This is a genomic window from Streptomyces sp. NPDC055099 (assembly GCF_053607685.1).
In genome coordinates, this window is the sequence record NZ_JBSGUA010000004.1 from 209,025 (window position 1) to 322,711 (window position 113,687).

Annotated in this window: 96 protein-coding genes (2 of these 96 cut by a window edge); 42 read left to right on the forward strand and 54 right to left on the reverse strand. The window is 70.5% G+C overall.

The window, feature by feature from the left end:
- Nucleotides 1-256 carry the 3' portion of a hypothetical protein gene (locus ACWFRU_RS12365; protein WP_453686075.1) on the forward strand. Its footprint begins 191 nt before the window's first position, so 256 of the gene's 447 nt are visible here — the last part of the coding sequence; the start codon falls outside the window, past its left edge; its stop codon occupies nucleotides 254-256.
- Nucleotides 257-262: 6 nt separating this feature from the next.
- Here ACWFRU_RS12365 and ACWFRU_RS12370 read toward each other — a convergent pair whose 3' ends face one another.
- The 5 genes from ACWFRU_RS12370 to ACWFRU_RS12390 form a co-directional block, all read right to left on the reverse strand.
- Nucleotides 263-2,233, reverse strand: a complete 1,971-nt coding sequence (locus ACWFRU_RS12370) for an aminotransferase class I/II-fold pyridoxal phosphate-dependent enzyme (protein WP_453686076.1) — start codon at nucleotides 2,231-2,233, stop codon at nucleotides 263-265.
- A 1-nt stretch (nucleotide 2,234) separates the two neighbouring features.
- Nucleotides 2,235-3,197, reverse strand: coding sequence for an NAD-dependent epimerase/dehydratase family protein (locus tag ACWFRU_RS12375; RefSeq protein ID WP_453686077.1), 963 nt, complete (start codon nucleotides 3,195-3,197; stop codon nucleotides 2,235-2,237).
- Between the two features lie 14 nt (nucleotides 3,198-3,211).
- Complete coding sequence (locus ACWFRU_RS12380) at nucleotides 3,212-5,953, reverse strand: alpha/beta fold hydrolase (protein ID WP_453686078.1); 2,742 nt, start codon at nucleotides 5,951-5,953, stop codon at nucleotides 3,212-3,214.
- 110 nt (nucleotides 5,954-6,063) lie between these two features.
- The gene (locus ACWFRU_RS12385; RefSeq protein WP_453686079.1) at nucleotides 6,064-7,227 is read right to left on the reverse strand and encodes an ATP-grasp domain-containing protein; all 1,164 of its coding nucleotides are present in this window, start codon (nucleotides 7,225-7,227) and stop codon (nucleotides 6,064-6,066) included.
- A 266-nt stretch (nucleotides 7,228-7,493) separates the two neighbouring features.
- Nucleotides 7,494-9,026 (reverse strand): alpha/beta hydrolase, encoded by a 1,533-nt coding sequence (locus tag ACWFRU_RS12390; protein ID WP_453686080.1) that lies wholly within the window; start codon nucleotides 9,024-9,026, stop codon nucleotides 7,494-7,496.
- Nucleotides 9,027-9,315: 289 nt separating this feature from the next.
- On the opposite strand from ACWFRU_RS12390, the gene ACWFRU_RS12395 reads away from it, so the two are divergent.
- Nucleotides 9,316-9,606, forward strand: a complete 291-nt coding sequence (locus ACWFRU_RS12395; RefSeq protein ID WP_453686081.1) for a hypothetical protein — start codon at nucleotides 9,316-9,318, stop codon at nucleotides 9,604-9,606.
- A 507-nt stretch (nucleotides 9,607-10,113) separates the two neighbouring features.
- On the opposite strand, the gene ACWFRU_RS12400 is transcribed toward ACWFRU_RS12395, so the two are convergent.
- From ACWFRU_RS12400 to ACWFRU_RS12420, 5 genes are all read right to left on the reverse strand, one after another.
- The gene (locus tag ACWFRU_RS12400; RefSeq protein WP_453686082.1) at nucleotides 10,114-12,516 is read right to left on the reverse strand and encodes an ATP-binding cassette domain-containing protein; all 2,403 of its coding nucleotides are present in this window, start codon (nucleotides 12,514-12,516) and stop codon (nucleotides 10,114-10,116) included.
- A 180-nt stretch (nucleotides 12,517-12,696) separates the two neighbouring features.
- Nucleotides 12,697-13,107 (reverse strand): VOC family protein, encoded by a 411-nt coding sequence (locus ACWFRU_RS12405; protein WP_453686083.1) that lies wholly within the window; start codon nucleotides 13,105-13,107, stop codon nucleotides 12,697-12,699.
- Between the two features lie 127 nt (nucleotides 13,108-13,234).
- Nucleotides 13,235-13,312, reverse strand: coding sequence for a 50S ribosomal protein bL37 (locus ACWFRU_RS12410; RefSeq protein WP_370443954.1), 78 nt, complete (start codon nucleotides 13,310-13,312; stop codon nucleotides 13,235-13,237).
- A gap of 146 nt (nucleotides 13,313-13,458) precedes the next feature.
- Nucleotides 13,459-14,088, reverse strand: coding sequence for a cysteine hydrolase family protein (locus tag ACWFRU_RS12415; RefSeq protein ID WP_453686084.1), 630 nt, complete (start codon nucleotides 14,086-14,088; stop codon nucleotides 13,459-13,461).
- A gap of 91 nt (nucleotides 14,089-14,179) precedes the next feature.
- Nucleotides 14,180-15,172 carry a GlxA family transcriptional regulator gene (locus tag ACWFRU_RS12420; RefSeq protein ID WP_453686085.1) on the reverse strand — a complete coding sequence of 331 codons (993 nt, stop codon included), beginning with the start codon at nucleotides 15,170-15,172 and terminating at the stop codon, nucleotides 14,180-14,182.
- A gap of 180 nt (nucleotides 15,173-15,352) precedes the next feature.
- Between ACWFRU_RS12420 and ACWFRU_RS12425 the strand changes: the two genes are divergently transcribed.
- Nucleotides 15,353-16,459, forward strand: a complete 1,107-nt coding sequence (locus tag ACWFRU_RS12425) for a methyltransferase (RefSeq protein ID WP_453686086.1) — start codon at nucleotides 15,353-15,355, stop codon at nucleotides 16,457-16,459.
- A gap of 68 nt (nucleotides 16,460-16,527) precedes the next feature.
- Nucleotides 16,528-17,178, forward strand: coding sequence for a hypothetical protein (locus tag ACWFRU_RS12430; RefSeq protein ID WP_453686087.1), 651 nt, complete (start codon nucleotides 16,528-16,530; stop codon nucleotides 17,176-17,178).
- 60 nt (nucleotides 17,179-17,238) lie between these two features.
- On the opposite strand, the gene ACWFRU_RS12435 is transcribed toward ACWFRU_RS12430, so the two are convergent.
- Entirely contained in the window at nucleotides 17,239-18,462 is a 1,224-nt protein-coding gene (locus ACWFRU_RS12435; RefSeq protein ID WP_453686088.1) for a phospholipase D-like domain-containing protein, read from the reverse strand.
- A gap of 170 nt (nucleotides 18,463-18,632) precedes the next feature.
- On the opposite strand from ACWFRU_RS12435, the gene ACWFRU_RS12440 reads away from it, so the two are divergent.
- Nucleotides 18,633-18,875 (forward strand): DUF6411 family protein, encoded by a 243-nt coding sequence (locus tag ACWFRU_RS12440; RefSeq protein WP_367047630.1) that lies wholly within the window; start codon nucleotides 18,633-18,635, stop codon nucleotides 18,873-18,875.
- A 36-nt stretch (nucleotides 18,876-18,911) separates the two neighbouring features.
- Here ACWFRU_RS12440 and ACWFRU_RS12445 read toward each other — a convergent pair whose 3' ends face one another.
- Both ACWFRU_RS12445 and ACWFRU_RS12450 read right to left on the reverse strand, forming a co-directional pair.
- The gene (locus tag ACWFRU_RS12445) at nucleotides 18,912-19,529 is read right to left on the reverse strand and encodes a TOPRIM nucleotidyl transferase/hydrolase domain-containing protein (RefSeq protein ID WP_453686089.1); all 618 of its coding nucleotides are present in this window, start codon (nucleotides 19,527-19,529) and stop codon (nucleotides 18,912-18,914) included.
- 114 nt (nucleotides 19,530-19,643) lie between these two features.
- Nucleotides 19,644-22,055 carry a phosphoketolase family protein gene (locus tag ACWFRU_RS12450; RefSeq protein WP_453686090.1) on the reverse strand — a complete coding sequence of 804 codons (2,412 nt, stop codon included), beginning with the start codon at nucleotides 22,053-22,055 and terminating at the stop codon, nucleotides 19,644-19,646.
- 172 nt (nucleotides 22,056-22,227) lie between these two features.
- Between ACWFRU_RS12450 and ACWFRU_RS12455 the strand changes: the two genes are divergently transcribed.
- Together ACWFRU_RS12455 and ACWFRU_RS12460 are read left to right on the forward strand one after the other, a co-directional pair.
- Nucleotides 22,228-23,427, forward strand: a complete 1,200-nt coding sequence (locus ACWFRU_RS12455; protein WP_453686091.1) for an AAA family ATPase — start codon at nucleotides 22,228-22,230, stop codon at nucleotides 23,425-23,427.
- A 16-nt stretch (nucleotides 23,428-23,443) separates the two neighbouring features.
- Nucleotides 23,444-25,063 carry a VWA domain-containing protein gene (locus ACWFRU_RS12460; RefSeq protein ID WP_453686092.1) on the forward strand — a complete coding sequence of 540 codons (1,620 nt, stop codon included), beginning with the start codon at nucleotides 23,444-23,446 and terminating at the stop codon, nucleotides 25,061-25,063.
- A 62-nt stretch (nucleotides 25,064-25,125) separates the two neighbouring features.
- Here ACWFRU_RS12460 and ACWFRU_RS12465 read toward each other — a convergent pair whose 3' ends face one another.
- Together ACWFRU_RS12465 and ACWFRU_RS12470 are read right to left on the reverse strand one after the other, a co-directional pair.
- Nucleotides 25,126-26,565, reverse strand: coding sequence for an exo-alpha-sialidase (locus tag ACWFRU_RS12465; RefSeq protein WP_453686093.1), 1,440 nt, complete (start codon nucleotides 26,563-26,565; stop codon nucleotides 25,126-25,128).
- Between the two features lie 208 nt (nucleotides 26,566-26,773).
- Nucleotides 26,774-27,142, reverse strand: coding sequence for a hypothetical protein (locus ACWFRU_RS12470; protein WP_453686094.1), 369 nt, complete (start codon nucleotides 27,140-27,142; stop codon nucleotides 26,774-26,776).
- A gap of 393 nt (nucleotides 27,143-27,535) precedes the next feature.
- Between ACWFRU_RS12470 and ACWFRU_RS12475 the strand changes: the two genes are divergently transcribed.
- Complete coding sequence (locus ACWFRU_RS12475; protein ID WP_453686095.1) at nucleotides 27,536-28,033, forward strand: MarR family winged helix-turn-helix transcriptional regulator; 498 nt, start codon at nucleotides 27,536-27,538, stop codon at nucleotides 28,031-28,033.
- 41 nt (nucleotides 28,034-28,074) lie between these two features.
- Here ACWFRU_RS12475 and ACWFRU_RS12480 read toward each other — a convergent pair whose 3' ends face one another.
- Complete coding sequence (locus ACWFRU_RS12480; protein ID WP_453686096.1) at nucleotides 28,075-29,241, reverse strand: PP2C family protein-serine/threonine phosphatase; 1,167 nt, start codon at nucleotides 29,239-29,241, stop codon at nucleotides 28,075-28,077.
- A 307-nt stretch (nucleotides 29,242-29,548) separates the two neighbouring features.
- On the opposite strand from ACWFRU_RS12480, the gene ACWFRU_RS12485 reads away from it, so the two are divergent.
- Entirely contained in the window at nucleotides 29,549-30,457 is a 909-nt protein-coding gene (locus ACWFRU_RS12485; protein ID WP_453686097.1) for an RNA polymerase sigma factor SigF, read from the forward strand.
- A gap of 100 nt (nucleotides 30,458-30,557) precedes the next feature.
- Here ACWFRU_RS12485 and ACWFRU_RS12490 read toward each other — a convergent pair whose 3' ends face one another.
- Nucleotides 30,558-31,385 carry an EamA family transporter gene (locus ACWFRU_RS12490; protein WP_453686098.1) on the reverse strand — a complete coding sequence of 276 codons (828 nt, stop codon included), beginning with the start codon at nucleotides 31,383-31,385 and terminating at the stop codon, nucleotides 30,558-30,560.
- A gap of 73 nt (nucleotides 31,386-31,458) precedes the next feature.
- Between ACWFRU_RS12490 and ACWFRU_RS12495 the strand changes: the two genes are divergently transcribed.
- Nucleotides 31,459-32,397: a LysR family transcriptional regulator gene (locus ACWFRU_RS12495; RefSeq protein WP_453686099.1), complete on the forward strand. Its 939-nt coding sequence runs from the start codon at nucleotides 31,459-31,461 to the stop codon at nucleotides 32,395-32,397.
- 90 nt (nucleotides 32,398-32,487) lie between these two features.
- The gene (locus ACWFRU_RS12500) at nucleotides 32,488-32,727 is read left to right on the forward strand and encodes a DUF5133 domain-containing protein (RefSeq protein ID WP_453686100.1); all 240 of its coding nucleotides are present in this window, start codon (nucleotides 32,488-32,490) and stop codon (nucleotides 32,725-32,727) included.
- Nucleotides 32,728-32,784: 57 nt separating this feature from the next.
- Here the strand turns inward: ACWFRU_RS12500 and nrfD are convergent, their stop codons facing one another.
- From nrfD to fdh, 3 genes are read right to left on the reverse strand one after another with little or no spacing between them, the layout of a single operon-like run.
- A complete protein-coding gene (gene nrfD, locus ACWFRU_RS12505) occupies nucleotides 32,785-33,675 on the reverse strand; it encodes an NrfD/PsrC family molybdoenzyme membrane anchor subunit (protein WP_453686101.1) in 891 nt (296 codons plus the stop codon).
- Nucleotides 33,676-33,725: 50 nt separating this feature from the next.
- Entirely contained in the window at nucleotides 33,726-34,649 is a 924-nt protein-coding gene (locus ACWFRU_RS12510) for a 4Fe-4S dicluster domain-containing protein (protein WP_453686102.1), read from the reverse strand.
- Entirely contained in the window at nucleotides 34,646-37,894 is a 3,249-nt protein-coding gene (gene fdh, locus ACWFRU_RS12515; RefSeq protein WP_453686103.1) for a formate dehydrogenase, read from the reverse strand. Before fdh ends, ACWFRU_RS12510 begins: the two co-directional genes overlap by 4 nt.
- 362 nt (nucleotides 37,895-38,256) lie before the next feature.
- Between fdh and ACWFRU_RS12520 the strand changes: the two genes are divergently transcribed.
- Nucleotides 38,257-39,099, forward strand: coding sequence for a SigB/SigF/SigG family RNA polymerase sigma factor (locus ACWFRU_RS12520; RefSeq protein ID WP_453686104.1), 843 nt, complete (start codon nucleotides 38,257-38,259; stop codon nucleotides 39,097-39,099).
- A gap of 289 nt (nucleotides 39,100-39,388) precedes the next feature.
- Entirely contained in the window at nucleotides 39,389-39,856 is a 468-nt protein-coding gene (locus tag ACWFRU_RS12525) for a peroxiredoxin (RefSeq protein WP_453686105.1), read from the forward strand.
- Here the strand turns inward: ACWFRU_RS12525 and ACWFRU_RS12530 are convergent.
- Genes ACWFRU_RS12530 through ACWFRU_RS12540 form a run of 3 tightly spaced genes read right to left on the reverse strand, consistent with a single transcriptional unit; the run spans nucleotide 39,795 to nucleotide 42,285 of the window.
- Complete coding sequence (locus tag ACWFRU_RS12530) at nucleotides 39,795-40,196, reverse strand: STAS domain-containing protein (RefSeq protein ID WP_453686106.1); 402 nt, start codon at nucleotides 40,194-40,196, stop codon at nucleotides 39,795-39,797. The genes ACWFRU_RS12525 and ACWFRU_RS12530 overlap by 62 nt on opposite strands.
- Nucleotides 40,193-41,476 carry a PP2C family protein-serine/threonine phosphatase gene (locus ACWFRU_RS12535; protein ID WP_453686107.1) on the reverse strand — a complete coding sequence of 428 codons (1,284 nt, stop codon included), beginning with the start codon at nucleotides 41,474-41,476 and terminating at the stop codon, nucleotides 40,193-40,195. Before ACWFRU_RS12535 ends, ACWFRU_RS12530 begins: the two co-directional genes overlap by 4 nt.
- The gene (locus ACWFRU_RS12540; RefSeq protein WP_453686108.1) at nucleotides 41,476-42,285 is read right to left on the reverse strand and encodes an alpha/beta fold hydrolase; all 810 of its coding nucleotides are present in this window, start codon (nucleotides 42,283-42,285) and stop codon (nucleotides 41,476-41,478) included. The genes ACWFRU_RS12535 and ACWFRU_RS12540 overlap by 1 nt, the downstream gene beginning before the upstream one ends.
- 351 nt (nucleotides 42,286-42,636) lie before the next feature.
- Here ACWFRU_RS12540 and ACWFRU_RS12545 point away from each other — a divergent pair, with 351 nt between their 5' ends.
- The 4 genes from ACWFRU_RS12545 (at nucleotide 42,637) to ACWFRU_RS12560 (ending at nucleotide 47,509) form a co-directional block, all read left to right on the forward strand.
- Nucleotides 42,637-43,125, forward strand: coding sequence for an ATP-binding protein (locus ACWFRU_RS12545; protein ID WP_453686109.1), 489 nt, complete (start codon nucleotides 42,637-42,639; stop codon nucleotides 43,123-43,125).
- Nucleotides 43,126-43,311: 186 nt separating this feature from the next.
- A complete protein-coding gene (locus ACWFRU_RS12550) occupies nucleotides 43,312-43,806 on the forward strand; it encodes a hemerythrin domain-containing protein (protein ID WP_453686111.1) in 495 nt (164 codons plus the stop codon).
- A 63-nt stretch (nucleotides 43,807-43,869) separates the two neighbouring features.
- The gene (gene uvrA / locus ACWFRU_RS12555; RefSeq protein ID WP_453686113.1) at nucleotides 43,870-46,371 is read left to right on the forward strand and encodes an excinuclease ABC subunit UvrA; all 2,502 of its coding nucleotides are present in this window, start codon (nucleotides 43,870-43,872) and stop codon (nucleotides 46,369-46,371) included.
- Nucleotides 46,372-46,489: 118 nt separating this feature from the next.
- A complete protein-coding gene (locus tag ACWFRU_RS12560; RefSeq protein WP_453686115.1) occupies nucleotides 46,490-47,509 on the forward strand; it encodes a DMT family transporter in 1,020 nt (339 codons plus the stop codon).
- Between the two features lie 8 nt (nucleotides 47,510-47,517).
- On the opposite strand, the gene ACWFRU_RS12565 is transcribed toward ACWFRU_RS12560, so the two are convergent.
- Nucleotides 47,518-48,318: an endonuclease/exonuclease/phosphatase family protein gene (locus ACWFRU_RS12565; protein ID WP_453686780.1), complete on the reverse strand. Its 801-nt coding sequence runs from the start codon at nucleotides 48,316-48,318 to the stop codon at nucleotides 47,518-47,520.
- Between the two features lie 362 nt (nucleotides 48,319-48,680).
- Entirely contained in the window at nucleotides 48,681-50,792 is a 2,112-nt protein-coding gene (locus tag ACWFRU_RS12570; RefSeq protein ID WP_453686117.1) for a SpoIIE family protein phosphatase, read from the reverse strand.
- A gap of 678 nt (nucleotides 50,793-51,470) precedes the next feature.
- On the opposite strand from ACWFRU_RS12570, the gene ACWFRU_RS12575 reads away from it, so the two are divergent.
- On the forward strand, nucleotides 51,471-52,172 hold the full coding sequence (locus tag ACWFRU_RS12575) for a sigma factor-like helix-turn-helix DNA-binding protein (RefSeq protein ID WP_453686119.1): 702 nt from the start codon (nucleotides 51,471-51,473) through the stop codon (nucleotides 52,170-52,172).
- Between the two features lie 219 nt (nucleotides 52,173-52,391).
- Entirely contained in the window at nucleotides 52,392-54,683 is a 2,292-nt protein-coding gene (locus ACWFRU_RS12580; protein ID WP_453686121.1) for an ATP-binding protein, read from the forward strand.
- 393 nt (nucleotides 54,684-55,076) lie between these two features.
- Here ACWFRU_RS12580 and ACWFRU_RS12585 read toward each other — a convergent pair whose 3' ends face one another.
- Nucleotides 55,077-55,685, reverse strand: coding sequence for a DUF2637 domain-containing protein (locus ACWFRU_RS12585; protein ID WP_453686123.1), 609 nt, complete (start codon nucleotides 55,683-55,685; stop codon nucleotides 55,077-55,079).
- Between the two features lie 652 nt (nucleotides 55,686-56,337).
- Here ACWFRU_RS12585 and ACWFRU_RS12590 point away from each other — a divergent pair.
- Entirely contained in the window at nucleotides 56,338-58,059 is a 1,722-nt protein-coding gene (locus ACWFRU_RS12590; protein WP_453686125.1) for a PP2C family protein-serine/threonine phosphatase, read from the forward strand.
- Between the two features lie 22 nt (nucleotides 58,060-58,081).
- Here ACWFRU_RS12590 and ACWFRU_RS12595 read toward each other — a convergent pair whose 3' ends face one another.
- Nucleotides 58,082-58,426 carry a MerR family transcriptional regulator gene (locus tag ACWFRU_RS12595; RefSeq protein ID WP_453686127.1) on the reverse strand — a complete coding sequence of 115 codons (345 nt, stop codon included), beginning with the start codon at nucleotides 58,424-58,426 and terminating at the stop codon, nucleotides 58,082-58,084.
- A gap of 1,007 nt (nucleotides 58,427-59,433) precedes the next feature.
- On the opposite strand from ACWFRU_RS12595, the gene ACWFRU_RS12600 reads away from it, so the two are divergent.
- Nucleotides 59,434-60,198, forward strand: a complete 765-nt coding sequence (locus tag ACWFRU_RS12600; RefSeq protein ID WP_453686129.1) for an ankyrin repeat domain-containing protein — start codon at nucleotides 59,434-59,436, stop codon at nucleotides 60,196-60,198.
- A 47-nt stretch (nucleotides 60,199-60,245) separates the two neighbouring features.
- Here the strand turns inward: ACWFRU_RS12600 and ACWFRU_RS12605 are convergent, their stop codons facing one another.
- The 4 genes from ACWFRU_RS12605 to ACWFRU_RS12620 form a co-directional block, all read right to left on the reverse strand.
- Nucleotides 60,246-61,442, reverse strand: a complete 1,197-nt coding sequence (locus tag ACWFRU_RS12605; RefSeq protein ID WP_453686131.1) for a GDSL-type esterase/lipase family protein — start codon at nucleotides 61,440-61,442, stop codon at nucleotides 60,246-60,248.
- 101 nt (nucleotides 61,443-61,543) lie between these two features.
- Nucleotides 61,544-62,113 (reverse strand): TetR/AcrR family transcriptional regulator, encoded by a 570-nt coding sequence (locus tag ACWFRU_RS12610; RefSeq protein WP_453686133.1) that lies wholly within the window; start codon nucleotides 62,111-62,113, stop codon nucleotides 61,544-61,546.
- 185 nt (nucleotides 62,114-62,298) lie between these two features.
- Nucleotides 62,299-63,828, reverse strand: coding sequence for a DEAD/DEAH box helicase (locus ACWFRU_RS12615; RefSeq protein ID WP_453686135.1), 1,530 nt, complete (start codon nucleotides 63,826-63,828; stop codon nucleotides 62,299-62,301).
- A 164-nt stretch (nucleotides 63,829-63,992) separates the two neighbouring features.
- The gene (locus tag ACWFRU_RS12620) at nucleotides 63,993-64,196 is read right to left on the reverse strand and encodes a cold-shock protein (protein ID WP_100598391.1); all 204 of its coding nucleotides are present in this window, start codon (nucleotides 64,194-64,196) and stop codon (nucleotides 63,993-63,995) included.
- A gap of 674 nt (nucleotides 64,197-64,870) precedes the next feature.
- Between ACWFRU_RS12620 and ACWFRU_RS12625 the strand changes: the two genes are divergently transcribed.
- Nucleotides 64,871-65,980 carry a sugar ABC transporter substrate-binding protein gene (locus ACWFRU_RS12625; RefSeq protein ID WP_453686137.1) on the forward strand — a complete coding sequence of 370 codons (1,110 nt, stop codon included), beginning with the start codon at nucleotides 64,871-64,873 and terminating at the stop codon, nucleotides 65,978-65,980.
- Between the two features lie 20 nt (nucleotides 65,981-66,000).
- Here ACWFRU_RS12625 and ACWFRU_RS12630 read toward each other — a convergent pair whose 3' ends face one another.
- The gene (locus ACWFRU_RS12630; RefSeq protein ID WP_453686139.1) at nucleotides 66,001-66,963 is read right to left on the reverse strand and encodes an ankyrin repeat domain-containing protein; all 963 of its coding nucleotides are present in this window, start codon (nucleotides 66,961-66,963) and stop codon (nucleotides 66,001-66,003) included.
- Nucleotides 66,964-67,026: 63 nt separating this feature from the next.
- On the reverse strand, nucleotides 67,027-67,971 hold the full coding sequence (locus ACWFRU_RS12635) for a LysR family transcriptional regulator (protein WP_453686141.1): 945 nt from the start codon (nucleotides 67,969-67,971) through the stop codon (nucleotides 67,027-67,029).
- Nucleotides 67,972-68,202: 231 nt separating this feature from the next.
- Here ACWFRU_RS12635 and ACWFRU_RS12640 point away from each other — a divergent pair, with 231 nt between their 5' ends.
- Together ACWFRU_RS12640 and ACWFRU_RS12645 are read left to right on the forward strand one after the other, a co-directional pair.
- A complete protein-coding gene (locus ACWFRU_RS12640; protein ID WP_453686143.1) occupies nucleotides 68,203-68,955 on the forward strand; it encodes a sulfite exporter TauE/SafE family protein in 753 nt (250 codons plus the stop codon).
- Nucleotides 68,956-69,039: 84 nt separating this feature from the next.
- Nucleotides 69,040-69,516, forward strand: a complete 477-nt coding sequence (locus ACWFRU_RS12645) for a carboxymuconolactone decarboxylase family protein (RefSeq protein WP_453686145.1) — start codon at nucleotides 69,040-69,042, stop codon at nucleotides 69,514-69,516.
- A gap of 41 nt (nucleotides 69,517-69,557) precedes the next feature.
- Here ACWFRU_RS12645 and ACWFRU_RS12650 read toward each other — a convergent pair whose 3' ends face one another.
- A complete protein-coding gene (locus ACWFRU_RS12650; protein ID WP_453686147.1) occupies nucleotides 69,558-70,496 on the reverse strand; it encodes an AraC family transcriptional regulator in 939 nt (312 codons plus the stop codon).
- Nucleotides 70,497-70,591: 95 nt separating this feature from the next.
- Nucleotides 70,592-71,515, reverse strand: a complete 924-nt coding sequence (locus tag ACWFRU_RS12655; protein ID WP_453686149.1) for an NADP-dependent oxidoreductase — start codon at nucleotides 71,513-71,515, stop codon at nucleotides 70,592-70,594.
- Between the two features lie 312 nt (nucleotides 71,516-71,827).
- Here ACWFRU_RS12655 and ACWFRU_RS12660 point away from each other — a divergent pair, with 312 nt between their 5' ends.
- The 3 genes from ACWFRU_RS12660 (at nucleotide 71,828) to ACWFRU_RS12670 (ending at nucleotide 74,184) form a co-directional block, all read left to right on the forward strand.
- Nucleotides 71,828-72,175: a DoxX family protein gene (locus tag ACWFRU_RS12660; RefSeq protein ID WP_453686151.1), complete on the forward strand. Its 348-nt coding sequence runs from the start codon at nucleotides 71,828-71,830 to the stop codon at nucleotides 72,173-72,175.
- A 152-nt stretch (nucleotides 72,176-72,327) separates the two neighbouring features.
- Complete coding sequence (locus ACWFRU_RS12665) at nucleotides 72,328-72,843, forward strand: lytic polysaccharide monooxygenase auxiliary activity family 9 protein (protein WP_453686153.1); 516 nt, start codon at nucleotides 72,328-72,330, stop codon at nucleotides 72,841-72,843.
- A 162-nt stretch (nucleotides 72,844-73,005) separates the two neighbouring features.
- Complete coding sequence (locus ACWFRU_RS12670) at nucleotides 73,006-74,184, forward strand: serine hydrolase domain-containing protein (protein WP_453686154.1); 1,179 nt, start codon at nucleotides 73,006-73,008, stop codon at nucleotides 74,182-74,184.
- A 42-nt stretch (nucleotides 74,185-74,226) separates the two neighbouring features.
- Here ACWFRU_RS12670 and ACWFRU_RS12675 read toward each other — a convergent pair whose 3' ends face one another.
- Nucleotides 74,227-75,228 carry a DUF6745 domain-containing protein gene (locus ACWFRU_RS12675; RefSeq protein WP_453686156.1) on the reverse strand — a complete coding sequence of 334 codons (1,002 nt, stop codon included), beginning with the start codon at nucleotides 75,226-75,228 and terminating at the stop codon, nucleotides 74,227-74,229.
- A 188-nt stretch (nucleotides 75,229-75,416) separates the two neighbouring features.
- Nucleotides 75,417-75,743: a hypothetical protein gene (locus tag ACWFRU_RS12680; RefSeq protein WP_453686158.1), complete on the reverse strand. Its 327-nt coding sequence runs from the start codon at nucleotides 75,741-75,743 to the stop codon at nucleotides 75,417-75,419.
- A 228-nt stretch (nucleotides 75,744-75,971) separates the two neighbouring features.
- Between ACWFRU_RS12680 and ACWFRU_RS12685 the strand changes: the two genes are divergently transcribed.
- From ACWFRU_RS12685 to ACWFRU_RS12710, 6 genes are all read left to right on the forward strand, one after another.
- Nucleotides 75,972-76,934: an STM4015 family protein gene (locus ACWFRU_RS12685; RefSeq protein ID WP_453686160.1), complete on the forward strand. Its 963-nt coding sequence runs from the start codon at nucleotides 75,972-75,974 to the stop codon at nucleotides 76,932-76,934.
- Nucleotides 76,935-76,967: 33 nt separating this feature from the next.
- Nucleotides 76,968-77,927, forward strand: a complete 960-nt coding sequence (locus tag ACWFRU_RS12690; RefSeq protein ID WP_453686782.1) for an STM4015 family protein — start codon at nucleotides 76,968-76,970, stop codon at nucleotides 77,925-77,927.
- Entirely contained in the window at nucleotides 77,908-79,113 is a 1,206-nt protein-coding gene (locus ACWFRU_RS12695) for an STM4014 family protein (protein WP_453686162.1), read from the forward strand. Before ACWFRU_RS12690 ends, ACWFRU_RS12695 begins: the two co-directional genes overlap by 20 nt.
- A gap of 73 nt (nucleotides 79,114-79,186) precedes the next feature.
- Complete coding sequence (locus ACWFRU_RS12700) at nucleotides 79,187-79,993, forward strand: STM4013/SEN3800 family hydrolase (protein ID WP_453686164.1); 807 nt, start codon at nucleotides 79,187-79,189, stop codon at nucleotides 79,991-79,993.
- Complete coding sequence (locus ACWFRU_RS12705; RefSeq protein WP_453686166.1) at nucleotides 79,990-81,342, forward strand: STM4012 family radical SAM protein; 1,353 nt, start codon at nucleotides 79,990-79,992, stop codon at nucleotides 81,340-81,342. Before ACWFRU_RS12700 ends, ACWFRU_RS12705 begins: the two co-directional genes overlap by 4 nt.
- Nucleotides 81,343-81,353: 11 nt before the next feature.
- Nucleotides 81,354-82,265, forward strand: a complete 912-nt coding sequence (locus ACWFRU_RS12710) for an STM4011 family radical SAM protein (protein WP_453686168.1) — start codon at nucleotides 81,354-81,356, stop codon at nucleotides 82,263-82,265.
- On the opposite strand, the gene ACWFRU_RS12715 is transcribed toward ACWFRU_RS12710, so the two are convergent.
- The 7 genes from ACWFRU_RS12715 to ACWFRU_RS12745 form a co-directional block, all read right to left on the reverse strand.
- On the reverse strand, nucleotides 82,157-82,570 hold the full coding sequence (locus tag ACWFRU_RS12715; protein WP_453686170.1) for a hypothetical protein: 414 nt from the start codon (nucleotides 82,568-82,570) through the stop codon (nucleotides 82,157-82,159). The two genes, ACWFRU_RS12710 and ACWFRU_RS12715, sit on opposite strands and share 109 nt — an antisense overlap.
- A gap of 1 nt (nucleotide 82,571) precedes the next feature.
- Entirely contained in the window at nucleotides 82,572-85,430 is a 2,859-nt protein-coding gene (locus ACWFRU_RS12720) for an NHLP bacteriocin export ABC transporter permease/ATPase subunit (protein WP_453686172.1), read from the reverse strand.
- Between the two features lies 1 nt (nucleotide 85,431).
- Nucleotides 85,432-87,714, reverse strand: a complete 2,283-nt coding sequence (locus tag ACWFRU_RS12725; RefSeq protein ID WP_453686174.1) for an NHLP family bacteriocin export ABC transporter peptidase/permease/ATPase subunit — start codon at nucleotides 87,712-87,714, stop codon at nucleotides 85,432-85,434.
- Nucleotides 87,711-88,517: an HlyD family efflux transporter periplasmic adaptor subunit gene (locus tag ACWFRU_RS12730; RefSeq protein ID WP_453686176.1), complete on the reverse strand. Its 807-nt coding sequence runs from the start codon at nucleotides 88,515-88,517 to the stop codon at nucleotides 87,711-87,713. The genes ACWFRU_RS12725 and ACWFRU_RS12730 overlap by 4 nt, the downstream gene beginning before the upstream one ends.
- Before the next feature lie 93 nt (nucleotides 88,518-88,610).
- Entirely contained in the window at nucleotides 88,611-88,838 is a 228-nt protein-coding gene (locus ACWFRU_RS12735; protein WP_453686178.1) for a type A2 lantipeptide, read from the reverse strand.
- A 404-nt stretch (nucleotides 88,839-89,242) separates the two neighbouring features.
- Nucleotides 89,243-90,223: a TauD/TfdA dioxygenase family protein gene (locus ACWFRU_RS12740; protein WP_453686180.1), complete on the reverse strand. Its 981-nt coding sequence runs from the start codon at nucleotides 90,221-90,223 to the stop codon at nucleotides 89,243-89,245.
- A gap of 209 nt (nucleotides 90,224-90,432) precedes the next feature.
- On the reverse strand, nucleotides 90,433-90,531 hold the full coding sequence (locus ACWFRU_RS12745; RefSeq protein ID WP_363207051.1) for a putative leader peptide: 99 nt from the start codon (nucleotides 90,529-90,531) through the stop codon (nucleotides 90,433-90,435).
- 146 nt (nucleotides 90,532-90,677) lie between these two features.
- Here ACWFRU_RS12745 and ACWFRU_RS12750 point away from each other — a divergent pair, with 146 nt between their 5' ends.
- Nucleotides 90,678-91,136, forward strand: coding sequence for an RrF2 family transcriptional regulator (locus tag ACWFRU_RS12750; RefSeq protein WP_453686182.1), 459 nt, complete (start codon nucleotides 90,678-90,680; stop codon nucleotides 91,134-91,136).
- Between the two features lie 5 nt (nucleotides 91,137-91,141).
- On the opposite strand, the gene ACWFRU_RS12755 is transcribed toward ACWFRU_RS12750, so the two are convergent.
- Nucleotides 91,142-91,363, reverse strand: a complete 222-nt coding sequence (locus ACWFRU_RS12755; protein WP_453686184.1) for a hypothetical protein — start codon at nucleotides 91,361-91,363, stop codon at nucleotides 91,142-91,144.
- Nucleotides 91,364-91,568: 205 nt separating this feature from the next.
- On the opposite strand from ACWFRU_RS12755, the gene ACWFRU_RS12760 reads away from it, so the two are divergent.
- The 3 genes from ACWFRU_RS12760 to ACWFRU_RS12770 all read left to right on the forward strand — a co-directional run bounded on the left by ACWFRU_RS12760 (nucleotide 91,569) and on the right by ACWFRU_RS12770 (nucleotide 94,664).
- Nucleotides 91,569-92,765, forward strand: a complete 1,197-nt coding sequence (locus ACWFRU_RS12760) for an acyl-CoA dehydrogenase (protein ID WP_453686186.1) — start codon at nucleotides 91,569-91,571, stop codon at nucleotides 92,763-92,765.
- A gap of 90 nt (nucleotides 92,766-92,855) precedes the next feature.
- Complete coding sequence (locus tag ACWFRU_RS12765) at nucleotides 92,856-93,638, forward strand: thioesterase family protein (RefSeq protein WP_453686188.1); 783 nt, start codon at nucleotides 92,856-92,858, stop codon at nucleotides 93,636-93,638.
- 204 nt (nucleotides 93,639-93,842) lie between these two features.
- On the forward strand, nucleotides 93,843-94,664 hold the full coding sequence (locus tag ACWFRU_RS12770) for an endonuclease I family protein (protein ID WP_453686190.1): 822 nt from the start codon (nucleotides 93,843-93,845) through the stop codon (nucleotides 94,662-94,664).
- Nucleotides 94,665-94,735: 71 nt separating this feature from the next.
- Here ACWFRU_RS12770 and ACWFRU_RS12775 read toward each other — a convergent pair whose 3' ends face one another.
- The gene (locus tag ACWFRU_RS12775) at nucleotides 94,736-95,713 is read right to left on the reverse strand and encodes a 2-hydroxyacid dehydrogenase (RefSeq protein ID WP_453686191.1); all 978 of its coding nucleotides are present in this window, start codon (nucleotides 95,711-95,713) and stop codon (nucleotides 94,736-94,738) included.
- Entirely contained in the window at nucleotides 95,710-96,885 is a 1,176-nt protein-coding gene (locus ACWFRU_RS12780; RefSeq protein ID WP_453686193.1) for a lactate 2-monooxygenase, read from the reverse strand. The genes ACWFRU_RS12775 and ACWFRU_RS12780 overlap by 4 nt, the downstream gene beginning before the upstream one ends.
- Before the next feature lie 180 nt (nucleotides 96,886-97,065).
- On the opposite strand from ACWFRU_RS12780, the gene ACWFRU_RS12785 reads away from it, so the two are divergent.
- Entirely contained in the window at nucleotides 97,066-98,292 is a 1,227-nt protein-coding gene (locus ACWFRU_RS12785; protein WP_453686195.1) for a PucR family transcriptional regulator, read from the forward strand.
- 203 nt (nucleotides 98,293-98,495) lie between these two features.
- Complete coding sequence (locus ACWFRU_RS12790; protein ID WP_453686197.1) at nucleotides 98,496-99,197, forward strand: hypothetical protein; 702 nt, start codon at nucleotides 98,496-98,498, stop codon at nucleotides 99,195-99,197.
- Nucleotides 99,198-99,230: 33 nt separating this feature from the next.
- Here ACWFRU_RS12790 and ACWFRU_RS12795 read toward each other — a convergent pair whose 3' ends face one another.
- From ACWFRU_RS12795 to ACWFRU_RS12820, 6 genes are all read right to left on the reverse strand, one after another.
- Nucleotides 99,231-100,358: an LLM class flavin-dependent oxidoreductase gene (locus tag ACWFRU_RS12795; protein WP_453686199.1), complete on the reverse strand. Its 1,128-nt coding sequence runs from the start codon at nucleotides 100,356-100,358 to the stop codon at nucleotides 99,231-99,233.
- Nucleotides 100,359-100,372: 14 nt separating this feature from the next.
- Nucleotides 100,373-101,782: an NtaA/DmoA family FMN-dependent monooxygenase gene (locus ACWFRU_RS12800; RefSeq protein ID WP_453686201.1), complete on the reverse strand. Its 1,410-nt coding sequence runs from the start codon at nucleotides 101,780-101,782 to the stop codon at nucleotides 100,373-100,375.
- Between the two features lie 18 nt (nucleotides 101,783-101,800).
- Complete coding sequence (locus tag ACWFRU_RS12805) at nucleotides 101,801-103,075, reverse strand: LLM class flavin-dependent oxidoreductase (RefSeq protein ID WP_453686203.1); 1,275 nt, start codon at nucleotides 103,073-103,075, stop codon at nucleotides 101,801-101,803.
- Nucleotides 103,076-103,153: 78 nt separating this feature from the next.
- Nucleotides 103,154-103,333 (reverse strand): putative leader peptide, encoded by a 180-nt coding sequence (locus tag ACWFRU_RS12810; protein ID WP_453686205.1) that lies wholly within the window; start codon nucleotides 103,331-103,333, stop codon nucleotides 103,154-103,156.
- Nucleotides 103,334-103,609: 276 nt separating this feature from the next.
- Nucleotides 103,610-105,571, reverse strand: a complete 1,962-nt coding sequence (locus tag ACWFRU_RS12815) for a M13 family metallopeptidase (RefSeq protein ID WP_453686207.1) — start codon at nucleotides 105,569-105,571, stop codon at nucleotides 103,610-103,612.
- A gap of 61 nt (nucleotides 105,572-105,632) precedes the next feature.
- Nucleotides 105,633-107,867, reverse strand: coding sequence for an ATP-binding cassette domain-containing protein (locus ACWFRU_RS12820; RefSeq protein WP_453686784.1), 2,235 nt, complete (start codon nucleotides 107,865-107,867; stop codon nucleotides 105,633-105,635).
- A gap of 269 nt (nucleotides 107,868-108,136) precedes the next feature.
- Here ACWFRU_RS12820 and ACWFRU_RS12825 point away from each other — a divergent pair, with 269 nt between their 5' ends.
- Both ACWFRU_RS12825 and ACWFRU_RS12830 read left to right on the forward strand, forming a co-directional pair.
- Nucleotides 108,137-109,282 (forward strand): S1 family peptidase, encoded by a 1,146-nt coding sequence (locus ACWFRU_RS12825; RefSeq protein ID WP_453686209.1) that lies wholly within the window; start codon nucleotides 108,137-108,139, stop codon nucleotides 109,280-109,282.
- A gap of 182 nt (nucleotides 109,283-109,464) precedes the next feature.
- Entirely contained in the window at nucleotides 109,465-110,475 is a 1,011-nt protein-coding gene (locus ACWFRU_RS12830; RefSeq protein ID WP_453686211.1) for a DUF3048 domain-containing protein, read from the forward strand.
- A 100-nt stretch (nucleotides 110,476-110,575) separates the two neighbouring features.
- On the opposite strand, the gene ACWFRU_RS12835 is transcribed toward ACWFRU_RS12830, so the two are convergent.
- Nucleotides 110,576-112,804 (reverse strand): MMPL family transporter, encoded by a 2,229-nt coding sequence (locus tag ACWFRU_RS12835; protein ID WP_453686213.1) that lies wholly within the window; start codon nucleotides 112,802-112,804, stop codon nucleotides 110,576-110,578.
- 323 nt (nucleotides 112,805-113,127) lie between these two features.
- Between ACWFRU_RS12835 and ACWFRU_RS12840 the strand changes: the two genes are divergently transcribed.
- Nucleotides 113,128-113,687, forward strand: the 5' end (the start) of a protein-coding gene (locus ACWFRU_RS12840) for a hypothetical protein (protein ID WP_453686215.1). The gene runs 619 nt beyond the window's last position; 560 of the gene's 1,179 nt are visible here — the first part of the coding sequence; the start codon lies at nucleotides 113,128-113,130; its stop codon lies off the right edge, out of view.

A 113,687-nucleotide genomic window follows, 5' to 3' on the forward strand; every position in this document is an offset into this window, starting at 1 on the left:
CGTTCACCGGCACGTACTTGACTATTCCTGGACAGCGCTCACCGATGGTCTGGCCCGCCAGCACGCGAGCGACGGCAGCAGCCGGGAGATCTCGTATGTCCGCGGGCAGACCCAGCATTTCAGCTTCACCGAGGAGGGTTATCACCTCCATGACCTGAAAAACATCGGCGACGCTGTGCTGTCGTTCCTGGTCGTCGAGATAAAAGACGGGGCCAACAAGCCCCTTCCGCTGGCGGATGATCCCGCCGCCACCTGATCCCGCTCACAGGGCGGCGGAGAGCGCGGCGAGCAGCGCGTCGTTCGCGCGCCGGTTGCCGATGGAGACGCGGCAGGTGGCGGGGATGAGGAAATCGACGTCGGCGACCACGATCCCCGCGTGGTGCAACTGCTCCATGACGCGCTCGTGCTTGTGCAGCCGCACCAGCAGGAAGTTGGCCTCCGAGGGGAACACCCGCTCCACCGCGGGGTGTTCGGCCAGCAACCCGGCCATCCGGTCGCGCTCGGCCCGGATGTGCCGGATGCTGGCGAGCACCCGGCGGGAGTGGGTCAGCCGGTCCCGCACGGCGGCCTGGGACGCGTCGGTGAACCCGAAGGGCACCTGCACCCGCCGCAGCGCCTCGATGATTCCGGGGTGCGCCAGGGCGATCCCGCACCGCGCGCCGGCGAGCCCCCAGGCCTTGGAGAGCGTCCTGAGGACGATGAGGTTGTCGTGCTCGGCGACGAGACCGGCGTACGAGGGCTTCTCGCTGAACTCGACATACGCCTCGTCGATCACGACAAGGCCCCTTGTGCCGGTGACGAGGGCCCGCACCCGCTCCGGGTCGAGCCTGGTCCCCACGGGGTTGTTCGGATCACACAGGATGGTGACCCGCGGATCGGCGGCCAGGATTCGCTCCGTGTCGAGCTCGCACACGTCGTCGCCGCGCAGGGGCACTTCGACCAGCGGCAGGCGCAGCAGGCGGGCGAAGTGGGCGTAGAGCGGAAAGGTGGGCGGCGTGACGCACACGCTCTCGCCGGGTGAGGCGAGTGCCGCAAGGAGCAGCATGACGCCGTCGACCGAACCGCTGGAGAACAGCAGATGGTCCTCTGTGAGGGCGTCCGCGCCCGCGTGGCCGGGCAGCTTCGAGATCGTGCCCAGGTAGGTGCGGGCGAGTTCCGCCGTGTCGAGATGGGGGTACTGGCCCGCGGCGCCCAAAAACGGGTTGGTGTTGCCCGACAGGTCGATGGTGTCGAACCGTGGCTGCCGGCGGGCGCGTGCCGGGCCCGGGACCGGCACGGTCGCGACGGGCGGAGCCGCGAAGCGCGACAGCTCCGGCTCCGCCCCCGCGGTCTCCGGCACCGTGCTGTCCTCTGCGCGCAGCCAATGGTCGAGGGGGATGAACAGGTCGGCTCCGAGGCGGCGCTTGTCGTCGGCGTCCCCCGGGCCGAGGTGGACCCAGTGCAGGCCCGAGCGCCTGGCGTCGAGGTAGAGCCCGTACAGGGCCGCGGCGTGGAGATCGCCCGGCTCGGCATCGTAGGCGTCGGGATCGGTGGCCTGTGTCAGGTGGTAGAGCCCCCGGCCGTTGTGGGACCTGGCGGTGAGCGCGACCTGGACGACGGTGTCGCCTTGGCGGCGCACGAGCATGTCCGTGCGGTCCGCCAACGCGCCGCCCGCCAGGGCGTCGAGGGCCGCCGCGTTGTACGGGTTGTGGCCGCCGCCGTTGCGCTCCGCCCGGCGCCGGTGCAGTCGTACGAAGGCATCGCGCGCCCACGGCGCCCCGCCGAGGTCGCTCAGGCGGACGCGCTCCCAGGTGAGGTCGCGGGAGAGCGTCTCATGGCGGCGGCGCAGGGCGCGCTGGCGCCCGCCGCCCACGCGGGCGCGCAGCACTTCGTCCACGTCCCCGGTCAGCCGTACGACGCACTCGGAATCGGCGGCCAGGGGAACGAAGCCGGCTGCGCGCAGCGTGCGGGAGTCGTCGGTGCGGCGCACGTTGGGCACGAGGATCTGCCGCACGTCCAGCGCCTTGGCGCGGCGCACCAGCTCCTCCACGGCGTGGGCGGAGGGAGCAGGGCTGGTCGGGTGGTAGAGGGCCGCGCCGCCGATCAGGGTGGGGCGCCCCAGAGCTTCGGGGCTCAAGGAGCCGAAAGCGCCCGCTCCTGAGACCAGCCGGGCCAGGGCCCCCACCGGTTCGCGTCCTCCGAGGGCGGCACCGAGCGCCTCCTGCAGCGCCTGTGTGTCCATGGGCCTGCGCATGTCAGTGCTCCCCTCCTCGCGCCGTCGCGTACGGGCCGGCGTGGGCCTCGATGCGGTCGCGGTACTCCTCGAACAGTTCGGCCAGGGTGCGGGCGATGCCGGCCTTCCAGTCGACGGAGCAGTCGCCGATCAGATCCCGGCGGAGGCCGTGGTCGAAGATCGCGGTCTCACGGCTGTAGTCGCTGCGGTCCAGCTGGAGCGGTACGCCGGTGAGCGCGGACATGTACTCGAGGAGGTCGGTCATGCCGACCTCCTCGTCCCCGCCCCAGTTCACCACCCGAGCGGGCGTCCGCGCCGTGCCCCACAGCAGCGGCACCTGCCGGACGAGGTCGTCGGTGTGCAGCAGATTGCAGTGGTTCTGCCCTTGCCGTGGCACCGCGCACGGCTGTCCGGCGCGCATCTGCCGGAACAGGATCATGGGGACGCCGCCGTGGCCGTACGGCCCGTAGGCGATGTTGAGCCGGGCGATCACCGTCGGCAGTCCGAGCGCTTCGGCCAGGCCCCGCGCCACTCCTTCGGCGGCGAGCTTGCCGACGGGGTACGTCGGCAGCCAGGGCACCGCGCCGCCCACGGCGTCGTCCTCGCGGTAGCGATGGGTGCGGTCGGCCCGGTTGTAGACCACGCCGGACGAGACGTACAAGAACGCCTCGGCGGTGGCGCAGTGCGTCATCAGGCGTGCGGTGCCCGCGGCGTTGACGCGCGCGGTCTCCGCGAAGTCCTTGCCGTCGCCGCGATGCACCGCCGAGTGCAGTACGTGGGTGAAGTCGCCGGGCAGGCCGGTCAGTTCATCGGTGGCCATGTCCCAGGTGAAGGTGTGCGCGCCCATCTCCTCCAGGGCCTTGCGGGCGTCCGGGTCACCGAACCGGCCCAGGCACCACACCTCGTTGTCCGCTGCGAGCGCTTCGGCGACAGGCATCGCGACCTGCCCGGTGCCACCCGTGACGAGAATCTTCTTGCCGTGCATTCCTGTGTCCGTCCTTAGCCGAGCGCCTGGCTCAGTTCGTGCCGCAAGGTTGCCTGGAAGGTCTGTACGTGCTGCGGGCTCATCAGGGTGTAGTGCTCGCCGTCGACCTCGATGTACCGGTTGGGTTCGCGCGTGTAGTCGTCCCAGTGGCGCAGCTGGCCGTCCAGCCATTCCTGCTTGGTGCCCTTGAGCGGGGTGCAGTAGAAGACGCGTACGTCCTGGACCGTTCCCGAGGGTTCGTAGGTGCGGCCCAGGTGCACCATGTTCTGCGCCAGGTACACCCAGGTGGTGAACTGCTCCACGGTCAGGTCGAGTTCGATCAGGCGGCGCTTGGGCGCGTGGTCGACGAGGTGGGCGAGCTGGTCGGCCTCGGGCAGCGGGCGCAGGGTCGCGGTCAGTCCCTCGATGTCGGCGGGGGCGATCAGCTCCAGGAACAGTGCCAGGTTGATCGCGCCGTCGGTGAAGGTGATCTCGTTCATGCGGCCGGAGATACTCGGCGGCAGGTTGAAGACGCCCACGAACTTGACCTCGTCACCGTCGGCCTCGAGGCGTTTGGCGATCTCGAAGGCGACGGCCGCGCCGTAGGAGTACCCGGCCACGGCGTACGGTCCGCTCGGCTGGGTCCGCCGGATCGCCTCCACGTAGGTGGTGACCATCTCGTCGAACGACGCGAAGTGGCTCTCGCCCTGCCCGAAGCCGCGGGCGCGCAGCGCGTAGAAGGGCCGCTCGCCGGTGAAGTACTTGGCGAGGTTGACGAACACCAGCACCTCCCCCAGGCCGGGATGGACGCAGAACAGCGGCGTGCCGTCCCCGGTGACCTGCAGCGGCACCAACGGGTCGTAGGCGGAGTCTCCGCCGGCGCCCCGTGCGGCGGTCAGGCGGCCGGCCAGTGCGCGCACGCTGGGGGCCTGGAGGAGCGTGGACATCGGTACGTCGTCGATGCCGAACTCGGTCTGTATCTCCAGCTTGAGCCGCAGCACGTCGAGCGAGGTGCCGCCCAGGTCGAAGAAGCTGGCGGTCGCCGGGACCCTCCGGGTGTTCAGGACGCGGGCGTAGATGTCGGCCAGGGTGCTCTCGACGTCGCCCCGCGGCGCCACGTAATCGCCGAGGAAGCGGGTGCTCACCTCGTCGGAGCGGCGCTTGGCGGCGTCCAGGCCGCCCGCCTCGACGGCCGCCCGCAGCCGCGACCGCTGGATCTTGCCGAGGTTGCCGCGGGGTATCTCGGCCTCGGCGACGGGCAGGATCAGCTGGGGCCTGAAGCCCCAGTGCATCACCGTGGAGCTGCGGATCGCGACCAGGGCCCGGTACACGGCCGCGTCGTCGGCGGGGTCGCCCGCGGGGACGAACGCGACGGCGAGCTGCTCCGAATCGGCGCCTTCGGGCCGGATCGGGAAGGCGGCGACGTGGCCGCGCCGCACGCCGTCCAGTTCGTCGAGGACCGCCTCCAGGTCGTGGCTGTAGTAGTTGACGCCGTTCACGATGACGGAGTCCTTCGTGCGGCCGACCAGCGTCAGCCGGCCCTCGGGGTCCAGACGCCCCAGGTCTCCGGTGCGGAACCAGCCGTCGGGAGTGAAGGCCTGCGCCGTGGCCTGGGCGTTGCCGTGATAGCCGTCGGTGACCATCGTGCCGCGCAGCTGCACCTCGCCGGAGCCGTCCGCGGCGATGGGCCCGTCGGTGGAGGCAAGGACCGTGCCGTCGCCGTCCACGATGCGGATGCGCAGGCCTCGCACGGGGCGGCCCAGCGGAGGGAATTCCGTGTCCAGGTCCCGGGCGGCGAACTCCCGGTTGAAGACGCTGCCGGCGCACGTCTCGGTCATGCCGAACGCGGGCACGATCACGTCCTCGCGCAGTCCGTGGGGCGCGAGCCCGTCCAGGAACGCCCGGACGGTGCCGGTCACGGTGGCCTCGCCGCCGGAGATGATGTGCCGCACCCGCGACAGGTCCACCTCACCTGGCGGCAGCGGGCGTTGCGCGAGAGCCTGGTTGATCTGCCCGAACAGGAAGTTGGGCGTGAACGTCACGCTCACCCGGTGGGCGGCCAGCAGCCTGAGGAATTCGACCGGGTCCGCGAGCACGGTGGCCGGAGTCGCCATGACCTGGTCGGCTCCGTTGAACATCGGCAGCAGGTTCGCCTCGATCGCGGCGATGTGGTCGGCCGATATCCAGTTCAGCGACGTGTCGTCGGGCCCCAGGTCCAGCGCCCCCGCCTTCCCGGCCTGCGCGGCGAGGAGGTTGGCGTGGGTGAGCCTGACCGCCTTGCTCGATCCGGTGGACCCGGAGGTCAGCATCAGCACGGCGAGATCGTCCGGGGCGGGCGCGTGGAGTTGGTCGTCGTCGGCCGCGGCGTGGCTCAGCTCCTCCACCGTCACCGCCCGCAGACCGACGTCGGGCAGGTCGCCCTGGGCGTCCTTGGAGAGGATCACCAGCGGGTCGGCCAGCAGCGTGCGCAGGTGCTCCAGTTGCGTACGCCACCGGGTGGGATCGGCGGGCGGTGCGACCGGGCAGGGTACGACGCCGGCCAGGACGCATCCCCAGAAAGCGCGGAAGAAATTCTCGGGGTCGTGGGCGGAAATCAACACCCGCTCACCCGGTGCGGTGCCGTGGTTCCGCAGTCCTTGGGCGATGCGGCAAGCACATTCCCGTAACTCGGCGTACGAGAGGAATGACCCGCCGATGAAGGTGATGCCTCGCGTGGTGTCCCGGGCCGCATACGCGAGCAGTTGCGGGAGCGTCGAAGCATGACGTTGATCCGGCATAGGGGTGACGACCTCCGATCAGAGAAAAGCACCATCGCTGGGATGCGATGCGACTCGAGAACTCGGGCCAGGTCTTCTTGAAAAAACCGCCTGCGGGTGGGCGGATACCGTCAGGCGCCGACCTCGTTGAAGCGCACGATCTCGTCGATCGTCTTCTGCAGCTTCAGTTCGTCCGGGTCGGAGACGATCGCCTGCCCGAATCGGCCGTACGGGCCGATCGACGCGTCGGGCGACAAGGGGTATCTGATTTCGTCGAAGGAGAAGTTGCGCTCGAAATCCTGCTGGGTCAAGGTGTCGTCGCCGGAGCGGCGCAGGAGAATGTATCCGTAAAACCGGTCGGGCACCTGGCCGTCCGGGATGCGCGTCGGCTCCTCACCGAGCGCGAGGCTGATTTCGACGTCGAAGAGGTCGACGCCGAAGGTCAGTTGATTGACCTGCGGGGAGAGCGCTCCCGGAAGCCGGATGGCGCACTCGCCGAACGTCAGCCCGGCTTCTCGCGCGAAGGCCTCCAGGTGGAACACGCAGTCCGGTGCGCCGAGGCCGCCGAGCGCTTCCCCGGCGAGCTCCTCGGCCTGCCGGAACAGGTCCGGATGCAGCCTGCGGTCCAGGATGTGCGCGGACAGGATGCCGCCCTGTACGGCGCTGAGCGGCGAGATGTGGTTGCTGCTCATGGACGACCACTGGAGACGGCCGTTCCTCCAGATGCCGTCCATGTAGACCTCGGGGGCGTCGACGAAGGACTCGGCCACGATCTCGACGTCCGACTGGCCCGGGAACAGCTCCAGGGCCCGCGCGTGCTCTTCGGGAGTACGCACGATGCTCGTCCGCAGTGAACCGGCTCCGATCGCCGGCTTGACGACGAAGACGTCACCCAATTCCCTGGAGAGTTCCAGGAACGAGGTGTCCTTCGATACGTATCGACAGCGCGCCCGCCGCACGTGCGGCGGCAGCTTGCTCTTCTGGAGATATTTGTCCCGGAAATTCAGGGCGACCCTTGAGTCTACGTTTCCGGGGAGGTCGAGCTGCTGCCGAAGAAAGGTGGCGCTGAATACACCCATTTCATGGACGGTGAGCACTCCTGCCACATCACCGACCTGTGCGGAAAGCACAGCCCGCCATACTTCCTGAATGTTTTCGATGTCGGCGACCCGCTTGAAGCGTCGCCCCTTCGGGGCGGCGGAAGGCGCCTGCACGATATAGCAGGGCTCCAGGCCCCTGCACCGGAGAACGTGGTCCAGGTCCTCCCTGTAACCGATGACAATCATCGTCGGCATGCTTGTCTCCCCGAATTAAAGCTAGCCAACCAACTCGTCGCATCCTGTCACACGGGTAACAGCCGTGTGGATATGCATAATCATGATCGTTTGCTTGGCGAGATGTGATTTAACTCACAAGTAAAGCTTTAGTCGAATAGGCATGGAATGATTCATTCCGCCGCAGCTCCACGGATCACAATTCCACCGGAACAGGCACATTGACCCGGAGCGGGAGACAATCGGCGCCGCCCGCTCCGGGCGCTGTCAGAACGTGATTCCGGCGGTCAGCCGAGGGGCCCTGAAGCCGGGAGCGGGGACGCGGCGCGACGCTCGCCCGGGGTCGCCCGGCATGTCACGTCGGCAGCCGGGAGCTTACCGGTGGCCAGATAGGTGTCGGCAGTGGCATCCGCGCACGGATTCGTGCTGTAGACGCCATGGCCCTCGCCCTCGTCGACCGTCACCATGCGCGAGCCCTTCAACTGGCGGTGCATGGCGCGCGCGGTGAGCAGCGGGGTCTGCGAGTCCCACTCGTTCTGCACGATCAGCGCCGGAACCCTGTTGTTCACCTCGGTGGCGGGCTCAACGGGCTTGTCCCAGAAGGCGCACGGCATGATGCCCGCGGCGAAGTCCCCGTACAGCGGATAGCGCGCCGCGTCCCTGACCGAGTCCCTGCGGTACGTCTCGGGGTCGCCGGGCCAGGAGGCATCGCCGCACACCACGGCCATGGCGGCCGAGATGTCGGGCTCTTCGGGAGGCTCGGCGAGGTTCAGGTCCCGCGCGCCGCCACCGGCTGCCTCCTTCAGCCGCATGACCCGTTCGGCCGCGTGACGGACGGTGAAGAACTCCGCCCGCACCAGGTCCCGGACACCGGCGCCGTCGAGCGGGATTCCGTCGACGACGATGGGGTCCCGGTCGGCCCTGGCGACCACGTCCCAGAAGCTCTTGCTCACCGCGGCCGGTGTGTCGCCCAGGCCGTAGGTCGCGTCGTGTGCGGCGGTCCACCGGGCCCACCGCGCGTACGCCGGCTCCGCCTCCTTGGCCCAGACCCGGAACATCTCGCGCCACATCCGCTTGGGGTCGACGGCGCTGTCCAGGACGAAGCGGTCGGCCCGCCGGGGGAAGAGCTGCATGTAGACGGCGCCGAGGGCCGTGCCGTAGGAGACCCCGTAGTACGAGATCCTGCGCTCGCCCAGGACCGCCCGCAGGACGTCCATGTCGCGCGCGGTGTTGCGGGTGGTGATGTGCCGAAGGGTGTCCCCCTCCTTCGAACGGCACTTGTCCGCGACGGACTTGGCCCACACGACGTTCTTCTCGAACGTCCGCAGCGGACGCAGCAGCGTGTTCTCCTCGGCGCTGAGGCCGCACCGGACGGGTGTGCTCCTGCCGATGCCCCGGGGGTCGAAACCGATGAGGTCGTACCGGTCCTTCACCCGCTGCGGCAGATGCCGGTCCAGTTCGAGCGGCATCTCGAGGCCGGGACCGCCCGGGCCGCCGGGGTTCGAGAGCAGGACGCCGTGGCGCTTGCCGGGGGCGCTGGTCCTGAGCCGGGATATCGCGATGTCGATCTTCTTGCCGCCGGGGGCGCGGTAGTCCAGCGGAACCTTCAGGGTCGCGCACCGGAGGGCGGCGGGGGTGCCGTCACCGCACCGCCCCCAGACCGGCTTCTGCTGGGTGTACGGACGCAGGGCCTCGGCTGCCGTGGCGGCGGGCGCCGAGCGGGCCGATGGACTCGCGGCGGCCGGGGCCGCGGCCAGGCCGGGCGCCAGAGCCGCCATCACGCTCACCGCCAACAGCGGTACGAGCGGTCGTCTTTGCATGCGAACGATCCTTCCCATGGACATTGCGGGACATGAGCGATCTTGTCCTGGTGCGCCTGTCCCGCGACTCATCCGGAAGGCCCGAAACTTCTCCAACTCACGTGCCATGCCAGGGGGTTGCGTCTACTCCGTTGGTAGGAGCGCTCAACGGGCCCCGTAAGCAGTTCATATGGCTCGATGCCCGGCGATTACCGCGTTCGGGTGTCGTGTCGGGCCCGGTGCAACCAGAAGGGCGCCCGGCCGCTTCCTCACCGACACAGCATCGCCCGCACGTCGTGAGGAAGCCGCCATGACTTCACCCGCCACCATCCTGCCGACCGTCGACTGGGACGCGGAGGCCGACTTCCTGCTGCCTCCGCCCGACCCGGCGCAGCGTCTGGACATGACCGCCCCGGCCGTTCTCACGCCCCGCGACCGCCACCGCCTGAGCCTGCACGCGACGCTCACCACGGCCGGGATTCCTCCCCACCCCGATGACGCCAGGGCCATCGACGCGCTGAGCACGCTCGACGACACCGTCGCCCTCGCGATCTGCCGCTGGCTCAGCACCCACGCCCAACCGGCGACGCCGCTCACGTGACGCCGCACGGCGCGCTCAGCCCCGGTGGAAGAGGTCCTGCGGGTCGACGCGCTCCCAGCGTGAGCGCGGGGCCGGCGGACGCGGTACCTCACGGTCCTGGGCCTGCCACTCACGTACCAGCGCGTCATAGATCGGAGACTGCGAAACAGCCCCCCCGCCGCCGGTCCTGGTCTCGGCACGGGGCGGCCGCGGCGAAGGGACCCCGTTCCCCGCATCGCTCATGCGCAGTCCAACGATCCTTTCCGCTCCCGGCACTTCAGGAATTCGCCCGCGTCCGGCATGAAGCCCGCGGCATACGCATGCCACGGGCTTGATGGAGCGTGGAGACAGATCACTGACTCCATGGATCGTCTGGGCGCGGTGCTCGAATTGGTGCTCGCACCCATTCAACGCCGCCCCTCGGCGTCAGTGTCGCTCTTGAAAGTGCGACACACGTTTGAGTGACAGATCGGTGCGAGTCGGCCACGCGGAACCTCGTCCGTCCATACTCTCCGCCCGGCCCGGTGGTCACCCGACGTATGCCGCGAGGTGTTCGCCGGTGAGCGTGGAGCGGTCCGCGACGAGATCCGCGGGCGTGCCCTCGAAGACGATCTTGCCGCCGTCGTGCCCCGCACCGGGACCGAGGTCGATGATCCAGTCGGCGTGCGCCATGACCGCCTGATGGTGCTCGACGACGATGACCGACTTCCCCGACTCGACGAGACGGTCGAGCAGCCCGAGCAGCTGCTCCACGTCCGCGAGGTGCAGACCGGTCGTCGGCTCGTCGAGCACGAAGATCTGCTGACCGCCGCTCTTCTCCGCCATGTGGGTGGCCAGCTTGAGCCGCTGGCGCTCGCCGCCGGACAGCGTGGTGAGCGGCTGGCCGAGCTTGAGGTAGCCGAGCCCCACGTCGGAGAGCCGCTCAAGGATCTTGTGCGCGGCCGGGGTGCGTGCCTCGCCCGCCCCGAAGAACGTCTCGGCCTCGGCCACGGACATCGCGAGCACCTCGCTGATGTCCCGTCCGCCGAAGGTGTATTCGAGCACCGCGGGCTGGAACCGCTTGCCCTCGCAGTCCTCGCAAGGGGACTCGACGCCGGCCATGATCCCCAGGTCGGTGTAGATGACGCCCGCGCCGTTGCAGGTCGGGCAGGCGCCCTCGGAGTTGGCGCTGAACAGAGCCGGCTTCACGTCGTTGGCCTTGGCGAACGCCTTGCGGATCGGATCGAGGAGGCCGGTGTACGTCGCCGGGTTGCTGCGCCGCGAGCCCTTGATCGGCGCCTGGTCGACCGAGATCACCCCAGCGGACGCGGGGACGGAGCCATGGATCAGGGAGCTCTTGCCGGAGCCCGCCACGCCCGTGACCACGCACAGCACCCCGAGCGGGATGTCGACGTCGACGTCTTGCAGGTTGTGGCGGGTGGCGCCGCGGATCTCCAGCGTGCCGGTGGGCTCGCGCACCGTCTCCTTGAGCGCGGCCCGGTCGTCGAGGTGGCGGCCGGTGACGGTGTCGCTGGACCGCAGCCCGTCGACGGTGCCCTCGAAGCAGACGGCTCCGCCCGCCGTTCCGGCGCCGGGTCCGAGGTCGACGACGTGGTCGGCGATCGCGATGGCCTCGGGCTTGTGCTCGACGACGAGCACCGTGTTGCCCTTGTCCCGCAGACGGAGCAGGAGCTTGTTCATCCGCTCGATGTCATGGGGGTGCAGGCCGATGGTCGGCTCGTCGAAGACGTACGTGACGTCGGTGAGCGAGGAGCCGAGGTGGCGGATCATCTTGACGCGCTGGGCCTCGCCGCCCGACAGCGTGCCCGCGGGCCGGTCGAGCGAGAGGTAGCCGAGGCCGATCTCCACGAACGAGTCGAGGGTCTGCTGCAGCGCGGTGAGCAGCGGCGCCACGGACGGCTCCTTGAGGCCGCGGACCCACTCGGCGAGGTCGCGGATCTCCATGGCGCAGGCGTCGGCGATGCTGATCCTCTTGATCTTCGAGGACCGGGCCCCCTCGCTGAGCCGGGTGCCGTCGCACTCGGGACAGGTGGTGAAGGTGACCGCGCGCTCCACGAAGGCCCGGATGTGCGGCTGCATCCCCTCCTTGTCCTTGGAGAGGAACGACTTCTGGATCTTGGGGATCAGCCCCTCGTAGGTGAGGTTGACGCCGTTGACCTTGACCTTGACCGGCTCCCCGTAGAGAAAGTCCCGCAGTTCCTTCTTGGTGTACTTGCGGATCGGCTTGTCCGGGTCGACGAAGCCGGACTGGGCGTAGACCTGCACGGTCCACTGGCTGTCGGACTTCCAGCCGGGGATCGTGAACGCGCCCTCGGCGAGCGACTTGGAGTCGTCGTAGAGCTGGGTGAGGTCGATGTCGGAGACCGAGCCCCGGCCCTCGCAGCGCGTGCACATGCCGCCGGTGCGGTTGAAGGTCGCCTTCACGGTCTTGGTCTTGGCCTCGCCGCGTTCGACGGTGATCCCGCCGCTCGCCCGGACCGACGCGGTGTTGAACGAGTACGCGCTGGGCGGGCCGATCTGCGGCTTGCCGAGCCGGCTGAAGAGGATGCGCAGCATCGCGTTGGCGTCGGTGGCGGTGCCGACCGTGGAGCGGGGGTCGGCGCCCATCCGCTGCTGGTCGACGATGATCGCGGTCGTGAGGCCGTCGAGCACGTCGACTTCGGGGCGCGCCGGCGTCGGCATGAAGCCCTGCACGAAGGCGCTGTACGTCTCGTTGATCATCCGCTGTGACTCCGCGGCGATCGTGCTGAACACCAGTGAGCTCTTGCCCGACCCGGAGACGCCGGTGAACACCGTCAGGCGTCGCTTGGGGAGCTCGATGCTGACGTCCTTGAGGTTGTTCACACGCGCGCCGTGCACACGGATCAGGTCGTGGCTGTCGGCGGCGTGGAGCGCAGGCGACTGCGTGGTCTTTCTCTTGGCCGGGCTCATGGTCTCTCCATCTGTCGGGCGGAGCCGCCCGCGCGGTCTCCGTCGTTGTCGCCTGGCTCGATCCGATCTTCGTCGAGCACTACGTCAGGTTCTACTTCGTCGGCGTGATCGCGGCAACGGGTCGCTGCCCTTCCGCTTGGCGGCGTCAGATCGGAGCGCGCGATCGCGGGGCGGCGGCCCTCAGCGCAGCTCCTGGATGCGGAGCATGTTTCCCGCGGGGTCGCGGACGGCGCAGTCGCGTACGCCGTAGGGCTGCTCGGTCGGCTCCTGGACGATCTCGGCGTCCTTCGCCCGCAGCCGCGCGAAGGTGCCCTCCAGATCGGCGGTGCTCAGGAGGATGCCGGCGTAGGTTCCCTTCGCCATCATCTCGTCGATGGTGCGGCGCTCGGCGTCGGTGACGCCGGGGTCGGCGGCCGGGGGCTGCAGGACGATGGAGGTGCCGGGCTGTTCCGCGGGGCCGACGGTGATCCAGCGCATCCCGTCGTAGCCGACGTCGTGGCGGACCTCGAAGCCCAGGCAGTCGCGGTAGAAGGCCAGGGAGGCGTCCGGGTCGTTGTGCGGGAGGAAGCTCGCGTGAATGGTGACGTCCATGGATTTCACGCTAGGCGCGGCCCGGGGGCCGGCGCTTCTCGATTCCTGACCGGTCCGCTCCTGACCGCTCAGGACGTGCTTCGGGGGCGGCACCGGATGGTGCCGCCCCCGATCGCCGCGCCCGTCGTCAGGACTGGGGGCGGCTGCCGTGGTTCGCGCCGTTCTTGCGGCGGGCCTTCTTCTTGCGACGTCGCTTCGAGGACATGGGTACCTCCGTGGTTCCGGTGTTGCTTCCCGGGCGCGAGCCCAGGCGATCATGCACTCCCTACCCAGGACGACGCCGGGTAATGACGTGTCCTACGACACGATGTGCACCACTTGTGGCAGCCCGCGCCCCACAGGCCCCCTCACTCAGGCAGGGAGCGCCTCGACGGTGGGCACGACGGTGCCGAACAGGTCGGTGATGGTGGTCAGCGCGGCACTCTGGAGCGCGGCGGCGGGCAGGACGGTGCCGTCCGGGGCGGTGAGCGCGCGGGTGGCGGTGGCTTCGGCGACGACGGTGGGGCGGTAGCCGAGGTTGAAGGCGCCCTGGGCGGTGTAGTTGACGCACATGTGGGTCATGAAGCCGGCGAGGACCAGGTCCTTGCCGGTGCCTGGGGCGATGCCCAGACCGGCCAGCGTCTTCTCCAGATCGGTGGCGTGGAAGGAGTTGGGGAACTGCTTGACCACGACGGCCTCGCCCACCACCGGGGCCACCTCGTCGCTGATGGCCCCGATGTGCGCGCGAATGTCGTAAGGGGTGCCTTCGCCGCCGTCGTTGAGGACGTGGACGACCGGGGTGCCCGCGGCACGGGCGCGCTCCAGGAGGCGGGCCCCTGCCGCGAGGGCCTCTTCGGCGCCGTTCAGTGCCATGACGCCGGTGCGGTACGTGTTCTGGAAGTCGATCAGGATCAGCGCGGATTCGCTCAGCCGGGGCGGCTGGTCGTCCAGGCCGATCACGGCGCGCAGGGTGGTGGAGGGCTGGTTCGTGTGCGTGCTCATGAGGTGAGGAACCTTTCGTGAATGAGGCATGGCGAAGCCGCGGGGCTCGCCTGTGTGCCTGCGTGTTTGTGTGCTGGGGGGGGTGGTGGGGTCAGCTGGGCTGGATGCGAAAGCGGCGGCGGTAGGCCGCCGGGGTGGTGGCGAGCTGCCGGTTGAACGCCCGGTGCAGCGTCTCCACCGAGCCGAGCCCGGCGGCGGTCGCGACCTGGTCGAGCGGTCGGTCGGTGGTCTCCAGAAGACGGCGCGCCACCTCGACGCGGGCGGCTTCCACGTAGTCCGCCGGGCTGGTGCCCGTCTCCTGCTTGAACACCCGGGCGAAGTGGCGTTCGCTCAGGCACATCCGGGCCGCCAGTGCCGCCGCCGACAGGTCCCCGTCGAGGTGCTCGGCGATCCACAGCCGCAGTTCGTCGATGTCACGGCGGGCGGAGGCAGGGCGGCTGAGGGGCACGGAGAACTGGCTCTGGCCGCCCTGCCGCTTGAGGTACATGACCAGTTGCCGGGCCACCGACAGGGCCACGTCCTCGCCCTGGTCCTCGGCCACGAGCGCCAGGGCGAGATCCAGGCAGGCGCTGATCCCGGCCCCGGTCCACAACCGGCCCCGGTCGGTGCGCACGAAGATGGGGTCGGGGTCGACGGCGACGGCCGGGTGCTCGGCGGCGAGCTGGGCGGCCGTCGACCAGTGGGTCGTCGCCGTCTTCCCGTCGAGGAGTCCGGCCGCGGCGAGCACGTGCGCGCCCACGCACACCGAAGCCACCCGGCGGGCCTGCGGGGCGGTCGCCTTCACCCAGTCCACGACGTCCGCGTCGATGCGGGCGACCGGACCCTTGTCGGTCATGTCGACCGCGCCGGGCACCAGGAGGGTGTCGACCTGGCCGCGGACCTCGTCGAAACTCAGGTCGGCCATGAGCCGCACCCCGGCCGACGTACGGACCTCACCGGCGACCGGTGCCGCGAGGCGGACCTGGTAGCCGGCGCGGCCCGCGGTCTCCCGGCCGGCCAGGGCGAAGACCTCGGCCGGTCCTGTGACGTCGAGGAGGTCGACGTCGGGGAAGACCGCGATGACGACACGGTGCGGAATGGGCATGCCCCCATCCTCACGGCGTCGGCCGATGGCCGCAATGACGGTTCTCTGTCACATCCGGACATCCCGTCCGGCCGTGTCCAGGAGGGAACATTCGTCCAATACAGCCGCTTCCCGCCTCGGCAAGGTTGAGGGCGCAGGACAGGACCGAGGGGCTTCAGCAGCAGCCGAAGGGAAGCGACGATGGCGTACGACGACACCACGACGAACGACTCCGAGAGCGTCCGGAACGAGAGCGTCCGGAACGAAGGCGTGCGGAACGAGGGCGTCCGGGAGCTGGTCGCACAGCTCGTGTTCGGAAGCCTGGCCGCCCAGACCGTGCGCGCGGCCGTCCGGCTTCGGGTGATGGAGCTGATCGGCGACAAGGAGCGCTCGGCAGCCGAGGTGGCCGCCGAGGCCGGGGCGCGCCCCCAGCCCATGACCAGGCTGCTGCGCGCCCTGGCCAGCCTCGGGCTGCTGCGCGAACACACCGCGGGCTCGTTCTCGGTGACCCCCGCCGGCGCCACGCTGGTCCCCGGGCGCCCCGACTCGATCACCTCGCTCGTCCGGATGTTCACCGAGCCGACGATGCTGCGCGCCTGGGAGCACCTGGACGACAGCGTCCGGACCGGTGACGTCGCGTTCGACGCGATCTTCGGGAAGGACTTCTTCGCCCACCTCAAGGAGTCCCCCGAACTGTCCGCGGAGTTCAACGCGGCCATGAGCCAGGCGGTCAGGGCGACCGCCGCCGTCCTGCCGCACGCCTATGACTTCGGCCGCTTCACCACCGTGACCGATGTCGGCGGCGGAGACGGCACCCTGCTGAGCGCGGTGCTCCGCGAACACCCCTCCCTGACCGGCGTCATCTACGACACGGAGGAGGGCCTGGCCCAGGCTCCGGCGACGCTGGAGCGCCACGGGCTCACCACGCGTTGCTCCTTGGCGGCCGGGGACTTCTTCCGCTCGGTTCCCCAGGGCGCCGACGCCTTCTTGATGAAGAGCATCCTGCACGACTGGCCGGACGAGCAGGCCGTCGCGATCCTGCGCCACTGCCGCGAGGTGCTGCCGCCGTCGGGACGCGTGCTCATCGTGGAGCCGGTGCTGCCCGAGGTCGTCGACGCGGAGACCGCCGGGCTCACGTATCTCACCGACCTCAACATCATGGTCAACGTGGGCGGCAGGGAACGCACGCGCCCCGACTTCGAGGACCTGTGCCGCAGGGCGGACCTGACCCTCACCTCCGTGTCCCCGCTGCCGCGGGCGGAACCGTTCTGTCTGCTCGAGGCGACGGCGACACGCGTCACGACCTGATCACGTACTCCACGTTTCAACCGCAGGTGATCTACCGTGTTCCGCCTGGCTCAACTTTGGGGGGACATATGCGCGTTCGCGCAACCGCGGCCGTGGCCGCCATGCTTCTGGCCGCTCTGACCGCGTGCGGCGGAAGCGATGGCGGGGACGGCGACAAGGCCGACTCGAAGTCGGCGGACGACTCGAAGGGCTCGGCCTCGAAGGAGGTCGACTGCGCGGACGAGAACATCAGTCAGGCCGACTGGACGAAGCACTGCTCCGACGAGGGCGCGGGCGCCGAAGCGGACGGAGCCGAGGAGAAGGCGACGGGCCTGAAGTTCGGCGAGTCCTACACGTGGCCCGACGGCCTGAAGGTGTCGGTCGTGGAAGCGAAGGTGTTCACGGACCACGACGCCGAACTGATGGAGTCCGCCGAGCCCGGCAACACCGACTTCCGTGTGCGGCTGAAGCTCACGAACTCCGGCAAGTCCGCCGTCGCCCTCGACGACCTCTCCCTCATCGTCGAAGGCGCCACGAAGGGCGGCGAGGCCTCCCAGACCGCGTTCGAGAAGGGATCCGAACCGCTCGAAGGGCGCCTGGCCCCGGGGGTGTCCGCGACGAAGACCAACGACAACGTGCTGGAGACGAAGTACGGCAAGAAGATCATCGTCACGGTGCAGCGCAGCAGCGAGGCCGCGAACCTGGACTTCCCGGAGTACACCGGAGCCATCACCGGCTGACCTGGAGCGGCGGGCCCGCGGAAAGCCCGACGCCCCTATCCAGGTCCGGGTCCGGGTCCGTCAGAGGAAGCGGCGGATCGGGCGCACGGACAGTTCGCGGGCCCGTTGCAGCACCGAGCGCCGCTTCCAGCGACCCGGCCGGATCAGGTCGCTGACCGTCACGTCGTCGTCGAAGTGCTCGTCGAGCCGTGCGGTGAACTCCGGGTCCAGGACCGCGAGCATGACCTCCTCGTCGTGATCGAGGGAGCGGCGGTTGAAGTTCGTCGAGCCGATGAGCGAGGCGACACCGTCGACCGTGATGATCTTGGCGTGCATCATCGTCGGCTGGTACTGGAAGATCTTCACCCCGCACGCGGTGAGGTCCTCGTAGTAGTGCTGGCCGGCGAGGTGGCTGACCCGCTTGTCGGTGTGCGGGCCCGGCAGCAGGATCTCCACCTCGACGCCGCGCCGCGCGGTGGCACACAGCAGCTCGATGAAGTACGCGTCCGGGGAGAAGTACGCGGTGGACAGCCGGAAGCGCTCCTCGGCGGACTCCAGCATCACCCGGATCAGGGTCTGCATGTCCTGCCAGCCGAGGCTGGCCGAACCGCGCACCACCTGCACGATGGCGTCGCCCTGCGGACGCTGCTCGACGAACCGGTCGCGCTCGTCGAAGAGTTCGTCGTGGCTCTCCGCCCAGTTCTGCGCGAACGCCGCGGCGATGCCGTCCACCGCGGGCCCGCGGACCTCGACATGGGTGTCGCGCCACTCGTTCTCGTTGCGTGCGTCGCCGCACCACTCCTGCGCGATTCCCACCCCGCCCGTGAACGCGCTCACCTCGTCGACGACGAGAACCTTGCGGTGGCAGCGGTGGTTCTGCTTGAGCGGCGAGAGGTACAGCGGCTTGCGGAACCACGCCACCTGCACCCCGGCCCGGTCCATCGCGTCGAGCTGCTCGCTCTCGATCAGGCGGCTGCCGAACCCGTCGAGGAGCAGTCGCACGCGCACCCCGGCACGGGCCCGCTCCGCGAGCGCCTCGGCGAACTGGTGAGCGATGTCACCCTTCCAGTACACGAAGGTCATCATGTCCACGGTGTGCTCGGCCCGGCGGATTCCGGCGAGCATGGCCGCGAAGATCTCGTCCCCGTTGCGCAGGGGCGTGAGCGCGTTGCCCTCGGTCGCCGCGATGCCTATCAGCCGCTCAAGGCGCCGTCTTATCCGCGTGACGCGGTCATCTGTGGACGGCGCGCCCGTCCCGCCGCGCGTCCCCGGGGTCAGCTCGGGCGGTTCCTGCGTACTGGTCATGGTGTCACCTGGCCGGTACGCGAAGGGAGTCATCAGGCCGCGCCCGGTCCGGCACGGGCTGAGCGGCGAGCCGACTGTACCGGTCGTCGTGCCGGGGCCGTCGGGCCCCCGCGCATACACCTCGCCCGGCCGGGCACACGGCACTCACGCCTCGACACAGGGAGCCTTTCGTGATCATTGTCGGCATAGTCGCTGTCTGTATCGTTCTGGCCGTTCTCGCGTTCTTCGTGCCGCGTCTTTCCCGGCACCCCGAGCGGGGGACCCAACGCACGTTGGGAGCCGGTTCACGCGCCGGAAGCAAGGCTCCCGGCATCCTCGGCCGGCTCTTCAGCAAGCCGTTCCGCAGCAGTTCCAAGGCCGTGGGCCGCAGTGGCTCGGCCGGCCGGCGGACGCGCGGCCGCATGCCCTTCTGACCCGGCTGACAAGCACCCGGCGCACAAGGACCCGGCTCACAAGCTCGCCAGGAGATCGTCGAGCGGGGCTGGTGTCAGCTCCGGGTCGAGGGCCTCGACGAGGAGGCGGCCGTAGCGGATCTTGCGGCCCTTCTTCGTGCCGAGGAAGCGCCGCAACTGCTGTCCGCGGGGGCGCTCGTGCTGCGCCGGCTGACGCAGGAAGGTCTGCCAGGCGCGCAGGTCGCCCCCGTCCCGGACGGTCTCCTCGACCCTCGCCGTGCCCAGCGCGCGGATGAGTTCGTCCTCCAGGTCCGCCACGCAGACGAAGAAGTCCCGGCGCGGCGCCCGGGCCCGCTCCAGACCGCGGTCGTAGAAGCGCTGTTCGCCCACATCGCACAGGCCCGCCAGCCGCAGGCCGAGACCGGGCGGCCCGAGGAGCTCGGCGTAACGGCCGATGCTCATCGCGCCGCCCATCGCGACGACACACACCCCTTCGGCGGCCAGGTCCCGGCCGCGCCGCGCGGCCAGCGCCTCGACGGCCTCGCGGTCGCTCGGCCCTTCGAGCAGCACCGCCGTCCGCACGCCCACGCGCACGGCCAACTCACTCGCCGTCCCGCCGGGCCCGCCGGCCGCCCAGTCGGTGACCGCGTCCCGAAACGCCCCCATGTCCGCCATGGGGGCGAGTCTGCACGGTCACCGGCGCCACGGCACGCGATATTCGACGGCCGGATCAGCCTGCCCCGCCTTCGCGGGGCCGCACCCGCGCGCCCTTGTCCTCACCCTCGCCGGTCAGTCCTGCCAGGACCAGTCCCGTACCTCCGGCAGGTCCACGCCGTGCGCCCGCACGTAGGCGTGGTGGCGCAGTCGCGCGTCCTTCATCCGCTGGCGTACCTCGACCGCGCGGACGCCGAGGCCGGGCACCCGGTCGACAACGTCCATCACCAGGCGGAAGCGGTCCAGGTCGTTGGCGACGACCATGTCGAAGGGCGTGGTGGTCGTGCCGCGTTCCTTGTAGCCGCGCACATGCAGGTGCGGGTGGACGGCACGCCGGTAGGCGAGGCGGTGCACCAGCCACGGGTAGCCGTGGAAGCCGAAGATGACCGGCTTGTCGCGGGTGAACAGCGCGTCGAACTCCGCGTCCGGCATGCCGTGCGGATGCTCGCCCTCCGGCATCAGCCGCGCGATGTCCACCACGTTGACCACGCGCACCGCGAGTTCCGGCAAGTGGCTGCGCAGCAGGCTCGCGGCGGCGAGCACCTCCAGGGTGGGTACGTCCCCGGCGCAGGCAAGGACGACGTCCGGCTCCTGGTCGGGGGCTTCCGTTCCGGCCCAGGTCCACACTCCGGCGCCCCGCGCGCAGTGGGCCCGCGCGTCGTCGAGGCTCAGCCAGTCGAAGCCGGGCTGCTTGCCGGCCACGACGACGTTCACGTAGTCACGTGAGGCGAGGCAGTGCTCGGCGGTGGACAACAGCGTGTTGGTGTCCGGGGGCAGGTAGACCCGTACGGCCTCCGGACTCTTGTTGAGGACGTGTCCGATGAAGCCCGGGTCCTGGTGCGAGAAGCCGTTGTGGTCCTGGCGCCATACGTGGGAGGTCAGCAGGTAGTTGAGCGAGGCGATCGGTGCGCGCCAGGGCAACTCGCGGGTGGTGCGCAGCCATTTGATGTGCTGGTTGACCATCGAGTCGACGATGTGCACGAACGCCTCGTAGCAGGAGAACAGTCCGTGCCGCCCCGTCAGGAGGTAGCCCTCAAGCCAGCCTTGGCAGGTGTGCTCGGAGAGGATCTCCATCACCCGCCCGTGCCGGGTGAGGTGTTCGTCGACGTCGTGGATCTCTTCCTGCCAGGCCTTTCCGGATGCCCCGTAGACGTCGTCGAGCCGGTTGGACGCCGTCTCGTCCGGGCCGACGAGCCGGAAGTCTCGCCGCTCGGCGGTGTCGGCCATCACCTGGCGCAGGTAGCCGCCGAGGACCCGCGTCGGCTCGTTGAGGGTGGCGCCCGGCTTGTCCACGTCGACCGCGAACTCCTCGAGCGGCCTCAGCGGCAGCGAGCGCAGGAGCAGCCCGCCGTTGGCGTGCGGGTTGGCGCCCAGGCGCAGCTTGCCCGACGGGGCGATGTCGAGAAGTCCGGCCGCCGGGCGCCCCTGGGCGTCGAACAGTTCCTCGGGGCGGTAGGAGCGCAGCCATTCCTCCAGCTGCCGGCGGTGCTCGGCGCTCTCCCTGACGTTGGAGAGCGGCACCTGGTGCGCGCGCCAGGTGCCCTCCACCGGTTTGCCGTCCACCGTCTTGGGGCCGGTCCAGCCCTTGGGGGTACGGAGCACGATCATGGGCCAGCGGGGTGCCGGGGCGTCCTTGGCGCGCTCGGCGTCCCCGGCGGCCCTGGCCTCGCGCTGGATCGCCGCGATGCGGTCCAGGCAGCGGTCGAGGGCGACGGCGAAGTCCCGGTGGACCGCCATGGGGTCGTCGCCGGTGACGTGCACGGGTTCGTACCCGTACCCGCGCATCAGTTCGTCGAGCTGGTCCTGGGGCAGCCGGGCCGGGATCGTCGGGTTGGCGATCTTGTAGCCGTTCAGGTGCAGGACGGGCAGCACCGCGCCGTCGTGCACCGGGTCGAGGAACGTGTTGGAGTGCCAGGAGGCGGCCAGCGGTCCGGTCTCGGACTCGCCGTCGCCGATGACGCACACCGACAGCAGGTCCGGGTTGTCGAAGGCGGCTCCGTAGGCGTGCGAGAGGGAGTAGCCGAGCTCGCCGCCCTCGTGGATGGAGCCGGGCGTCTCGGGGGCGACATGGCTCGGCACTCCGCCGGGGAACGAGAACTGACGGAAGAGGCGGGTCATCCCCTCCTCGTCGCGGGTGATGTCGGGATAGGTCTCGGTGTACGTGCCGTCGAGCCACGAGTTGGCCAGGACGGCGGGCCCGCCGTGTCCCGGGCCCCAGACGCAGACGGTGTCCAAGTTCCGCGCCTTGATGACCCGGTTGAGGTGCGCGTGCACGAGGTTGAGGCCGGGCGAGGTACCGAAATGGCCCAGGAGACGTGGCTTGATGTCCTCGACGGCGAGGGGGCGTCGCAGGAGGGCGTTGTCCATCAGATAGATCTGGCCCACCGAGAGGTAGTTCGCTGCCCTCCAGTACCGTGCCAGCGCCTTCAGTTCGGCGTCGGAGGGGGGTTCAGAGGGTGAGGCCGGGTACACCTCGGGGTCGCCCATGGCTGTTCCTTCCGATAGATGACCGGCCACGCTCAACGTAACGGCGCGCAGGACCACACGCCTCCCGGAGTCGGCCGGACGCACGTTCAACGCCCCCGGGTTCCCACTCGGAGAGATCTACACAGCTATCGTGCTCGGGCGAACGGGCCGTACGGAAAGCGAAGGGGAACTGGTGGGGACACCGGAAGAGCGGGACACGGCCAAGAGGCTGCGGGCGATCAGTGACGAGCTGTCGGACCGTTTCTACGAGCGGGCCGACGTGGTGCGGACGCTGGTGGTGACGCTGCTCGCCGGACAGCACTCGCTGATCCTCGGACCGCCCGGCACCGCGAAGTCCGAGATGGCCCGCGAGCTCACGGGCAGGGTCGACGGCGCGTCGTACTGGGAGATCCTGCTGTCGAAGTTCACCGCGCCGACGAGGATGTTCGGTCCCGTCGACGTCGCCGCGCTGGCCAGGGGCGAGCACCGCCAGGTCTACGAGGGCCGTGCCACGACCGCGCACGTGGCGTTCATCGACGAGATCTTCAAGTGCTCCACGGCGGCCCTGAACGAGACCCTTGGCTTCCTCAACGAGCGGATCTACCACCCCGAGAGCGGCGGTGAACCGATCCGCTGCCCGCTGATCGGGGCCATCACGGCGAGCAACGAACTGCCCGCCGGGGAGGACTCCGCCGCGATCTACGACCGGCTCCTCGTGCGGATCGAGGTCGGCTACCTCGCGGACCCCTCGAACTTCGCCGCGCTGGTGCGCTCGGCCGTCGGCCGCCCCGCGGCGCCGCACCGGACCACGGTCGCCCTGGGCGCGTTGCAGCACGCCGTGGCCGAAGCCGTCCCGGCCGTGGACGTCCCTGACGCGATCGTGGACGCGGTGTGCACCCTGCGGGCCGCCCTGCGCCGCAAGGAACTCATCGCCTCCGACCGCCGCTGGCGGCAGGCGGTGGGGCTGCTCCAGGCGTCCGCGTATCTCGACGACCGCCCGGCGGTGGCCGAGAGCGACCTGTCGGTCCTGACCCATGTGCTGTGGGACTCCCCCGCCGAGCGCCCGACCGTCGAGCGCGAGGTGCTGCAACTGGTCAACCCCGACGCGAAGGAGGCGCTCGAACTGGCCGACGCCATCGAGGAGATAGAGACCCAGCTCGACGCGATGGCCGGGCAGTCCCGCGAGGCGCTGAGCGACTGGGTCATCAAGAAGGCCCACAACAAGCTCGCCATGGCGGGAAAGCGCCTGGAGACGCTGCGCGCGGAGGCGGCGGGCGCGGGCCGTTCCACCGCGGCCATCGACCGGGTCACCGGCCGCCAGCGCGCCGTCCGCGCCCGCGTTCTCACCGAGGCACTCGGCGTGGACGCGAGCATGGTGCAGGCCCAGCTCTGACCCCGGGGGCGGACGCATGGACGAGACGCCGAGCAGGCTCGACGAGCTGACGCAGCAGGCCGGGAGATGGCTCGGCGCTGCGGCCCCCGGCGCCGAGCGGCACACCGCGGCCGTGGTCGCGGACCGGTTCGAGCAGATCGCGTGGCGCGACACCCTTGAGCAGTCGGCCGGACTGCGCGAGCTCGCCGAGGAGCTGAACCAGCGGTACGCCGATGCCACGGACCTCCTGACCGACGTGTTCCTGGCCGCGTACCAGGCAGGACCGCGTCTTCACGAGCGTGCGCGGATGGCCCCCTCACGGCTGGTCAACCACCAGGTCATCGCCTCCCTGATGGAGTCGCCGGAGTTCGCCGAGCTGCACCGGGAGACGGCCGGGGACCCCTACGCCGCCGCCATGGCCGTCCTCGCCCAGGCCCCCGCGCTGCGCCGACTCCTCGACCGCTCCCGCGAGGCACAGGAGCGAGCCGAGCGCGCGGACAAGGCCGAGCAGGGCGCCGGGGAGGCGGCGGCCGCCGTGGACGAGGCCCTCCGGCAGGCCGCGGACGGGGCCGACGAGCAAGGCTCCGTGCCCGCCCCTGCCGCGGACTCCCTCCGCGCGGCGATCGAGGCCGCCGAGTCCGCAGAGGCGGCCGCGCGGAAGGCATCCCGGGATGCCGAGCAGGCTCTCGGGGCGGCGGCTCCCGGTGTCCGAGCCGCGACGCAGGGCGCGGCGGCGCGCGCTGCCCGGGCCGTGCGGGACGAGGCCGCCCTGATGCGGGCCTGGGGCGTCGGCCCCGGCGAACTCGAACGGCTGCCGTTCGAGCAGCGGGCCCGACTCGCCGAACGCCTGCGCACCAGCCGCCTCGCGCGGTGGGCCGAACTGATCGGCCGCTTCCGGCAGATGGCCGACGGCGAACGCGCCCGCAAGGTGGAGAACGCCAACGGCGAACTGATCGGCGTCACACTCGGCGACGACCTCTCGCGCGTGATCCCCTCCGAACTCGCCAACCTGGGCCTGCCCGAGCTGCGGGCGGTGTTCGCCGCGCGCTACGCCGCCGGGGAACTGATGCTCTACGACAGCCAGGGCGAGCAGAGCACCGGCAAGGGCGCCGTCATCGCGTGCGTGGACACCTCGCACTCCATGTACGTGGAGGGTCCGGGCGGGGTCACCCGGGAGGCGTGGGCCAAGGGGTGCGCCCTGGCCCTCCTCGATCAGGCCCGCCATGCGGGACGTGACTTCGTCGGCATCCTGTTCGCCGCCGCCGACAAGCTCCAGGTGTTCCGCTTCCCGGCCGCGGAGGGCGCCGACATCGCCCGCGTGCTCGACTTCGCGGAGACCTTCCTCGGCGGCGGGACCAGCTACCAGAGGCCGCTGTCGGCGGCCGTCGGGCTGCTGGAGGAGGAGTTCGACGACGCCGCCCGTGCGCGCGGCGACATCGTGATGCTCACCGACGACGAATGCGGCGTCACCGAGGAGTGGATGCGCGGCTGGAACAGCGCCCGGCACCGGCTGGGGTTCCGCGTCTTCGGCGTGGCCGTCGGCGCCCCGCCCGCCGCCGAGGCTGGCTCGGTCCTCGATGCGCTGTGCGACAACCTCCGCGCCATCGAGGACCTCACCGATGTCCACGCGGCCGCCGATCTGTTCCGCGTGATCTGACCGCCGTCACGCGCGGAGCACCCGCCTGGAACCCGTCGCGGAGGGCGGGCGTCCGATGCGGGCTAGGGAGTGATCGCCACCGTCGCGCCCCGCGAGGCCCGCTTGCCGCCGGTTTGGTAGGTGGCGGTCAGTTCGAAGCTGCCCGAGGCATCCGAGGGCACGGTGACCGGGACCTTGACCGTCGCCCCTTGGCCGGGGTCGAGCGCGGGCACGGTGACCTGGCGCGTCGTCCACCCGTCGGGCACCGTGAGATCGAGGGTGCCCTGAGCGCGGGGCGTCTCCATCCGGTTGACCACCCTCACCTCCACCTTGCCCCTCACGCCCGCCCTCAGGGTCGCGGGCGGGGCGATCGTGATGTCCGCGCAGGTGCCGCCCAGCCAGTCCAGGTCGAAGGCCGCGTAGGTGATGTGGGCGTAGCCGCCGCGCTCGTAGAGCAGTCCGACGCGCCCGTCCGGGAGCTTGGTCAGCGTCGAGTAGGCCGCGGCGCCCGGGTCAACGACCTTTCTGACCGGCCACGTCCTGCCGTTGTCGCAGGACATCTTCACGGTGAGGTTGCGCCGCTTCGTGGTGTCCTCGGTGTTGCTGAACAGCAGCCATGAGGACCGTGGGTGCGAGGCCGGGGCTCCGGGCTCGTACCGCATGATCGAGGCGTTGTTCGCGGGGTCGATGAGCCGTGTGTCCTGTTCGAACGGAGTGTAGGTGACGCCGCCGTCGGTCGAGTACGCGATCGTGCGGTAGGGCTTCGATCGGTTGTTGAGCATGATCCTTCCGTCGGACAGCTCGACGGTCTTGTTCTCGTCGCCGCCGGGACCGACCGGGTGGCCCATCTTCCAGGTGGCCCCGTGGTCGTCGCTGTAGGCGCTCGCCGCGTAGTTGGCGCCGTCGATGCGGATCGCGTACTGCTGGACGAGGCGCCCCTTGTGCGGGCCGTGCCGCAGTTGGATGCCCTCGCCCGACGCCGCGAACATGCCCGCCCAGGAGGGGTCCTTGAGCTGTTCGGTGAGGCGCCGGTGGGTCCAGGTCATCCCGTCGTCGTCCGAGTAGCTGTAGTCGGCCTGGAGGATGTCGGGGTCGCTCGCGTCGTTGCCGGTGCCCGAGCCGGGGAACCCCTGGTTCACCGAGGAGGCGTAGAACACGAAGATCCGGCCGGTCGTGCGGTCGACGAGCAGGCTCGGATCGCCGTGCCCCTTGGGCGCGGGGTCCTTGCGCACCACCTGCTGCGCCTGCCACGTCTCGCCGCCGTCGGTGCTCCGGCGCAGGACGACGCCGAGGTTGCCCGGCAGGTCACCGAGGGAGGGCCTGGCGTCGTAGGCCGCGAGCAGGGTGCCCCGCACCGAAGTGGTCAGGGCGGGGATGCGGTAGTGGGGCGAGCCCACTCCGTTGGTGGTCAGGTCCTGGGAGGTCAGCTCGCCCGGGGCTCCGGGGTCGCCGTGTGCGGTACCGGTCGCGGTGACGACGAGCGCCGCGGCGGACAGCAGGGCGAGGGGGATTCTTCGCTGCATGGACGGTCATCCTTGGGTTCCGCGGGGTCCCGCGTGGTGGTCGTAGGCGCTGGAGCCAGGTGGAGCGCAGGCGGGTCGCGTCCATCGTCGCGATCAAGAACGGCGCCGGAGCGGTGACGCGCGCGGCCGAAACAAACAGGGCGGCGTCGCGGCACGGCAGAACACCAGGCCACCGAGACGACAGCAGACGTCTTATGCCGGACGGGGCCTACGCGGATGGGGTCGCGCTGCGGCTGATCAGCCGTATGAGGTTCCGCGTCACGCCCCAGGCGACCAGGAGGGAGAGACAGAGGAGAACGACGTCTGCCGCGATGTGCGCGAGACCGGAGGCCGCGGTCCGCCCGATCACGATCGACCCGGTCAGGCTGACCAGCCAGCCCACCACGGTCAGCGGGGTCGCCGCCACGGCGACCGGCACCCCGCCGAGCCCCACCGCACCGGCATCCACATCCGCGTCGAAGCTGTCGGCATCGGCGCCGCCGAGCGCGACGAGCAGCCAGAAGCACAGGACCACGGGCAGCGCCGCACTGAAGAGAATGGCCGGGAACCCGGCGACGGCGTGAAGGAACTCCCCCATCGCTCCCCCTCGCCTCCGCCGCGGCTCAGGTCCTGGTGCCGGATCCCGCTCACGCGACCCGGCACCAGGACCGGCCCCCCGTTCCTGCGCTGCTCATACTGGTCGGCGGGGCAGCTTCGGCGCATTGCCGTATCCCGGCAGTCTTTACGCGTTGTTGATGCCGGACGCCCGGAATCTTGGCGCCGTCCGGCGCGCGGAGCGGTGAATCGTTCCTCGAATCACTGACCGGCCAGCGAAGCTGAGGCCGGTTTCCACTATGCTTCGTCGCACAACCGCCTGCGCCGAGACGCGATCCGGTGCGCATGCCCCACCGGCGCCCCCTCGTCCTGTGCCCCGTCAACCGGGAGAAGCTCGCTGAGGCCGACGCGGTCTGACGGAGGGAGTGTCATCGATATGGGTCTGAGTCCCGAACCCGATCGCTGGTCCCGGGATGCGGCTCATGCGGGTTCCGAGTTCATCGAACTGCTCGAAGTCATGTGGGAACAGGGACGTGAGGCCGTCCCGACCGGGCCCGTGTCCCCGTCCCAGTTGCGCGTGCTGTACGCACTGGACCGCGAGGAGGGCATCAACCTGCGCATGCTCTCCGAGGCCCTCGGATCGGCTCCCCCCTCGGTGAGCCGCCTGTGCGACCGACTCCAGGCCACCGGGTTGATCGAGCGCACGCCCAGTCCGGTCAGCAGACGGGAACTGGAGCTACGCCTCACCGGCCACGGCAGGGCCTACCTCGCCGACCTGCGCAAGCGGCGCGAGAGCATCCTGATGGCCACCATCGAGGCCATGCCGCCCAAGGCGCGCCGCGCCCTGCTCGAAGGACTCAGGGGCTTTCGTGAGGTGGCGACGGCGTCCGACAAGGACGACGAGGGGGCCAGAACCTGGCGCTCGGTCGGTTAGACCACACCGCTGAGCGCTCAGGCCGGCCCGCCCTCGGCTCTTTACTGCCGTCCGAACCAGTCGAGGCAGACCACGAGAGCGTCGTCCTCCAGGGGCAGCGCACCCCGGTACTCCGCGAGATCACGCAGCACCGCCTGCGGCACCTGCGCCGCGGGAAGCAGGCGGTGCGCCGACAGGGACCGCGCCAGCGCCCGCTCCCCGTACCGCTCGCCCGCCTTCGAGACGCTCTCGTAGACCCCGTCGCTGCTGACCAGGATGCGGTCACCCGGTTCCAGGCGCAGACGCTCCGCGACGTAGGCCGTCTCCTCGAACATGCCGAGGGGGAGCTGCGCATCGAAGTCGACGGGCTCGACCGTCCGGTCGCGGTACCTCCACATGCGGGGCGATCCGGCGTCGACGACCTCCACCTCGCCGGTGGCGAGATCGAAGCGCAGCAGCAGGACGGAGGCGTGCAGCTCGCCGCGGTACTGCGCGTAGACGGCCTGGTCGGCGAGGCTGGCCTGACCGGCCAGGTCGAGTCCCGCGCGGCGGGCGTTGCGCAGCGAGCTCACCACGAGATTGGTCAGGAGCGCCGCCTCCATCCCCTGGCCCATCCCGTTGGTCACGGTGAGCGTCAGGTGCTGCGAGGAGACCGACCAGTCGAAGTTGTCGCCGAAGATCGCGTACGCGGGCTCGAGGTGGGCGCCGAGCTGGAACTCCGGACGCGACACCGAGCGGCCGGGCAGCAGCTGCCACTGCATCTCGGCGGCGAGCGTGAGGCGGACGGCCCTGCGCGCGAGGAGGTACAGATCGGTGTCGCGTTCGGCGACCAGGATCTCGTGGCCCAGCGCCTCGCAGACGCGCTGGATCTCCGGCAGGTGCGCCAGCTCGAAGCGGCTCTCGGGGATGGTGACCGTCAGTACACCCATGCGGTCCCCCCGGACCGTCACCGGCAGATGTATCGTCGCCGCGCCCTCGCCGCCCTTTGACTCGACGCGAGGTTCCTGGGCGCCGAAGGCCCTGCCCTGCGGACTGTCGTGGATCGGCACCGGCTCGGTGGTGAACGGCACTTCCTCCACCATCTGCAGGGTGGTCAAGCCGTAGTCGGCGAGCCGCAGTTCCACCTTCTCGGCGCCGTACTCCTCGCGCAACGCCCCCGTCACGACATCGAGCAGCAAATGGGGCGCCGCGTTGCGCAGCGCCCGCTCGACGGCAGCGAATCTGTCCACGTGATCCTGCTTCTCGTTTAGCCACGCCGAATTGAAGGCCCGGCCGACAGCCTCCCCGCTCCGTCGGCCTTCGGCGTTCGGGGACATGCACTCAGTCCAACACGGCGCGCCCGAAGAGTCACTCCGGTGGCTGAGGCTGTCAGGTTTGGGCGAATGCCAGGCCGAAGCCGGGCAACCTCCCACATCGTACGATGCACGGAGACAACTATTTCCCCACAGCAAGAAAATTTGGGTTAACGCACATGCATGACTTGAGCCGGGGCAGGGGCGGTACGAGGAAGCTTCGTACACCAGGGGAGGTAGAGACATGTCACTGATCTCTGAACAGGCTGCCGAGACCGCACATGCGGACGAGACGTCGGCCGCGCTCGACGCGCATGCCTCGACCGAGGCGTCCGCCATTGAGGGTGATCTGCCGTGGATCGAGGACACGGACAAGGTCGCCCCCAAGGATGCCCGGGCGCTGTCGAAGATGTTCTTCGACCGGCTGCAGACCTTGGAAGAAGGCACGCACGAGTACCAGTACGCACGCAACACCCTTATCGAGATGAACCTGACGCTGGTGCAGTTCGCTGCCCGGCGGTTCCGCAATCGCGGCAACGGCGACATGGAAGAGATCATCCAGGTCGGCACCATCGGCCTGATCAAGGCGATCGACCGGTTCGACCTCAGCCGTGAGGTCGAGTTCGCCACGTTCGCCGTTCCTTACATCCTCGGCGAGATCAAGCGGTTCTTCCGCGACACCACCTGGGCCGTGCATGTGCCGCGCCGCCTCCAGGAGCTGCGTGTGGAGCTCGCCAAGGCCAAGGAGGAGCTCTCCGCCCATCTTGACCACGACCCGACCGTCAAGGAGCTCGCCGAGTACCTGGACCTGACCGAGCAGGAGGTCATCGACGGCCTCGTCGCCTCGAACGGCTACACCGCGGGTTCCCTGGAGGCGCCCACCGACGGCGGTGAGAACGCGACCACGCCGACGCGGACGCTGGCCGATGTGATGGGCGGACCCGACCCGGCCATGGAGGCGGTGGAGAATCTGCACACCCTGGCACCGCTCCTCGAAGAGCTCGACGACCGGGAGCGCCGCATCCTCGAACTGCGCTTCGGCCAGGAGATGACGCAGTCGCAGATCGGTTCCGAACTCGGCGTCTCCCAGATGCACATCTCCCGCCTGCTGACCGGCACCCTGAACAAGCTGCGTAGGGGCATGCTGGCCTGACGCCACGGCCGGCCGGCGCACCTGGACGCCACGTACTCGCCAGACCCTTTCACCAGACAGCCTTAACGACACGACACCAACTGCGGGCCCCGGAGCGCCATCAGCGCTCCGGGGCCCTTGCCGCGCCCGCGCTCGCCGCTCCCACGCATCCCAGCGCGACCCACTGCGTGACGCCCAGGTCCTCGCCGAGGACCAGTACGCCCGCCAGGCCCGCGCTCGCCGGCTCCAGACTGATCAGCACGCTCACCGTGCGGACCGGCAACCGCCGCAGGGCCGCCAGTTCCAGGGAGTACGGGATGACCGCCGAGAGCACGGCCACCACGGCCGCCGGCAGCAGGATCGGAAGGGCAAACAGATCGGCCCCCTGGTCCGCCACACCCAGCGGGAGTGTCAGCACGGCCGCCCACGTCACCGCGAGGGCCAGCGGACCGCCCCCCGCGCTCCTGTCGCCCGCTTTCTTGCTCAGGAGCAGGTAGGCGGCCATCGATGCCCCCGCGGCCAGCGCGAGGAACACCCCGGGGAGCGGAAAGCCGGAACCGCGGGGGACCTGGAAGAGGAACACCCCGCAACCGGCAAGGACGGCGCAGCCCACGTCACGCACACGACGCGAGGTCAGCACGGCCAAGGTGATCGGGCCGAGGAGCTGAAGCGCACTGGCCAGTCCCAACGGCAGCAGAAGCAGCGCGGGATAGATCAGGTTCATCCCGGCGATGGCCGTCCCGAAGCCTAGGACCAGGGCCGCCTCCCTACGGCTGCGCGGCAGCGAGGGGCGGTAGAGGAGCAGCAGGAGCACCGCCGCCAGACCGAGGCGCAGGGCGACGGCCCCGGACGCACCGACGGCGTCGGCGAGTTGCCTGCCGAAGGCCTGCCCGAACTGAAGGCTCAGCACGCTGCCGAGCATCAGCGCGGGAGCGGGAAGCTTCGTCATGCCTCAAGGCTCTGCACCCCGACCGTGCACGTCCAGCAAATGAAAATGCACGAAACCCTTTAGCCTTCGCTACATGATTGACCACCGGCTGTACGTCCTTCAAGCGCTCGCCGAGCACGGCACGGTCACCGCGACCGCGGGGGCCCTGCATCTGACCCCCTCGGCCGTCTCCCAGCAACTGCGTCTGCTTGCCCGTGATCTGGGGGTCGAACTGCTGCGCCCCGAGGGGCGTCGCGTACGCCTGACACCGGCCGCGCACATCGTGCTCCGGCACGCCGACGCCCTGCGGGCGCAATGGGAGGCGGCCCAGGCGGAATTGGCCCGACAAGGCGCGGGAGCCCAGGGCGCCCGCGGCACGCTGCGGATGTGCGGGGTGTCCTCGGCGCTGGCCGCGCTCGGCGCTCCGGCCGCTGCCCGGCTGCGGGAGACCCACCCGCTGCTGGAGACGCTGATCGTCGAGGAGGAGAGCGCCGAGTGCTACCGGATGCTCCTGGCCGACGAGACCGACGTGGCCCTCGTGCTGCCAGGCCCCGACGCACCACCCGTCACGGACCCCCGCTTCGAGCAGTCCCCGTTGCTGACCGACCGCCAGGACCTGCTGGTTCCGGTCGGGCACCGGCTCGCCCGGCCCGAAGGAGTCGGACTCACGGAAGCCGCCGGGGAGTCATGGCTCGTCAAGAAGGCGAACAACGACACCTACCCGCTGGTGATGGCGGCGTGCACGGCGGCCGGCTTCACGCCGCGCGTCACCCATCAGGTCAAGGAGTGGTACGCGGTCTCCTCGCTCGTCGCCAGGGGGTTCGGCGTCTGTCTCATGCCGAGGATCGTGCCGCTCCCCCAGCACACGGTCACCCGGGTCCCGTTGCTGGGCACGCCCGTTCCCGCGCGCCGCTTCCTGACCGCCGTACGGCGCGGCAGCGCGTCCCACCCTCTGGTGGCGGCCGGACTGCACGCTCTGGGTGAGGCGGCCACCGCTCACACAGAGGCGTCGGCAGAGTCCGCCGGGAAGTGAGCCTCGCCTCACCTGGGCTTCGATTGATCTGATCTTCCACGGGCACACGGGCGGAGCGATGGACGCACCGCGCCCCGAGAGAGGATGCTCATGCTGCTGGCACACCCCGTGGTCCTGGCGGATCTGGTGGAACGTTACAAGGCCCTGGCCGTGCTGCGGGCCGACCAGGGAAGTCCCGAAAGCCGCCAGGAGTACGAAGACGTCGCCTACAGCCTGTGCCTGGCCACCGGCACCAGCGACATCGACGCCGCCCTGGTCGCCGCCAGCCATCAACTGCCCGGCGCCCGCCCCACCGACGACTCCCTCCTGTCGGGCGAAGCCCTTCCGTGAGGCATCCAAAGGGGTGCTGCCCGCCCGGCGGGCGGCACCCCTCGCTCCAGCCTCATTTCACCCGGCCGAGCCCGCCCGCTGCGGGACCACCGTGTACTTCGGGTCCCGCGCCGAGGCGACACCGGCCGCGAAGATCCCGAAGCGTGTGCAGGCGGAACCGGCGAGCAGGGCCACACCGCCGGCCACGGCTGCCGTACGGCTGCGGCCGCCCCACACCGCCGCCCCGGCAGCCCCCGCCACAGTGAGCCACCGCGCGCACCGCATCAACTGCCCCGCGCGGCCCCGCCGGTAGGTCTCGGCGACCATGCCGAGCCGCTCCTCGGCCGCCCGCACCGCCGCCACGTCAGCCGCCGCGGCCAGGGCCGCGGCACACCGGGCCGGAGCGGACTCGTTCAGGGGGCCGGTCACCAAAGCCATGCCCGACGCGGCTGCCGTGGCGGACGCCGTGAAGACGTAGGGCAGTTCGCGGTGCGCTCCGTGCCAGGCGGGCACCGCGGTATCGGCGGCCAGCACCGCGGTGTACGCCGCCACGACCGGTCCGAGCACGGCCGCCGTGCCGGTCGCGACCGCGCCGATCCTGGGCAGGCGCCCGGTGGTCGCGCAGACGGCCGCCGCCCCCGCGGCGGGCCCGTACGCGGCGAGGAGCCACGACCCGACGCTCATCGGTGAGGTCGGCTTGAGCACCCGCAGCATGTTCGGGAAGCGGCTCGGCACCCCGAGGTCGTGGATGAGCGCGGCCGCCGCCAGCGACACGGCTCCCAGCGACGAGACCTTCATCGCGGTGGCCGTGCTCCCCCGCCCCGTCAACTGCGCCCCCGCCGCCAGCACGGAGCCGCCGCCCGCGAGGCCGCCCAGGAAGAAGTATCCGGCGATGTCCGTGGCGGACCAGGACGGCGCCTTGATGACCGGCCTTCCGTAGTACGAGGCGAACTCGGCTTCCGGAACCATGAGTTGCTCGCCCCGGCCACCCCTGCGCCCTCGGCCTCCTCCGCGGCGGCTCACCGGACCCCCCTCCTTCGTGCGAGGGCGGGCAAGGCGAACGACAGGGCGAAGCCGCCGAGCAGGGACGCCGCGGCCGCGCCCGCGTGCTTCCACATGGCGGGAAGGTCGCGGGTGGTCACCACGGGGTCAGGGGGCAGCCCGTACACCTCGGGTTTGTCGAGCAGCAGGAAGAAGGCGCCGTCGCCGCCGACTCCGTCGTCCGGGTCGTCCCCGTACAGGTGGGCGCCGGTCACGCCCGCCTCGTGCAGTTGGTCCACACGCAGCGCGGCCCGCTCCCGCAGTTCGTCCAGCGGCCCGAACTGGATGGACTCGGTGGGGCAGGCCTTGGCGCAGGCGGGCTCCTGTCCGGCGCCGAGCCGGTCATAACACATGGTGCACTTGAACGCCCGCCCGTCCGACGGGCGTTGTTCGATGACGCCGTACGGGCAGGCGGGCACGCAGTAGCCGCAGCCGTTGCAGATGTCGTCCTGGACGACGACCGTGCCGAACTCCGTGCGGAAGAGGGAGCCGGTCGGGCATACGTCCAGGCACGCGGCGTGCGTGCAGTGCTTGCACACGTCGGACGACATCAGCCAGCGGGTCTCCCCCATGCCCTGCGGGGTGGGGGGTGCCGCGCCGTCCCCGTCCACGAGCGGTAGCCGCGTACGCCCCTGCGGTTCGGGCGCCGTCTGCTGTTCGATGAAGGCCACGTGACGCCAGGTGGACGCCCCCAGGCCCTGGGTGTTGTCGTAACTCATCCCGGTCAGGGAGAGCCCGTCCTCCGGGAGCGCGTTCCACTCCTTGCAGGCCACCTCGCAGGCCTTGCAGCCGATGCACACGGAGGTGTCGGTGAAGAAGCCGACGCGCGGGGGCGGCTCCGGATGGCCGGCGTCGCGCGCCGGGTCGGGTTCGACCCCGCTCAGCAGATGGCGCTCCGTCATTTCCTGGCCTCCGTACCCGTGGTCGCGGTGATGCCGGCCCGCCTGCGGTACGCGGCGACCAGCGCGGGCAGGTCGGGACCGCGCGGGCGGCGCCCGGGCCGGATGTCCGCGGTGAGGGCCTTGTCCTCCTGGATGTGGGCGTTGGGGTCGAGGGCGATGGCCACCAGTTCGTTGGCCGCGTCGCCGGTCGCCACGCCGTTGGGGCCCCAGTGGAAGGGCAGGCCGATCTGATGGACCGTGCGCCCGTGCACGGTGAGGGGCTTGAGCCGTGCGGTGACCATGACCCTGGCCTCGATCGCGTTGCGGGCCGTGATGATGGTGGCCCACCCGGCGTGCTCCAGGCCGCACTCCGCTGCGAGCTGCGGCGAGACCTCGCAGAAGAACTCGGGCTGCAGTTCGGAGAGGTAGGGCGACCAGCGGCTCATGCCGCCCGCCGTGAAGTGCTCGGTGAGCCGGTGGGTGGTGACGATGTACGGGAAGACGTCGCTGCCGGGCTCGTCCGCGCTCGGGTGGTAGCGGTTTCCTTCCCGTGGCAGCAACTGCCGTACCGGAGACCGCGGTGTGGAGGGGTAGAGCGCGTTGGGGAACGGCGAGTCCTGGGGCTCGTAGTGGGTGGGCAGCGGGCCGTCCTCGAGGCCCGCCGGCGCGTACAGCCAGCCCTTGCCGTCGGCCTGCATGATGAAGGCGTCGTCGCCGCGCAGCGCGTCGACCCCCCTCGCGCCCTTGGCCGGTACGTGGTCCGGGGCGCGGTCCGGCACGAAGTCCGGGACATCGTGCCCCTTCCACCTGCCGTCGGTCTCGTCCCACCAGACGTAGGCCTTGCGCTTGCTCCACGGTGTGCCGTCGGGGGCGGCCGAGGCCCGGTTGTAGAGAATGCGGCGGTTGGCGGGCCACGCCCAGGCCCACTCGGCGGCGACCCAGTCCTGCTCCTTGCCGGGCTTGCGGCGGGCGGCCTGGTTGACGCCGTCCGCGTACACCCCGCAGTAGATCCAGCAGCCGCACCGCGTCGAACCGTCGTCTTTCAGCTCCGTGTACGCCGACAGCGGGGCGCCGTCTGCGCCGTGGCCGTTGATCTCGGCGAGCACCGTGGCGGCGACCGGCTCCTCCAGCGGCCCCTCCACCGGGTAGTCCCAGGTCAGGTCGTGCACGGGCTGGTCCATCGGGTCGTCGGACCCGGCCAGTTTCGTCTTGATGCGGCGGCCCAGGTGGTAGGTGAACCACAGGTCGCTGCGCGCGTCCCCGCGCGGCTCGACGGCCGCGTGGTGCCACTGCACCCAGCGGTTGGTGTTGGTGAACGAACCGGACTTCTCCGTGTGCGCGGCGGCGGGAAAGAAGAACACCTCGGTGCCGATGTCCTCGGTGCGCATCTCGCCGGTCTCGATCTCGGGGCCGTCCTGCCACCAGGTGGCGGACTCGATCAGCGAGAAGTCGCGTACGACGAGCCATTCCAGGTTGGCCATGCCGAGGCGCTGCAACCGGGTGTTGGCGGAGCCCACGGCGGGGTTCTCGCCCATCAGGAAGTAGCCCTTGCAGATGCCGTCCAGCTGCGCCATGACCGTCTCGTACGTGGAGTGCGAGCCGGTCAGGCGCGGCAGGTGGTCGAAACAGAAGTCGTTCTCGGCGGTGGCCGCGTCGCCGTAGTAGGACTTCAGAAGGCTCACGAAGTAGGCGCGCATGTCGGCCCAGAAGCCCTTGTCCGTACGGCTGGCGTCGATGAAATCGTCGAGGGTCTGACGCTCGTGGGCGTGCGGCATCGGCAGGTAACCGGGCAGCAGGTTGTAGAGCGTGGGGATGTCGCTCGACCCCTGGATGGAGGCGTGCCCGCGCAGCGCCTGGATGCCGCCTCCGGGGCGGCCGATGTTGCCGAGGAGCAGTTGCAGGACGCTGGCGGCGCGGATGTACTGCGAGCCGACCGAGTGCTGGGTCCAGCCGACCGCGTAGGCGAACGCGCTGGTCCGCTCGCGGCCGGAGTTCGCGGTCAGGGCGTCGCAGACCCGCAGGAAGGTCTCGCGCGGCACACCGCAGCTCTCCTCGACCACCTCGGGCGTGTAGCGGGCGTAGTGCCGCTTGAGGATCTGGTAGACGCAGCGCGGATGGGTCAGCGTCTCGTCGCGGGGCGCCTCGCCGCCGGTCTGCGCCCCTCCCGAGCCGTGGGTCTCGGGTTCACCTGATTCGCGTACGCGCTTCTCGTACTGCACGTCGACGTCCCCGGCGGGCGCCTGTACGTCGGCTCCCTCGTACTGCCAGCTGGACGGGTCGTAGTGGCGTGTGTCCTCGTCGAGGCCGGAGAAGACGCCGTCCAGGTCCTCGGTGTCGCGGAAGTCCTCGCCGACGAGCGTGGCGGCGTTGGTGTAGGCGAGGACGTACTCCCTGAAGTCCTTGTCCTCGCTGAGGACATGGTTGATGATCCCGCCGAGGAAGGCGATGTCGCTGCCCGCCCTGATCGGTACGTGCAGGTCGGCGAGGGCGCTGGTGCGGGTGTAGCGCGGATCGACGTGGATGACGCGGGCGCCGCGCGCCTTGGCCTCCATCACCCACTGGAAGCCCACGGGGTGCGCCTCGGCGAAGTTGGAGCCCTGGATGACGATGCAGTCGGCGTGCTGGAGGTCCTGCATGAACGTGGTCGCGCCGCCTCGCCCGAACGAGGTGCCGAGGCCCGCGACCGTGGAGCTGTGGCAGACGCGGGCCTGGTTCTCCACCTGCACCACGCCGAGCCCGGTGAGGAGCTTCTTGATGAGGTAGTTCTCCTCGTTGTCCAGGGTCGCACCCCCAAGGCTCGCGATGCCCATGGTCCGGGCGGTGCGCAGCCCTTGCCCGTTCTCCCACTCCCAGGTGGCGCGGCGTGTCCGGATCACCCGTTCGGCCACCATGTCCATGGCCGTGTCCAGGTCGAGGGGCTCCCAGTCCTTGGCGTACGGGCGGCGGTAAAGGACCTGATGCCGCCGGGCGTCGCCGGTGGTGAGCTGGAGCGTCGCCGAGCCCTTGGGGCACAACCTGCCGCGGCTGACGGGCGAGTTCGGGTCGCCCTCGATCTGGACCACCCGCTCGTCCTTGACGTAGATCTCCTGTCCGCAGCCGACCGCACAGTACGGACACACCGAGGAGACGACCCGATCAGCGGTGTCGGTACGCGGCCGAATGTGTTCCGTCTGCCCGGACATGGCGGCCCGCCCGCGGCCCAGCGGGTCCTTCTCGGACAACTGCCGGTAGACAGGCCATCGGCTGATCCGCCTGCGCACGCCCATGGCACGTCCTTCCCTGCGTCCGTGGCGCCCGCGTCCGGCGACGGGCACCTGCTCCAGGCTCGCCCAGTACGGCCGAGGCGGCGAGCCGGGCGACTTGCCGGTGCGTGCGACCAGGTACCCGTGAACGGCCGGTCGATACGTCGCCCGGTCGATACGTGACCGGCCTTCACAACCCGTTCTGTGCGCATGCCCTCAGCTGCGTTTTGTTTCCCCTCCGAGTCCAGGGGCAGGCGGACATTCGTGCTTCGGACCGGAGGCGCATTCGCGGGGAGCGGTATGTCTTCTCCCGTCGGATGTCCGGCTCCGGGCCACTCCGTTCCTCCGCGGTCACCTGCCAGCCCACCGCTTAGGAGCGATTCACGATGCTTACCGATCTCAACGCACCCGCCGCCCGTCGTCGCCATGGTCCCCGGCACCTCCACGAGGACGCCCCCGACACCGCGGCGGCCTTCGCTCGGCTCGCGACTCTCGACAGCGGACCCGAGCACGACCTGCTCTGCGAGGAGATCGTGACGGCCTGGCTGCCGATGGCGCACCGCCTGGCCAGCCGCTTCCGCAACAAGGGGGAGAACCTCGAAGACCTGCGACAGGTCGCCGCCATGGGCCTGATCAAGGCGGTGAACCGGTACGAGCCGGAGCGCGGCGCCTTCGAGAGCTATGCCGTGCCCACCATCACCGGTGAGCTGCGCCGGCACTTCCGCGACCGCATGTGGGACGTACGGGTGCCCCGCCGCGTCCAGGAGCTGCGCAACAAGGTCCGGGTCGCGCGCCGCGACCTCATGGACCGGCCGGGCGCCGACGCCGAGCCCAGCACGGCGGACATCGCCGAACAGGCGGGCCTGACCGAGGACGAGGTGCGTGAGGGGATGGAGGCCATGACGAGTTACAGCGCCCTGTCGCTGGACGCGGAGATGTCCTTCGACCCCGACGGCTTCAGCCTGGCCGACACCCTTGGAGCCACGGACCCTGCCTACGACTGCATCACCGACCGCGAGGCCGCCAAGACGGGTCTGCGGCGGCTGCCGGAGCGTGAACGGACCATCTTGTACCTGCGCTTCTTCGAGGACATGACGCAGAGCAGGATCGCCGAGGAGCTCGGCATCTCCCAGATGCACGTCTCCCGCCTCATCACCACGAGCTGCGCCCGTGTGCGCGCGGAAGCCGTCCGCGGCGAGGACGGCGCCGGGCACGCTCAGGCCGCATGAGCGCGGGCGGCACGTGAAGCACGCGCCGCCTGCACCGAGTCCCTGGGGCGCCAGGGCCGCCCCAGGGACTCACAACAGCCATAACTCCCGTCCCCCTTCACGACGACCCACCTCAGCTGCGACCACGCGCCAACCCAGCCGTGCACACGACTCCTTACCGGCGAGTAGTATCGCGAGCCACGCTGCCCTGTGCCGCCGAGCCGTCTGGAGAACCCGTGTCTGTGTCGCCACCTCGACCCGCGCTTGTGTCCTCGCCTGACTTCCTCTGCTCCGGCCGAGGAGTTCGGCGATGAGCCGCGTGCAAGTCGGCTCGCTCGTCGAGGACTTCACCCTGCCCGACGAGACGGGTACGCCCACGTCCCTTACGGCGCTTCTGTCCGAAGGCCCGGTCGTGGTGTTCTTCTACCCGGCGGCCATGACTCCCGGCTGCACCGCCCAGGCCTGTCACTTCCGGGACCTGGCGGCGGAGTTCGCGGCAGTGGGCGCCAGGCCGGTGGGCATCAGCTCCGACGCGGTGGAGCGCCAACGCGAGTTCGCGGGGCGGCACACCTTCGGGTTCCCCCTGCTGTCCGACCCGGAGGGCGTAGTACGCGGCCGGTTCGGCGTGGCACGCGGCTTCGGCCCCCTGCCCACCAAGCGGACCACCTTCGTCATCGGCACCGACCGGCGCGTGATCGAGGTCGTCCGCAGCGAGTTCAGGATGAGCGCCCACGCGGACCGGGCGTTGGCGGCGCTGCGGTCCGCCTCCGGCCGGTAGGCCAGGCCGCCTCCGCCGCGTGCACCGTGGGGTACACGGGGAAGACCTGGCTCAGGCCCACCAGTGCGAGGACGCGGCTGATGCGCCCCGGCACCGCAGCCAGGGCGATGCCCGCGCCGGCGGCGAGGGCATGGTTGCGGGCAGCGATCAGCGCGCTGATGCCGCTCGAATCGCAAAGGGTGATGCCCGCCAGGTCGACGACGAGCAGTTGGCCCCGCCGCAGAGCCAGTCCGGGCAGGACGTCGCGCAGCTGGGAGCAGCTCTCGTGGTCCAACTCTCCCGTCAGTTCGACGACGGGTCCGGTGGCGGTGGTCCGGGTGCGGACGGCGAGCCGGGTCACTGCTGCTCTTCACTGGTCGGTAGGGGCACGCTGATGGCCAGGACGGCGGTGTCGTCCTCGACGCCGGTGCCGAAGGTGTCGAGCAGGTCGCGGATCGCGGCGACGGTGGCCGGGGCGGTCGTCGGCGCCAGCGCCCGGGTGAAGTCGAGGAGGGCTTCGTCCCCGTAGCGGTCGTCGTCGCTGTTGGAAGCCGTGTGGGCTTCGGTCAGGCCGTCGGTGTGCAGCAGCAGGGTGTCGCCCGCCGCGAGGCAGATGGTCGTGGTGGCGATGTGCGCGTCGGGCAGGACCCCGATGAGCTGCCCGCCGGGGGTGTGCAGCGGGTCGGCGCTGCCGTCCGCGCGCATGAGCAGGGCCGGGGGGTGACCGCCGCTGGCCAGGGTGACGCGGAAGCCGGTCCCTTCGGGGTCGGGGGTGAGCAGTCCGAAGATGACCGTGCAGAAGCGGGGGTCGTCGCCGTTGTACTCGTGGTTGAGGACGGTGTTGAGGTTGGCGAGGACCGCGGCCGGATCGGGATCGTAGACGGCGGCGGCACGCAGGGTGTAGCGGGCCAGGGAGGTGATGGCCGCGGCGGCGGCGCCCTTGCCGCACACGTCCCCCAGGAAAAGGCCCCACGTCCCGGCGGCGAGCGGGAACAGATCGTAGAAGTCGCCGCCGACCATGTCCGTGGAGGCGATGTGGTAGTGCGCGGCCACCTCAAGACCGGGCACGCTCACGAGCGTCGGGGGCAACAGCGTCCGCTGCAGGACGGCGTTGAGCCGCTTGAGCTCCTCGCGCTCGCGTTCCGCCTCCCGCCTGGCACGCAGCAGTTCGGCCTCGTACGAGCGCCGGTCGCGCGCGTCGAAGACAGTGGTGCGGATGAGCAGCGGCTGTCCGTCGCTGCCGGTCTTGACCGTGGAGGTCACCAGGACGGGCAGGCGGCTGCCGTCGGCCGTCCTGAGTTCCAGGGCGACACCGCTGAGTTCGCCCTGCATCTGCAGCAGGGGCCCGAAGTGCGTCTCGTGGTGGAGCCGGCCGCCCACGGTCAGCAGGTCGGAGAACGCCCTGCGTCCCACCAGGTCCTCGCGGGCGTATCCGAGCCAGTCGAGCAGCGTCATGTTGATCTTGGCGATGGTGCCGTCGAGGAGCGTGGAGAGGTACCCGCACGGCGCGTGCTCGTACAGATCCTCAACGCTGTCCTCCAGCAGAGCGGAGAACGCCGCCGAGTCGTCCGCGGACTGCTCCTCGGGCTGTTCCTCCGGCTCCGAGGGCTCCCCGCCCCCGCCGTCACTCGTCCTGCTCATCATCTCGCGCCTCCGACGAAGTCGGTGATCGCGGCGGCCGTCTCCTCCGGTGCGGCGAGCTGGGGGCAGTGGCCGGTCGCGTTCAGGGTGACGAGACGGCTGCCGGCGATCCGGTCGTGGACGAAGGCTCCGACCTCCGGGGGCGCGATCGCGTCATGGGAGCACTGCGCGACCAGAGTGGGCACGCTGACCTTGGCGAGGTCCTCGCGGTTGTCGGAGAGGAACGTGACCCGCGCGAAGACGCGGGCGATCTCCGGTTCGGTGCGGCAGAAGCTGTTGGTCAGCTCCTCGCCCAGCTCCGGCCGCTCGGGATTGCCCATGATCACCGGAGCCATGGCACCCGACCAGCCCAGATAGTTCGCATCCAGCGAGCCGAGCAGTTCGTCGATGTCCTCGGCGCTGAAGCCGCCGCGATACCCCACGGCCGGATCATCGATGAAGCACGGCGACGGGGCGAGCAGCACCAGACCGGCGAACGCCTCCGGCTCCCGCGCTGCGGCAAGGACGCCCATCATCGCGCTCACCGAGTGCCCCACGAACGTCACCGGGCCGAGCGCCAGCTCACGACAGATCTCCAGCACGTCTTCCACATAGCCGTCGAGCGAGGAATAGCGTTCCTCGCTCCACGCCGACAGATCGGAGCGCCCGGCTCCGACATGGTCGAACAGAACCACGGTGTAATCGCGCTCAAGGAGCGGCACCACGAGCCGCCACATGTTCTGGTCGCATCCGAAGCCATGCGCCAGCATCACCACAGGCCCTCCGGCGCGGCCGGTGACCGTCACATGATTTCTGCTCACTGCAGCCATGGGCCACATCGTCCCAGAATCCACGCCGACTGCTTCATCGAAGCCGCCGTACGGCCCGTGCCTGGTCACGCCCCATATCACCACCGCGTCAGCCGGCGCACGGCCCCACGAGACCCGCGCCGCGCACCCGCGCCGCCGGTCCGTACGTCATTCCTCTTGTGAGGGGTACGGACGCGAAGCGCGAGGTGTCCTCGGCGTGGGTCTGTCACCATGATGTCGACTGCACTCGCTGGTGCGGCGCGGGGCCCGGGCGCTCGAACGGATCATCGATCCGGGCCGGAGCAGAATGTGACGCGTCCAGCAGGGTAGGTGAGCAGGAAACGGGGACGCGGGGACGAAGGTGGAGAGGAAATGGAGTCAGTCGGCAGTGGCGGCGAGGGGTCGACGGCGGCGCAGCTCATGGCTGTCGCCGTTCCTCTGAACGACGGGGACTCCTCCATCGCGGCAGCACGTCACCTCGCCCTCGACTTCCTCACCCGCGCCCAGGCGGACCAGGGCGTCGACATCTCCGCCCGCGCGATGGACCTGACGCAACTGGTGGTCAGCGAACTGGTCACCAACGCCCGTAAGTACGCCCCCGGCCCGATGCTGATGGAACTGCGCATCGTGGACTCCACGGTGGCGGTGACCGTGCACGACAGCGCCCGTACGCGCCCCGTCGCACGCTCCGAGGACCCGCACAGGATCGGCGGGCACGGCCTGGAGATCGTCAAGGCCGTCGCCCAGGACTTCCACGTCCAGCTCGAACCGGCGGGCAAGCGCGTCACCGCCCACATCGCCCTGGCCGGCGAACCGGCCGCCGGGGTCCGTGAAGCCGGCGTTCCGCACATCGCCCACTGATCCGCTCACGGCGCGGGGCCGGAGCTCTCGCCCTCGGTAGGCCGCAGGAGTGACACACGCGACGGCCGGGTACATGAGGCACCTCGTGGAACGGCGAGCGCGCTAGGTATCTGTACGAAACGTATCGAAACGTAGCCGAGCCTGCTGTCCCCTGCCCCTCTGCCCCCGCCGAGAAGGAGAACCCCCATGCCGGACAAGGCAACGGACGTCGTGGAGCTGATCCTCGACGATCACCGCCGGATGGAAGAACTGTTCCGCGCCATGCGCAGCGTGGAGGCCGAACGGGCCAAGGCCCTGAAGGAGTTCGCCGACCTGCTCATCGCGCACGCGCTCGCGGAGGAGGCCGAGGTCTACCCCGCCCTGAGGCGCTACCGGGACATCGACAACGAAGAGGTCGAGCACGGCGTCGAGGAGCACGAGGAGGGCAACGAGGCACTGCTGGCCCTCCTGGAGGTGGACGACGTCGGCTCCGACGACTGGGACGAGAAGCTGGAGAAGCTCGTCGAGGCGGTCACCCATCACACCGACGAAGAGGAGCGCACGATCCTCAACGGCGCACGCGAGAACGTGGCCATGGACCGCCGCGAGGAACTGGGCACCGCTTTCACCAAGGAACGCGACAAACACCTCAAGGCGGACTGCGGAAACATCGACAATGTCCGCCGCATCGTGAAGGACTGACCGACCGCCGTTTCATTCGCGTGGCGGCCAGCCGCCACGGCCGGAACGGTTAAAGAACACTCCATGGAAGAAAACGCGGCCGACCATTGCGTGCGTGTCCGGGGAGCCAACGAGCACAATCTGCGGAACGTGGACGTGGACATTCCCCGGGACGCGATGGTCGCCTTCACCGGCGTCTCCGGCTCCGGCAAGTCCTCACTCGCCTTCGGCACGCTCTACGCCGAGGCCCAGCGCCGGTACTTCGAGTCCGTCGCGCCCTACGCCCGCCGACTGCTGCAGCAGGTCGGCGCGCCGCACGTGCAGGAGATCACCGGACTGCCGCCCGCCGTGGCGCTGCAGCAACGCCGCGGGGCGCCCAGTTCGCGGTCCACGGTCGGCACCCTCACCACGCTGTCCAACCTGCTGCGCATCCTCTACTCCCGGGCCGGGACCTATCCGCCGGACGCCGAGCGGCTGGAGGCCGAGGCGTTCTCGCCCAACACATCGGCGGGCGCCTGCCCCGAGTGCCACGGGCTCGGCGTCGTGCACGACGTCACCGAACAGCTGCTCGTCCCCGACCCGTCGCTGAGCATCCGGGACGGCGCCATCGCGGCCTGGCCGGGCGCCTGGCAGGGCGCCAACCTGCGCAGCATCGTGAGCGGCCTCGGCATCGACATCGACATCGACAGACCGTGGCGCAGGCTCAAGAAGAAGGACAGGGAGTGGCTGCTCTACACCGACGAGCAGCCGTCCGTACTCATCGAGCCCGAGCCGGGGCGCGTCGACTACGGCTATTACGGGAAGTTCTGGAGCGCCCGCAAGCACGTCATGCATGTCCTGGCCGACTCCAAGAGCCAGCGGATGCGCGACCGCGCGATGCGGTTCGTCCAAGGGGTGCCCTGCCCCGAGTGCGAGGGCAGCGGCTTGCGGCCCGAGGCGCTCGCGGTCACCTTCGCGGGCCATTCCATCGCCGAGGTCAACGCGATGCCGCTCGCCGAGGTCGCGGACCTGCTGCGGCCCGTCGCGGAACTTCTCGAGGCCTCGGCCGCCACCTCGTCCGCCCGGTCCGGGGAGAGCACCGAGGTCGCCGTACGGATCTGCGCCGACGTGGTCGCCCGCGTGGAGGTGCTGCTCGGCCTCGGGCTCGGCTACCTCAGCCTCGGCCGCCGCTCGACGACCCTCTCCCCCGGCGAGGCGCAGCGCCTGCGGATCGCCACCCAGTTGCGCTCCGGGCTGTTCGGCGTCGTCTACGTGCTCGACGAGCCGTCCGCGGGGCTGCACCCCGCCGATGCGGAGCCGCTGCTCGACGTCCTGGACCGGCTGAAGGCCGCGGGCAACTCGCTGTTCGTCGTGGAGCACGACATGGACGTCGTACGGCGGGCCGACTGGGTCGTCGACATCGGGCCCGGCGCCGGTGAGGCGGGCGGACGGGTGCTCTACAGCGGTCCGGTCGCCGGTCTCGAGAAGGTCGAGGAGTCGGCCACCAGCCGTTACCTGTTCGGACGCGCCGAGCCGGTCGCCCACCGTCCCCGCAAGCCGCAGGGGTGGCTGCGTCTGCGCGGGGTGTCCCGGCACAACCTGCGGGACGTGTCCGTGGACGTGCCGCTCGGCGTGCTGACGGCGGTCACCGGCGTTTCGGGCTCCGGGAAGTCGACGCTGGTCACGCAAGTGCTCGCCGAGGTCGTGCGCGGCCACCTCGGGCTCGCGCCCGAAGAGGACGAGGACCACGCAGAGCACGGGATGTCCGACGAGGTGGAGCTGGAGGTCGACGTGCGGGAGGCGGAAGGCCTCGAATCCTTCGACCGTCTTGTCCGCGTCGACCAGCGGCCCATCGGCCGCACCCCCCGCTCCAACCTGGCGACGTACACCGGGATGTTCGATGCCGTACGCAAGCTGTACGCGGCGACGGACGAGGCCCGGCAGCGCGGCTACTCGCCCGGCCGTTTCTCCTTCAACGTTCCCGAGGGGCGCTGCGAGACCTGCCAGGGCGAAGGGTTCGTCACGGTCGAACTGCTGTTCCTGCCGGGAACCTACGCCCCGTGCCCGACGTGCCACGGCGCGCGGTACAACGCCGAGACCCTGGAAGTGACCTACCGGGGCAAGCACATCGCGGACGTGCTCGCGCTGTCCGTCGACGACGCCGCCACGTTCCTCGCCGACGTGCCCGCTGCCTCCCGCAGCCTCGAAACGCTCCGGGAGGTGGGCCTGGGCTACCTGCGGCTCGGCCAGCCGGCGACGGAGCTCAGCGGCGGTGAGGCCCAGCGCATCAAGCTCGCCACCGAGCTCCAGCGGGCCCGGCGCGGTCACGCGCTCTACCTGCTCGACGAGCCGACCGCGGGCCTGCACCCCGCGGACATCGCCCTGCTGCTCCGCCAGTTGCACCGGCTCGTCGACGCCGGCAACACGGTCGTCCTGGTCGAGCACGACCTCGACACGATCGCCACCGCCGACTGGGTCATCGACCTCGGCCCGGGCGGCGGCGACGCGGGCGGCCGGGTGGTGGCGACGGGCACACCCGCCAAGGTCGCCCGGTCACGACGCAGCGCCACCGCTCCCTATCTCGCGCCGCGGTTGCGGCACTCCTGAGCGGGGCCGCCACGCGGGCGGTGCCCGGATGTCTCGTCATCCGGCCCGCCCCGCCCGACGACGGACTGATCGGTTAGAAAGGAGTGATCAGTCGAACCCACCCAGAGGTCGTACGCACATGCCCGCCGCCGCAGCTCCCTGGCTGCTCCTCGCCGTCTTCTCCGGCACCCTGATATCCCTGCAAGCACGCATCACCGGTGAGCTGGCCGCCGGGCTCGGCGGCGACGGTTTCGCGGCCGCGGTGATCTCGTTCGGCTCGGGATGCGTCGTACTGACCCTCGGGCTCCTCGTCCTGCGCGGGCCGCGCCGTGGGGTCGGCCTGGTCCTCGCGGACGTACGCGACAGGCGGCTCAGGTGGTGGCAGGTGCTCGGCGGCTTCGGAGGAGCGGCCTTCCTGCTCGCGCAGGGGCTGACCGTCGGAGCGCTCGGGGTCGCACTGTTCACGGTCGCGATCGTCGCGGGCCAGGTCACCGGGGGCCTGCTCTTCGACCGGATGGGGCTCGGTCCCGCCGGACCGCAGCGCCCCACGCGGCGCAGGGTCGTCGGCGCGGTGCTCGTGCTCGCGGCCGTGGGCCTGTCGATGGCGGACAAACTGGGCGGCGGATTCCCCTACTTGATGCTGTTGCTGCCGCTGGTCGCGGGCGTGTGCGTGAGCTGGCAGCAGGCGGTCAACGGCCATGTGAAGAACGCCGCCGGGTCCGCGTACGCGGGGACGTTCTTCAACTTCGTCGCCGGTACCGCCGCGCTGAGCGTGATCTTCCTGGTGCACGCCGTGGCCGTTGGGGTACCGTCCCGCCTGCCGACCGAGCCGTACGTCTATCTCGGCGGCCTGGTCGGCATCTCCTTCATCACCATCGCGGTCGCCACGGTGCAGAGGCTCGGCGTCCTGCTCCTCGGACTGTGCACGATCACCGGCCAGTTGTTGGGTTCACTGGCGCTCGATCTGCTGCTGCCGCACGGCGACACGGACGTCACGGCGGCCACCGTCGCGGGCGTCGCGCTGGCCCTGGCGGCGGTGGCACTCGCGGCCCTGACGGGCACGCGGACGGGCCGGGTCGTCGCTTCGGGCAGCGCGGCGCGCACCGCGGACGCGGAACGCGTGGACGGCCCGCCCGCGCGAGGCTCGAATGCCGCGTAGCGCTCCGGTCAGCCCGGGTCCACATCGGTGTGCAGCAGGTTGTGGTCCGAGTACGAGGTGAGGTGTACGCGGTGCCTGAGCGGGGCGATGCCTCGCAGGAAGACGTAGTCGAACTTGCTGAGCCAGTCGGTGGTCGGCTTGCAGGTGCCGACGGACGAGGGACGGCACTGCTCGTCCGTGTCCGCCGCCAGGTCCCATATCCGGGAGAGCTCGGGAGCCTCCGGCACGGCGTTGAAGTCGCCGAGCACGATGGCCCGGTCGTGCCGGGCGACGGCGGTGGCCAGTACACCGACCTGGTCCGCCCGGACTTCTTCCTGTTGTCGCTGGGCGAGGTGGGTGTTGAAGACCCGCACGGACCGCCCGCCCACCGTCGTGGTGACCGCCATGTACCCGCGGTCCTCGGAGCCGCCGTCGGGGTACTCCACGTTCACGCGGTCGGTCATCGGCGCCGCCGAGAGGACCGCCTGACCGAAGCCTCCCGGGCTCCAGGGCAACCCCCCGCAGCGGCCCCAACTGCTCAGGACCGAGCCGTACTCGACGTGGTAGACCAGCCCGTGCAGGTACTCCAGGTAGTCCCGGATCCGCTGGACGTCACCCACACACGCTTCCTGCAGCCCGATGACCTGGGGCGCGTACGAGGCGATCTCCGCGGCCCGGTCCACATCGCTCTCCTCGCAGGGATTGCAGATGTTCCACGTCATGACCCGGTTCGGCACGACATCCCTGACGGCCTCGACGGGCCGTGCCCCGCCGAAGAGGGCATCATGTGGCGCGCTGGGGCCGATGAGCACGACGCAGGCCAGGGTCATGACGCCCGCGAGCAATCGCGTGGTCCTTGCGCGCACCAACGCCTCCTCAGTGTGGATGCACACGGCATCTGTCGTCTCCCCGCACGAGGTTATGGGACGAGGTCGCCGACAACACACGCTTCCGCCCCTTCACGGGGGAGGCATCATCCGGTACATCTCCCATGGGTGTTCAGGAGCACAAGGGGACCTGGAGACTCGACCGGACGGACGGAAAGCCGAGTGACGGGGCACGACCATGGCGGACGCGTACTACACGACCGAACAGTGCCCGAGCTGCGGCCGTCACACGGACGGCCTGTCCAACCGTTTCACCTGCACGGTCTGCGACACCGTGTGGACCTCCGGGATCTCCGAGTCGGTCGTCACCCTGGGTCCGCTGGACACGACGATCCTGTGTCCTCCGAAGCGCGCCTGACGCCTCCCGCCTGCGCGACGAGGAGCGCGATGTCGTCGGTGGTCTCCCCGTCCCGCAGCGCCTCCAGGAGATGGGTGCAGGTGGCCTGTAGGGGGCCGCTGTGGTCGAGGAGGCGGAGGAGCTCGTCCAGGCGTTCGTCGATGGTGTGGTGGCGGGTCTCGACCAGACCGTCGGTGTACAGGACGAGGCGGTCGCCGGGGCGCAGCTCCAGTTCGATGGTGCGGTACTGCGCGTGCCCGACTCCGAGGGGGATGCCCTCGGGCAGTGCCGGCAGGCGCGGCGGACGGCCGTGGGGGATCAGCACGGGCGGCATGTGACCGGCGTTGGCGATGTGGCAGACGTGGCGGTGCGGGTCGTAGACGGCGTAGACGCAGGTCGCGATGTGGGTCTCCAGCCTGGCGGTGGTCGTGTCGAGGTGGCGCAGTACCTCGTCGGGGGGCATGGCCAGGTCGGCGAAGGCCTGGGTGGCGGTACGCAGGCGGCCCATCGTCGCGGCGGCGTCGATGCCGTGGCCCATGACGTCGCCCACGACCAGCGCGGTGCGGTCGCCGTCCAGGGGGATGACGTCGTACCAGTCGCCGCCCACCGCGCAGGAGATCTGGGCCGGCTGGTAGCGGGAGGCGATGTCAAGGCCGTGCAGTGGTGGCGGGGGTCCGGGCAGCAGGCTGCGCTGAAGGGTTTCCGCGGTGAGGCGGATGCTCTGGTGCCAGCGGGCGTTGTCGATGGCGATGGCGGCCCGGTGCGCGAGTTCCCCGGCCAGCAGGACATCGTCGTCGTCGAACGGTTCCGCGTTCCGGGCGCGCACCAGGTCCACGGCTCCCAGGACCTCCTGGTGGGCGGTGAGCGGCACCGCGAGATACGAGTGGACGCCGGAGCGGGCCAGGAGCCGCGCGGCATCCGGGTCACGGGCGATGTGCTCCAGATCCGCCGCGCCGACATCGGGCACCAGAACGGGCCGGCCGGTGCGGACACAGCGGGTGATCAGGCGGTCCGCGCGGTACGAGGCCAGGTCACCGAGCTGGTCGGCGGCCACGGCCGCTTCGGAGGGGTAAGCCTTCGCCAGGCCCAGCGCCCTGAACCGGCGCGGTCCTTCACCATCGGCGCCGTGCCGCAGCTCGAGTGCCGAGTCGAGGATGTCCACCGCCGCGATGTCGGCCAGGTCGGGCACCATCACGTCGGCCAGTTCCTGTGCTGTGCGCTCCACCTCCAACGTCGTGCCCACGCTCGCGGCGGCCGTGGCGAGCAGGGCGAGTCTGCGGCGTCCCCGCTCCGCCTCCGCCTCGGCACGGTGGCGTTCGGTGATGTCCACCACCGAGTTGGCCACCCCCATCAACTGCCCGTGGGCTCCCTCCAGGCGGTAGTACGACACCGACCAGGCATGGTCGTGGTCCGGATCGGCGGGGGTGCGGCCCACGACGTAGCGGTCGATGATCGGTGTCCCGGTGGCGAGAACCTCGCGCAAGCAGGACTCGATCGTCTCGACGTCGAGGAAGGTGAGGATGTCGCGGGGGTGGCGGCCGATGTGGTCGGCGGCCGGGAGACCGTTGATCCGTTCCAGCGTGGGGTTGACCAGGAGATAGCGCAGTTCGTGATCGAGCAGCGCTATTCCCATGGGCGACTGGGACACCAGCTTCTCGCACAGCGCGAGGCCCGTCTCCATGCGGTGGAGCACCTGCCGACCGGCCGCGATCCCGAGTGCGTAGACCTCGCCGCCCTCGTCGAGCAGCCGCATGTTGCGGAACTCCACGAGCCGGTTGACGCCGTCCTTGTGGCGGACCGGGAAGGCCCCGGCCCAGCTCGTCCCGGTGGCCATCACCTCGGAGAACAGGCCGGCCGCCATGTCGCGGTGCCGCTGGTCGACGAGCAGGTGCGCGGCGTAGCGACCCAGCGCCTCCTTGGCCGTGTAGCCGAAGACCTCCTCGGCCTGCGGGCTCCACAGCACGATGCGCCCCGAGCCGTCCAGGACCACCGCGCAGACACCCAACAGGTCCATGAGCCCGCCTGGCGGCACGGTCCCACCGAGGCCGTCGGCGTCGGGTTCCGCTTCGCTGTCGCGCATGACGAACGCCTCCCGCCTCGCGCGCCCTGCCCATCGCCGGGACACGGCTCTTCCATGCTCACCCGCGCCCGACCTCAGCACGACCCGACAGCCTGCGACGGCAGATTCCGAAGCCGACGCAGCTCGCCCTCCTGGCATATTCCGCAGGCCATAACGCCTGGCCAGAGTCCTACTGCGCCGCGTCTGGCATATGCCAAGGTGCCGGACCGCTTCACCCGGAGACGCCGAGTTCACCGAGAGATCCCGAGCGACTGCATTTGATCTAGAACCGGTACGGTCGGTACGACCGAGCGTCGAGCCGTAGCGCCTTCGTCGGGGCGCGCGTGTCCGCGGGACGATCGGCAACTGCCTTTGCTCGAACGTCAATTCCGGCGCGCCGGGGCGAAACTCCGTCAGGGCGGGCGGTGTTGGAAGCGACGGCATGCGGATGACCGGCCGCCCACGAGGCGACCGGGGGCGACGCACCGAGCCTCGACGCCTGGCGTACTGCGCCCGGCTTCGACTTGACGCAACCGCCGCGGAGCAAGGAGACGAGAGATCGCTGCACAAGTCGAGGGCCTCGGTGCTCCAGGAGAGACACCCGACGAGAGCCCCCCGACCGTCCGCCCCCGAACCGCACGCGCCGAGCCCTCGGCGAGGAGCCGCATCATACTGCTGCGCGCCCTGGGCGTAGAGCCCGTGACAGCGTCGGCCGCCGACGAGGACGGGCTCGCACACCCGGCCCTCCCCGCACCCCGTACGCCCGTCCAGGCGCTCACGCCAGAAGACGCGTTCGACGCTCTGTACGTCTATGCCGCCCCTGGCTTGATCCGCCAGGCACACGTACTCACGGGATGCCTCCGGCTGGCCTTCGAAGCCGCGGAACACGCCTTCCGCCAAGCGTGGGACCACTGGCCCGAAGTCGCCCGGGACACCGACCCGGTGGGATGGGTACGCATACGTACGCACACCTACGCCCTGTCACCCTGGCACCGGTTCCGCAGACTGTTCCTCCGCCCCTCCCCCGCCCCGGTGGACCCACTGCTGCGGGCGATACTCGAACTCCCTCCCCGGCAGCGCCGCGCACTCACGCTGTGCGACGGACTGGGCCTGAGCGTGTCCGAAGCAGCCGCCGAGACCGAGGCCGGCACCGCCGCGACCCGCAGCAGACTGCTGCACGCGCGCACGGCTCTCGGCGAACTGCACCCCGATCAGCCGTGGGGCGCGACGCGGGACTCACTCTCCGCGTTCCTCGAAAGCATGTCGGGCAGCACCGTGAGTCACCCGGCCTCCGTACGCGCGGACAGCGAACGACGCATCCGCATGCTCGTGTGCACCGTCTGGACAGCCGTGGCGGCCCTCATCGGCCTTGTGGCATTCACCATCGCGACCACGCCGTGATGATTCGTCCCACATCGCGAACGCGCCGGCCGGGGCCGGAGCATCACCTCCAGCAAGAACATTCGAGATTGATCCTTTTACCCGTGGTCACCACGCCTCCACGTATGGGCGAGAGCGGGGAGCCGGCGCGGGCGCCTGACGCGCACTTCGCGCTCCCCTACGATGACGCCGTGCCGCCCGGCAAGTGGCGGCACGGCGAGAAACAAGCACGGGGGTGCTGTGAGCTTCCGGTTCGGGCAATGGCGTGACGGCCAACTCCCGGCAGAGCTCACGAGCTTTGTGGGTCGGGCCGAGGAAGTCGCCCTCATTTCCCACGAGTTGGCGAACGCCCGGCTGGTGACACTGGTCGGCCCAGGCGGTGTCGGCAAGAGCCGCACGGCACTGCGCGCGGCAGCCGGGATCCAGCAGCGGTTCGAGGACGGAGTGTGGCTGGCGGAGTTGTCGGCACTCTCCAATCCCGCACTGGTGCCCGCGACGCTCGCCGCGGTACTCGATCTCCCCGCCCAGGTGGGCATGAAGACGATGGACGCCCTCGCCGCCCATCTGCGCAAGCGACGCCTGCTCATCGTGCTGGACACCTGCGAGCACCTCGTGGACGCGTGCGCGCTGCTGTGCGACATCCTGTTGCGCGAGGCACCCGGGGTGAGCGTGCTTGCCACCAGCCGCCAACCGCTGGACGTTCCGGGGGAGAACATCCTGCTGATGGGGCCGCTGCGGCGCGAGGAAGCGCTGGAACTCTTCACCGAACGGGCCGCTGCCGCCGTTCCCGGCTGGAGCCCCGCGGAGACGGACCAGGAGCAGGTGCGGGCACTCGTCGACCGACTGGACCGCATTCCACTGGCTCTCGAGCTGGCCGCGTTACGGCTGCGGGTCGCGCCGCTCACCGAACTGACCGCCCGGCTCGGCCGGCGTTTCGAGATTCTCACCGGAGGTCGGCGCGGCGCCCAGAGCCGCCACCAGACGCTGCGCAAGGCCATCGACTGGTCGCACGAGCTGTGCACTCCTTCGGAACAACTGCTGTGGCAACGGCTGTCGGTGTTCGCGGGCCCCTTCGAGCTGGCCGCCGCGAAGGACGTGTGCGCGGACGCCGCGTTCGACCGGGAAGCAGTACTGAACGGTCTGCTGGCCCTGGTCGACAAGTCCGTGGTGTACCGCACGGGCAAGGGCCAGGAGCGGTACCAATTGCTGGACACCGTGCGCGAGTACGGCGCTCACGGCCTCGGTGAGGGTGCCGGCGCGCCAGAGGTGCACAGCCGCCATTTCGCCCATTACCGGCAGCTCGCCGAAGGATTGTGGGAGGAACTCGTCACAGCCGGTCAGTCCGGCTGGTACTGCCGTGCGCGTGCCGAGATCGCCGATGTGCGTCAAGCCCTGGCCTTTGCGTTCACCGAACCGGGCCATGCGCGTGCGGGCCTGTCCATGGCCGCCCGACTCGCCGGGCTCTGGCGAGCGGCCGGAATGCCGGCAGAAGGCCGCTACTGGATCGACCAGGGACTCGATTTGGTGCGCGACCACTGTCCTGAGCGCGCCTGGGGACTGTTCGCCGCAGGAGTGCTGGCGATGTGGGCAGGTGACTTCGAGGCCGCTCGCATCCGGCTGGGCGAGGCAAGCGGCACGGCACTCCAGTGCGGCGAGGACCGTATCGCGCTCTTCTCCGATCCCTGCCTCGGGGCGATGCGGGCACTGCACGGGCAGACCGAGGCGGGCCTGGCCGCGGTCAAGCACGGCCGGGACCGGATCGTCGCCGTCGGAGACCGGCTGGGCACGAGCGTCGTCCACGTCGACGGCGCCCTGCTGCTCGCCCTCCTCGGCGACACCGACACGGCTCTGGCGTGGTGCGAGGAAGGGCTCGCCTCCCTTGAGGACACCGGGGAGCGGCAGATGTACGCCACAGCGCTCGCCGCGCGCGGGATCGCCCTGTGGCGGGCCGGGCGGTACGAGGACTGCGCCGCACCTCTGCGCCGGGCCCTGGACGCCGTCGGCGAGATCAACGACGTCTACGTCGCTCAGCTCTCGTGCCTGGGGCTGGCCTGGGACGCTGCCCGGCAGGAACGATACAGCCGGGCAGCGTGGCTGCTCGGCCACGCCGAGAGCATCAGCTCCTTCCGCGTCAGCCACATCGGTGTGCCGCCCTTCCTCATCGACCAGCAGGAGAAGACAAGGGCAGCCGTACTGGGCGCCCTTGGTCCCGCCACGTTCGACCGCTGGTACGGCCTGGGCGGGCGGATGCCGACCACGGATGTCCTGGAGGCCGTACGTACCGATGCCGACGTGCCGACCTGTCTTGCCCACGTACCAAAGGAGCAGGACAGCTTGAGCACACCCGAAGCCCTGACCCCTCGGGAACGGGAGGTCGCCGCACTGGTGACGCAGGGTCTGTCCAACCGCCAGATCGCGGAACGTCTCGTGATCTCCAAGCGCACCGCCGACACCCACGTCGAGCACATCCTCGCGAAGCTGCGGGTCAGTTCACGCGCCGAGGTGGCCCCCGCACTCGAGTCGGCCTCTTGAGCTCGACCGACGATCGGGGCCCCGACGCACACGCTCCACGGATCGGGCGCTGGCGCGGGGGTGGGCGTGGGCACCGGGCACGTACGGCCGACCGCTACGCATACGGAGCTGGCCGGGGGAACCGGAAATGCGTATACGTCCCCGGGCCCGTTCCGGCGTGGTGACCCGCTCCAGCCCTCAAGCTGTTTCCTGTGCCGCTCTCCGGTCGGACCGGGCAGGCGAAGCGCCGGACAGTGAATGGTCAACTCCCCCACGACTGTCATGCGAACGGCCCTTCGGCGGGTGTTCCCCGCAGACGGCACACACGCTGCCTGCCCTCGTCAGCGAGGGCAGGCAGCGTGCGGGCGGCCGAACGTGACCCCTTGCCCATGGCCCGATCGGACCGATCCTTCCTCAGGTTCTGGCGCGCTGCTGTGCGTGGGCCCCTTTCCGGATGCGGTGCTTGGAGGACACCTGGCCGGTGAGCTCCCAGAAGCACACCAGGGCGGTGATCGGCGGGATGCCAAGGGTCACGAAGGCCAGCACCGAGCGGGACGAGTGACTGACACACAAGGCCACCGCCATGGCGGAAGCCACCAGGAGAACGCCCCAGGAGCGTCTCGCGGGCTGGTGCTGCACGGTCGCCCGCAGGATGGAAAGTGCCGCGACGAACCACGGACCGTACACGGTGAGGGGCCACCACCGCGCCAGCTTCGCGGGAAGGATGTACTCGGCGAACGTCCGGAGCTGGCCGTAGGAATAGGCGATGGACCAGCCCAGCAAGCACGCCGCGCACACCGCGATCGCGGCGAAAAGGACCGCCACCTGACTGATGCGCTGCCCGGCCACAAGGAACTTCGGCTTGGGCCGCGTACGCCTGCGGTCGACCCGGGACGGCGGCTGCTCGGGAGACGGTTCGGCAGTGGGCGCGGGCTTGGGCACCCCCGCCGACGCCGCCGACGCCACGGCCAACATTGCGGCCAGTTCCTCTTCCAGGCGCTGCCGGCTCAGCGTGGCGTCCATACCGGATCCGTCCCATGACTGCTGAACAGGGAAAGCGACGCTGCCGTACGCATCAGGTGCGCCGGTCTCCAGCCACCGGGAGTAACCCGGGACGTAAGTGCTTTCCCTGTTGCTGTACCACTCGTTCATCCGGGTTCCTTCGTGCCGTCGCGTGAAGCGTTCTGCTGGAGCGTGGAACCCGGTGGGCAGCGCCGGGGCGGGTAGCGCCCGGGCGGGTCAATGGCCGACATGCCCCTCGCATGCCGACCGCAAGGTGTGGTTCTCATCGTCCCGATCTCGTTCAAGAATCCATCCGACACAGTCCGGAGACGCTTCCAGCGCTGGTCAACCCGTGCACTGCGCCGATCGACGGGAGAAACCTTTCTCCGAACTCGTCTGCCCCTTTCACGTCCGCATAACGAACGAAGCCGGACGGGAGGGCGCCCGCCACCCGGGTGAACGCATCACACGGACGAGCTACAGCGAGCGCCGCCTCAAACGCTTGGCCGACAAGCACGACGTTCGAGGGACGGCTTTCGAGGGACGGCAATCGAGGGCGCAGGGCGCGGCCGGCCCCGTGCCGAGTGGCGGACGGCTCTACGGCAGCCGAGGCTGTTCTTCACTGCTCACGGTTCCTGACCGCCCCTACCGCCCCTGGAGGCCCGAGCCGCACATGGATCACTTGCCGTCGGCGCCCGGCACACGTGCCCGACTGGAACTGGGGGCGATCAGAGAACTGCTCCAGTCCCAGCGCAGGCGCATCGGGTCCTACGCCCGTGAGCAGCACGCGGGGCAACATCCCTCGCCCCGCGGGACCCCTCCGCCGGACACTCCGTCTCCCCCGGCACCCACGGCACAGCAACTGCTCGACGCACTCCCCTCGCCTGCCCTGCTGCTGGCCCCGGTCCTCGACACCGACGGCGAGGTCGTGGACGTCACGTACGTGACGCAGAACGAGGCTGCCGTCACCTACGCGGCCGAGCGGCTGCCCGAGGGCGCGGTCCCCCGGTGGTCAGGACCGGTCTCCCTGTACGCGCACTACCCCTCCCTCCTCTGCACAGCGATCCCCGAGATGATCGCCCGCGCGCAGCGTGACCGCGTGCCACAAGGACCCGAAGCGATCGAGTGGATCGCCGACGGCACGGCGGGGCCGGCGCGGATCAACGACGCGGTCCGCATCGCGCCCTGCGGCGACCAGCTGCTCCTCACCTGGGAGCGCGGACACAGCGGCCTGATGGCCACCGCGGCCCAGCGCCTGGTGCGTACCTGCTGGGCGGAGTGGAACCTCGGCGACGACGGCATCAAGCCCTCGCTCGGATTCCGGCAGGTCCTCGGTCTGCCGAAGGACGCCACGCTGCCCACCCTCAGCGCCCTCGCCGGTACCGTCACCGTCGACAGCCTGCCCGGCCTCTATCAGATGCTGTACGACGTCATCCTGCGCAAGCGAACGGCCGACTGCGAACTGCGCCCCATCGGCGTGGGCGACCGGATCATCCGCATGACCGCGGAGCCGGTGCGGATCAGACCCGGCGGCCTGGTCTGGGCGATCCGCGCGGTGCTCACCGACGTCACCGCGGAACTCCGGCGGCGCGAGACGGCCGCGCGGGCCGAGCGGGAGGCACGTCGTCAGCGCCAGCGTGCACAGACGCTCGGAGAGGTCGCCGACGCACTGCGGGACGCCGTGCTCCCCCATTTCCAGGACGAACTGGCCGCCTACGGCCTCCAGGCGGCCGCCGTGTACCGACCCGACGCTCGTGAGGCCGGCATCGGGGGTGACTGGTACAAGGCCCGCGGGCTCCCCGACGGCCGTCTTCTCGTGGCGCTCGGCGACGCGCGGGGACACGGCCTCGCAGCCGTCACCCTGATGGCGAAACTGCGCTACGCCCTGGCCGGTCTCGCCTACACCGAGCAGCCCGTCGAGCAGTTGACGCAATGGCTCAACGAGACCGCCTGCGCCGACGGCATCGAGTCCACCGCCACGGCCATCATCGCCAGCTACCACCCGGAGCAGTCCATCCTGCGCTGGACCTGTGCGGGGCATCCGCGGCCGGTCCTGATGCGCGACGGACGCGCAGCCCAGATGCCGTTGCCCGCCGGTGGTCCGGGGCTTCCGCTCGGTGTCCTGCCCGGCACTTCGTACACCGCGGCCACCACTGAACTCCGCATCGGCGACATCGTCCTGATGTACTCGGACGGGCTCACCGAACGCCGGGACAGCGACCCGGACCGGGACACTCGGCGTTTTCTCGCCGCGGCAGAACAGAGCTGCCGGACCACGGCCCCGACGGCCGGCCGCGACGGTCTCAACCGATACGTCGAACAGGTCGTCGCCCTCCTGGACGGCCCGCACCGCTCGGACGACGCCACGCTCCTCGCCCTGCGCCACGAGGCGTGAGCCGAGACGGCGCGTTGCTGCCTCAGGCCGCGGGTGGGCGGGACGATCCTGCTGTTTCGGCGGCGTCGCGGTACTGGGCGTTGAGGCGCTGGGCCTCTTCGAGCTGGTCCTCGAGGATGACGATGCGGCAGGCGGCCTCTATGGGCGTGCCCTGGTCGACGAGTTCACGGGCCCGTGCGGCGACGCGCAGTTGGTAGCGCGAGTATCGGCGGTGGCCGCCCGCGGAGCGCAGCGGGGTGATGAGACGGGCTTCGCCGATGGCGCGCAGAAAGCCCTGGGTGGTGCCGAGCATCTCGGCGGCTCGGCCCATGGTGAACGCGGGATAATCGTCGTCATCGAGACGTCCGAACAAGTCGGCTGCTGTCATCGCACCTCTCTATACAGCGCGTGGAACGTTTATTTGTCTGGACTGAATGCCTGGACTGGCTGCCTGGACGCGTGGAGGGGCCCGGATGCCATGTCTGCACCCGGGCCCCGAAGGAACTGCTACACCATCTGCCGACCCTGATACCGCGTCGGCTTTCTGTATCCGTAGGCCCGACCGAACTGCTGCCGGGAGTACGGGGATCGCGGTTGCTTGACCGAAGACCACCTCACTATCGATGTCCTGCGGTACCCGGACTCAACATGCCGTCCGGGCGATCCTGATGGCGCCGTGCTCCTCCGTTCTTTCCCTCTGATCTTTCTGAGCGGGAACTGCGTACTGCTGTTACTGCGGGTACTTCGAACTGCTCTTAATGCGGGTACTTCTTACTGCTTGTACTGCGTACTACTGATACTGCGTACTACTGGTAATGCGAACCGCTTGTGGCCTGTCGTAGCGCCACTCTTCGGCAGTCAGCCCCGTCGCCCCTCCTGCATCTGCTCTGGCTTAGAACCCCACTGCCGAACTTCCCGGTACGCGCGCCCGCAGCCGACGCCTTTACCGAGGGACCACTGACGAACGCTGCTGTTTCTGCAACCTGCAACTTGCGATACCGCTCGTGGCGGCCCCTGATCACTGCGGGCCACCCGGTCCGGTGGTCAGCCCCGTCGCCGTCCTGCAACTGCTCTGGCTTCGAAATTCCACCACCGCACCGTCCTGCGAACTGCTGGTACTGCTCGTACTACCTGTACTGCTGCCCGGCAGTTCGTGTCTGCCGGGCCTTGCTCGATCTCGGCTACGAGAGAAACCATAACCACACCGCCCCCCAATGTCTACTCCGGCCGACATAGATTTCCGCGTGTCTGGCAGACAGGTAGTCGGCGTCGTCCACGGAGGTGGGTGGTGCGACAAGACGCGGCGCCCTCAGGCTGGCGGGCTTGGGACAGACTGATCCGGCGTGACCAGGCACTATCGAGCGAAGCACTGTCCAGCAGGAGGCCTCTCTCTTCATGCACAGCGAGCCCGAGCTCATCGAGCCCATCCTCAACTCACCGGAGCCGCTTGCCGTCTCGGTGACCGAGGCGATCCAGAAGGGTGACGTCCCCGCGCTGCGTCGGCTCTTGGCCGAGCACCCCACTCTGGCCACCGGCTGGATCAACCAGGAGGGGCCGGCAGCGGGTCGGCGGAGTCTGCTGCACATCGCCACCGACTGGCCCGGCCACCGGCCCCACACCGCGGAGGTCATCGCCACCCTCGTCGCCGCGGGCGCCGATCCCGACGCCCGTTTCGTCGGCGCCCACAGGGAGACACCCCTGCACTGGGCCGCCAGCAACGACGACATCACCGCGCTGGACGCGCTCATCGCCGCAGGCGCCGACATCGAGGCATCCGGCGCCGTCATCGGCGGCGGCACCCCGCTCGCCGACGCGCGCGGCTTCGGCCAGTGGCGGGCGGCCCGCCGGCTACTGGAGCACGGGGCCCGCGCCGACCTGCAGGACGCTGCCACGCTCGGCCTGGTCGACCAGGTGGAGGCCTTCCTCGCGGCCTCGGACTCCCCCGCCCCCACCGCCTCCGAGGTCACCAGCGCCTTCTGGGGCGCCTGCCACGGCGGCCAACTCCCCGCCGCCCGGCTCCTGTTGCGCCATGGGGCGGAGGTGAACTGGATCGGCTACGACGACATGACACCCCTGGACATCGCCCGCGCTCAGGACGCCGATGAAGTCGTCCAGTGGCTGCTCACCCAGGGAGCCGAGGCGCGCGCGGACCTCGGGTGAGCCACCCGCCCCAGCGGTGGGCTGGGGCGGCACCGACCCGAGACCGGTCAGACCCCACGGCCCGCCTGGGGGCCGAAGGCGCCGTCGGCCGCGAAGGCCAGCTCGGCGAAGCGCTCGCCCATACGTCGGTGAGTGGCGGCGTCCGGGTGCAGCTGGTCCGGCAGCGGCAGCTCGGCGGCGTCGGCCTCCCCGTACAGCTCCCGGCCGTCGAGGTAGTGCAGGTGGGGGTCGTCGGCCGACCGCTGCTCCACGATGCGGGCCAGCTCCTCGCGAATGACGCGCAGCGTCAGCTTCCCGCTCGCGCGCTCATCCGGGTCCCCCATGGCGCTGAACGTCAGCCGTCCTTCGCTGAGGCCGCTGAAGTCCGGCGCGCTCGGGCCGGGTGTGTCCTCGTGGATGGGACACAGGACGGACGAGACGACCAACAGCGGTGTGTCGGGGTGGCCTTCACGAATGGTGTCGAGGAAGCCGTGGACAGCCGGGCCGAAGGCGCGCAGCCGCATCAGGTCGGCGTTGACCACGTTGATGCCGATCTTGACGCTGATCAGGTCGGCGGGGGTGTTCCGCAGGGTGCGGGCGGTGAACGGGTCGAGCAGCGCGCTGCCTGCCAGGCCGAGGTTGATCAGCTCGACGCCGCCGAGGGAAGCCGCCAAGGCGGGCCAGACAGCGGTGGGGCTCGCCGCGTCGGAGCCATGGCTGATCGAACTGCCGTGGTGCAGCCACACCTTGCGGCCCCGGTCTGGTGCGGGCTCGACAGGTGCGTCGGTGCGCAGCTCGACGAGTTCGGTGGTCTCGTTGTGCGGCAGCCAGATCTCGATGTCCTTGGCGCGGTCCGGCAGTTCGGCGTAACGGACGGTGCAGGCCGAACCAAGCCGGGTCTCGGTCTTCCCGTTCATCATGTCGATGGTGAGGATGTTGCCGCCGCTCACGGAGGCCTGATCCTTCAGGCTGCCGTCGACGAGCAGGTCGTACAGGCCATCGGGGCGGGGCGGGGCTCCCACGTAGTCGCGCTTGGTGGGCAGTGTGTCCAGCTCGATGACGGTGGCGCGGGTGCGGAAGGCGAGGCGTACACCGGAGGGCTGGGACTCCGCCATGGCGAGCTGCCCGTCGGCGCACTGGGCGCGGGCCCATGCGGGCAGCCGGTGAGGCAGGACGCCGTGCTCGGTGCGCTCCAGGTCGAGGGCGCCGCGCAGGAGGTCCTTGGTGATGGGTGTGGTGATCCAGTCGTCGTGCTCGGTGTCCATGATCGGTCTCCGCTTGCTCATCATCGTGTCTGGGGCATGGGTCATGATTGGCCGGGACGGCACGAGTCGACCGCGCGGACGGGCCGGGCCGCGTCCCCCGGTCAGACCGTGGGCCAGTTCCGCAGCAGTGCGTCGAGGGCGTCCAGGATGCGTTCCCACGACTCCTGCGAGTCGGGCTCGCTGTGGCTGAAGCCCCCCGCCATCTCCAGGCTGACGTAGCCGTGGAAGACGCTGCCCAGCATCCGTACCGCGTGGGTCTGGTCGGTGTCCGTCAGGTCGTAGCCGCGCAGGATCGCCCGCGTCATCTGCGCGTGCCTGACGCCCGCGCTGGCGGCCGCTGTCTGCGGGTCGAGCCTCAGCCGGGCCGCGGCGTAGCGCCCGGGGTGCTCCCGCGCGTAGTCGCGGTACACGTCGGCGAACGCGGTCAGCGCGTCCTTCCCGGCTCGCCCGGCCAGCGCGGCGGCGCACCGGTCGGCGAGTTCCTCCAGGGAGAGTAGGGCGATGCGCGTCTTGAGGTCCTGCGAGTTCTTCAGGTGCGAGTAGAGACTCGCGACCTTGACGTCGAAGCGCCTGGCGAGTGCCGAGACGGTCACCTGCTCGAAGCCGACCTCATCGGCCAGCTCCGCTCCGGCCTCCGTCAGGCGCTCCGCGGTCAGTCCTGCGCGAACCATGCCCTTCCCTTCCTTCGGCTTAACCGATTCTGCATCTACCTAATACCTTTAGGCAAATCGGTGAGTCTTGAAGGTAGGACCTCGGCCCACGGTCGCGGCAACGGCAAAGCGCCCCGCGTCAGACGGTTCCTGACCCAAGGATCAAGAACCGTCTGACGCGGGGCGCTACGTGTGCGACCTGGGCCTCAGGCGGCGCGACGCACGCGCGCGGCCTTACGGGCCTCCGCCATCTCGCGGGATTCGGCGGACCGGCGGGAGCCGCCGCCGGAGCGGCCGGGCTGCCCCGGACGCGTACCCATGCCCCGGAAGGGGGCACCGCCGCGCTGCTTGGGGCGCTCGGTGGGCGCACTGCCCGCGATGGGCACCCCGGAGGGCGCCTTCGCCCCGGTGATGCGGCTCAACTCGGCCTCGCCGGAGCGTACTTGGGTGATCCGCGGCCGGATCCCGGCGGCGGACATCAGACGGCTCATGTCACGGCGCTGGTTGGGCGTCACGAGGGTGACGACGCTGCCGGACTCACCGGCGCGGGCCGTACGGCCGCCGCGGTGGAGGTAGTCCTTGTGGTCGATGGGCGGGTCCACGTTCACGACCAGGTCGAGGTCGTCGACGTGGATGCCGCGGGCCGCGACGTTGGTGGCCACCAGGACCGTCACCGCGCCGGTCTTGAACTGGGCGAGCGTACGGGTGCGCTGGGGCTGCGACTTGCCGCCGTGCAGCGCGGCGGCCCGTACGCCACTGCCCATCAGGTGCTTGGTGAACTGGTCGACGGCGTGCTTGGTGTCGAGGAACATGATCACGCGGCCGTCGCGGGCCGCGATCTCGGTGGCGGTCGCCATCTTGTCGGCGCCGTGCACATGCAGTTCGTGGTGCTCCATCGTGGTGACCGCGCCCTTGGAGGGGTCGACGGAGTGGACCACCGGGTCGTGCAGGTAGCTGCGCACCAACAGGTCTACGTTGCGGTCGAGCGTGGCGGAGAACAGCATCCGCTGCCCGTCGGGGCGCACCTGGTCGAGCAGTTCGGTGACCTGGGGCATGAAGCCCATGTCGGCCATCTGGTCGGCCTCGTCGAGAACGGTGATGCTCACCCGGTCCAGACGGCAGTCCTTGCGCTCGATGAGGTCCTTGAGGCGCCCCGGCGTGGCGACGACGACCTCGGCACCGGACCGCAGGGCTCCGGCCTGCCTGCCGATCGACATGCCGCCGACCACCGTGGCGATACGCAGCTTCAGCGACCGGGCGTACGGAGTGAGTGCCTCGGTGACCTGCTGGGCGAGCTCCCGGGTGGGAACGAGGATCAGAGCGAGGGGCTGCTTCGACTCGGCGCGCCGGCCGGCGGTGCGCACGAGGAGCGGGAGCCCGAAGGCAAGGGTCTTGCCCGAACCGGTGCGTCCGCGGCCCAGCACATCCCGGCCCGCGAGGGCGTTCGGCAGCGTGGCCGCCTGGATCGGGAACGGTTCGGTCACGCCGAGGCCGGTGAGCGTCGTGAGGAGCGGGGCCGGCATGTCGAGTTCGGCGAAGGTCTCCGCCGCGGGGAGGCCGGGGGTGATGGTGACCGGCAGGGCGAATTCACCCTGGGGCGCGGAGGGCCGGCGTCCCTGACCACCGGAGCGGTTACCGGGACGGGCGCCGCCACCCTTGCGGGGGTTGGCACCGCGAGGGCCGCCGCTGTTGCGGGGATTGGAATATCGGTCGTTCGAGCGCGTTGAACGGTTCATGGAGAACCTTCCTCGATAGGGCACGCATCGAGGAATTCTCGGTGAATTTCAACCGAACGAATTGCAAGCACGAGCCGAAAAAGTCAAAACCTTCTGTAAACAGCAACGAGCTGGCGCCCGCGCCGTGAGGCGCGGACACCAGCGTCGTCTTAACGCTTCAAGCGTCAGGCAGGAACGATGTTCTCCGCCTGCGGGCCCTTCTGGCCCTGAGTGACGTCGAAGTTCACCTTCTGGCCTTCCTGAAGCTCACGGAAGCCCTGGGTGGCGATGTTCGAGTAGTGGGCGAAGACGTCCGGGCCGCCACCCTCCTGCTCGATGAAGCCGAAGCCCTTTTCCGAGTTGAACCACTTCACGGTGCCAGTAGCCATACTAAATTTCTCCTTCGGGGCAAGCTCCGGAACCCGCACTGTGCGAACCCCGGCGTCGCCACGTTGATTGCCCCGTCCGGGAAAACTTCTCCCGGAAATACAAAAGTGCCCGGCGGAATTTATCCACCAAAGGCACTTGAAGTCTTATGGGAACCACAACTGCAACTACGATCAACAGTAGCACGAGATCAGCTTCGCGGCACGGGCACGCTCTACATATTTCCCCCGACCGGCCCACGACCCGCGCCACATTGCGGAAACCCGCGGCCATCTTCCGATGCGCGCGCGGCCGGCGCGGCGCGTCGACCGACGGAGCGGAGGGCGGCGCAGCCGATGCAGCGGAGGGCGGACCGGCCGACGGAGTGCGGTGTGGCGGCCGGGCCCGAATGGTCCGCTTCGTTCCCGGCCCGCGCACACGAGCGTCACAGAGGCCGCTCTCCAACTCATGCAGCCTCCACCCCGCCTCCACCGGTCCCACACGGCTCCGTCGCAGCTGGTGGACACTCCTGCTGTCACGTGTAAATGCTGGACAGTTCAATACTGAAACGCACATTCCATTGCAATCTCGTTATGCATTGACTCCTTGACGCCGGGAACACTCCGGGGTTGGCTTTCAGCCATCTCGGACCACAACGAAGCGGTCCGATCGAGGAAGTGGGCGAATGAAAACCCGTATGCGTGAAGCCACCGTCGCCGTATCTGTGAGCGCCCTGGCACTCTCGCTCGCCGCTTGCGGCAGCCTGCTGGGCTCGGACGACGGGAAGTCACAGACCGAGAGGAAGGGTGACGCGGTCACCGTCGGTCTGCTCCTGCCGGAGGCGGAGACGGCTCGCTACGAGAAGTTCGACCACCCCATCATCGAGAAGCAGGTCAGCAAGCTCACCAACGGCAAGGGCAAGCTCGTCTACGCCAACGCCAAGGGCAACGCGGCCAGGCAGAACGAGCAGCTCGACCAGATGGTCGCCGACAAGGTCGACGCGATCCTGGTGAGCGCGGTGGACGCCAAGAAGCTCGCACCGTCGGTCAAGAAGGCGAAGGAGGCGGACATCCCCGTCATCGCCTACGACCGGCTCGCCGAGGGCCCCGTCTCCGGTTACGTGGCCTTCGACAACGAACTGGTCGGCCAGGTCCAGGGCCAGGCGATCCTGAAGGCGCTCGGCGGCGGCAACCGCCAGAACAGCAAGGTCGTCATGATCAACGGCGCGCCGACCGACCCGAACGCCGCCGTGTTCAAGGAGGGCGCGCTCTCCCAGCTCCAGAACCAGGTGGACATCGCCAAGACGTACGACACCGATGGCTGGAAACCGCAGATAGCCGGTGAGCACATGACGGACGCGATCACCGCCATCGGCAAGGACGACATCGCCGCCGTCTACTCCGCCAACGACGGCATGGCGGCCGGTGCCATCAAGGCCCTCAAGGCCGCGGGCATCACCGACCTGCCGCCGGTCACCGGCCAGGACGCGGAGCTGTCGGCCGTGCAGCGCATCGTCACGGGCGAGCAGTACATGAGCGTCTACAAGCCCTACCCCGAAGAGGCCGTCGGCGCCGCGGAGATGGCGGTCCGCATCGCCCAGGGCCGCATGGTCGAGTACGACGCACTGGCCGGGGACAGGTCCGAGAACGCCACCACGAAGAACATCCCCTCCCTTCTGGTCTCCGTCCGTCCTCTCACCCGGGACACCATCAAGTCCACGGTCATCAAGGACGGCATCTACAAGACCAAGGACATCTGCACGGCCGAGTTCAAGGCGGCGTGCGCGACGGTCGGTCTCAAGGGCTAACCCGCTGTGCGGCCGGCCGCTCAGTGCCAGTAGCCGCGCCGGGGCAGCTTGAGCCAGCGGTCGGGCGGGCCGGTGACGGCGCGGGCATCGGTCGGTCGCAGGCCCACGAAGGCGCAGGAGTAGGCGACGGCGTTGTGGTGGTAGAGGTAGGCGGCGAGGACCTCTTGCGAGGAGTCGTCCTCGCCGGGGCCTCCTCCTGGGTGCAGGTCCCAGCCTTCCATGACGCCGTCGCGGGCGATGCTGCCTTGGTTGCCGCTCTTGGGGTTGGCATAGAGGCCGTAGCAGACGGTCCCCCGGGAGAGCAGGGTCTGCACCCCGGGCATCTGCGGCGCGTAACCCCAGGGCTGGGTGAGGACGCAGCCGCCCGGTACATCGGTGGCGCCGATGACCTGGAGGGACTCATCCATGTCGTACGACAAGGGGTCCTCCAGGAGTACGTCGAGTTCGGGGTCCTCGTAGGGCTCGGCCCCGAGTCGGCGCGCGGCCTCGGCCGCGTCTATCCCGGCCACGCACGCCAGGCCCGTGCCCTCGTAATGGAGGTCGGCCAGCGCCGCGGTCAGCCGTCTGCCCTCCGTCGCGGCGGCGGACTCGGCCGGGGTCAGGCCGCGCTGGCCGGACGGCACCATGAACAGGTCCGGGACCGGCCCCGCCAGGCTGAGCCTCCCCGGGGACCAGTCCGCCAGCACGATGCGCCATGGGTCGGCGCCGGCGGCGGCCAGCACACGGGCGTTGTCCGCGCGGTTCGCCAGGACCGCGAGCCACAGCGCGGTGCAGCCCTCCGACTCGGCGTCGACGTCGTCCACACGGCGGGCCAGTTCGGCGACCACCTCCGGTGAGCCGAACTCGGCCGCCCTGTGCAGAGGGCGGCTGTCGCCCCACGCGTTCGGATCGGCTCCGCGCTCCAGCCGCTCGCGTACCAGCGCGTGGTCCCGCCAGCCCTCCCAGCCCAGCCCCGCCCAGCCGTCACTCTCGACAACAGCCATGACACTCCCCCTTCGTGGTGGCCGCACCGTCTGACCGTGCCGTCACCGGCCACTCACTGAACGCTACAGACGGCCACTGACAATCGTCTCCGGCTCCTGCGTCGTTTGCTGGGGGATACGTACGCCAGGGCAGGTGTGGCTCACCGTGTCGGCGAAAGTCTTGGCCAAAGGAGACAGCGCGTCCCATCGGCGCACCGCCCAGCCGGTCCACAGGGTGGGCAGCTCCGGAATCGGGATCAGGCGCAGGTCGGGGTGGCCGGGGCCGCGCCAGCCCGGCAGATCGGGGACGATCGCGTGGCCCAGGCCCAGTTCGGCGAGCAGCAGGGCGGTGTCCCAGTCGGCAACGCTGGTGTCGGAGGCCGGGCTGAGGCCGCGCTCGGTGAACCAGGCGTCCAGGCGCGCGCGGGAGGTCGTGCTCTCCGGGAGCCCGATGAGCCGGATGCCGGCCAGGTCGGCGGTGGTGATCCGCGACGTGGCGGCGAGGGGATCGTCGCGGTGGACGGCCAGCACCCAGGGCAGTTCGATGACGGGACGCTGCTCGATGCCCTTCACCGGTGCGCCGATGGTGATCCAGGCCAGGTCCAGGCCGCCCGCGATGAGGGCGTCGAAGCAACTGCGGCTGGAGTGCGCGGTCTCGAATTCCAGGCTCACCTGAGGGTGGCGTCGACGGAAGGCGACGATCGCGTCGGACATGAAGTGCCGCACCGTGGTGGCGCCGGTGGTGATCCGCACCGATCCGGCCTCGCCGTGCACCAGGTCGTTCAGCCGGCGCAACGCGTGGTCGATGTCGCCCAGGCCGCCGGCCGCCGCGTTCTGCAGGAGCTGTCCGGCCGGCGTGGGGACGACCCCGCGCGGGTGGCGTTCGAGGAGGCTGAGCCCGAGTTCTCGTTCCAGGCGCTTGATGTGCTGGCTGACCGCGGGCTGCGTACAGGACAGCTCGCGGGCGACGGCGCTGAGGCTGCCCGTTCGGCAGACGGCGACGAAGACACGCAGGTCGTCGAGAGTCATGGAGGGTGAAGCTACAGCTTGGGGGTCCGCAAGGAAATCCGAGGATTGACTTGGGTGTCGGGCGGACGGGACGATCTTTGCGGGCCCAGGGCGGCAACCCGGCCCCGGTTCACCCGTCATCCGGAGGACGGACGGAGCGGGCCGGGTGCCGACCCACCGGCCCGGCACCAGAGTTCTCCGTCCCGGGCTGCCCGCACTCCGGTACGCCGACCGTCCCGGGGAGGGCGATCCATGCAGGCGCTCGAAGCAGCGGCCATAGGGGCCGCGGCCGTCGCGGCAGGCGGCATCAACGCGGTGGTCGGCTCCGGCACGTTGATCACCTTCCCCACGCTCCTAGCCTTCGGTTATCCACCGGTCCTTGCCAACGTCTCCAACACCATCGGTCTCGTCCCGGGTGTGATCAGCGCGGCGTACGGATACCGCGCCGAGCTCAAGGGCCAGCGGGCACGCCTCATCAAGCTCGGCATCGCATCGCTCCTGGGAGCTGTCACGGGCGCGGTCCTGCTCCTGAAGCTGCCCGCCGACACGTTCCGTTCCGCGGTGCCGGTGCTGATCCTGATCGCGTGCGTTCTGGTGCTGTTGCAGCCGCGCCTCCAGAAGTGGCTGGCCCGACGCGGCGGCAGCGGCCGCAAGGACGGCGGCGCCCCTGTGTGGGCCGGTGTCCTGGTCACCGGTGTCTACGGCGGGTACTTCGGGGCGGCCCAAGGGGTGCTGCTCATGGGCCTGTTCGGGTCGTTCCTCCGTGATGACCTGCAGCGCCTGAACGCCGTGAAGAACGTCCTCGCGTCCATCGTGAACGGCGTCGCCGCGGTCATCTTCATCGCGGTGACGAGCGTCGACTGGAGGGTGGCCGGCGTGATCGCCCTCGGCTCGACGCTGGGCGGCCTGATCGGCGCGCGCGTGGGCCGCCGCCTGTCACCCGCCGTGCTGCGCGGGCTCATCGTGGCCGTCGGGGTGACGGCTGCCGTCGCCGTCGCCGTGTGAGCACCGTCACAGCCGTCGCTGTCGAAACGGGCCGGGCTGCCGCGTGTAGGAGGTGAAACCGCCCGTCACGGCAAGGAGTTCATCATGGAAGCCCGCTTGAATCTCTTCGGCAGCCCCCTCGCGAGCAAGGCCCTGAAGCACCTCGGGTCGGCGAGCAAGGCGATCTTCTCGGGGTCGACGCTGCCGTCCGCGACCCAGGACCTGGTGATGCTCCGGGCGAGCCAGATCAACGGCTGCGGATTCTGCACCGACATGCACACCAAGGACGCCGCGCACGCCGGGGAGTCCCCGGCGCGCATCAACCTGGTCGCCGTCTGGCGGGAGGCCACGGTGTTCACCGAGGCCGAGCGCGCCGCCCTGGAACTGACCGAGGAAGGCACCCGCATCGCCGATGCGGCGGGCGGGGTCCCGGACGAGGTGTGGGCGAACGCCGCCAAGCACTACGACGAGGAGCAACTGGCCGCCCTGGTGTCGCTCATCGCCCTCATCAACGCGGCCAACCGCTTCAACCTCATCGTCCGTCAGCCCGCCGGGGACTACCGGCCCGGCCAGTTCGGCTGAGCGGGTCGGGCGTTGAGCGGTCGTGCTGGGCAGATCGCCGCCTAGGCCGCCCTGTTCTGGCGCCGGTAGCCGCCCGGCGCCAGGCCGTACTCCCGCTTGAAGGCCTTGGCGAAGGCGAACTCCGAGCCGTATCCGGTGCGGGCCGCGACGGTCGTCAGCGGGGCGTCGGTCTCCCGCAGCATGCGGGCGGCGGTCGTCATGCGCCAGCGGGTCAGATAGGCCATCGGCGGTTCGCCGACCAGTGCGGCGAACCGCCGGGCGAACGCGGCGCGGGACAGACCGGCGCGCGCCGCGAGGGACTCGACCGTCCACGAGGCCGCGGGATCGTCGTGCATGGCCGACAGGGCGGGCGCCACCGCCGAGTCGGCCAGGGCCGCCGCCCAGCCCTGAGCGGCGGTCGCGGGCTGATCGTCGAGCCAGGCCCGCAGGATGTAGAGGAGCAGCGAGTCGATCAGGGTGGGCACGATGCCGTCGGAGCCGATGCGCGGGTTCTCCAGCTCGGAGCCGAGGAGCTGGACGGCGGCACTGAGCTCCGGATGGCGGCCGTGCCGCGTCGGCAGGATGATCACCTCGGGCAGCTGGCGCACCAGCGGGTGCGGGCGCCCCTGGTCCAGGTGGTAGTTGCCGCAGAGCAGGCTGGTCGCGGCGCCCTCGCCGCCGAGCGCGACGGAGCCGATGGGTGAACTGCCGTGATACTGCGCGGCTTTGTACTCCTCGGCCGGGGTGGAGGGGTGGTCGGCGAGGATGTGGCCCCGCCCGTCCCGCAGGAAGATCACGTCCCCGGGGTTCAGCTGGACCGGCTCCAGGTGCGGGGACGCCTCGGGCAGGGGGACCAGCCAGCACGTCCCGTACAGCACCACATGGAAACCTGCGCCGGCCACGGGTGGCAGGCGCAGGCCCCAGGGGGCGCGGCCGTTGGTCCGCACGGACGCCGGGTGCCCCGTGCGCATCGAGGCCAGTGCCTCGGTGAGGATGTCCATCCGGCCTCGCCCTTCCTGATGCCGCCCGTCGCGGTCGGCCTGTGCGGACCGCTTATGCGGATCGCCCTGCGGACCACACATGCGGACCGCCCTGTTCAGACCGTCAGGACAATCTTGCCCTGTACGTGTCCCGCGGCGACCAGCTCGTGTGCCTTGCCGGCCTCCGCCAGCGGGAACGTCTCCTCGACATAGGGACGGATGCGGCCCGCGTCGATCAGTTCGGCGAGCGCTTCGAGGCCGGCGGAGTCCGGTTCGACCAGGACACCGGCGAAGCGCCGTCCGGCGGCCTCGACGCGCGCGGCGAGCTCCGCGTCGCCGTGCTCCAGGATGCTGATGAGTACGCCGCCGGGGCGGACCACGCCGAGCGAGAGGTCCCCCTGGGCCGTCGAGTCGAGGAGCACGTCCACGTCCTTGACGACCTCGGTGAAGTCGGTCGTCCGGTAGTCGATGATCTCGTCGGCGCCGAGGCCGCGCACGAAGTCATGCCGTCCCTGGCTGGCTATCGCGATCACGTGGGCGCCCCGCGCCTTCGCGATCTGCACCGCGAAGTGGCCGACGCCGCCGGCGGCCCGCTGGATCAGCACCCGGTCGCCTGCCTTGACGTCCGCCGCGCCGACCAGGCCCTGCCAGGCGGTGAGCGCCGCGAGGGGCACCGCGGCGGCATGTACGTGGTCGAGCGAGGCAGGCTTGCGGGCCAGGTGATCGGCCTGAACGGTGACGTAATCGGCGTACCCGGTGACGGCGCGGGGGAAGTGCGGCATGCCGTACACCTCGTCCCCCGCCACGAACCCGGCACCGGGGCCCGCCTCTTCGACCACCCCGGAGATGTCCCAGCCCACGCCGAACGGCGGCTCGCCGAGCAGCGGCAGTGCGCCGGACCGGACGGCGATGTCCACGGGGTTGACGGCACTGGCGTGGACCTTGACGAGGACCTCGCCGGGCTGCGGCTCGGGCCGTTCGGTCTCGACGACCTCAAGGACCTCGGGGCCGCCGATGGACTTCTGGATGACTGCGCGCATGGTGGATCTCCTGGGTTCGGCGCGGGTGCGGTTCGGGTTCGAATTCGGTTCAGCGCGCATTCGGTGTGCGTTCGGCGCGGTTGATGTCCCCACCCTAGGGAGATCGAATGAGCCGCAGAATGGCTTTCTGTCTCGGCTACATGTCTCAGCGTCTCGTCCAGGCGCACCCTCGACCAAGAGTGGTCCAGGTCACACGACAAGCGGCAATCGCCGGTCACATTCCCGCGCCGCGGTCCGTCAGAGCAGTGACGCACTCAAGACGCCAGGCCGGGGCAAGTCCGGCCGGGCACCCGCCCGATGGGAGCACTTCTGATGTCCACCGCCTCTGTTGTCGTCACCGCCCTCGCCGCCGCCATGGTGGGTTTCTCGGCCGTCTCGGTCTTCCTGCGCGCCAAGTGGGTCGTGGAGCCCATGGCCGACTACGGCGTCCCCTTCTCGTGGCTGCCCTGGCTGGGCGCCGCCAAGGCCGCGGGGGCGGCAGGCCTGCTGGTCGGCCTGCTCGTACCGGCCGTCGGCGTCGCGGCCGGGATCGGCCTGGCGCTGTACTTCGCCGGCGCCGTCATCACCGTGGTCAGGGCCCGCTGGTACGCGCACATCCCCTTCCCCCTGCTGTACGCGGCGCCGGTGGTCGGCGCCCTGGTCCTGGGCATCGCCGCCTGACCTCAGGAGCAACTTCCGCACCAGGAGATGTACTTCAGGAGTACTTGAAGGGTTGACTGGACCCCGACAATCAGTATGGTCTAGGCCAATGAGTCGACCGAGGCGCCCGGTTGTCTCTCGCCCCTCCTCCCCCCCACTCAGAGGGAACAGAGATGAACAAGAAGCAGAAAATGGCAGCCGCTCTGGGCGCGGGACTCGCGCCCGTGCTCGTCCTGGCCTCCGTCACCCCGGCCGGCGCGCACGGCTACGTCTCCTCGCCCCCGAGCCGTCAGGCACAGTGCGCGGCAGGCACCGTGTCCTGCGGAGACATCACCCATGAACCGCAGAGCGTCGAAGGCCCCAAGGGGCAGACGACGTGCAGCGGCGGCAACGAACGATTCGCCGAGCTGGACGACGACAGCAAGGGCTGGAAGGCCACCGACGTCGGCTCGTCGCAGGAGTTCAGCTGGAAGCTGACGGCACGTCACAGCACCAGCACCTGGCAGTACTTCGTCGGCGGCAACAAGATCGGCGAGGTCGACGACGGTGGCGCCCAGCCGGGCGAGACCGTCACGCACAAGGTCGACTTCGGCGGGCTCAGCGGCAAGCAGAAGGTGCTCGCGGTGTGGAACATCGCCGACACCACCAACGCCTTCTACGCCTGCATCGACGTGAACATCGGGGGCTAGCTCCCCCGCGCGGGCGGCTCCCCCACACCACCCGGCCCGGTCTGCCCGGCCTAGGCGGCAACACGCCGACGGCCCGGCAGGCCGGGCTCTCGCGTACGCGACCGGCCGCCGGGAGCGCACGAAAAGCGCCGAGGTACGGGCCCCGCCTGAGAGGGTGGAGGCATGGCCGATCTGCGCAGGACTCTGGAGACGCACGTCAGCAACAGCTCCGTGGCGGGAGCGGTGGGTCTGGTGGCCCGCGGTGACCGGGGCGAAGAGGTCGCGGCCGTCGGGTCCGTCGACGTGGAGGGCACCGCACCGATGGCCCGGGACTCGATCTTCCGCATCGCGTCGCTGACCAAACCCATCGTCGCCGCCGCCGTCATGATGCTGGTCGAGGAGGGCCGGATCGCACTGGACGCCCCCGTCCGCGAGTGGCTCCCCGAACTGGCGTCGCCGAGCGTCGTCCGCGCTCCGGACTCGCCGGTGGACGACGTGGTCCCCGCGGTCCGGCCCATCACGGTCTTCCACCTGCTCGCCTCCCGCACCGGATACGGCTTCCCGTCCGACTTCTCGCTGCCCGCGCTCGCGCCGCTCTTCAGCGAGCTGAAGCAAGGGCCTCCGCAGCCTCAGGCCGTCCCCGCGCCGGGCGCGTGGATGGCCGCGCTGTCCCGGATCCCGCTCCTGCACCAGCCCGGCGACGGCTGGCTCTACAACCTCAGCTCCGACCTCCAGGGCGTACTGATCTCCCGGGTCACCGGGATGCCGCTCCCCGAGTTCCTGGCGGAGCGGCTGTTCGAGCCGCTGGGGATGACCGACACCGCGTTCTCGGTGCCGCCCGGCAAGCTCGACCGGTTCACCAGCTACTACGCGGCCGGGGCCGAGGCCGGGCCCGAACGCGACCCCCGCAGCGGACTCGAACTGCTCGACGCCCCCGACGGCCAGTGGAGCAGCCTGCCTCCCTTCCCGTCCGGCGCCGGCGGCCTGGTCTCGACCGTCGACGACTGGCTCGCCTTCGGACGGATGCTGCTCGCCGAGGGCGCGGTGGAAGGGCGTCGGCTCCTCACGCCGGAGTCCGTGCGCCAGATGACGACCAATCAACTGACCACGTCCGAGCGGCAGTCCGCCGGTCTCTTCCTCGAAGGGATGGGCTGGGGCTTCGGCGGCGCGGTGGACATCGAGGCCGTCGAACCGTGGAGCGTGCCGGGGCGCTACGGCTGGGTCGGCGGGACCGGCACGACCGCGCACATCACACCGTCCACCGGCGCGGTCACCATCATGTTCAGCCAGTTGCAGATGGGAGGGCCCAGCTTCCCCGAACTGATGCGGGACTTCTGGCGGTACGCGGCAGGCGCGGCCTGAGGCAACAGGCCAGGCCCCTTTCGGCTCAGGTCTGCTTTCGGCTCAGGTCTGCCGCACCGGCTCGTACGCGTCGGGATGCAGGCCGAAGGTCCACGCGACGCCCTCCTTGGCGGTCCTCGTGGTGGGCGGCACGCGCAGCCAGTACGTACGACTCGTGCCGTCGGGCTCCGGGGTGGAGTTGACCACCTCGACCATCACCACGTCCTCGTCCCCGAGGAGTTCGATGCGCCAGAGCACACCGGTCTCGTCGCGGTGCACGGGGACGGCCCCCGACTCGTCCAGATAGCGGTCGTAGCCGTAGTGCTCCAGCATCACGCGGCGCAGTTCGGCGTTCCCCTCGCCGCGTATCCGCTCGGGGGTGAGTGCCGAGAGTTCACGCAGGAACTCCGCCGGGACCGGCATGCCGCGCCACGCGTGCAGGGCGAAGCCGTCGGGGAAGGCGACCGCCGGGCCGTCGGCGCGGTCCAGGCGCCCCGCCTCGTCGCGGTGCAGCTCCGAGGGGCGCTCGCAGACGATCGCCTCCCGCTCGAAGGGCCACCACCAGCCCGCCGAGCGGGCGACCGCCGCGATGCCGTCCAGCGCACTGCCGTCCGAGGTGTCGAAGGCGCACAGCCAGGCCGCCTCGTGCTGGCCGAGCACCGCGTCGAGGAGGACGAGCCGAACGGCCGTCTGCGCCTGGTGGCCGCCGTCCGTCAGCTCCTCCACCACCCCGGCGCGGATGCGGGACGTGAGGGCCTGGGTGATGTCCCAGAGCCGTGCTCCGGTGGCGTTCCACCGCTCGCCCCAGCCGCCCGGCCCCAACCGCGCGTGCACGGCCGCGCGTTCGGCGGCCCAGGGGCGGCCTCGGACCACGTCGCGCACGCTGCGGCCCAGGGCGTCCCGCTCGGCCGCGATCAACCGCGCGGCTTCGCGCGGCGAGGCGGCCCAGCGGATGCGCTCGGGTTCGGGGAGCCCGGCCCTGCGGTAGGCGAGGCGTACGCCTGCCTCGGCCGCCGCACGGTCGGCCGGGCCGGTGGCCGCCACCACCCGCCGCCACTCCGTCATGTCCCCCTCCCCCGATGCCCCTTGGCCCGGTGCCTGTTGCCCCGGTGCCTGTTGCCCCGACGCCTCATGCCCTGGCGCCTCTTCCCCCGGCAGCGTCCGCTCCACCATCGTCATGTCATCCGCTTCCATGTCGTCCCCTCCCACGTCCCGCTCCCGGCTGCTCACATCGGACCCGCTCACCTGCGGACTCAGTCGGCCACCAGGCGCACGGACCCCGGGATGTACTCGCGCTGGCGCACCACCCGATACCAGCCCTTCGGCAGCGGGATCGCCGCGTGTTCCTCGTGGACCACGCGTCCGCCGTCGGGCAGATGCAGCAGCAGCGGGCCGAACGGGCCCGGTTCGCGGATCAGCCGGCCCGGGCCCACCACGGCGTGCGCGTGTCCCGTCACCTCGCCGAGGGCGAGCACGAGCCGACCGCGGCCGTCCCGCGGCTCCTGCGGACCGTCCTCGACGTGCGGCGGCAGCGCCGACTCCGCAACGGGCACGATGAGTACATCTCCCTGCCGGAACATGGGTCTTCCCTCCCCGCGGCGCGCTCTGCGCCGCCCATGACCTCCGACCGTACGGCGAGGGTCTGACAACGGCCGTCGGGCGGCGCCCGGACCCGGCTTTCGCCGCCCTGCGGCAGGCGTTGTCAGTGGCGCTTGGTAGAAATTCTGCACATCGGTCGATCAGCACGGACATGGGATCGCCGCAGTTGAGCGCCGTTCCGGCGCCATGGCTATGGAGAGCGGGCGGACATGACCATCGGGGACAACCAGCAGCACTGGCACGGTTTGCCCATCCAGGCGTTCCCGCGCTTCGACGAGAAGTTCCCGGGCGAACTGCCGGCTGCCGATTCCGTGGCCTGGCGCATCGCCGTCGACTCGTACGACAGCGAGGAGGAATGGGAGGCCGCCTTCGCGCGGTTCACCGAGGCCGTCGACATCTCGCGGGTGCGGGCGCTCATCGTCGGCGCGTGGAGCAACACTTACGAGAACGGACCGGGTCAGGTGATCGCCGCACTCGTCGACGCGAGCGAACGCATGCCGGAGCTGCGAGCCCTGTTCCTGGGCGACATCGACTCGGAGGAGTGCGAGATCTCCTGGATCACCCAGGCCTGTGTCACCCCGCTTCTTGACGCCTTTCCCGCGTTGGAGGAGTTCGCCGTGCGCGGCAGCGACGGCCTCGCGTTCCCGGCCGTGGAGCACAGGCGGCTGCGGTCGCTCACCCTTGAGTCGGGTGGGCTACCGGCCCAAGTGGTGCGCGGGGTCGCCGCGAGCGACCTGCCCGCCCTCGAACACCTGGAGCTGTGGCTCGGCACCTCCGAGTACGGCGGCGACGCCACGGTCGCGGATCTCGAACCCTTCTTCGCGGGCACGCGCCTGCCCCGGCTGCGGCGGCTCGCCCTGTGCAACAGCGAGATCCAGGACGAGATCGCCGCGGCCCTGGCGTCCGCCCCCGTGGTGGCCCGCGTCGAGGCCCTCGACATCTCCATGGGAGTGCTGACGGACGAGGGAGCCATGGCGCTCCTGGCCGGGCAGCCGCTGACCCACCTGAAAGAACTCGACGCCCATCACAACTTCCTGAGCGAGGAGCTGCGCACGCGCCTGCGCGAGGCGCTGGAACCGGCAGGCGTCGAACTGGACCTCGACGCGGACGACGTGGAGGAGTACGCGGAGGACGACGGCACCGTGTGGCGCTACGTGGCGGTGGGCGAGTAGCGACGACCGGAGCAAGGGAGAGAGGGACACGTCATCAGCAGCCGAACGACGCATCTCGACTGGTTCCACGGACTGCCGGTCTTCACCTTCCCGTACGAGGGCGACGGCCCCCGGGAGGCATTGCCCTCGCCGGAGTCCGTCGCCTGGCGGTTCGGCTGGCCGGACGGCGTCAGCGACATTGCCTTCGAGCAGCAGTGGCAGCGGTTCGTGGACTCCGTGCCGCTGCACAAGGTGCGGGCCATGGTGATCGGACCGTGGTGGGCGGAGTACGAGGACGTCGGCATCGACACGGTCATCGAGCTGCTGTGCGCCGAGCGGCACCGGCTCACGGGGCTGCGGGCCCTGTTCCTCGGCGACGTGCTCTCCGAGGAGTTCGAGATCTCCTGGATCAAGCTGGGTGATCTGACGCCGCTCCTCAAGGCGTTCCCCCTGCTGGAGAAACTGGGGGTACGAGGCGGCGAGCGCCTCGTCCTGGAGCCAACACACCATACGGCCCTGCGTGAGCTCCGCTTCGAGTCGGGAGGGCTGCCCGCGGCTCCGGTCCGGGCGCTGGGGGCCTGCGAGTTTCCGGCGCTCGACCACCTGGAGCTGTGGCTCGGCACGTCCTGGTACGGCGGCGACTCCACGATCGAGGACATCGCCCCGCTTCTCGCCCCGGGCTGGCGGATGCCCTCGCTACGGCATCTCGGCCTCCAGAACAGCGACATCCAGGACGAGATCGCTGTCTCGATCGCCGGAGCTCCCGTCGTGCCGCAACTGGACTCCCTGGCACTGTCCATGGGTGCGCTGAGCGACGAAGGCGGCGCCGCGCTGCTCGAAGGCCAGCCGCTGACCCATCTGCACACACTCGATCTGCATCACCACTTCCTCTCCGCCGCCATGACCCAGCGCCTCCGGTTCGCGCTGGAGCCGCACGGGGTCCGTCTCGATCTCCGGCGCGGGCTTGCCGCTTCCGCACGATCGGAGGCCCGCTATGTCGCCGTCGGCGAGTGAGCAACAGCCGGGCGAGGCCCTCCGATTCGCCGTCGTGGGCAACCCGGAGAACCGCCGCGTCGCGCTCTTCACGGCAGCCGCGCAGGAGGCCGGGCTGCCCGAGCCGCGCGTCGTTCCGTGGCTGGACGTGCTGCGCGACGGCGGGGCAGCTTTCGGCGAGGACGAGGTGGTGCGGCTCGACTCACCCGGTGAGAACGCGGACGTCGACCTGGCGCTGCGCGGAATGGACGACCCCACGCGCGTGGAGGGCAGCGCGCGTTGGTACGAGGGGTTCACCGCGGCCGTACGGTCGTTGAGCGGCGGGCGACGACTCGACGACCCGGGCGAGCTCGGCGTGCTCTTCGACAAACGGCTCTGCCACGACGCGCTCGTGCGGGCGGGTGTCCCCGTGCCGCCGTCGCCCACATCGGGGGCGAGGGTGGCCGTGCGCGGCTGGGACGACGTACGGGCCCTGATGCGTGAGCACCGGATGCCGCGCGTCTTCGTCAAGCTCGCCCACGGGTCGTCCGCGTCGGGGGTGCTCGCCGTCGAGACGGCCGGCTCCGGCCGCGTACAGGCGACCACTTCTGCCGAACTCGCGGACGACCGGCTGCACAACTCCCTTCGTCTGCGTCGCTATCGGGGCGAGGGAGAGGTGGCCGCGATCGTCGACAGGCTGGCGCCCGACGGTCTGCACATCGAGCGCTGGATGCCGAAGGCGGCGTTGCACGCGCGCGTGGCCGACCTGCGGATCGTGGTGGTGGACGGACGGGCCACGCATGCGGTGGTACGCACGAGCGGCTCTCCCCTGACGAATCTCCATCTCGGCGGTGCACGCGGCGAGTTGGCCGATGTCATCGGAGCGGCGGGGCCCTACTGGGCCGAGGCCCTGGAGATCTGTGAGCGGGCCGCCGCCTGCTTTCCGGGCACGCTCTGCGTCGGCGTCGACCTCCTCCCGGCGATCGGCTGGCGGCGGTTCACCGTCGGCGAGGTCAACGCCTTCGGCGATCTGCTGCCGCGCCTGACAGGGCTGCCGGGCAGCGGGGCGGAGGGCTTGGACACGTACGCGGCGCAGATCGCCGCGGTGCGACGACGTCCGGCGAGCGCCGCCGCCGCGCCGCGCCCGGCCCCCTCCCCGCGCCCTTCCCAGCCGCTCCCGCCCCACTCGACGAACCACCCCGCAAGGAACCACCATGCGAACGCCTGAACCTCAGAGGGCTGAGGGCTCACTCGAAGCTCCCACAGCTCCACATGCTCCCGAAGCTCCCGACACTCCCGACATGAACGAAGTCGTCGGTCGTGATGACCTTCTCCTGGTCACCCTCGACACCCTCCGCCACGACGTGGCCGTGGAGCTGGCCGCCGCGGGCCGCATCCCGCATCTGGCCCGCCATCTTCCGGGCGGCGTCTGGGAGAAGCGGCACGCGCCGGGCAGCTTCACGTACGCCTCGCATCAGGCGATGTTCGCCGGGTTCCTGCCCACGCCGGCCGCTCCGGGACCGCATCCACGGCTGTTCGCCGGACGGTTCGCGGGCAGCGAGACGACCGCCGGGCGCACGTACGTCTTCGACACCCCCGACCTGGTGTCCGGTCTCGCCGACGCCGGGTATCGCACGGTGTGCATCGGCGGCGTGGGCTTCTTCAACAAGCAGGGAGCGCTGGGCGGCGTCCTGCCCGGGCTCTTCCAGGAGAGCCACTGGGAGCCGGAGTTCGGTGTGGCCTCACCCACGTCCTTCGAGGCGCAGGTGGAACGGGCCGAGAAGGTGGTGGCCGAACTGCCGCACGAGCAGCGGCTGTTCCTCTTCCTGAACGCGTCCGCGCTCCATCAGCCCAACTGGTTCCACCAGGCCGGCGCCACCGCCGAGGCGGGCGACAGCCGGGCGACACACGCGGCCGCCCTGGAGTACATCGACCGCCACATCGGGCGCCTGTTCGCCGCCCTGAGCTCGCGCCGCCGCTGTTTCGCCGTCGTCTGCTCCGACCACGGCACGGCCTACGGCGACGACGGCTACGTGGGCCATCGCCTCGGGCACGAATCCGTGTGGACGGTGCCCTACGCCCACTTCTTTCTGGAGCCGTCCGCATGAGCACATCGCACCCGCGCCCGTACCAGAGTTACGTCTACGCCTACCCGCACAAGACCGCCTACCGTCCCCTGGCCGACCGCCCCGAGTTGCGCGCCCTGTGGGCGGCGGAGCCCAAGGACGCGCTCTCGCTCTATCTGCACATACCGTTCTGCGAGGTCCGCTGCGGCTTCTGCAATCTCTTCACCCGCATAGGCGCACCCGGCGAGCTGACCACCCGCTATCTCGACGCCCTCGACCGCCAGGCCACAGCGGTGCGGGACGCCCTCGAAGAGGGGGGAGGTGACAGCACCGCGCCGGTCCGGTTCGCCAACGCCGCGTTCGGCGGCGGCACCCCCACCTACCTGGAGGCCGCCGAGCTGGAACGGCTCTGCGACATCGCCGAGCGGCGCATGGGGGCGGACCTGCGCGCGATACCGCTCTCCGTCGAGGCATCGCCCGCGACCGCCACCGCCGACCGGCTCGCCGTCCTCGCCGAGCGCGGGGCGACCCGACTCAGCCTGGGCGTGCAGAGTTTCGTCGACGCCGAGGCACGGGCTGCCGTACGCCCGCAGCGCCGGGCGGACGTCGAGGCGGCGCTCGGCCGCGTGCGCGACGCCGGTATCCCGGTGCTCAACATCGACCTCATCTACGGGATAGACGGTCAGACGGCGGACAGCTGGCGTGCCTCCCTGGACGCCGCGCTGGCCTGGCGGCCCGAGGAGATCTACCTCTACCCCTTGTACGTACGGCCGTTGACGGGCCTGGGCAGGCACGGCACGGCGGGGACGGCCGACGCGGACTGGGACGAGCAGCGGCTGCGCCTCTACCGGCAGGGCCGCGATCACCTGCTGGCCGAGGGATACGTCCAGGTGTCCATGCGGATGTTCCGCCGCGCGGACGCGCCGCCGCAGGGCGCCGACGACTACGCCTGCCAGACCGACGGCATGATCGGTCTGGGCTGCGGTGCCAGGTCGTACACGTCGTCGCTGCACTATTCCTTCGACTACGCGGTCGACCTGCGCGAGATCCGCACGATCATCGACGACTACACCGCCACCGAGGACTTCAGCCGCGCCGTGCACGGCCGCCGGGTCGACGGGGACGAGGCCCGCCGCCGCCACCTCCTCCAGTCGCTGCTGCAGGCGGACGGCATGCCGCTCGCCGACTACCGCAAGCGCTTCGGCACGGAACCGTGCGAGGACTTCCCCGCCGAGCTCGAACGGCTCGCGGACCGGGGTTGGATCGAGCGGGAGCCGGGCGCGGAAGTGCTGCGCCTGACTGCGGAGGGCCTCGCCCACTCCGACGCCATCGGCCCCGAGTTGTTCTCCGCCGAGGTGCGGGCCGCGATGGCCGCCTACGAACTGAAGTGAGCCCGCCGACCATGGACCTGACGATCCTCTACCGCGGCCCGCTGGCGTCGTGCGACTACGCCTGCCCGTACTGCCCGTTCGCCAAGCGCCGCGACACCCCCGAGCAGCTGCGCGTGGACCGGGCGGCACTGGAGCGCTTCACGGGCTGGGCAAAGGGCCAGACCGGTGACCGCCTCTCCCTGCTGTTCACGCCGTGGGGCGAGGGCCTGGTCCGCTCCTGGTACCGGCGCGCCCTGGTCGAGCTCTCCCATCAGCCGCATGTCGACCGCGTCGCGATCCAGACGAACCTGAGCTGCCGCACGGAGTGGCTCGCGGACGCCGACCTCGACACCGTCGCCCTGTGGTGCACGTATCACCCGGGTCAGACCCCGTACGACCGCTTCCTCGCCAAGGCGCGTCAACTGGCCGAGCGGGGTGTGCGGTTCAGCGTCGGCGTCGTGGGTCTGGCCGAGCACCTCGACGACGCCCGGCGCCTGCGGGCCGCACTGCCCGCCGAGGTCTATCTGTGGGTGAACGCCGCGGAGGGCCACACGTACACCGACGACGAGGCCGCCCGGTGGACCGCCCTCGACCCCTTGTTCCCCTACAGCCGCCATCCGCACCGCTCCGCCGGTCTCCCCTGCCGCACGGGCGAGTCCGTCATCTCGGTCGACGGCGAGGGCACGGTCCGCCGCTGCCACTTCGTCCGCGCGGAGCTGGGCAACCTGTACGACGGCTCGTACCGCGGCGCGCTGAAGCCCCGGCCCTGCCCCCTGGCGGTCTGTGACTGTCACATCGGCTATGTCCACCTGGAGACGCTGCCCCTGTACGACGTCTACGCGGGCGGGGTCCTGGAGCGGATTCCCGGTCCGGACGCGAGGGCCGCGCAGACGGCCAGGGCCCCGGCGGCCACGGTCAAAGCCAGGGCAGCGGGCATGACGTAGCCGGGGGCTCCGGCCTCCCGAACCGGGCTCGACGACGTGCCGCCGTCCGCCGCGGCGACGACCGCGCCGGCCACATGAAGGGCGCCCCACACGCACAGGCCCACCGCGACGGCAGCCGTGAGAGCGGCGAGGCCGCGGAGCACGGCGCCCAGACGCGCGGGGCCGCTGTCACGCCGGGCGAAGGCGCTGAAGCCGTACCCGACGAGGCCCGCGCCGACGATCACGCCGATCAGGATGACCAGGAACACCACCACGGTCCGCCGCCTCTCGCGTGCCCGGCCGGTGAGCCGGTCCGCCCGGCTCACGTCACTGCATCTGCCGCCGCACCAGCTCATGCAGCCGCCCGCCAGTATCCGCCAACAACTGTGCGGGCGGACCCTGCTGGACGATCTTGCCCTCCGACATGACGATGACGCGGTCCGCGTCCATCACCGTGGACAGGCGGTGGGCGATGACGACGCGGGTGGCGTTCAGGGCGCGGGTGCTGTCGATGACCGTGCGTTGCGTCTCGTTGTCCAGGGCGCTGGTCGCCTCGTCGAAGAAGAGGACGCGGGGGCGGCGGATCAGGGCCTGGGCGATCATCAGGCGCTGACGCTGGCCGCCGGAGACCGCTCCGCCGCCGGAGATCATCGTGTGCAGGCCCATCGGCATGCGCTTGATGTCCTCGGCGAGGCCCGCCATCGCCGCGGCCTCCCACGCCTCCTCCTGCGTGAACGTCTCGGCGCCGCAGATGCAGTCCAGGATCGATCCGGTGAGCGGCTGCGCGTTCTGCAGGACGACGCCGCACTGGCGGCGCACGGCCGCCTGGTCCAGGGCCGACAGGTCCTGGCCGTCGTACAGGACGCTGCCGGAGGCCGGCTTGTCGAAGCCGATCAGCAGGCGAAGGAGCGTCGACTTGCCGCAGCCGCTGGGGCCGACGACCGCGACGAACTCGCCCGGCCTGATGGACAGGGACACATCGTCGAGGACCAGGGGGCCGTCGTCCGCGTAGCGGAAGGACAGGGCGCGGGCCTCGATCTCGCCCTGCAGCTCGCCGGGCTGCGTGCTCGCGCCCCGCACCTCGGGCGTTTCTTCGAGCACCGGCTTGATCTGCTCAAACATCGGGAGGACCGACGCCGCCGAGATCAGTGCGCCGGTCAGCTGCGTGACGGATGTCAGGAGCATCGTCACGGCCGTGCTGAAGGTGAGGAACTCGCCCGCCGTGAGGCTGCCGCGGGCCGGGCCCGCGAGGAGGATGAACATGATGAGGGTGCACAGCGGGAGGTAGACCGCGTTGAGGACCGTCGTGACGTTCTTGATGCGGCCCGCGCGCTGCTGGAGTTCCCGGCTGCGCGCGAACTCCCCCGCCCACGCCGCGTACGCGAAGCTCTCCGCTCCCGCGACGCGGAGTTTGGGCAGGCCTCGCAGCGTCTGGAACGCCTGGTTGTTGAGCTTGTTGGAGAGCTCGACCAGGCGGCGCTGCCAGCGCAGTTCCCACAGGCCGAGGGTCAGGAACACGGCGGCGATCACCACCAGCATCCCCAGGGCGGCCAGGGCCAGCGGGACGCTGTAGAGCAGCAGCAGGACCAGGTTCATCGCGCCGATCGTGCCCGCCTGAAGCGCGACGGGACCGATGCCCGAAAGGACCCGGCGGATCGCGCTGACACCCATCGCCGCGCTGGCCAGTTCACCGGTGGACCGGGAGGCGAAGAAGCGGGTGGGGAGGTTCAGCAGGCGGTCCCAGACCGCTGGTTGCAGGGTGCTCTCCATCCGGCCCTCCATCCGCAGGATGGTCAGGTTCTGGAGCAGCATGAACGCCGCGGAGACGATGCTCGTGATCATCACCGCCAGGGACACCTGGACGATGAGGCTCTTCTCGCCGTTCGGGACGAACACGCCGAGCACCTGTCCCGTCGCGATCGGCACGAGCGCCCCGATCATGACCGTCACCAGACCGGCGATCGCCAGGTTGCGTACGTCGCCTCCGGTGCCCCGCAGGCTGAAGCGGAAGAGCCGCCACGGCGTCAACGCCCGCTCCGGCAACGGGCGGTAGAACATGACCCCCTGCGGTTCGAACTCCTCCGCGTTGGTCTTGTCGATGCGCGTGCGCCGGCCGGACGTGGGGTGCACGGACTCGTAGCCGCCGCGCCGCCACAGCAGGGCGACCGGCGCCCCGCTCGCCGCGCGGTGTCCCACGAGGGGACCCGTGTTCTCGCGCCACCAGCACCCGTCGAGGCGCACGGCGCGGGTGCGGATGCGCGAGGCCACGGCGACCTGCTCGACCGGGTCGATCCGGTCGCTGACCGCACCGCCCTGCGCGGGGCCGGACAGCGTGATGCCCGCCGCGTCGGCGACCAGACGGCAGGCTGCGTACGTCGCGTCGTCGCTCCCCCGCGCTTCGGTGCGGCGCGTGCCGCCCCTGCCGGAGCGGCCGATGGAGGCGATCAGGGTCCGGTCGGCCTGTTCGCGGACGGTCTCGCCCGCCTTGATGCCGGCTGCCGTGCGGTCCTCGTGGGCCCGCTCCAGGCGTTCGATCCAGCGGTCGAGGGTCGAGAGCAGCCGGTACTGCTGGTTGACCATGCGCTGCCACATGGAGGCGTCGACGAGGAGATCGCCCGCGGCCTCCGAGCTGTAGGCGGAGCCGTACTGCACGCTGCCGGGCGCGACCGGCATCCAGAGGATGTCGTCGTCGGTCACCACGTCGTCGGCCATGGTGCGGCCGTCGAGCGGCGCCTCGAACAGGACGCGGTGACTGCGACCGATGCCGAGCGCGAAGGCGTGCTCAAGGAGGCTGAGGGACGCGTCCTGGGTGTCGTACTGGCTGGGGTACTGCTGCTCGTAGGCCCAGGTGTCGCCGTAGTCGGGGCGGTACAGCTCACGCAGCGGGATGCGGCGCAGTTCGCAGCCCTGGAGCGGGCGCCCGACGAGGGTGTGCTGGGGGCCTTCGACGGGGCCCAGGAGCAGCGTGCCGGGTTCGAGGCGGCCGAGGAAGTGCCAGTGACCCTGCTGCACGGCGTCGACGGCAAACAGGTCGAGCGCGCCGGCCACGACGAGCCACAGGACCTGCGGGCCTTCGAGGTGCACGCTGCGCAGGCCCGTGCAGTCGGCCGGGGTGCCGAGCGCGCCGAACGCCGCGGCGACCGAATCGCCGCTGTAGGAGGTGTACTGCTCCGGTACCGAGGTCACCTCAGTGCTCCTTGACCAGGTCGGCGTAGGGTCCGCCGGCGGCGACGAGGTGTTCGTGGCGTCCGCGTTCCACGACCGTGCCGTGGTCGAGGACGACGATCTCGTCGCTGTCGCGCACGGTGCTCAGACGGTGCGCGATGACGACGCAGGCGCAGCCGCGGCGGCGCAGGTTGTCGATGATGACCTGCTCGGTCTCGGCGTCCAGGGCGCTGGTCACCTCGTCGAGCACGAGGATGCTGGGGCGGCGGACCAGGGCCCGCGCGATCTCCAGGCGCTGGCGCTGCCCGCCGGAGAAGTTGCGGCCGTCCTGCTCGACGCGGCCGTGGATGCCGCCGGGCCTGCGCGCCACGATGTCGAACAGGCAGGCGTCCTTGAGGGCGGCCACGACGGCGTCGTCCGGGATGGAGGGGTCCCACAGCGCCACGTTGTCGCGGATGGTGCCCTCGAAGAGGAAGACGTCCTGGTCGACGAAGGAGACGGAGGCGGCCAGCGCCCCGCGCGGGATGTCCTCCAGGCGCTGTCCGTCGATGCGGATCGTGCCCTCCCAGGGGCTGTAGAGCCCCGAGATCAGCCGGGAGACGGTCGACTTGCCGCTGCCGGAGCCGCCGACGAGCGCGACCTGCTGGCCGGGACCGACCGCGAGGGAGAAGCCCGTCAGGAGCGGCTTGTCGAGGGGGCTGTAGCCGAAGGTGATGTCCTCGAGGGTCACGTGGCCCTTGAGGCGGCGGGTGCTCGCCTCCGGTTCGGGACGGGAGTAGAGGGTGTCGACGGGGAAGTTCTCGACGTCCTTGAGACGGGCGATGTCGGCGCCGAAGTCCTGGATGCGGCCCGCGACGCCGTTGAGGCGGGTGATCGGCGCGGTGAAGCGGGTGACCAGCGCCTGGAACGCGACGAGCAGACCGATCGACAGATGGCCCTCGACCGCGCGCAGGCCGCCGATCCACAGGATCAGGGCGCTGTTGAGCGTGGCGAGGGTCGGTGCGACGACGCCGAGCCAGGCGCTGGGCACGCCGAGGCGCTGCTGCTCCTCCAGGGTGGTGGCGTGCTGGCCCGCCCACCTCCGGAAGTAGCCGTTCTCGCCTCCGGTGGCCTTCATCGTCTCGATCAACTGGAGGCCGGTGTACGAGGTGTTGGTGAGCTTGGCGCTGTCGGCACGCAGCTTCTGGGTGCCGGTGGCCCGTAGCCGGATGACGATGCGCATCGCGACGATGTTCAGCAGGGCGATGCCGACGCCGACCAGGGTGAGCTGGGGGTCGTACGTCCACAGCAGGGCCGCGTAGAGGAGTACGACGATGCCGTCGACGCCTGCGGCCGTCAGGTCGCGGGCCAGGGTCTCCGCGACCGCGTCGTTGGACGCGAGCCGCTGGACGAGGTCGGCGGGGCTGCGCTGGGCGTAGAACGTGACGGGCAGGCGCAGCAGGTGGCGCAGGAAGCGGGCGCTGCTCAGCGTGGAGGAGATGATGCGGCCGCGCAGCAGGTTCGCCTGTTGCAGCCAGGTGAGGACGACGGTGAGCGCCACCATCGCGCCCATCGAGGCGAATAGGGCGCCCAGCAGGGAGGTCTGATGGCCAATCAGGAACAGGTCGATGTACGTCCGGCTGAGCGCGGGCAGTGCCGCGCCGACCGCGACGAGCAGCAGGCTGGCGAAGAGGGCTGCGAGCATGGTGCCGGTCGTGCCGCGCAGCCGCGCGGGGAGCGCCCGCATGACGCCGGGCCTGCGGCCTCCCGGGCGGAAGTTCTCGCCGGGCTCCAGGACGAGGACGACTCCGGTGAAGCTGGTGTCGAAGTCCTCCGAGGGGACGAAGCGGCGCCCCTTGTCCGGGTCGTTGATGTGCACGCCGCGCCGTCCGAAGCGGCGGCCCAGGCCGTCGTAGACGACGTAGTGGTTGAACTCCCAGAAGAGGATCGCGGGCGCCTTCACCTCGGCGAGCGCGGCCGGTTCCATCTGCATGCCCTTGGCCGTCAGGCCGTAACTGCGCGCCGCCTTCAGGAGGTTGCTGGCCCGTGAGCCGTCGCGGGACACGCCGCACGCGATGCGCAGCTCCTCCAGCGGGACGTGGCGTCCGTAATGGGCGAGGACCATGGCGAGCGCGGCGGCGCCGCACTCCACGGCCTCCATCTGCAGGACGGTGGGCGTACGGACGGTCTTCTGCCGCTTGCCCTTCGACGCGGGGCGGGGTGCGGCGCGGCGGCGGCTGCGCTGGGGTTCGGGACGGTGCCTGCGACGGCCGCCGGGGGGCGGCAGTTGCTGCTGGTGGGCCGGGGAGGGGTGCGGTGCGGTCACGGAAGCAGCCAATCGATCGGGCGCTGCTCGGCGAGGTGGAAGGCGCCGCTGGTCAGGGTCATCGAGTCGAGGGTGAAGGGCGGGCCGTCGGCGGTCGACCACTGGTAGCCGGACCTGGTGGCGGAGGAGTTCTCCAGGCTCACCAGGACGGCCACGGGCGGCCCGTCCTTGGTGAACTGCCCGGCCAGTTCCTTGTCCCCGAGGAACCCGCTGACCTTCTGTTCGCTCTGGGCGGCGCGCCCGATCGCCTTCACGTGGCCGCGCAGCTTTCCGTACTCCTCGGTGGGAACCGACTGGACGGTGAGGTCCACCGAGGCTCCGACGGGGACGGTCGCCGCGCTGTCCGCCGGTACGTAGAGCATGGCGAGGAGGGGGTCGTCGGTGCCCGAGACCCGCTCGACGGTCGCGACGTCGGCGCCGGTGGTGACGACGGTGCCGATCCTGGCGACCAGGGTGGTCACGCGGCCCGCGGCGATGGAGCGTACGACCTTGTCCCCTTGGTCCGTACGGACCTTGAGCACGGGAGCGCCGGCGGCGACCCGCTTTCCCTCCTCGGCGAGGACGCGCGTCACCTGTCCGGTGACGGGGCTCTGCAGGACGTAACTGCCCTGGCCGTGGGTGAGGATGCCGGGCGCGCGGAGAGTGGAGGAGATCGAGCCGGTCACGGCCCAGACGCTCGCGGCGGCCATGACGACGACGGTGACGGCGAGCACGAGCAGGCCCTGGGGTCGGGCGTAGCGCACCGGCAGGTCGAGTTCCTCGGGCGACTGCAGCTTGGACAGGGCCTGTTGGCGGAACTGCACGGAACGCTTCCCTTACTTTGCCTGTGGCGTCCGTGAGCCCCGGAACCAATGGTTCCGGGGCTCACGAATCATGGCGTCTCAGTGAGCTGAGGCTCAGAGACCAGCGGTCAGGCCGGAGGCCAGGCCCGTGACGGCGCCGGTGTTCAGACCGGTCGCGCCCTCGACGGTGCCGACGACGCCGCCGACGACGCCCGAGACGGGGGCGATGGAGTCAAGGGTGCCGGTGACGTTGCCCGCGACACCGGCGACGAGACCACCGGAGACGTTGTCGAGGTCGGCGTCGGAAATCTCGAGGGTCTCGACCTGGGGGGTGTAGTTCATGGTGTGAGCTGCCCTTCTCATGAATGTTGCAAAGGTGTTTCCAACACTGCGGAACCTGATGTGCGAATTCCGCGGTGGCCAGGATCAAAGCACGTTCGCAGGTCGTACATCCAATCGATGTGGCGACGGTCGACAGCCCTTGTGGCGTCGAATCACCGCTGCGTGCAGGCATGTTCACCGCTCGGGAGCAGCTCCTTCACAAGATTCACAGAAGGAAATCCCGGGAGCGGAAGGACTCCCTCCACCAAAGCGGACACTCTCGCATCAAAGCGAAAGTTCTGTGGTCAATACACAAGGACCGAGCGTGGAGTATTCGCCGAATGGCGTGACTGCGCTGCGCATTCGATGTGCAGGTTTATTGAAGGCGCGGCGAATCGTGGCCGAAGGGGACGGAGTCCGCCGGCTCAGACCTCCGCGACGGCCCCGTCCGTCGACGCGCCGGAGGCGATTCCGTGGCCGGGCTCCGGGACCGACTCCGGGGCGAGCAGCACCGAGCGGCGTCCGTCGACGCCAATGGGGACGTCGCCGTCGATGGTGACGCGGCGCAGGGTGCGCTCGTGGTCATCCGAGTCGTCGACTCCGTAGTGCTGCGTCGCGCGGTTGTCCCAGATGGCCACGTCGCCCGCGCGCCACTGCCAGCGGACCGTGTTCTCCGGCCGCTCCACGTGGGACTGCAGTACGCCGATCAGGGCGCGGGAGTCGGCGGCGCGGAAACCGGTGAGCTTCTGGAGGAAGTTGCCCAGGATCAGCGTGCGTTCACCGGTCTCGGGGTGGACGCGGACCACCGGGTGCTCGGTCTGGAACTTGACGGCGGTGAACACCTTGCGGTGCTGGTCCAGCGCCGCGGAGGTGGCTTCGGGGCGGGTGGCCGCGTAGTCGTAGTCGTTGGTGTGCACGCCGCGCACGCTGTCGGCGAGGGTCCGCAGCGGCTCGGGCAGATCCTGGTACGCGGCGGCGGTGTTGGACCAGAGGGTGTTGCCGCCGTACGGCGGGATGACCTCGGCGCGGAGGATGGAGAAGGCCGGGTAGGCGGGCACGAACGTGACGTCGGTGTGCCACTGGTTGGCGCGGCCGCCGCGTTCGTTGTCGATGCCGAGGGCGTAACGGCCGTCCACCGACGGGACGGTGGGGTGGGCGACGGGGGTGCCGAGCAGCCGGGCGAACGCTTCGTGACTCTCCGGGTCGAGATGCTGCTGGTCGCGGAAGAAGACGACCTTGTGCTCCAGCAGCGCGGCGCGCACGGCGGCCACGGTCGCTTCGTCCAGGTCACCGCCGATGCGGACCCCGGATATCACCGCGCCGATACGGCCGCCCACTTTCTGGACGGTGAGGGGCGCAGGCTCAGCCGGGCTGAGGGTGGTCTCCACTGCGGGTGCGGATGTCATGGGTCGAAATCCCTTCGATGGGGCGAGTGTTGGCTTCTCTCGAAGCGGTACGGAGTCAGCGCAGGGCACATGGCGCCACGCATGGCCGAGTTGAGGCATGCGGAGGCGAGCGAAGATGCGCGTCAGAAGGTGCGCGTCAGAAGGTGCGCTTCGCGGCGCGGAAGCGGGACGGCAGCCACAGCCGCGGCTGCCGGGAACGAAGGCGGCGGTCAGGCCACGCGCAGACGACACGCCGCGGAGGCGAGGCGGCCCAGGTCTACGTGGAGCCGCGGGACAAGAAAGGTCATCGCGGTCATGTCCTGGAGCATGGCCGCCCGCCGGAAGTGCGGCAAGGTCTTACCCGCCCGTTTCACGACCCTGCAACGCCCCCGACATCGCGGAGGCGCCCCCCGCGGCCACTGCTCGCGGCCGGAGGTGATTCGTACCGTTCAGGGCGGTGCAACATAATGCGGCCATGCGGATCTCAGCCAGGGCGGACTACGCGGTACGTGCCGCGCTGCAACTCGCCGCGTGCCAGGACGACGGGCCGCTGAAGGCCGAGGCCATCGCGGACGCCCAGGAGATCCCGCACAAGTTCCTCGAGGGCATCCTCAACGACATGCGGCGCGGTGGTCTCGTCCTCAGCCAGCGCGGCGGCAACGGCGGCTACCGCCTGGCCCGGCCCGCCGACCTCATCAGCATCGCGGACGTCATCCGCGTCGTGGAGGGCCCCTTGGTGTCGGTACGCGGAGTGCGCCCACCGGAGCTGGCCTACAGCGGGCCCGCGGAATCGCTGCTGCCGCTGTGGATCGCCCTGCGCGCGAACGTCCGCCAGATCCTCGAGGGAGTCTCCCTGGCCGACGTGGCCGACGCCGACCTGCCCACCCCGGTCACAGAACTCGCCGCGGACCCGGCGGCCTGGACGAACCCGTAGGGGCCCTAGCGCCGATTGCGCGGATGGTTGCGTGCCATGCGTTCGTTGCCGTGCTTGTACGCGCCCGTCCAGCGGGCCATCACCAGTTGCGCGTCGCCCGACTCGACCTCGGCGAGGAACTTTTCGGCGCGCGCACCGCGCAGCGTGCCCGCGTCGCGTCCGTGATGGGTGATCTTCACGCTGGCGTCGGGGCGCTGCTCGTAAGTGAATCCGGAGGGTCTCGGCATGGCCGGATGGTAGGCATGACGTCCGCGCTTCCGTAACCGAATTTAGGCGCGGCGCCGGGCGCCGACGGGCATCGGCGGGACTTGTCCGTCCCATCTGCCGAGACTGGACGGTCCGCCCCTTGAACACCCCCTTGAAGCGACCGGAGTTCACGACCAATATTCCTATCAATCAGGTAGGGAAACTAGGAATCTGTGAGGCGTCGCCGTGACAACGCTGCTCCCCTCCGCCTCGCCGCGCGTCGTCCGGGAACTCGCCGACGATCTCGCCGTCGACGCGGACCTGCGCGACCGGGCGGGCAAGCCCCCGCTCGACGAGGTCTCGCGGCTGCGTGAGGCGGGACTGCCCGCGCTCCTGACACCCTGCGGACCGGAGGGCCGGGGCATCGGCTGGCGTGCGGCCTGTACGGCGATCAGGGACATCGCGGCGGCGGACAGCTCCATCGCCGAACTCCTCGCCCATCACCACGCCCTGTCGTGGAGCCCCCGCCTCTTCGCCCCGCCCGCGGACGCCGCAGTCCTCGAACTGCGCGCCGTACGCGGACAGTGGCTCTGGGGCGGTGACATCGAACTGCCGGACGCCCAGACGGGGACCGGCCTCGCGCTGACCCCGGCAGGCGACGGGTACGTTCTGCACGGAAGACGCCCCTCGACCGCGGGCGTCGCCGTCGCGGACCGGCTCGTCCACACGGCGCGGCGCACGAACAGCGGTGAGTGGGTGGTCGTCCAGGTGGACCCGGCCCACCCCGGCGTCCACGCGGAACCGGCGCACGATCTGCTCGGGCAGCGCCTGAGCGGCGCGGGCGGCGTCAGCTACGACGACGTACCGGTGGCCGCGCACCAGGTGCTCGGCACTGTCCCCGTCGACGAGCACGAGATCGCGCCGTTCACCGCGCTCGCCCCGCTGACCCGGCGTCTCCTGCTCGTCCAGGTCGGCCTGGGCAACGCGGAGGGCGCTCTCGCCGAGGCGCGGGACATCAGCCGTGCGCTGCCGCGCCCCGCCCCGATGGATGCGCTCGACACCGGCCGGGACTGCGGGCAGCCTCCTGCCGACCCTTACCTGCTGCTCGCGTACGGGGAGTTGGCGACGGCCGCGCACAGCGCCGCCGCCGTGGTGGACCGCGCGACGGAGGCGTTGGCCCGGGGCCTGGAGACGGGCCCCGCGCTCGACGCCGACGAGCGTGCCGACATCGCGTTCCTCGTGGCCGCGGCCGAGGCGGTCACCACCCGGTCCGCCCTGCACATCACCACCCGCGTCCTGGAACTCGCCGCGGACGCGCCCTCTCCCGCGACGGACCCCGGACTCGACAGGTTCTGGCGCAACGCCCGCGCCCTGACGGCCCACGACTCCGCCGCGCACCGCCTGCGTGACATCGGCGAGCACTACCTCAACAGCCCGCGATAGCGGGCCGCCCCGCTCCTCTCCGCGGCCGGCTTCACGGTCAGTACGATCTTCGGATACCCCCGCATCCGCAAGGCCGAGAGGGAAGCACCGTTGAACACCGGCAGCTACTACGAGCCCATCGACGAGCACCGCTATAAGCCCACCGCGCACGCCGGTGGCGCCTGGGACACCGACGAGCAGCACTTCAGCCCGCTCGGCGGCCTCACCGTGCACGCCATCGACCGGTACCTGGCCGCCCGGCCCGACAGCGGCCTGGTCATGTCGCGGATCAGCTTCGACATCCTGGGCCGCCTCGCCCTCGACGAGTGCGAGATCCAGGTGGAGACCATCCGCCCCGGCCGCACCATCGAACTGGTCGAAGCCGTCGTACTCATGGCCGGCCGTCCGGTGGTGCGGGCCCGTGCCTGGCTCCTCGCCTCCGGGGACACCAGTTCCGTCGCGGGCGGCGGGGACGACAAGCTCACCTCTCCCGAGGCGCTGGAGTCCTGGCCCATGGCTTCCTTGTGGCCGGGCGGCTACATCGCCTCCGTCGACGTCCGGCCCGTCACTCCCCCGCGGCCCGGCCGTACGACGGCGTGGATCTCCACCCCCCTCGACCTCGTCGCCGGGCAGCCCGCGAGCCCCCTCGCGTCGTACGTCGCGCTGGTGGACACCGCCAACGGCATCGCCGTACGCCAGCCGCCCACCGCCTGGATGTTCCCCAACGTCGACCTCACCGTTCACCTGCACCGACAGCCCGAGGGCGACTGGACGGGGCTCGACACCACGGTGACGTTCGGCCCGACGGGCCAGGGCATCACCAGCACGGTCCTGCACGACATCCACGGCCCCATCGGCCACGCCCAACAGATGCTCACCGTCCGGCCCCTGTAGCTCCGCGTACGTCCCGAAACGCACCCATGCGACGCGCATGTCGTGTCCACGACATCGTCACACAGTCGACCCACAACGTTCATACAGTGAAGCGCTCAACCGTGCCACTCTCCCGTTGGCCCACTTGTCAACTCGCGTAGAACGCGGGTCCTGTTGGAAGGATCCGCGGGTGCGCGCGAGTCTCCGGGAGAGGACACCCCCCACATGCCCGTCCCCCACATACGTCACTGGAAACCGCTGGCCATGACGGCGGCCGCGGTCCTCGTCGGGATCACCGTCCCGGCTGCCGCCGACGCCGCGACCACGGCCCCCACGCCGCCCGCCGCGTCCGCCGGCGCCTACGACGACACGTACTACAAGGACGCGCTCGGCAAGACCGGTCCGGAGCTGAAGAGCGCCCTGCACACCATCGTCAGCGACCAGACCAAGCTGTCGTACGACCAGGTCTGGAACGCCCTGAAGGTCACCGACGAGGACCCGGCGAACAGCGGCAACGTGATCCTGCTCTACACCGGCCGCTCGCAGAGCAAGGACAGCAACGGCGGCGACCCGGACCAGTGGAACCGCGAGCACGTGTGGGCCAAGTCCCACGGCGACTTCGGCACCGCCACCGGTCCCGGCACCGACATCCACCACCTGCGCCCGACGGACGTGTCCGTCAACAGCACCCGCGGCAACAAGGACTTCGACAACGGCGGCAGCGAGGTCGGCGAGGCGCCCGGCAACTACACCGACGCCGACTCCTTCGAGCCCCGCGACGCCGTCAAGGGCGACGTGGCCCGCATGATCCTCTACATGGCCGTGCGCTACGACGGCGAGGACGGCTTCGCCGACCTGGAGCCCAACGACAAGGTCGACAACGGCAGCGCCCCCGCCATCGGGCGCCTCTCCGTGCTGAAGCAGTGGAGCGACGAGGACCCGCCGGACGCGTTCGAGAAGAACCGCAACCAGGCCATCTACGACCAGTTCCAGCACAACCGCAACCCGTTCGTCGACCACCCCGAGTGGGTCGGCGCGATCTGGTAGAGCACACGGCGGCCAACGGTTGTGGCAGCGACGGGACACCGGCCGCTGCCACAAACCCCGCTGACGTGACGTCAGGAGACCACGTCACCCAGCGGCTTGCCCTCCAGATGACCCGCGACGTTCTGGATCGCGGCGAGACCGATGCGCACCAGCGTCTCGCGGGTCACGCCCGCCACATGCGGCGAGAGCACCACGTTCGGCGCCTTCAACAGGCGCAGGGCCGCGGTGGGCGGTTCGGGGTCGAAGACGTCGATGCCCGCACCGGCCAGCTTCCCGGCGGTGAGCGCGTCGGCGAGGGCGTCCTGGTCGATGAGCGCGCCCCGCGCCGTGTTGATGACGAAGGCCGTCGGCTTCAGGAGGGCGAGCCGCTCGGCGTCCAGGAGATGGCGCGTCCGCTCGGTGAGCGGGGCGTGCAGGCTGACGTAGTCGGACGTACGGAGGAGTTCGTCGAGCTCGACGTGGCGCGCGCCCCCGAGGCGGGCCTCCGTCTCCGCGTCCAGGGCGCGCGGCCCCGCGTAGACGATGCTCATGTCGAACACGACCGCGCGGCGTGCGACTTCCTCGCCGATGTGGCCGAGCCCGACGATGCCGAGCGTCTTGCCGGAGAGTTCCGTGATGGACTGCTGGAGGCGCGGAAGCGCCCAGTCCGCCTCGGTCAGCGCGGTGTGCGCCGGGATCAGCTGCTTGGCGAGGGCGAGCATGAGGGCGAAGGTCTGCTCGGCCACGTTCTGCTTCTCGGCGCCGCTGGAGCCGATCGAGCAGACGGAGATCCCGCGCGAGCGGGCCGCCTCCAGGTCGACGTAGTCGAAGCCGTGGCTCGCGCACTGGACCACTTCCAGGTCCGGGGCCGCCGCGATGTGCTCGGCGGTGACCGGCGCGAGGCCGGTGATGATGACGTGTGCCGCGCGCAGGGCGGCCAGGTCCTCGTCGGCCGACTCGACGACGGTGACGTGCGCCGTCCCGGGCAACAGCCCGGCGAGGGCGCCTCCCGCCGCGCGGCCGCCCACGTGGGGCGAGACGATGGCGAGGACGTTCTTCACGGCGGTCATGCGGTCTCCTCGATCAGGTCGTCGGGGGTGAGGGTGGCGGGCCCGGCGTGCCCGGCCAGGGCCAGGGTGAGGTCGAGTTCGGCGAGCAGACAGCGGATCACGTGGTCCACGCCCGCCTGCCCGTCGAGGCCGAGCCCATAGGCGTACGGCCGGCCCACCAGGACGGCCTCGGCGCCCAGGGCGAGCGCCTTGAAGAGGTCGTCACCGGTGCGGACACCGCTGTCGAACAGGACGGAGAGCCGGTCGCCGACCGCCTCCACGACGCGGGGCAGCGCGTCGGCCGCCGCGACGGAGCCCGCCACCTGGCGGCCACCGTGGTTGGAGACCACCACGCCGTCCATGCCCACGTCGGCGGCGCGGCGCGCGTCGTCCGGATGCAGGATGCCCTTGAGCACGATCGGGCCGTCCCAGTTCTCGCGCAGGAACGCCAGGTCGGGCCACGTCTTCGCGGGGTCGGCGAACATGCCGACGAAGTGCATCACAGCCGCGTTCGGGTCCTCGTGCACCGGCTTGGCGAGGCCTGCCTGGAACGCGGGGTCGCTGAAGTAGTTGGCGGTCCCCACGCCGTGCAGGAAGGGCAGATACGCCTGGTCCAGGTCGCGCGGCCGCCAAGCGAGCAGCGGGGTGTCGAGCGTGACGACGAGCGCCGTGAAGCCCGCGGCCTTCGCCCGGTCCAGGAAACTCTTGGTGACGTCACGGTCCTTGGCCCAGTAGAGCTGGAACCACCGCTGCGCGTCGCCCATCTCCTTGGCGACCTGCTCCATGGGGGTGCTGGAGGCCGAGGACAGGATGAACGGGACGCCGCGGGCCGCGGCCGCGCGGGCGGCGGCGGACTCGCCCTCCGGATGCATGATCGACAGGACGCCGATGGGCGCGAGGGCCAGCGGCGCGGGCAGCCGGTGGCCGAGCACCTCCACGGACAGATCACGTTCGTGCACGTCACGCAGCATGCGCGGCACGATGCGGCGCCGTTCGAGGGCCTCGCGGTTGGCGCGGGCGGTGCTGCCGTTGCCCGCGCTTCCCGAGACGTAACCGACCGGCCCCGGGCCCAGGCGCTGCTCGGTCAGCTCCTCCAGGCGGGTCAGGTCGGTGGGCAGGCGGGGTACGGCGCCAGTCATGCCGTTGAGGTAGATCTCGTACTGGAAGTCCGCCCAGTTCGGCGTCGTCGTCATGTGGTGGGTCCCGTCCGGTGGCCTGGAGACTGCGTGCGACTGCGTGCGACTGCGTGCGACTGCGGAAGACAGCGAGGCCGCGAGACTGCGAATGACCGCACTGCCTACCGACGATCCTTGCCACAGTGACAAGCCCCGTCCATGGTCGTACGCACCCTTTTCCGATGGGACCATCACCTTGTGACAAACAAGCGGGAACGCGTCCGGCAGGAACTCCTGGCCGATGCACGCCTCGTCGAGGCGGTCGTCGACGCGGTGCACGAGCAGGTTCCGGCGTACACGGCGCTGGACGGCAGCAGGTTCCCCGAGGTGCGGGCCATCGCGGCCTGGGCGACGGACCGTCTCCTCGACCACTGGGTGACGGACGGTGCGATCGGTGACGCCGATCTGCGGCGCTTCCGGGGGATCGCGGCGGCGCGGGCGGCGGACGGCCGCCCCTTGCAGGCCGTGCTCCGCGCCTACCGCGTCGCGGCCGCCGTCCTCGCGGACGAGGTCGCGGCCCGCGCGCCGCAGTTGTCCGCGCGGGACGCCTTCGCCCTGACCCGACTGCTGCTCACCGCCATGGACACCCTCTCCGAGGAGATGACGACGGCGTACGCGGCCACCAGCGAGCGCCTCGCCGGTGACCGCGACAGGTCACTCCAACTGCTCCTCGACGACCTGATCGCCGGCCGGCACGCCTCGCTGGGCGCGCTCGGGGCACGAGCCTCCCGCCTGGGCGTGCAACTGCCGGAGCGTTACTGCCTGTTGGTGGCGGAAGCGGCGGACTCCGGAGACCCGGACAGCCACCCGTCCGACATCTCCCTCCCCACGTCGACGGCCCTGCTCGCGACCCTCGGCGGTGAGGGGGCGCGGAGAACACCGCCGGCGACGACGTCCCTGGCCACGACCCACGGGTCGCGTGCCGTGCTCCTCCTCCCCGCCGCCTCCGCCGACGCCGTGCCGGAGGTCCTGCGCAAGCACGCCTGGCGCGGCTGCGTGATCTCGGGCGAGAGCCTGGACCGCGTGGCCGTCGCCCACCGGCTCGCCGCGGGCGCGCTGGACACCGCTCCCCCGCACGCCCACCACCCCGACCGGGTCCTCACCGACGCCGACGCGCACGTCCTCGCCCTCCTCGCGGGTCACCCCGTGACGAGCCCCGACCAGATCGGCCGCATCGTCCTCGGCCCGCTCGTCGACGGCGCCCGACGCCACCTCCTGGACGCCCTCACCGCGTACCTCGACACCGGCTCGGCGAACGCCGCCGCCCGCGCACTCGACCTCCACCCCCAGTCCGTCCGCTACCGCCTGCGCCGCGTCCGCGACATCACGGCCCGCGATCCCCAGGACCCGTGGCAGCGCCTCACGCTGGACGTCGCGCGGACGATCGTGCGCGAGAGCCGGGGCGGACAGGGCCCCGGCCGCTGACGGCAAGGAGGGCGCACGGACCTGCCCCCCTTGCGCTCGGGCTCTCCTCCCCGGCGCGCGCCGGCCGCTCAACGCCCCCGCTCACAGGTCGAGTTCACCTATCCGGATTGATCACCTCCGCCTCTGTTGTGCCGCTTCCGACGATCAGGCGAACCTCGTTGGCATCGACTGGCGCGCCTGCACGGCGTGCCGAGAGGAGACACATGCCCAGGTCGTTCAGCGGTACGGAATTCCTGCAGGCACTCGCGTCGGACACGGTCCGCGAGCAACCCGCCCTCATCGGGATGGTCAAGAAATCCGAGGACGGCGCGGACAGCGTCCAGTTCGCTCCCGGTACGACGTGCCAGGACTGGACGACCATCCCCGTCGGCCTCATCGACCGGGTGGAGCTGTTGCGCCAGGTCCCCTGCGACGACCACACGCACAGCCTCGTCCAGCTCACCCTCAAGGAGTCCGACTCCCCCGAACACGCGGTACTGGCCACGCTGCTCGCCCACTACGCGCGCGCCGGCGCCGCACCCGCGCCCTCGCCGTGCGGAACCCCGGCTCACACCCAGCCCCCTCCGCCGGGCCCGCAGACCCCGCCACGGCCTCCCCAGCACCCCAGGCCGCACGGCCCGGCAGCGGCGGCCCCAGGAGTGCGCGGCCCGGGAGTCCAGAGCCCGGCCGCGCCTCCCCTCACCTGGGGCGTCTCCCCGCAGGACACGCCACCCGATGCCACGCCCCGGGCCCAGGCCCAGTGCGTGGACGGCAGTTCGGCCTGCGTGAGCGACGGGTACGGGGGCTACACCTGCCTGGCCTGCTGTCACGGCGGCTGGCACGACATCGGCCCCTGTCTGTACGGCAAGTGGTTCGGCTGCAACGGGACCAACTACAACGCGTACAACTGCTGGCCCATCGCCTGATCCCAACCCTCCGCGACGGACGGATCGGACGGGCTACCTGCGCCGCCACTCCTCGGCGAGCAGTTCGTAGGAGCGCACCCGATCGGCGTGGCCGTGGGTGATGGTCGTGATGAGCAACTCGTCGGCGCCGGTGGCTTCCTGGAGTTGTTCCAGGAGGTCGGCGACGCGGCCCGGGGAGCCGGTGAACTGGCTTTCGGTGCGGTCCTCGACCAAGGCGCGGTCCGCGTCGGTCCATACGTGCGCGCGCGCCTCCTCCGGTGTGGGGTACGGGATGGCGCCCTCGGCCGTGCGGATGCTGCGGACCCAGGGGGCGTAGCCCGCGGCGAGTTCGCGGGCGGTTTCGTCGTCCTGAGCGACGACCACGTCGGCGGAGACGCTGACGTAGGGCTTGTCCAGGACGTCGGAGGGTGTGAACGCGGCGCGGTAGCCTTCCGCCGCTTCGAGCACCGTGCCCGGGCTGACGTGGTAGTTCGCGGCGAAGGGCAGCCCGCACCGGCCCGCCACGTCGGCGCTCTGGCCGCCGCTGCTGCCCAGGATCCACACCTGGATGTCGGCGCCCTCGCCGGGGACGACGTGCGCTTCGACGCCGTCGTTCGAGCGGTACGTTCCCGCGAGCAGGGCGAGGATGTCGTCGACCTGCTCGCCGTAGTCCTGCGCCTGGGCGTGCGGCTGCTGGAGCAGCTTGCGCTGGAGGGCGACGCGGGGCGAACCGAGCAGATGCTCGTAGGAGAAGCGCGCCGGGATCCGCAGACCATTGGGGGCGCGGCCGTCGACGACGGGGGTCGCGGTCGGCGGCGCGGCGGCGGGCGTCGCGGGGGGCTTGCCGCCGGAGCGGCCGAGCCCGAGGTCGAGGCGCCCGGGGTGCAGCGCGTCGATCAGGCCGAACTCCTCGACGGTGGAGAGCGCGGTGCGGTGCCCGAGCTGTACGGCGCCTGCCCCGAGCCGGATGGTGGAGGTCGCGGCGGCGGTGAGGGCGAGGACCACCGCGGGTGAGGTGCCCGCCACGCCCGGGTTGAGGTGGTGCTCGGCGAACCAGTAACGGGCGTACCCGAGTTGCTCGGTCCGCCGGGCCAGGTCGATGGAGTGGTGCAGCGCCTCTGTCGCGGTGGAGCCGGACGAGACCGGAACCAGGTCCAGGACGCCGAGAGGGATCTGTGACATGGGTGTGGTCCTCCTCAGTGGCCGGCCGACGCGGGCACGGGCTCGGGTGCGCCCGCGTCCGCAGCCGCATCGGGGTGGGCCAGGCCCAGGTGGTCGCGCAGGGTGGTGCCCTCGTACTCCGTGCGGAAGACGCCGCGCTCCTGGAGCAGCGGGACCACGGTGTCGGCGAAGGCGTCGAGACCACCGGGGGTGAGGTGCGGGACGAGGATGAAGCCGTCGGCGGCGTCGGCCTGGACGAAGGAATTGATCGTCTCGGCGACGGTGGCCGGGGAGCCGACGAAGGACTGGCGGTTGCCGGTCTCGATGACCAGGTCGCGGATGGACCAGTTGTTCGCGGCGGCGAGCTCACGCCATTCCCGGGCGGTGGCCAGCGGGTCGCGGTACATCCGCACCTGGGCCCGGCCGCGGGCGATGGTGTGCTCGCCGGGGTCCGGGTCGATGTCGGGCAGCGGGCCGTCCGGGTCGTAGGCGGCGAGGTCGCGGTTCCAGACGAATTCCAGGTGCTTGATGGCGGTGGCGCCGCTGACCTGGAGGCGCCGCACCTCCCGGGAGAGTTCCTCCGCCTCGGCGTCCGTGTCCCCGAGGACGAAGGTCGCGGCGGGCAGGATGAGCAGCTGGTCGTGGGTGCGGCCGTGACGGGCGAGGCGTCCCTTGACGTCGGTGTAGAACGCCTGCCCTTCCTTGAGCGTGCTGTACCGGCTGAAGATCGCGTCCGCGCCGGAGGCCGCGAACTCCCGCCCCTCCTCCGAGTCCCCCGCCTGGAAGATGACCGGCCGCCCCTGAGGGCTGCGCGGAACGTTGAACTGTCCCTGGATGTCGAAGTGTTGCCCCTGGTGGACGAAGGCGCCCGCCCGGGCGTCGCGCAGGAAGGTGCCGGTGGCCTGGTCGGCGACGATCTCGTCCCCGCGCCAGGAGTCGAAGAGCTCGTTAGCCGTGGCCAGGAACTCCTTGGCCCTGGAGTAGCGCTCCTCCTGCGGGAGGAATCCGCCGCGGCGGAAGTTCTCGCCGGTGAAGGCGTCCCAGGAGGTCACGACGTTCCACGCGGCGCGTCCGCCCGAGAGATGGTCGAGACTGGCGAACTGGCGCGCCACCTCATAGGGCTCGTTGAAGGTGGAGTTGATGGTGCCGGTCAGGCCGAGGTGTTCGGTGACGGCGGCGAGCGCGCCGAGGACGGTGAAGGTGTCGGGCCTGCCGACGACGTCCAAGTCGTATATTTTTCCGCCCTGTTCACGCAGTCGCAGCCCCTCGGCGAGGAACAGGAAGTCGAACTTGGCGCGCTCGGCGGTCCGCGCGAAGTGCGCGAAGGAGCTGAACTCGATGTGACTGCCGGCCTCGGGGTCGCTCCATACGGTGGTGTTGTTGACGCCGGGGAAGTGTGCCGCGAGGTGGATCTGCTTGAGCGGCTTGTCCGGTGATTTGCTCATGGCGGGGGTCCTTCCGGCTCAGGCGGTGGCGGCCGCGTAGCGGCTCGCGGGGCGGGCGAGGCCGAGCAGGCCGCGCAGCGTGTCGGCTTCGTACGCGCGCCTGAAGGCGCCGCGCCGCTGCAGCTCGGGCACCAGGCCCTGGGTGATCGCCGGGAGGTCGTGGCCGACGACGGCGGGACGCAGCCGGAATCCGGTGAACCCGGACTGCCCCAACTCGACCAGCACATCGGCCAGTTGGGCGGGCGTGCCGGTGAACACCTGCGCGTCACTGCTGTACGGGTGACCCGCGAGGGAGTCCAGCCGCTCGCGGCGATCCGAGGCGGCGCCCGCGTCGTCGTCGAGGAACACGACCAGGTCACCGAAGAGGTGCAGGGGCTCGTCGGCACGCCCGGCGGCGTCCTGTTCGCCGCGGACCGCGCTGACGACGGCGCGTGCGTGCCCGGCGTCGCGCGGAGTGACGTATCCGATGTCGGCCGAGCGGCCGAGCAGCCGGAACGGCGCGTGGGTCGGGGACTCGTGGGCGAGCGCGCTGACGACCGGCTGGCCCTGCGGCGGCCTGGGCGTGATCGAGGGGCCCCTGACGCTGAAGTGCTTGCCCTCGAAGTCGACGTAGTGCAGCTTGTCGCGATCGATGAAGCGGCCGGTGGCGACGTCCCGGATCTCCGCGTCGTCCTCCCAGCTGTCCCAGAGGCGGCGCACCGCCTCGATGTGGTCGGCCGCCTCGTCGAAGAGATCGGCGGTCAACTCCCTTACGTCCGGCCGTTCGAGGTCCTCGATGCCGAAGGCGGGAAACGTGCGGCGTCCGAAGTGCGCGGCCTCGTTCCGGCGCGCCGACACCTGCACGCGCAGGCCCGCGCGGCCCGTGCTCACGTAGTCGAGCGTGGCGATCGCCTTGGATATGTGGAAGGGCTCCGTGTGCGTGGCCACCACCGTCGGCACCAGACCGATGTGGCGGGTCAGCGGGGCGACGCGGGCGGCGATGAGAACGGCGTCGAGCCTGCCGCGGACTTGATCGGTACGCGCGTCGGGTTCGGTGAGGTGCGAGGACTGCGGGCCGAGGCCGTCCTCGATGGTCACGAAGTCGAGGAGGCCGCGTTCGGCCTCCGTGACCAGCTCGGCCCAGTACCGGGCAGTGAACAACTCCCTTGGGCGGGACACCGGTTCACGCCAGGCGGCCGGGTGCCAGCCCGCCCCGTCGAGCGCGACGGCGAGGTGCAGCGCGTCGGAAGAAGCCGAGGGAGCGGGAGAGCTCAGACGGGAAGAGGGCAGAGGGGATGAAGGTGATGACGACACGAGAGGGGTGCCTTCCTGAACGACCGTACGAGAACGCCGGCCCCTCGGCTCCGAGGGTGCGCGGCGGCGGGTGACGGGTCAGGAACGACAGAGCGCGCCGGCGACACGCTGCAGGTCGATGTGGTGCCGGGAGTACAGATGCACCTGGCGGCTCGGGGCGATCACCAGGACGCGCGGACCGGGCACGGGAGCCGGCAGTGACACGGACGCCAGCAGGGGCACAGACGTCAGCGGAGGCACGGGCGGCAGCAGTGGCACGACCGTCACCTCCTCCCTTCCGGCTCGGCGGGCCTGTGGCCTCACCGGTCTCGCGCTGGAACCTGCTCGGACGCTACGTGAGGGCGCAGCCGCACGCAATGCCCGTGGACCATGGCGAGGCCCGCAGCACCGCACGCGCCGCCGTTCGGCGTCCGCCTTCGTCAGACACAACCGCCGGGCCGCTCCATCTGTTCCGGCCCCACGCCGATGCGGTCGACGGACCGGGACGGCCGCGGCCGAAGTGCCGCGGCCGGGCTGCCGCGGCCGTCCCAAAGATCACCAGATCCTGACGCGGTCCGCCGGGTCCAGCCAGAGACCGTCGCCTTCCCTCGTCCCGAACGCCTCGTGGAACTCGTCGAGGTTACGGACGATGTTGGCCCGGAACTCCGGCGGCGAGTGCGGGTCGATGGTGAGGTACTGCTGCTCCTGCTCCTTGCGGCGCTTGGTGCGCCAGCAGTAGGCCCAGTTCATGAACAGCCGCTGGGTGCCGGTCAGGCCGTCCTTCGTGGGCATCGGATCGCCGTTGAGCGCGATCTTGTACGCCGTGTGCCCGATGGTCAGGCCGCCCAGGTCGCCGATGTTCTCGCCCACCGTCAGCGAGCCGTTGACGAACTCGCCGGGGAGGTTGCGGGGCGAGAACGCGTCGTACTGCTTGACCAGCGCCTTCGACTTCGCCTCGAACGCGGTCTTGTCGGCCGCGGTCCACCAGTCGTTGAGGTTGCCCGCGCCGTCGTACTGGGCGCCCTGGTCGTCGAAGCCGTGGCCGATCTCGTGGCCGATGACCGAGCCGATGCCGCCGTAGTTCTCGGCGGGATCGGCGTCGGGCGAGAAGAACGGCTTCTGCAGGATGCCCGCGGGGAAGCAGATCTCGTTGGTGCCCGGGTTGTAGTAGGCGTTGACGGTCTGCGGCAGCATGAACCACTCGTCGCGGTCGACCGGGGCGCCGATCTTCGCGAGCTGCCGGTCGGACTCGAAGGCGTCCGCCGCCTGCGCGTTGCCGAGCAGGTCGTCCGCGGACACCTGGAGGGCCGAGTAGTCGCGGAAGGTGTCGGGGTAGCCGATCTTGGGACGGAAGGTGGCGAGCTTCTCGTACGCGCGCTCCTTCGTCTCGTCCGTCATCCAGTCGAGCCGGGCGATCGACTGGCGGTAGGCCTCCAGGAGGTTGGCGACGAGGTCGTCCATCATCGCCTTGGAGCTCGGCGGGAAGTGCCGCGCCACGTACTCCTTGCCGACCGCCTCGCCGATGCAGCCCTCGACGAAGGCGACTGCCCGCTTCCACCGGGCGCGCAGCTCCGGGGTGCCGTTGAGGGTGCGGCCGTAGAACTCGAAGTTGTTCCGCACGAACGCGTCCGTGAGATAGGGCGCGCAGGAGCGCAGCACCCGGACCAGCGCCCAGTCGCGCCACTGCTCGATCGGCACCTCGTCGAGGACCGCGGACAGGTGACGGAGATAGGACGGCTGGCGGACGCACGTCTCGGCGATGGTCGCCTCCGAGCCACCGAGCCCCTCGACATAACCGCGCCAGTCGAAGTGCGGCGCCAGGGTGATCAGTTCGTGCAGGGTGAGGAGGTTGTAGGTCTTCTGCACGTCACGCGTCTCGGCCCGCTCCCAGTGACCGCCGGCGAGCCGGGTCTCCAGGGCGAGGACCGTCTGCGCGGCCTCGGCGGGCGCGGCGTGCTGCCCCAGCGTGAGCAGCTCGGTGAGGTAGGCGACGTACTTCTCACGGATCTCGGCGAACTTCTCTTCGCGGTAGTACGACTCGTCGGGCAGGCCGAGGCCGCCCTGAACGATGTTGAAGAGGTAGCGGTCGGAGTCGCGGTCGTCCGAGTCGACGTAGGAGCCGAAGAGACCGGAGCCGCCGATCCGCTCGAAACGGCCGAGGAACGCCGCGAGCTCACGGGTGTCCCGCAGCCCCTCGACCTCGTCGATCAGGGGCTGGGCCGGGGCCAGCCCGCGGGCAGCGATCGTCTCCTCGTCCATGAAGGACGCGTACAGCGTGGCGATCTTGCGCGCGTCATCCGGGACGGCGCCGGCCGTCGCGGCCGACGCGAGCTCCTGGATGATCACCTTGACTTGTTCCTCGGCCGTGTCGACCAACTGCACAAAGGGGCCCCAGCTGGAGCGATCTTCGGGGATCGGCTCGTTCTCCAGCCAGTGACCGTTGACGTGGCCGAACAGGTCGTCCTGCGGCCGGATCTCGGGGTTCATGCCCGCGTGGGCGTCATCCAGCATGCTCATTCACGCACCCTACGCGGACACGGGGCCCGAGCACGATCGGCCGGTCACCACCGGACCGGCCTCATCCCGCGACGTACTCCCGCAGATGCCGCGCCGTCACGGTCTCCCCCTCGGACACGAGGGCCGCGGGCGTGCCGGTGAACACCACTTGGCCGCCGTCGTGACCGCCGCCGGGGCCCAGGTCGATGATCCAGTCCGCGTGCGCCATCACCGCCTGGTGGTGCTCGATGACGACCACCGAGTTGCCGTCGTCGACGAGCCGGTCGAGCAGGGCGAGCAGCTTGTCCACGTCGGCCAGGTGCAGCCCGGTCGTCGGCTCGTCCAGGACGTACGTCGAGGACTTCTCGGCCATGTGGATGGCGAGTTTGAGGCGCTGGCGCTCGCCGCCGGAGAGGGTGTTGAGCGGCTGGCCGAGCCGCAGATAGCCGAGCCCGACATCGCTGAGGCGGCCGAGGATGGTGTGTGCCTGGCCGGAGGGGAAGAAGTCGTGCGCCTCGGCGACGGACATGCCGAGGACCTCGCTGATGTTCTTGCCGCGCAGCCGGTAGGTGAGGACCTCGGCCGTGAACCGCTCCCCCTCGCACTTCTCGCACACGGACGCCACCCCGGCCATCATCGCCAGGTCGGTGTAGATCAGACCGATGCCGTTGCACTTCGGGCAGGCGCCCTCGGAGTTGGCGCTGAACAGGGCGGCCTTGACGCCGTTGGCCTTGGCGAAGGCGGTGCGGATCGGGCCGAGCAGCCCGGTGTAGGTCGCCGGGTTCGAGCGGCGTGAGCCGCGTATCGGCGACTGGTCGGCCACCACCACGCCCTCCTGCCCGGAGAGATAGCCGTGGATCAGCGAGCTCTTGCCGGACCCGGCGACCCCGGTGACCACGGCGAGCACCCCGAGCGGGATGTCGACCTCGACGTCCTTGAGGTTGTGCCGGTCGGCGCCCTTGATGGAGAGCTGCCCCTTGGGCACCCGCACCTGCTCGCGCAGCCGGGCCCGGTGCTCCAGGTGCCGTCCGGTGAGCGTGCCGGAGGCGCGCAGCCCGGCCACGTCGCCGGTGAAGCAGATCTCGCCGCCCGCCGTACCGGCGCCGGGGCCGAGGTCCACCACATGGTCGGCGATGGCGATGACCTCGGGCTTGTGCTCCACCACGAGCACCGTGTTGCCCTTGTCCCGCAGCCGGAGCAGCAGGTCGTTCATGCGCCGGATGTCGTGCGGGTGCAGTCCGATGGTCGGCTCGTCGAAGACGTACGTCACATCGGTGATGCTGGAGCCGAGGTGGCGGACCATCTTCACGCGCTGCGCCTCGCCGCCGGAGAGCGAGCCCGAGGTGCGGTCCAGGCTGAGATAGCCGAGTCCGATCTCGACAAGGGATTCGAGCAGTTCGCGCAGGCCCGTGATCAGCGGCGCGACCGCGGGGTCGTCGAGGCCGCGTACGAACGCGGCCAGATCGCTGATCTGCATCGCCGAGCAGTCGGCGATGTTCAGGCCGTCGATCCTGGACGACAAGGCGTCCGCGGTCAGCCTCGTGCCCTCGCAGAGCGGGCAGCGGGCGAAGACCACGGCCCGGTCGACGAAGGCCTTGATGTGGGGCTGGAGGGAGTCGCGGTCCTTGGCGAGCCAGGTCCGCTGCATCTTGGCCACCAGGCCCTCGTACGTGAAGCCGTTCGAGCCGACCTTCACCTTGACCGGGGTCTTGTGCAGGAGGTCGGCCCACTCCTGCTCGGTGAAGTCCCTGAGCTTCTTGTCGGGGTCGTGGAAGCCGGAGTTGACCATGATCTGCCAGCTCCAGGAGTCCACCGCGTAGTAGGGGACGGTGATCGCGCCCTCGTTCAGCGACAGATCGCGGTTCACGAGCTGGTCCACGTCGACGGTGGAGGCCTCGCCGGTGCCCTCACACTGCGGGCACATGCCTTCGGGCAGATTGAAGCTGAAGGCGCCCGACGTCCCGATGTGCGGGTGACCGAGGCGGCTGAAAATGATCCTGAGCATGGTGTACGCGTCGGTGGCTGTGCCCACCGTGGAACGCGAGTTGGCGCCCATCCGCTCCTGGTCGACGACGATCGCCGCGCTGAGATTGCGCAGGCTGTCCACGTCGGGGCGGCTCTGGCTCGGCATGAACGACTGGACGAACGCGGTGTACGTCTCGTTGATCAGCCGCTGCGACTCGGCGGCGATGGTGCCGAAGACGAGCGAGGACTTCCCGGAGCCCGAGACTCCGGTGAAGACGGTGAGCCGCCGCTTGGGGATGTCGAGCGAGACGTTCCGCAAGTTGTTCTCGCGGGCGCCTCGCACCTGAATCACGTGGTGGCTGTCGGCGGGGATGACCGTCACTGATGCTCCTTGGCCTGAACGGGCGGAAGGAAAAGCGTACACCGTACCCAGTCGCATGCGTACACCGTACCCAATATTTCTCCGACGTCGGTTTCCGGGCCCAATTGCCGCCCCAGAGCGCTCAGTTGGTATGGACATGACCGTCGAGTCGCTCTTATGCTCCGCCTGAACTCATCGTGAGAGCGCTCTCATCACCCTGTTCCTCCCCACCTCGACGGAACGACAGAAAGGGCACTGCCATGAGACGCAGAACCGGAGCACGCATCGCCGTCTCCTCCCTGCTCCTGATCGGCACCTGGGCAAGCGCCTCGCTCACCTCCACCGCCGGCGCCGCCCCCGCCCCCACTCCTCCCCCAGCCTCGGCGGGCATGCTCAGCGCCCTCCAGGACGACCTCGGACTCACCGCGGGCCAGGCGCGCGAACGCCTCGCCGCCGAGAAGACCGCGACCCGCGTCGACCGCGCGGCGCAGCGCGCGGCCGGCTCCACCTACGCGGGCTCCTGGTACGACGCGGACACCGCGAAGCTCACCGTCGCCACCACCAGCGCGAAGAAGGCCGACGCCCTGCGCGAGACCGGCGCAGCCGTCCGCGTGGTCCGCCACAGCGCGAAGGAACTGGACGCCGCCAAGAAGCGCATCGACGCACTAAACGCACCCAAGGGCGTCAGCAGCTGGCACGTGGCGCCGCGCAGCAACAACGTCGTGGTGAACGTCGTCGCTGCTCAGAAGAACGACAACGATGTCCGGCGGTTCGTCGACCGGGCCCGGAAGGCGGGCCCCGTCCAGGTCGAGACGGTCGGCAAGGCGCCGACCACGTTCGCGGCGGGCACCGTCGGCGGTGACCCCTACTACACCGGCAACGTCCGCTGTTCCATCGGCTTCTCGGTGCACGGAGGGTTCGTCACCGCGGGCCACTGCGGGCAGACGGGAGCCGGCGTGCGCGGCTGGGACGGCTCGAACATCGGCAGCTTCCAGGGCTCCTCGTTCCCCGGCAACGACTACGCGTACGTGAGCGTCGGCAACGGCTGGTGGACCGTCCCGGTGGTGCTCGGCTGGGGCACCGTCTCCGACCGGCTCGTCCGCGGCTCGGCGGAAGCGCCCATCGGAGCGTCGGTCTGCCGCTCCGGCTCCACCACGCACTGGCACTGCGGCACCGTCCTCGCCAAGAACGAGACCGTCAACTACAGCCAGGGCGCCGTCCACCAGATGACCAAGACGAGCGTGTGCGCCGAACCGGGCGACTCCGGCGGCTCGTTCATCAGCGGCGACCAGGCCCAGGGCGTCACCTCCGGCGGCTGGGGCAACTGCAGCGGCGGCGGTGAGACCTGGCACCAGCCCATCAACGAGATCCTCGGGCGCTACGGCCTGACCCTGCACACCGCCTGACGGCGGCGGACCGCGCCGGGCCCGCGGGAGGGTCCGGCGCGTACGCCGCTGCGGTGAGTCCTGGCGGCTGGATGGCCCTAACCGGGTTCACCGCACCCACCCCGGAGGAAGGACTGCGGCTGCCACTGCCAGGAACGAACTGGTCCCGGAACCGCGCGTTCGGGGACGGACGGAGAACCGCGATGACAGCAAGGGCCTCTCGTTTGGATCGGGCCGGATCAGGGAGCGGGGCCCGCCGCCGCGCCCGCGTCGGCACGCGGCTCCTGGCCACGGTGGCCGTGGGCGCGCTCACCATGGGAGCCGCGCAGGAGAGCGCCCCGGCGAACGACGGGGCCCCGGGTCCAGACAGGTCGCCCTTCACCGGCATGCGGGCCCAGCAGGGCCCGGTGCTCGCGGTGAAGTTCGACAACGCGCGCATGGCCAGGCCGCACACCGGCCTCGCACTGGCGGACATCGTCTACGTGGAGAAGGTCGAGGGCGGCATGAGCCGGCTGATGGGGGTGTACTCCAGCCGCCTCCCCCAGGCAGTCGGTCCGGTGCGCAGTGCCCGGGAGTCCGACGTCGAACTGCTGCGGCAGTTCGGCCGCCCGGCCCTCGCCTACTCGGGGGTGCGCAGCTCGCTCAACAAGATGCTCCGGCAGTCCCCGCTCTACACCCGCCCGCACGGCCGCCTCCCCGGCGCCTACTTCCGCGACGGCGACCGCCCCGCCCCGCACAACCTCTTCGTCCGCCCCGAGGCCGTGCTGCGCTCGGCCCCCAAGGCCGACCACGCCACCGACATCGGCTTCCGCTTCGGACCCGCCCCGGCCGGCGGCTCCCGCACCGCGGCCCGCACCGTCCGCTACGCCTCGGCCAGCCACACCTTCAGCTGGTCGCCCGACGAGCGCCGCTGGCTCGCGTCCTTCGACGGGGTCCCGGCCCGCAGCAGCTCGGGGGCGCAGCTGGGCGCGCGGACCATCGTCATCCAGCGCGTGAGCATGCCCCCGTCGCGCTACAAGGACGTCAACGGAGCGGCGACGCCCTACATCAAGACGGTCGGCAGCGGCAGGGCGACCGTCCTGCGCGACGGCAAGGCGTACCAGACCCACTGGAAGCGGACGAGCCCCGAGGGCGGCACCACCTTCACGCTCTCCAACGGACAGCGGATGCCCTTCGCCCGCGGGCAGGTCTGGATGGTCTTCGCGGACCGCTGATCCCCGCCGTCCGGTCGCCCCCGCCCCGGACAGGCGTCGGCCCGGTGACCGTGATCGGTCACCGGGCCGACGTGCGTACTCACCTCGGAGCGTCAGGTGCTCAGCCGCGTACGGACTCCAGCTCCCGGTCCTGGTCGCCCTCGCGCGCCGTGGGGAAGTCGCCGAGCTGCTTGTGCAGCTTCTCGCCCTCCACGTCGACGTTCGGCAGCGCGCGGTCGAGCCACTTCGGCAGCCACCACGCCTTGTTGCCCAGGAGGGCGAGCACGGCCGGGACGATCGCCATGCGGACGACGAAGGCGTCGAAGAGGACGGCGATGGCCAGACCGAAGCCCATCATCTTGATCATGTCGTCGTTCTCCATGATGAAGCCGGAGAAGACGCTGATCATGATGACCGCCGCGGCGGCGACGACCCGTCCGCCGTGCGTGAAGCCGGTGACGACGGCCTCGCCGGAGCGCGCCCCGTGGACGTACGCCTCACGCATGCGCGTCACGAGGAACACCTCGTAGTCCATGGCCAGACCGAAGACCACGCCGATCATGAAGATCGGCATCATGCTCATGATCGGGCCCGGCTGGTCCACGCCGACGATGTCCGCGAGCCAGCCCCACTGGAAGACCGCGACGACGGCGCCGAGCGCGGCGGCCACCGAGAGCAGGAAGCCGAGCGCGGCCTTGAGCGGTACGAGGACCGAGCGGAAGACCAGCATCAGGAGCAGGAAGGCCAGGCCGACGACGAGTCCCAGGTAGGGCAGGAGCGCGTCGTCCAGGGTCTGCGAGAAGTCGATGGTCATGGCGGTCGCGCCGGTGACCAGGACCTCCGAGCCCGTCTTGTCCCCGAGACCGTCGACCGTCGAGCGGATCTCCTTGACGACGCCCTCGGTCTCGTGGTCGCTCGGACCGGTGTCCGGCACGACGTTGAAGATCGCGGTGTCGTCGGGCTTGTTGCCGTTGGCCGGAGTGACGGCGGCGACGCCGTCGATCTTGGCGATCTCCTTGCCGACGGTGTCGGCCGCGGCGGCGGCGCCCTTGTCCTTGTCCGTGTCGACCGTGACCATCAGCGGGCCGTTGAAGCCGGCGCCGAAGGACTCGGACAGCATGTCGTACGCCTTGCGCTGCGTGGTGTCCGGCGCCGACGTGCCCTCGTCCGGCAGTCCGAGTTCCAGGCTGGTGGCCGGTACGGCGACCACACCGAGGCCCACCACGGCGAGCAGCAGCACCGGGATCGGGCGGCGCAGCACGAAGCGTGCCCAGCGCGTGCCAAGCTTCGGCTTGGCGTCCGCGTCCCGCAGTTCGCTCACGGGCTTCTTGCGGTCCTTGCGGCGCAGCACCTTCTTGCCCGCGAAGCCGAGCAGCGCGGGGATCATGGTGAGCGCGATGAGGACGGCTATCGCGACCGTGCCGGCCGCGGCCAGACCCATCTTGGTGAGGATCGGGATGTTGACGATCGCGAGACCGGAGAGCGCGACGATGACGGTGAGTCCGGCGAACACCACGGCCGAACCAGCGGTGCCGGTGGCGCGGCCCGCGGCCTCCTCGGGTTCACGGCCGTCGGCGATTTCGGCCCGGTAGCGCGAGACGATGAACAGCGCGTAGTCGATGCCGACGGCGAGGCCGATCATCATCGCGAGCGTGGAGGTCGTGGCGGAGAGGTCCAGGACGCTGCCGAGGGCCGCGATGCCGGAGACGCCGATGCCCACGCCGATGATGGCGGTCAGGAGCGGCATGCCCGCGGCGACCATCGAACCGAAGGTGATGATCAGGACGACGGCGGAGACCGCGATGCCGATGAGTTCGGCGGTGCCGCCCATCTCCTGCTCCGCCATGACGGCGTCGCCGCCGGTCTCGACGGTGTAGCCCGTCTTGCGGGTGTCGTCGGTGGCCTTGGTGAGCGCGTCGCGCGCCTTGTCGGTCAGCTCGGTGGCGGTCACCTTGTACGTGACGGACGCGTACGCGGTGGTGCCGTCCTTGCTGACGGCGTTGGCCTTGAAGGGATCGGCGACCTCGCTGACCTGCGGGCCCGCGCCCAGGGTCTTGACCAGCTTCTCGACGTCGCCCTTGGGGCCGGCCTCGGTCAGCTTCTCGCCCTCGGGGGCGCGGATGACGACGCGGGCGGTGGCGCCCTCGGCGCTGGCCGCCGGGAACTTCTCGTCAAGGAGGTCGAAGGCCTTCTGGGACTCCGTCCCCGGCATGGAGAAGGAGTCTTCGGGCGGTGCGGGTGCGGTGGCCGAGGCGAAGCCGACGCCGGCCAGCAGCACCACCCACATCAGTGCCACATAGCGGCGTCGCCGGAAGGCGAGTCGGCCCAGTTTGTAGAGGAACGTAGCCACGGCGAAGGGGCTCCCGTCGGTTTCGGCAGGTCAGCAAGTTCCCTTCAATGGTCCTGGCCCCTTGCGGCCCGGAAGTCAGACTCAGAGTCGGACTGTCAGCCCACGGGCGCTGTAGTGCCGTGCACGCCGGGTCATCCTCGGGGAGGAGATGTGATCAGGATGTGTAGGACCCACATCAAGTCGCAGGTCACCGGAGGATTCGCCTCCGTACCGTGGGACACCTGTTCACCCGAGAACAACTCGCCCTCATAACACCTCAATAGGAGCGATAAGGTGTCGAGTCAGCTCTCAGATACTTGTCATCACCATCCAGGAGAACCTTCGTGACTCTTGCCATCGCGCCGTCTGAAGCAGCCACGCCGTCGGAAGTGTCCGAGCCGGTGGCCCGGGACGCCCGCGAGTTCGGTGCCTACGCGCGGACCGGCGGCTGGGCCTTCGCCCTGAAGGTGGCGCGCAGTGTGCGCCCCGGCGGACAGGGAGCCGACGAGACGCCGAAGGTCTCGGCGAAGGAGTTCAGCGAGCTCGCCGGCTGCTCCGCCGAGCGCGTCATGCGTTACTACAAGGCCTGGGACAAGGCCGCCGACGAGGGCCTCGTACCCCTCTTCGAGGCGCTCACGCCCGGCGAGGACATCGAACTTCCGGACTCCGACGTCTGGTTGACGTACTACGCCTCCCGCTCCAGCGCCCTCTCCCCGCGCGGCACCGCGATCACCGAGGCCGCGGAGGCCGAGGGCATCCGCCCCACCAAGGCCCTGGAGGTCGCCGAGAACCCCACCGCGCTGCGGGCCGCGATCCTCGCCGATCCCGGCACCGCCGAGGCGGCGCGGCGCGCGCTGATGGACCGGCTCGACGAGGACCCGGCGCTGCGCACCGAGCTCGTCCG

Coding starts and splice junctions, on each gene's coding strand:
- ACWFRU_RS12425 (WP_453686086.1), top strand. CDS start 15,353: ATGGCGTACGACGACACCACGACGAACGACTCCGAGAGCGTCCGGAAC.
- fdh (WP_453686103.1), bottom strand. CDS start 37,894: ATGGGCGTGCGCAGGCGGATCAGCCGATGGCCTGTCTACCGGCAGTTG.
- ACWFRU_RS12615 (WP_453686135.1), bottom strand. CDS start 63,828: ATGAACCGTTCAACGCGCTCGAACGACCGATATTCCAATCCCCGCAAC.
- ACWFRU_RS12595 (WP_453686127.1), bottom strand. CDS start 58,426: ATGACAGCAGCCGACTTGTTCGGACGTCTCGATGACGACGATTATCCC.
- ACWFRU_RS12800 (WP_453686201.1), bottom strand. CDS start 101,782: ATGAGCAAATCACCGGACAAGCCGCTCAAGCAGATCCACCTCGCGGCA.
- ACWFRU_RS12695 (WP_453686162.1), top strand. CDS start 77,908: ATGTCGCCGTCGGCGAGTGAGCAACAGCCGGGCGAGGCCCTCCGATTC.
- ACWFRU_RS12605 (WP_453686131.1), bottom strand. CDS start 61,442: ATGGACACCGAGCACGACGACTGGATCACCACACCCATCACCAAGGAC.
- ACWFRU_RS12675 (WP_453686156.1), bottom strand. CDS start 75,228: ATGACGGAGTGGCGGCGGGTGGTGGCGGCCACCGGCCCGGCCGACCGT.
- ACWFRU_RS12450 (WP_453686090.1), bottom strand. CDS start 22,055: ATGGGCGACCCCGAGGTGTACCCGGCCTCACCCTCTGAACCCCCCTCC.
- ACWFRU_RS12670 (WP_453686154.1), top strand. CDS start 73,006: ATGGCCGATCTGCGCAGGACTCTGGAGACGCACGTCAGCAACAGCTCC.
- ACWFRU_RS12630 (WP_453686139.1), bottom strand. CDS start 66,963: ATGGCTGTTGTCGAGAGTGACGGCTGGGCGGGGCTGGGCTGGGAGGGC.
- ACWFRU_RS12490 (WP_453686098.1), bottom strand. CDS start 31,385: ATGACGAAGCTTCCCGCTCCCGCGCTGATGCTCGGCAGCGTGCTGAGC.
- ACWFRU_RS12485 (WP_453686097.1), top strand. CDS start 29,549: ATGTCACTGATCTCTGAACAGGCTGCCGAGACCGCACATGCGGACGAG.
- ACWFRU_RS12625 (WP_453686137.1), top strand. CDS start 64,871: ATGCGTGAAGCCACCGTCGCCGTATCTGTGAGCGCCCTGGCACTCTCG.
- ACWFRU_RS12665 (WP_453686153.1), top strand. CDS start 72,328: ATGAACAAGAAGCAGAAAATGGCAGCCGCTCTGGGCGCGGGACTCGCG.
- ACWFRU_RS12770 (WP_453686190.1), top strand. CDS start 93,843: ATGCCCGTCCCCCACATACGTCACTGGAAACCGCTGGCCATGACGGCG.
- ACWFRU_RS12790 (WP_453686197.1), top strand. CDS start 98,496: ATGCCCAGGTCGTTCAGCGGTACGGAATTCCTGCAGGCACTCGCGTCG.
- ACWFRU_RS12650 (WP_453686147.1), bottom strand. CDS start 70,496: ATGGACATCCTCACCGAGGCACTGGCCTCGATGCGCACGGGGCACCCG.
- ACWFRU_RS12535 (WP_453686107.1), bottom strand. CDS start 41,476: ATGAGCAGGACGAGTGACGGCGGGGGCGGGGAGCCCTCGGAGCCGGAG.
- ACWFRU_RS12565 (WP_453686780.1), bottom strand. CDS start 48,318: ATGACCCTGGCCTGCGTCGTGCTCATCGGCCCCAGCGCGCCACATGAT.
- ACWFRU_RS12775 (WP_453686191.1), bottom strand. CDS start 95,713: ATGACCGCCGTGAAGAACGTCCTCGCCATCGTCTCGCCCCACGTGGGC.
- ACWFRU_RS12745 (WP_363207051.1), bottom strand. CDS start 90,531: ATGCTCCAGGACATGACCGCGATGACCTTTCTTGTCCCGCGGCTCCAC.
- ACWFRU_RS12645 (WP_453686145.1), top strand. CDS start 69,040: ATGGAAGCCCGCTTGAATCTCTTCGGCAGCCCCCTCGCGAGCAAGGCC.
- ACWFRU_RS12620 (WP_100598391.1), bottom strand. CDS start 64,196: ATGGCTACTGGCACCGTGAAGTGGTTCAACTCGGAAAAGGGCTTCGGC.
- ACWFRU_RS12500 (WP_453686100.1), top strand. CDS start 32,488: ATGCTGCTGGCACACCCCGTGGTCCTGGCGGATCTGGTGGAACGTTAC.
- ACWFRU_RS12400 (WP_453686082.1), bottom strand. CDS start 12,516: ATGAGCCCGGCCAAGAGAAAGACCACGCAGTCGCCTGCGCTCCACGCC.
- ACWFRU_RS12430 (WP_453686087.1), top strand. CDS start 16,528: ATGCGCGTTCGCGCAACCGCGGCCGTGGCCGCCATGCTTCTGGCCGCT.
- ACWFRU_RS12390 (WP_453686080.1), bottom strand. CDS start 9,026: ATGCAAAGACGACCGCTCGTACCGCTGTTGGCGGTGAGCGTGATGGCG.
- ACWFRU_RS12545 (WP_453686109.1), top strand. CDS start 42,637: ATGGAGTCAGTCGGCAGTGGCGGCGAGGGGTCGACGGCGGCGCAGCTC.
- ACWFRU_RS12705 (WP_453686166.1), top strand. CDS start 79,990: ATGAGCACATCGCACCCGCGCCCGTACCAGAGTTACGTCTACGCCTAC.
- ACWFRU_RS12370 (WP_453686076.1), bottom strand. CDS start 2,233: ATGCGCAGGCCCATGGACACACAGGCGCTGCAGGAGGCGCTCGGTGCC.
- ACWFRU_RS12525 (WP_453686105.1), top strand. CDS start 39,389: ATGAGCCGCGTGCAAGTCGGCTCGCTCGTCGAGGACTTCACCCTGCCC.
- ACWFRU_RS12380 (WP_453686078.1), bottom strand. CDS start 5,953: ATGCCGGATCAACGTCATGCTTCGACGCTCCCGCAACTGCTCGCGTAT.
- ACWFRU_RS12415 (WP_453686084.1), bottom strand. CDS start 14,088: ATGAGCACGCACACGAACCAGCCCTCCACCACCCTGCGCGCCGTGATC.
- ACWFRU_RS12540 (WP_453686108.1), bottom strand. CDS start 42,285: ATGGCTGCAGTGAGCAGAAATCATGTGACGGTCACCGGCCGCGCCGGA.
- ACWFRU_RS12815 (WP_453686207.1), bottom strand. CDS start 105,571: ATGAGCATGCTGGATGACGCCCACGCGGGCATGAACCCCGAGATCCGG.
- ACWFRU_RS12590 (WP_453686125.1), top strand. CDS start 56,338: ATGGATCACTTGCCGTCGGCGCCCGGCACACGTGCCCGACTGGAACTG.
- ACWFRU_RS12750 (WP_453686182.1), top strand. CDS start 90,678: ATGCGGATCTCAGCCAGGGCGGACTACGCGGTACGTGCCGCGCTGCAA.
- ACWFRU_RS12740 (WP_453686180.1), bottom strand. CDS start 90,223: ATGACATCCGCACCCGCAGTGGAGACCACCCTCAGCCCGGCTGAGCCT.
- ACWFRU_RS12735 (WP_453686178.1), bottom strand. CDS start 88,838: ATGAACTACACCCCCCAGGTCGAGACCCTCGAGATTTCCGACGCCGAC.
- ACWFRU_RS12375 (WP_453686077.1), bottom strand. CDS start 3,197: ATGCACGGCAAGAAGATTCTCGTCACGGGTGGCACCGGGCAGGTCGCG.
- ACWFRU_RS12395 (WP_453686081.1), top strand. CDS start 9,316: ATGACTTCACCCGCCACCATCCTGCCGACCGTCGACTGGGACGCGGAG.
- ACWFRU_RS12470 (WP_453686094.1), bottom strand. CDS start 27,142: ATGGGGGAGTTCCTTCACGCCGTCGCCGGGTTCCCGGCCATTCTCTTC.
- ACWFRU_RS12830 (WP_453686211.1), top strand. CDS start 109,465: ATGACAGCAAGGGCCTCTCGTTTGGATCGGGCCGGATCAGGGAGCGGG.
- ACWFRU_RS12610 (WP_453686133.1), bottom strand. CDS start 62,113: ATGGTTCGCGCAGGACTGACCGCGGAGCGCCTGACGGAGGCCGGAGCG.
- ACWFRU_RS12405 (WP_453686083.1), bottom strand. CDS start 13,107: ATGGACGTCACCATTCACGCGAGCTTCCTCCCGCACAACGACCCGGAC.
- nrfD (WP_453686101.1), bottom strand. CDS start 33,675: ATGGTTCCGGAAGCCGAGTTCGCCTCGTACTACGGAAGGCCGGTCATC.
- ACWFRU_RS12410 (WP_370443954.1), bottom strand. CDS start 13,312: ATGTCCTCGAAGCGACGTCGCAAGAAGAAGGCCCGCCGCAAGAACGGC.
- ACWFRU_RS12635 (WP_453686141.1), bottom strand. CDS start 67,971: ATGACTCTCGACGACCTGCGTGTCTTCGTCGCCGTCTGCCGAACGGGC.
- ACWFRU_RS12680 (WP_453686158.1), bottom strand. CDS start 75,743: ATGTTCCGGCAGGGAGATGTACTCATCGTGCCCGTTGCGGAGTCGGCG.
- ACWFRU_RS12655 (WP_453686149.1), bottom strand. CDS start 71,515: ATGCGCGCAGTCATCCAGAAGTCCATCGGCGGCCCCGAGGTCCTTGAG.
- ACWFRU_RS12570 (WP_453686117.1), bottom strand. CDS start 50,792: ATGCGCGACAGCGAAGCGGAACCCGACGCCGACGGCCTCGGTGGGACC.
- ACWFRU_RS12495 (WP_453686099.1), top strand. CDS start 31,459: ATGATTGACCACCGGCTGTACGTCCTTCAAGCGCTCGCCGAGCACGGC.
- ACWFRU_RS12685 (WP_453686160.1), top strand. CDS start 75,972: ATGACCATCGGGGACAACCAGCAGCACTGGCACGGTTTGCCCATCCAG.
- ACWFRU_RS12420 (WP_453686085.1), bottom strand. CDS start 15,172: ATGCCCATTCCGCACCGTGTCGTCATCGCGGTCTTCCCCGACGTCGAC.
- uvrA (WP_453686113.1), top strand. CDS start 43,870: ATGGAAGAAAACGCGGCCGACCATTGCGTGCGTGTCCGGGGAGCCAAC.
- ACWFRU_RS12520 (WP_453686104.1), top strand. CDS start 38,257: ATGCTTACCGATCTCAACGCACCCGCCGCCCGTCGTCGCCATGGTCCC.
- ACWFRU_RS12560 (WP_453686115.1), top strand. CDS start 46,490: ATGCCCGCCGCCGCAGCTCCCTGGCTGCTCCTCGCCGTCTTCTCCGGC.
- ACWFRU_RS12475 (WP_453686095.1), top strand. CDS start 27,536: ATGGGTCTGAGTCCCGAACCCGATCGCTGGTCCCGGGATGCGGCTCAT.
- ACWFRU_RS12660 (WP_453686151.1), top strand. CDS start 71,828: ATGTCCACCGCCTCTGTTGTCGTCACCGCCCTCGCCGCCGCCATGGTG.
- ACWFRU_RS12640 (WP_453686143.1), top strand. CDS start 68,203: ATGCAGGCGCTCGAAGCAGCGGCCATAGGGGCCGCGGCCGTCGCGGCA.
- ACWFRU_RS12700 (WP_453686164.1), top strand. CDS start 79,187: ATGAACGAAGTCGTCGGTCGTGATGACCTTCTCCTGGTCACCCTCGAC.
- ACWFRU_RS12460 (WP_453686092.1), top strand. CDS start 23,444: ATGGACGAGACGCCGAGCAGGCTCGACGAGCTGACGCAGCAGGCCGGG.
- ACWFRU_RS12780 (WP_453686193.1), bottom strand. CDS start 96,885: ATGACGACGACGCCGAACTGGGCGGACTTCCAGTACGAGATCTACCTC.
- ACWFRU_RS12825 (WP_453686209.1), top strand. CDS start 108,137: ATGAGACGCAGAACCGGAGCACGCATCGCCGTCTCCTCCCTGCTCCTG.
- ACWFRU_RS12445 (WP_453686089.1), bottom strand. CDS start 19,529: ATGGCGGACATGGGGGCGTTTCGGGACGCGGTCACCGACTGGGCGGCC.
- ACWFRU_RS12795 (WP_453686199.1), bottom strand. CDS start 100,358: ATGTCACAGATCCCTCTCGGCGTCCTGGACCTGGTTCCGGTCTCGTCC.
- ACWFRU_RS12510 (WP_453686102.1), bottom strand. CDS start 34,649: ATGACGGAGCGCCATCTGCTGAGCGGGGTCGAACCCGACCCGGCGCGC.
- ACWFRU_RS12710 (WP_453686168.1), top strand. CDS start 81,354: ATGGACCTGACGATCCTCTACCGCGGCCCGCTGGCGTCGTGCGACTAC.
- ACWFRU_RS12550 (WP_453686111.1), top strand. CDS start 43,312: ATGCCGGACAAGGCAACGGACGTCGTGGAGCTGATCCTCGACGATCAC.
- ACWFRU_RS12600 (WP_453686129.1), top strand. CDS start 59,434: ATGCACAGCGAGCCCGAGCTCATCGAGCCCATCCTCAACTCACCGGAG.
- ACWFRU_RS12385 (WP_453686079.1), bottom strand. CDS start 7,227: ATGCCGACGATGATTGTCATCGGTTACAGGGAGGACCTGGACCACGTT.
- ACWFRU_RS12435 (WP_453686088.1), bottom strand. CDS start 18,462: ATGACCAGTACGCAGGAACCGCCCGAGCTGACCCCGGGGACGCGCGGC.
- ACWFRU_RS12755 (WP_453686184.1), bottom strand. CDS start 91,363: ATGCCGAGACCCTCCGGATTCACTTACGAGCAGCGCCCCGACGCCAGC.
- ACWFRU_RS12585 (WP_453686123.1), bottom strand. CDS start 55,685: ATGGACGCCACGCTGAGCCGGCAGCGCCTGGAAGAGGAACTGGCCGCA.
- ACWFRU_RS12465 (WP_453686093.1), bottom strand. CDS start 26,565: ATGCAGCGAAGAATCCCCCTCGCCCTGCTGTCCGCCGCGGCGCTCGTC.